Below are 115,343 nucleotides of genomic sequence, written 5' to 3' on the forward strand. Positions count from 1 at the left end.
TAAAGCGTATCGTCAAGGTCAAAAAGCACTCCCTTAATCACGTTTTCACCCGTAACACATAATTTATAAATTTGCTTTTTTAACCTTTTCTTCAACCATTTTAAATATTCCAACAAAATCCTGGTCCATTTCCACTGGAACTACTATTAACCCAAGGTCCTGGTGTCTTTTTACCCAATCTTCATCGTATGCCGGAACATCTATTTTTACTGGTTCATTTGTTGGATTTCCAACTACGACATTCCTGTGCGGGAATTCTTTTACACCATCTTCCTCGTAAATTTCAACAGTTTCCCTGATGTACCCACCAAGAGACATTGTTAATTTTGGGAGCAGTAACATCTTTGGCAATATATCACCTTTTGTTTTATAAGAATATTATAAGAACTCATTAATATATGCACACGTTCGAAATTTATCCAAGCCAGTTTTCATTTATCGGCTCATCTGTTTCCTGGTTTTTTGACCTTGTTTTGTTAGTCCATCTCCAACCGCCTTTTACCCATGTTTCGTCTTTTCCATGAGTTTTAGCGTGGCTTTTTAGAAAATCTTCCCATTTTGCCCAGAGTTCTGGATAACCCATTTTTACTAACTCGATTTCTCCAATTTCCATTGCAGGACACATAAAACAGCCTACCCTGTCAAAACACTGTTCGTATAATACATTGTACGGAGCTTTATGTTTTAAGATATATATCCAGACGTGCATTGCAGTCCAGTTCAATATCGGTGCTGATAACATTTGTTTTTTAATCGTTGGACTGTTCCAAATTCTTGGTTTTTTTGAACGGTTTATTGACTCGTATTTTCTAAGCCCTACGAAGGAAAGACATCCTTTTTCATATTTTTCATCGATAAGCTTTCCAAGAGGTGACACCTTACAAACTTCACTGCACCATCGATTATCTCTTCCAGGGGGCCCATATTCTTCTAATTTTTCCCAGAATTCTCCAGAATTAGTTTTTAAAATTTCAATATCGTATAGATCAGCAATTTTTTCGACATTTTCTAAAGTTTCATTAAATTCAATTCCGGTATCGTTAAATAAAACATCAAACTCCACGGGGTTTTCAGAATTCTTAAATGCTTCAAGTGCGAGAAGAAGTACTGCAAGGCTATCTTTTCCACCAGAATAAGCAACTGACGCAGGTCTTCCAATTTTTACAACGGTATTTCTCATAAATCCGATAGAATTACTTTCAACCTTTTGCATGGCATTTTTATTTGCTTCAATCATTTTTTCGATTGCTTCATCAAATTCGCCAACTTCATGCAAAACTTCAGAATTTTTTGGTGTTTCAGATTTCCTTACCTTTGCAACCATCCCCTTTTCAGAAGTTACAATTTCTTCAAAGTTCATTCTGGCTCGGCCAACACCCAAAACATCCAGTTCATTAAAATCCATGTTTGAGTCTGGTTTTTCGATTAAAATAATTACATCATCATCTATTTCAATATCTTTGGATGCATATGCAACTCCAGGTCTTAAAACAGACGCGCCTTTGTTTAATATAAATTTTGGAACGTCTTCTTTTACTACAAGTAACTTTTTCTTGCATCCTGCACAGATAAGTCTTCTTGCACCTTCAATTGTCGGGATTATTTTCCATTCGTGTTTTTTCTCGTTGAAATTTAAAATTCCAAAAATTATCCCATCAACTATAATTTCCTGAAAATATTCAATTCCGGGAGCTTTGTTTACAAGAACCATTTTATTTTTGAAGAGATTTTCTTCTATTCCAAACTGTGATTTAATTGTTTTATTTATTAAATCTAAATCGCCTTTAAATGCAGGTCTTGCATCCCCAGGAGGCGTTACCTTAACTTCAACCGTGTCAGAATCACAAATTGCACATTTTGTGTCAAGTACTGGTAGATTACAGTTTTTACACCACTTTAAATGAATTTTTCCTAAAATAGTCTTCAAAATATCACCGTTAATTAAATAATCTGATTTAATTTAAATTATCATGGTTATTCCAACAAACAGAAGTAAAATTCCAAAAAATTTCTTTAAAACTTCCGAATTAAGATTATTTGAGATTTTAGCACCATATTTCGAAAAAATAATGCTCATAACACCTATTGATACCGCCGAAGATAGCGAAACATATCCTATGAAGTTTAAATATTTATAGCTATCTGCAACATCTACAGGGCTAAAAACATACCCCAAAAAACCGCTCAAAGAGATAATTGCCATCATTCCAAGAGATGTTCCTATACTTTTTTTCATCGGGGTTTTTAAAAATATTGTTAAAAGAGGAATTGCAATTGTTCCACCGCCAATTCCAAACATGCTCGACAAAACGCCTATTAAAAATCCAACTACTATCACAGGAACGTAGTTTACTTTTTTTTCAGGTGTTGTTTTAACCGGATTATGCTTGTTAAATACCATATTTAAAGAAAGAACTATCAAAATAAGCCCAAATAATATCCTGTGAATATCCCCACTTATATAATTTGTAACAACCCTGACACCTGCAAAAGTCCCTAAAATTCCCGAAATTCCCAAAAGTAGCGAATACTTCCAGATGATATTTCCAAATTTTAAATGGGAGTACGTGCTGTTTAGTGAAGTTATAAAAATAACAGCAAGGCTCGTTCCAACCGCCATCCCGACAACGTGGTCTTTTGGAATTCCAAGACTTTGAAATACGTAAATTAGCGTTGGAACCATTATAAAACCGCCACCAAGACCGAGGGACCCCATTAAGAGCCCCACAATGCAACCCAGGCCTGCTAAGAGTAAGTAGACTAAAAAAATTTCCATGGTAAACACAAAAGTTATACTTTTAATTCTTTACAGCACCATCTTCTAACAATTTCTTTTAAAATATCATAAGAACTGTGAAATGGGCATTTTACATATTCTTCAACTTTTAATATCTCAGGATATAAAAAATGTTTCGCGAGCTGTGATTTTAATTCATTTATCTGGTAAGTTGTCTGGTCAGGACCTAAAACTATAACATCAGGTTTTATTTCTAAAATTGGTTCAAGTTTATTAGTTAAACTACCTAAAACTGCACGATCTACAGGTTTAAGTGCTTCTATCATTATCTTTCGCTGTTCTTCTGGAATTACAGGACTTCTTCCTTTAATTTTTTTTACTGTTTCATCCCGTGCAATAATTACAACGAGTTCATCTGCGTGTTTTTTTGCAAATTTAAGCGTATTGAAGTGTCCAGGGTGTAACAAATCGAAGGTACCTGCAGTTACTGCTATTTTCTTTTCCATTATATCACTTTGTAGTTACTATCTATTTTAGGTTTATAATACTATCTTTTCCATTTTTAACCCTGAATATTGCGTCAAATGTACCCATTATCAAAGGACCTAATGCAAAACCCGTAACTCCGAGTGCAAGCGGGCCCATCAAAAACGCGACAAGTGCAAGTGCCGGGTGAATATCGCTTTCGTGATTTACGAGTCTTGGACGTATTGCAAAATCAGGTGCAAGAGATAAGAAAATTACTCCAAAACCAAAAAGTAAAATTGCTTTTGAATACATTCCAACTGCGATGTAATAAAGTGATAAAGGCATGTATATCGTCCAACCGCCAACAATTGGAAGTAATGTTAAAATTCCGCTAAGTGCTCCAAGAGTAACTGGGTTTGGAAGCCCTATTGCCCAGAAACCTGCAATTGAAATTAATCCAACAGTAAATGATGTTAATGCATTTACAACAAAAAGATTTCTGTAAGATTCGTGGAGTTTTCGAATAAAAAGTTCGGTTTGAACATGATAAATTTCAGGAACATGGGGCATTACCGCATCTTTAAATTTATAGCCGTCTTTTAAAAAATAATACGTTAAAAATACGGTTACTAACCCTTTTATGAATAATAACGGGAGCCCGTAAATTTGACCTGCCATCCGATTTACAGTTGGTTTTAAAAAGTTCCATATTTCGCCAAGTATCGAAGTTAAGTCATCTTTTGCAATATTTTGCAATCCCATGTAATTTATAAACTGTACTGTATTATCTACAAACCCTGCATAATCTAAGCTGTTTAAAAATTCAAAAATATCAGTTAATATTAAAAATACAAGTACTATTGCAGGAACTGTTACCATTAATATACATAGTATCGCTCCAATTGTTCTTCCAGTATATTTTTTTATTGCGTTAAAAAAAGGCTCCGTCATGTATGCAAACGCGCATGCAAACGCGATAGTATCTAAAAAAGGTAAGGCAATAAATAAAACGGCCAAAAATGAAATTAAAACAAAAATTCGCATTAGAAATCGATACTCATTTTCTTTCATAAAATCCCCGCTATCAAAACAAATAAAAACAAATAGGTTCAAACCCCAACTATTATGGTATTTATTAATGTGTCATGGTGTTATATATGAACATTTTGATTGATGTAACAAGACAAAATTACGAAGAAATTATAGAATCCGAATTTCCTATTTCATTTGGAATTAATTTACACAGCAAACATGAAACATGGAAATATGACGCTTATGACGAAAAAAATCTTTTCTGTTTTGGAAAAGGAGTTTTACCTGTTATTGGGGGACATAGGTTAATTTTTTCATTTCGATCCCCCCTATGGGATGGATTTCACTTTTCTGCAATGGGTGGTGCAGGATATACCTTTAAAGATACAGGAGTTCAAAACGTTGCAATTACTGGAAGATGCAGTGTTCCAAGCATTATTGTAATTAACGGAGAAGAGGATAAATTAAAAATAGAATTTATTCCGTTTACAGAAGAAATAACTGACATCTATGAATTTAACGATAAAATCATCGAGTTATTCAAAGAAAAAAATTACAGGGCGTTTTTAGTAGGGCCTGCCTCAAAAACTACAAATATGGGTGGAATTTATTCACAAACGATAAGAAATGGAAAAATCGTTGAAGGCTCCGAAGACTGGGCTGCAAGGGGTGGTGGAGGTTCAGTACTCTGTCAGGCCCATAATATTTTAGGTGTTGTATTTTTCGGTAAAAAAACTCCTGAAAAAAATATTAAACCAATTGTTGAAGAACACTACAATAAGCCATACACAAAAGTTGTTCTTGAACATACTGAAAAATATAGGTACAGTGAAGAGAAAAAAACAGGCGGAACATTTGGAAATAACTACCACGTTACAATGGAATTAACACCAGTATTTAACTGGAGAATGCCTTTTATTGATAAAAATAGAAGAATGAAATTGCATAAAAAAATACTTGAATATTTCGTAAGTAGATTTGATAAAGAAGCTATTGAAACTAAAAACTGGACAAACTGTGGAGAACCATGTCCTGTTGTCTGCAAAAAATACAGACATGGTCTCCACGTAGATTACGAGCCATATGAAGCAAATGGCCCGTGTATTGGCGTATTTGATATTTATGCAGCAGACATGGTAGTTCATACAATAGATAAGCTTGGATTTGATGCGATTGAATTTGGAAATTTATGCTCGTGGGTATTTGAGCTTCTTGACAATGGAATGTTAAAACCAGAAGAAGTTGGAATTGAAAAACCAGTATTTGATATTTCAAATTTTGAAGATGATGAAGATATTTTAAAAAATTCACAGCATAATGCAGAGCAAGCTGTCAAACTTGCAGAAATTATTGCCTTTCAAACTAATGACTTTGGAAAACTCTGTAAACTTGGAAACAGGCGGGCCGGAAAAGTACTTGATGAAAAATATAAAGACAGGATTAAAGATAAAAAATTCGAAGATTTTGGAGTTTACGATTCTTTTGGAGAACAGGGCCAAATTTCACCGACAATGTACTGGGCAATTGGAAATTTCATGCCTTACTTAATTCAAGGTAAATATTTAACACACTACCAGTGCGGGGTGTTTTTAGAGCCTGAAGAACTTGCAGAATTAAGTGTTAAAAATTCAATCGATGAAATTACGCTTGAAAATCTTGGAATATGCAGATTCCACAGGAAATGGATACTACCAATACTTGAAAATCTCGTAAAAGAAGTAAGTGACATTGATATAACCAAAGAATCCATGGAATTATTCAAAAAAATTGCAAAGTACGATTCAAATCTTGGCTATCCAAAAATGGAAAGTGAAAGGGTAAAAGAATTAATAATTGCGGGCGCATCTGAATTTGAAAACGAAAAATGGGCAAAAGAATTTGAAAACGGAAATTTCGAAGAATATATAAAAAGAGTTCTTGAAAAATACAGCGAATTATTAGATATTGAATGGAAATTAAAAAAATAATTCTTTTATTTTTACTATTTTAAAAATTTAAAAAAATAAAATTTATCCATCAATTTTTTTCTTAAGTATTTCAACTACAGTTGCAGGTTCTGCTCTTCCACGTGTTAATTTCATTACCTGACCAACGACTGAGTTTAATGCCCTTTGATTTCCAGATTTATAGTCTTCAATTGCTTTTTCACTGTTTTTAATAGCTTCTTCACAGGCTTTTTCGAGTTCACTTGTGTCTTCAATAACCGTTAAACCCATTTCTGTAATCAATTCTTTTGGAGTTTTTTCCCCTTTGTGTTCAACCATCTGTTCGATAATCGTTTTACCGATTTTCTGGCTGATTGTTTTGTCTTTAATTGAATTGATTAATTCAACCATGTGTTCTGGTTTTAAATTTGTTTCAAAGAAGTCTAATTTGTTATAAACTAAAACTCTCTTCAATTCATTTCTAATCCATGTAACTGCAAGTGAAATTCCATCCGTATCATTTCCAAGTTCAGCTACAACTTTTTCGAAAACATCTGCAAGTTCTAAATCGGAAACTAAAACTTTTGCATCGTCTTCTTTTATACTGTACTGTTCAACAAACCTTTTTTCCTTGTTCATTGGAGTTTCTGGCATCAGGACTTCTACTTTTTTAACCCATTCATTACTCAAAACGATAGGCTGTAAATCAGGGTCTGGAATGTATCTATAATCATCTGCAGTTTCTTTGCTTCTCATTCCTTTTGTAATCATCTGGCTTTCCATGAAAGCTCTTGTTTCAAGTTTAATTTCTCCGCCCCTTCTGAGAACGTTTTTCTGCCTGATTAATTCGTATTTTAAAACTTTGTAAACCCCTTTAATAGAATTTACGTTTTTAACTTCAACCCTGTTTCCCTGAATTCCGTTGTATTTAATGGAAATGTTTGTATCAGCCCTCATTGTACCTTCGCCCCTTAAGTGGCCAATGTACCTGAATAATCTCATTAACTGTCTTAAAAATTCTCTCGCTTCTTCAGGGCTTTTCATATCTGGATCAGTTACGATTTCAATTAATGGAGTTCCACTCCTGTTGTAGTCAACAGTTCCAAGATCAGGTTTGTACTGTCCAGGGTCTTCTTCCAAGTGAACTTCTGTAATTCCAACGCCCAAAAACGTTCCGTGTTCCCCGATTGGAACTGATGTTTTTTGATACCCGCTTGGTAAATCAGGGTAGTTGTAGTGTTTTCTCTGGAAATAGATGTCTTTATCAATAACCATTTCACAGTCCAACATTTTTGCAACCATTATTGCAACATCTATTGCCTTTTTGTTTGGAGGCATCGGTTTTGCACCAGGGTGTCCAATACATACAGGGCAGATGTTCGTGTTTGGTTCAACATCTTTGTAATTTGTAGGGCACTGGCAGAATAATTTAGAATTTGTGTCTACCTGCACGTGAATTTCAAGACCGCATTTCATTGATAGATCTTCGCTCATTTTATTCACCCAAATAATAAAAATAAATTATTTTAACATGACGAGATTTTGAGAATAAACTCATTAAACTTAGATAAATATACTCTACTTTCTTTTTAAATTTAACTATAAAAAGATTTTTTAAGAGATATTGATTTAATCTAAAATATAATGGGTCAAAATCAAAAAAATATTTTTAAAGTATCCGTTCTATTGGAACAACCAAAATATCTCTTGCACCGAGTCTTTCAAGATTGCTGACCGTTTCAAATACCCTATTTTCATCGATTACTGCATTAATTGCAAGCATTTTATCATTTGAAAGAATTTCTGAAACAGTTGGACCGCCCATTCCAGGAATTATTGAGGTAATTTCTGAAACTTTGTCTTTTGGAGCATTCATCATAATTAATCTTTTGCTCTGTGCGTAAAGAACGCTTTTAATTCCTGAAAGAACCTGATTTATTTTTGCACATTTTTCCGGGTCTTCCATGCTTTTTTTGTTTGCAACAAGCCTTGTTGTCGATGAAACTACATTTTCAACTTCTTTTAACCTGTTTAATTGAAGCGTTGTTCCAGTTGAGGTTAAATCACAGATTAAATCTGAAACACCGATAAATGGAGCAATTTCCGTTGCACCGCTTAATTCAATAATCTCTAAATTCAATCCTTTTTTTTCCAAATATCTTTTTGTAAGCCCTGGAAACTCTGTTGCAATCTTCATTCCATCTTTTACGTCGTTAATTGAATTTACACTTGAATTTTCAGGGGCCGCAATTACAAGCCTTGCGTTTCCAAACTTAAAGTCTAAAAGCATTTCAAGTTCTTCTTCAGTATCTCTCTCAAGCATTAAATCGTACCCGGTAACTCCAACATCAGCAACACCGTCTCGCACAAATTCGGGGATATCTTTTGCCCTTGCAAACATTACTGTTATTTCGGGGTCAACAGTCTTTGCAAAAAGGCTTCTTCCATGTACACTTATTTTTAAACCGGATTTTTCCAAAATTTCGTTTACGGGTTTTGAAATTCTCCCCTTGTTTGGTAGTGCAAGTAAAATCAAAATATCACCTATGACTTATGGAAAGTAAAATGTTAAATCAAATAATCTTTTAATCTTAAAATTTAGTACGTTTTTCTGCATAAATAAGTATCTGTATAATGGAAATTATAATTACTCGTACAATGGAAATCAAGATATAAATTATAAAGTAAGAATTTATGAGTAAGATTTTTACATTTTAGATACATTATCATATTTAATATTGTAAATAGAAGAGTACATCTGAAACTTCTGAAAACTATATATAATATGATGGTTTAATTTAATCCACAACAAATTTAAAAGGGGGAACCAATGCACAAAGAACAACTAATGGAACTCCACCAATTTTTCGTGCACGTCTTCAAAGAAATGATACCTGACGGCAGCGATTGTGTCTATTTGAAAACATACGAAGAACTAGACGTAAAGCCCCACCATATCCACAAATTAAAAACAGAACAAAGAGCCGCTATTTTTTTACTTGCTGCATGCCTTGCAGAAGGATTATCTGAAAGAGACAGTTCAATTCCCGAAAATCTCTCAAAAAGATTAGCAGAAAACGCTTTTAAATACATAAATATGCAATCTGAGAAATACCAAAATTTAAAAAACGTTAAAAACTCGATTGATGTTCAATATAAAGGCGAAATCGAAAAAAACACGGTTTAATCTGTTTTTAGATGTATTAAATAGTTATTTTTAAATTTTATTTTCAGGTGGATATTTTGAAAAAATTAAATACTGACGATTATAAAGATATTTTAAACGAAGTTTTAAACGATATCTGTCCGACGGAATCTGAAAAAGAAGAATTAAAGGTATTTTCGGATAAAATAATCGCTAAAATTAAAGATATTTCAAATTATCCTGTTGTTGATATTATTCAGGTTGGTTCAACTGCAAGAGATGCAAATCTAAAAGATGACCACGACATTGACATATTTTTAAGATTTGAAAAAGAAACCGATAGAGATACATTAAAAGAATCAGGATTACGTTTAGGAAAAGAAGTAATTGATTATTTTAATGGAAAATCTTGGGTAGAGTACGCAGAACACCCTTATGTTTCTGGAGAAATCGAAAAATTTAATCTCGACATTGTCCCCTGCTACGGAATTGAAAATTGCGAAAAAATAATTTCTGCAGTTGACAGAACTCCACTTCATAACGAATTTTTAATAAATGCATATAAAAATAAAGATTTATCCAACGATATCCGTCTTTTAAAAAAATTTTTAAAAGGTCTTGGAATTTATGGCTCTGACTTAAAAACTGCGGGATTTTCAGGATACCTTTGCGAACTTTTAATATTAAAATATGGCGGATTTTTAAAACTTTTATCAGACACGCGAACATGGAGACCCAATAAATCAATCGTTTTAGATGAAATTTATGAAACTTACGATTTAAAAAAAGACCACGTCTTTTTAAGATTTAATGATCCATTAATTGTGTACGACCCGGTAGATTTAAATAGAAACGTTGCAGCTGCACTAAACGAAGAAAATCTCTGCAAATTTATCTTTTACTCAAAACAGTTTTTGAAACATCCATCAAAAGAATTTTTTTATGGATTTGATAAAAAAATTGTAGATTCCCTAAACAAACGGGAAATGGGTTATTTAATAACATTAGAAATTAAACGACCAAAAGATGTTGTTGAGGACATAATTTACCCCCAAATGGAAAAAATACAAAAAAGTATCAACAAATTAGTTAAAGAGCATGATTTTGAATATTTAAGGTATCAAAATTTTGCAGATGAAAGTACGTGTTATCTGTCTTGGGAATTTTTAGTTCATGAATTTCCAGATGTAAAATTAAGAATTGGGCCCCCGGTATTCAGCGAACCCGGCGTATTAAATTTTATAACGCATAACGAACATTATTTTGTTAAAGGGTGCAATGTTTGCGCGTACAAAACCAGAAAATATAAAAACATACAAATACTATTCGAGGATATTATTAATGGGAAATTAAAGAACATTATAACCTACCCTAAGTACGTATGCCCTGAAAACGCGGAAATACGATTAGGCACGTTTATTGAAAGGAAATAATTTCGGGATAATATGGACAGCAGTGTCTTGATTAAAGAATGCAATGATTTTTTAGACTGTTTATCAAATTTTGGCGATAATTTAAAAGATTTTGAAAAAAATAAAGATAGTGTAAACTCCATATCTGAAACTCTCGAAAACAACTTGAAAACTTTAGAAAACTTTAGAGAAAAAATGGAACTCCAGGGGTTTGATACACCGTATATTGGTGTCGGCCGTTTAAAAGGCGGGGAAGACGACGATATTTACGAAATAATCAATTATTCATCATATTTAAGAAGAATGGTCGATGAAAAAAAAGGGTCTCTTGAACGGGTAAAATACGCGATAGTATCCCATAAAATCGCCATTGGAAATATCGAAGAAGATGACGGAAATAAAAAAATACTTGCCCACCTTTCTTATGATGGGTCATACAAGGAAATGCTTTCTAAAATACCTCCTTTTTTTATAAAAGCATATAAACGGATATTAAACGCTTTTGAAACTGAAGGAAAAGGTATTTTAACTTCAATTACACTTTCCCTTGTTATTTTAGAAAATGGGAAAAGAAAATTTAAAAGAATAAAAATTGAAGAAGAAGATTACGAAGGGTACATCAAAAAAACTTTTGGCGATGCGATAATTACATCACTTAAAAAAAACTATTCCAAAAATAAGCTTTTAAATGACCAGTATGTCAAAAAAATACTTTCTTTAGCATATTTAAGTGCATATGCGAATGAAATAATTGAAAAAATCGATGAAAAATTAAAAGAAACCCTTTCCGATGAAGAAAGATGTATCGTTAAAAAATACCGCATGATATGCAGTGATATTAAAGGCGACACTTGCGAAAGCGGTATAATCGATGTACGTGCAATGGAAGAAAGTAAACTTAAAAAAATGAATTTAAAAATCGATTTAGAAGAAAAAGGATTATATAGAAATGGAAAACCATTAAAAGAACTTAAAGACTCGCTTGAAATGGAAGAAGAAATCTTTGAAAACATATCATTAGATGTTCCGTTAAAAAATCTCTCAAAAGACCTTTTAACGTATTATTTAAAAAAATCTGCTGACGAAAGAACCCGTTCAAACCAGTTCCCATCGATACTCGTTACTCCATCACCTGCGCATTTGAAATGGCTTACCGTAGAAAACATCGACTCGAAAAATATACTTGATTTGAAATTTTTACTTGAAAAAGAACTTCCAAAATATGATATACCAATAAAAAATCTCGGTGGGGTTTCAATTTACTTACTTTACGACTGGGATATTGTAGAATTGTTTGGATTTGAAAAAACGGAAATTGAAGAGATATTAAAGTTAATGGCTGCAATGAACGATGTTAAAGAACTGTTAAATGATAAAATAGATACTAAAAAGTTTGAAAAATACAGCAAAATCAAAAAAGATAAAACTAAAAACTTCTTAAATGCGCTTGGAAAACTTTAAGGGTTAAAAACAATGATAAATCCAATTTACTTAATTTTAGCAGATTTTTTTGATAGATACATTGGAGAACCACCAGAAAAAGTCCACCCTGTTGTATTTATTGGAAAATTAATCAGTTTTTTTGAAAATGTCTTTAAATCAACCAATTCAGTAAATAAGGTCAGGGATTTACTTTTTGGTTTTTTCAACGTTATTTTAGTTTTAGCAATTGTATTCTTCATGGCTTTTGAAATAGAACAGTTTATAAACTCGATTTCAAATTCTTACATCAAAATTTCTCTTTATTCAATAATTCTTTCGTTTTCTATCGGGCACAAATCATTAATTGAATTTTCAAAGGTACCGATAAGATGTATTGTAAATAACGACCTTGAAAGTGCAAAAAAGTCAGTCCAGTGTATTGTAAGTAGAAACACGAGTGAATTGGATGAAAAACATATTTTATCCGCCTCAATTGAAAGTGCTTCTGAAAATATTACTGACAGTATCATTGCACCGCTAATTTATGCTGCAATTTTTGGACTTCCGGGGGCTTTTTTATATCGGGCAATTAACACGTTTGATGCAATGATTGGCTATAAAACTGAAAAATATCGATATTATGGAAAAACTGCTGCATACCTTGATGATATTTTAAATTTTATCCCGTCAAGAATTGCAGGAATGCTTTTAATAATAACTGCACCATTTTATGGTGGAAATGTAAAATCTGCACTTTATGGGTACTTTAAAGAAGGAAATAACACCCCCTCCCCAAATTCCGGATACACCATGGCAACGCTTGCAAATTCGTTAAATATAGAACTTGAAAAAATTGGTTATTATAAACTTGGAAAAGGGGAAATAACAATTGAAAAAGCGCTAAATTCATTAAAAGCAATTGATTATACAGTTTTACTTTTTTTAATAATCTATACAGTATTGTTGATGTAAAAAAACCATAAATACTCTTTAATTTTAAAAATAACTATTTTCAAAAAACATGGATATTTAAAAAATATTTAATCAAGAGAATTATTTACCGATAACTCTTGTGATTTTGTATCTGTCCATTGCTTCGAAGTATTCTATTTCTACACCGCTTGCGATACCTTCAACATCATCAGGCATTGGGATTTCCAATGTTTCATAGGTTTCCAAGTCCATGATTTGAGCGTGGTCGCCCATAATAGCTAAAACCTGTCCTTTTCTTTTGTCGATAAGTGGAATATCAATTCTTGAACCTGCAGGTCCTACGTATTCTTTTTTAACTGGTTCAAAAATACCGACTGCAACTAATCTTACTTTTGCACCGCCGTGTTTTCCGGGTTTTGAGTGCGCGTAATCCATAACTTTACATGCAATACCGTCAATAACGATGTACTGACCTACTTTAATTCCACCTAAATCTCCTGGTTTCGTTCCTGCCATAATATCACCATTTTAAGCTTGTAGTGTTTAGAATTATATAGCAATTATCTCAAATGCTATATAAAGTATATAGTCCTGAAAAAAGGCTTTCGAATAATATCGTTTCCTAATATATATAATTTTTTGGCATTTTACTTCAAATTTACTCGTATTTTGACATATACCCTCTTGGAGTAATCATCATGCCGTCGATAATTTTTGTATTGCTGTTTCCAACAACAAGGGTTGTACTCATATCAATGTATTGCATAAATTCATCTAAATTATCAACAAGATTATTTATTGTCGTTATTTTATATTCAGAATCATTTCTTCCTGCATTTTTAACAATCCCAATTATGTAGTCAACATTTTTGTCTTTGGAATATTTCGAGATTATTTCAACAGTTTTTAAGAACGGTTCTTTTCTTTTTTTACCAAGAGGATTATAAATTGCAAGAACCATGTCGCTATCTATTGCGCAATTTATTCTTTTTAAAATAGTTTCTAAGGGCGTTAAAAGGTCGCTCAAACTAACAACTGCAAAATCGTGGTTTAATGGTGCACCAAGTATTGATGAACAGACGCTTGCAGATGTAAGTCCGCTTACGACGTTTACTTTAACGTTGTGTAAATTTTTCTCATTCAATTCATAAGCAAGTGATGCAAGACCATATATTGTAGCATCCCCGTTTGAAACAAGTGCCACGTCTTTATTTTCAGCTTCTTTTAGGGCGTATTCAACCCGTTCAACTTCTTTAGTCATGCCACTTACGTAAATTTCTGTATCAAACCTTTCAATATATTTTTTGTATCCTGTGTAGCATACAATTAAATCAACAGAATTTAGCGCATTTTCAGCTTCTTTTGTAAAATATTCCTCGTTTCCGGGACCGATACCAACAACATACAACATTTTATCACAGAATCAGTTAAAATACAGTTATAATTTTTAAAAACAGTTTAATCAAATTTAATTAATAAATGGTAGCTGTGTCAGATAGTGCTGATGTCGTCATCCCAAACTCATGAACATCACGAATTCGGTCAGCGGGGGTAACTGTCATCATACAACGTTATTGGCGTCATAAAAACCCAATAATTGCTACCATTGTTACCCATATACTATTAACATGGAATATACTCTAAACATTTATATATTTTTGTTAATACTTTAAAAAAATAATATATTTTTGATATTGTTGATATTTTTAAAACAACAACTCGAATTCGTAATGGTAAAATAAATTATATTATACGAAAAAATGTAGCCGCTTATTTATATGTATTTTTTATTTTACGATTGAATATTCCCCAATCAGAGCTAAGTATTTATACAATAATCAAATATTTGTAATACAAGTCAGAATATTACTCTGTTGTGATATACTGGCAATTTTAGTGTGAATACTATCCAATTTAGAAAACATTTAAAATTCATATTTATAATCCTTTTAAATTTTTTAAATAAATCCCCCAATTTATTTTTTAGCATAATTATTTTCAGACCTGTTTTTCAAATTTTATTTAAAAGCTGAATCTTTATATATTATAGTGTAATATTTGGATATTACGGATTTTTTATACGCATTGTTTATTCATTGTTTCATGTAATGAGGTGAAATATTGATTCTTTTAGACGAAAACACAAGAGCAATTGTTCAGGGGATTACTGGAAATCAGGGCAGATTCCACACAAAAAACATGCTTGAATGCAATACCAAAATTGTAGCAGGCGTAACTCCCGGAAAAGCAGGCCAAGAGGTCTACGGAGTTCCTGTTTATGATACTGTTTTAGAAACTGTTGAAAAATACGATGCAAACGCGTCTTTAATATTCATACCTGCACCATTTGTAAAAGATGCAGCATACGAAGCAATAGATGCAGGAGTTGACCTCGTTACAATTATTACTGAACACATCCCGATTCAGGATTCAATGGATATTGTGGCATACGGAAAAAAACACGGCGTAAATATAATTGGACCAAATACTCCAGGATTAGCATCTCCAAAGGTAGGAAAACTTGGAATTATCCCGATGAGTATCTTAAAAGAAGGAAACATTGGAATGGTATCAAGAAGTGGTACATTAACTTACGAAATTGCAAGCCAACTCACTTTGTCAAATTACGGCCAATCAACTTGCGTTGGAATTGGTGGGGACCCCGTAACTGGTTTAAGATACATTGAAGTTTTAGAAATGTTTGAAAAAGACAGCGAAACTGATGCAGTTGTAATGGTTGGAGAAATCGGTGGAAATGCTGAAGAAGATGCTGCTGAAAAAATGATTTCAAAAATGAAAAAACCAGTAATATCATACATTGCAGGACAATCCGCACCCGAAGGAAAAAGAATGGGCCACGCGGGAGCCATTATCGAAAAAGGAGTCGGAACTGCAAAAAGTAAAATGGAAGCACTTGAAAACGCGGGTGCCCACGTTGCAAAAAGAATTTCAGATATTCCATTACTATTAAAAGAAATTATTTAAACTGCTTTTTTCAATTATTTTATTATTAATTTAAAACGTGAAAAACATGACTGGACTAATTATCTGTGAGAAACCAAACGTTGCAAAAAAAATTGCAGAAGCACTTGGAAAACCAAAGAAAAAATCCCACAATGCCGTACCTTACTACGAGTTAGAAAGAAATGGGGAAAACATAATCGTAGCTTCTGCGGTAGGTCACTTATACACACTTCAAGAAAAAAATAAAACCAAATTTGGAGACTATCCCGTCTATGATATAGATTGGGTTCCAGCGTCAACCCTCGATGAAAAAAAATACATTCAAAAATACATCGATGCATTAAAAAAAGTTTCAAAAGAAGCTAACAAATTTTACGTTGCAACGGACTGGGATATTGAAGGAGAATTAATTGGTTACCACGCATTAAATTTCTCGTGCGGTCAAAAAAACGCTCACAGATTAAGATTTTCAAGTTTAACAAAGAAAGAAATTGTAAAAGCTTATGAAACGCCAAATGAAATTGATTTTGGACTTGTTGATGCAGGAGATAGTAGGCACAAAATCGACTGGTATTTTGGTATAAACGTTTCAAGAGCGCTTATGCAGGCCGTAAGTTCCGTTAAACGATGGAAAACCCTAAGTACGGGTAGAGTTCAGGGTCCAGCACTTGCTTTTTTAGTGGATAAAGAAATGGAAATTAAAAATTTCGTTCCAACACCATACTGGGTACTTGAAGCGCTTTTAGATAATGAATTAATCGCAATTCATGAGCTCGAAAAATTCTGGGATGAAGAACAAGCTAATAAAGCTTTTGAAAAAGTAAAAGATCAAAAGCATGCAACTGTAACAGACGTTAAAAAGACAATGAAAAGCATCCCTCCAAATGTGCCTTTCGATTTAGGTACGCTTCAAAGGGAAGCACACAATATGTTTAGATTTTCACCTAAAAAAACGCAGGAAATTGCTCAAAAGTTATATGAAAAAGGATACTGTTCATATCCAAGAACAAGTTCCCAAAAACTTCCTGATGATAAGGCGTACATGGATGAAATCTTGAAAAATCTTTCAAAGAATAAAAATTACAGGCCATATATTGAAAAAATTTTAAGTGAAAACAGAAAACCAATTTCTGGTAAAAATGACGACCCTGCACACCCTGCAGTACACGCAGTAGACGTTCCAAAAGAACATCTTCCTGATGATGAGTTAAAATTGTACGAACTCATTGCAAGAAGGACTATAGCACTTTACTGGGATAATGCTGAAAGGGAATATTCAAAAATCAATCTTGACATAAACGGCGAAACATTCAAATTAAGCGGTTCGAGAACCGTCAAAGAAGGATGGCACGAAATATACCACTACACGAAATTCGATGAAGTGGAACTTCCTGAATTAAAGGAAAAAGATGTAATAAATGTAAATAAAATTAACTTCGAAGCAAAAGAGACGAAGCCTCCAAAAAGATACACGATGGCTTCAATTATCAAGGAACTTGAAAAAAGAAAGCTTGGAACTAAAGCTACAAGGGCGGATATTCTCGAAAAACTAACTAAACGAGGTTACGTAATTGAGGATGGCTCTTTGACAGTCACTGACCTTGGAATTGGGGTTACTGAAACCCTGAAAAAATACTGTCCGGAAATTGTTGAAGAAACACTTACAAGAGACCTTGAAGATAAATTAGAACTCATTCAGGATAAAAAAATCAAAAAGGAAGATGTCATAAAAGAAACCCAGAACAAACTTACAAAAATTCTTGGGGAATTCCGATTAAAAGAAAAGGAAATCGGAAATGAACTTGTCGATAATCTCGATTCAACAAACAGGTCCTTACAGATAATTGGAAAATGCAAATGTGGCGGAGATATGATTATTATCCGCACAAAAGGTAAAAAAAGATTCGTCGGATGCAGTAACTATCCGGACTGTGAAGTTACATTCCCACTCCCACAAAAAGGAAGAATCAAAGTGCTAAACGAAGTCTGTGAAACCTGCCATAATCCAGTAATTGGACTTGATAGGGTAAAAATTTGTGTAAATCCCGATTGTACCACAAGAATTTCAGAAGAAGATAAAAAAGAAATCGAAAAAGCTGAAAAAGAAGAAAAAATATGTCCAAAATGTGGTAGCAAGCTTTTAATTAAAAAAGGTCCTTACGGGGTTTTCAGAGGCTGTGAAAATTATCCAAAATGTAAATATACTGAAAAATTAAACGGGGAATCCAATGAAAAAGAAATCGTTGGAAAATGCCCTAAATGTGGAAGCGACTTATTTAAAAGAAAGGGCAGATACGGGGAATTTATCGGGTGCAGCAATTATCCAAAATGTAGACACACCGAAAAAATAGAAAAGAAAAAAGACGATAATTCCAAAGAACCTAAGGCGGAAAAAAAGGAAGAAACAAAACCAAAAACCGCTAAAAAAGAAGCTCCAAAAAAGACAGCAACGAAAACCGCTAAAAAAGCAGCCAAAACTACCAAAACTGCGGCTAAAAAAACAACTACAAAGAAAACCGCAACAAAATAATTTAAACATTGAAAATTAAAAATAACCCAAGAATTATCAAAATAATTCCCGAAATATAAGTTACAAAATTCTTTTTTACTATTTTTTCAACTATATTTTTACTTTCTGCACCAAGCGTACTCAAAAATATTATCGGAATGCCATACCCTAATGAGTATACTAAAAGTGCAAAAAATCCATAATAAACGTCTGCTTTTGAGGCTACAAACGTTAAAATTCCTGCCAAAATTGGATCTGCACAGATATTTGCACCAAACCCGTAAACTATTCCAAGAGCTATCGAATTTAAAATTTTGATATGTATTGGTATATCGTTCATATTTGATAATTTTTTTGAAAATTTCTGAAAAACACCCTCTTTTCTAAATGTAAAATTTTTATTAAATAAAACCAAAACTCCAAGAATTATTGCAAACATTCCTGCAACGTATTTTAACAATGTTAAATTTAAAAAAATGCCAAATGCTGAAGATAAAACTCCAAGCGTGCTGAAAACGATTGAAAAACCAATCATAAAACTAAATGATACCAAAAATCCTTCAAATCTTGAATTAGATATTCCAAACGTATAAGCTAAAACAAATGGGAGAACCGTTACAATACATGGCCCAAGTGCTGTCGAAATTCCTGCCAAAAAGATTAAAAAAAGATCCATAAAATCACGAATTTAAATATTATTTCAAATACTCTTCTGCTTTTGATTTTATTACTTCAGGCTGATTTCCAATTACCCGATCAACTTCTTCTCCATCTTTTATAAAAACTACTGTTGGAACAAGGTTTATTCCATAATTCATAGCCATCTGACCGTTATTATTTACATCTATTCTATCGATAACATATCCTTCATCTTCGAGTTCATCTAAATATGGTGACAGTTCTTTGCATGCAGGGCAGTTTGTAGAATAAAATTCAATCATTGTCGTTTCACCATTTAAATCTGAAACTGTTTCTCCAGTAGAAATACAGCCAGTTACCCCGATTAAAAGTATTACAACTAAAAAATTTAAGAAATGTTTCATAAAAACACGTCTCCAGTTTTATTTTTGAATACTGCCTAAAGCACCGGTAAATGCCGTTACCCCTTCACCAATTGCTTTTGAAACCTGTAAAATTCCACCAGTAACATCTCCACAGGCATATATTCCATCCACACTTGTTTTGCAGTTTTTGTCAATTTCTATGAATTTTCTTTTATCGAGTTTTATATCGCTTTTTTCTAAAAATTCAGTATTTGGAACGTATCCAAAGCTTATGAATATTCCATCAGCAGAAATTATCTCTTCTTTTCCGTTTATCGAAACTTTAACTCCTTCTGCTTTTTCGTCCCCAACAATCTCAACTGGCTCTGCATTATACACCACTTCAAGATTGTTCATTAAATTCATTCTTTCTTCCATTATCTTTTCAACTGCCTTTAATTCAGACCTGTCTGTAACTATCGTTATTTTTTTGGCAATATCTTTCAAATTGTACGCCGCCATTATCGCAGACGTTCCCCTTCCTAGAACGATTACTTCTTTATTTAAAAAGAAAAAAGCATCACACATCACGCAGTAACAAACCCCTTTTCCAGTGTAATCATCTTCATTTAACCCCAATTTTTTGTATCGACTTCCAGATGCAATCACTATTGATTTTGCTTCGTATTCTTCATTTTTTGTAATAACTTTATATGGTTTTGATGACGTGTCTATCTTTTCAACTTCTTCGTGGATTACCGGAAGTTCAAAGTGTTTTGCGTGTTCTGAAAATTTCTGTGCAAGTTCAAAACCTTTTATCGATTCAAAACCGGGATAATTTTCAACAACTCCTGCTTCTGCAATTTTTCCGCCTTCATTTTCTTTTTCAAGACATAGAGTACTAAGTTTTGCCCTCATAGCATAAATTCCTGCGGTCAAACCTGCTGGTCCGCCCCCGATAATGATTAAATCGTATACCATCAAACCACCTGCTGTTCTAAATAATACTCTGTCTTTAAAAATATATAAAATAGTATAAATTATCAAATATCGTCTTTAAAGCAATTTATGGTTTGAATGATTCTAATATTTCTTTTAAATTTAAAATACAACCTTCAACGTTTTCATCGTTACAATTCATCTCGATTTTAGATATATCTTCGGTATCTAAAAACGCGTAGATATTGTATGCAGGACAGCCGTACTGCGTTTTTTTAGTTTTTGGAAGGTTTAATTTTTTCAATTCTTCTGAAATATCATTATTTAAATAGATAATTTCATTTTCAAGTCCTTCATTCATTACGGGCTTATTATTCAGAGTTTGAGGGCTTCTTGTAACAATTGCAGACGAATTTGAAAGAATTGATGCGTGAATCATTCCTTCAATACTTGAAGCAGGTTCAATTATTGTGGATTCATCTTTTTTTATAAATTCTGGAAGAAATGATGCCTTAATTCTAAGCCACGTACTTTCTTCAGGATTTTTTTCGATAATTTCTTTTGCTTTTTTTGATAAATTCGCATTATTTAAAAAATACGTTTTAAATTCCAAAGATAGTTCTCTCAAACATGCATCTTCAGACTTTTGATGGGTTAAATGGTAATTTACGTGTTTATTATTCAATTTTTTATCGTAGTAGCGCACAAGATTTTCAGCTGCCAATTTTGTAAGACTCAGCGCATCTTCAAAACTGATTTTCGTTTTATATTCTATTAATTTTGCGTATTCGTAAGTTTCAATTATAATATTTGTTTTAAACTCTTTATTGGTTTCAACAGCTATTGAAACGTAGTCTTCAAGTGTCGGGTGCCTCATGAGCATTTTTAAAACGTCTTCTTTTGAAGTATTATAATTTAAATTTTTAATTTCCTGATGCGTTAAAAGACATGGGCCAGTTGTGATGTTTTTTGATATAAAATCTCCTAAACTTCCGATAAACCTGTGGGGAGACAGTTGCGTAAATTCATTTGTATTCACCGGTTTTAAACCATATTTTTCGATTATACGGTTCCAGTACTGCGGGTAAGTGTGCTTAAAGTATAAATTTGTAAATTCTTTTTGACAGACTACCAAATTACCACCCGTGTAAATTCACTTAAGTTTGGGTTTTGATAAACGTTAAACCGTGATTGAATAACTACCAAATAACTATTGAGTATAGATATTGAATGTTGTTTATTGTAGTGTCTTAATATTACACTACCGCGATAGTATATATATTTTACTGGTATTTTTAATGTATACCCATACATCCAAAATAAGCCGGGATTTAAAAATTACGTAAAATTAAGAACTTTTTTATTTATTTTGAAAAAACATATAATAGTCTATTTTCATATTTTTATATTGGCTAATAATTAAGCACGGGGTCTCTGAATTATATTAAGACCTTTGTTTAACGCTTAAGCCATTTAGGTATCCAATCAATACGGGGGATATGATATGGAAGAAATATACTCAAAAATGGTTGATGAAGCAATGGCCGCACAATGGGCGGACGTAGACATAATTAAAGAAAAAAGGGGGCATGAATTTAAGATTAAACATGCTAAGGGGTACGTAGATGTTGCAAACAGAATGGAAGCAGTTGGAAATCAGGATCCTTCAGTAATTAGACTGCACAAGGATTCAATTAATGCACACTTTGATATTTTATCAGAGCTTACAAAAACCGTAAGGCCTGAAGACGATCCATTCGTTGAACACTATCAAACTCCGGCAATACTTGAAATACTGTACAAAGAAGACCCAGAATTTAGAAAAAGCGTTGAAAAATTTATTCAAACAATTGAAAAATCAGAAGCACTTATTGGAAAAGAAGTTCTTAGAAGATACGGTGGTTTTTACGGGCCCACCTGTGTTGTAGATTTCGCATTAATTCCTGGAAGTACGAGTAACATCGTAAACAGGATTCTTAAAAATTTAGACATCCCGATTGCACACAAACAGGCAATTTTAGCCTCAAAATCGTGGGGAATGAACACATCATATGGGTTTGGGGAAAAATTTGCAAACGCAGTTGAAGCTGGAAAATCATTAAATGAAGCGGTAAAAGAAGAAATTGAAATGATAAAATTCATTTACGATGAGCCTATTGCCGCTCAAGCAAAACTTATGGACGATTTTGGCCATGAAAGCTTTGATGTTAGAAAATATATGGCTGAATATAAAAAGAAAATGGAAAGTGCGGTAGTTGAAGCCATGGAATCCGAAGTACACTACGGAAATATTGTAACGGTTCCGGCATACTGTGTTGGAGATATTGCACACCACGTGGCCCAGTCAACATTTAACATGTGTAAAGACGACGTTATAATGGCAGTAATCGAAGCTGTTTCAAATGTAATGGACAGTACGTTACGTTCCAACATAAAAAATTTCAAAAATGAATATGAAGTACTGTCTCTTGCAACAGGGTCAACTGCAGCTGCAACTGAATGCATTCTTGAATTAGATGGATTTAATGCACCAACAGTTGTAGATTTACTTACTAAAAGGTTCCACAACTACGTACAGTTATACCCAACAAGGGGGGCCGCTGCAGAACTGCACAACCACGACTTCATGGATATGATTTACAGGGGCTGGAAACTAATAGATAAAGCTCGAAGAGTTAAAAATGGAAGTAATGACCCAATAACACCAAAAGTAGGAAGTTTCAAAGTAGACCTTGACCCTATTTTTAAAAATCAGGTCATCATGAACCCGCAAAGGTACGCATATCCAGCATGTGCAATAACAGTTAGATTTTCAGCACTCATGAGGCTTTCAGACTACCCATGCCTCTTAACAAGTGAACCTGTAACTGCAACAATGATGACAAACATTATTGCACTGCATAAAGAAACACCTGGAGCACCTGCAAGAGTTTGTAAAGACTGTGCAACAGCTTGTTTAGTAGATTTCAGACACCAGTACTGCCAGTATAGAGAGGCGGTCTAACTATCTTCTTTATTTTTAAAGGAGGGAAAAAATGAAGTGTTACCTCTGTAAATTAGAAGGAAAAGATACCGATGCAGTAGCATCCTGTATCGTCTGTGGAATGGGGGTCTGTATGGACCACGTTGTACGCGAAGAAATCGAACAGTGGGAAGGAGGATACCCTTTTCCAGCTACAAAATTAAAAAAGACCATTCCAAGAATGCTATGCTTGCCCTGTTATAATGCACTTTTGGAGGGTAAAAAATGAGCATGATTAAAAGATTAATTGCAGAATGCCTTGGAACCGGAATTTTAGTATTTTTTGGTCCGGGTGCTGCTGCAATGACCCTGATGATTGCAAATAACACGGGAACTGCAGGAATTGGACTACTTGGGGGACTTGGGGACTGGTTTGCAATTGGATTTTCATTTGCACTTGCAATTGCGGCAGTAATATACTCCATGGGAAGAATTTCTGGGGCACATATCAACCCAGCAGTAACTGTCGGACTCTGGGCAGTTAAAAAATTCCCAACAAAAGAGGTAATTCCATACATTATAGCCCAGTTGATCGGTGCCGGAATTGGTTCTTTACTATTCTTTGCATGCATTGGAATTGATTCTGTAGCGATTGGGGGACTTGGAGCTACCGCACCATTTGCAGGAATAAGCTATTTTCAGGCAATACTCGCGGAATTTATCGGAACATTTCTTTTAATGTTCGTTATAATGGGTGTTGCAGTTGATAAAAGAGCTCCGGATGGTTTTGCAGGACTTGTAATTGGTTTGACAGTTGGTGCAATAATTACTACAACTGGAAATATTGCAGGCGCCTCATTAAACCCTGCGAGAACATTTGGACCATATTTAATAGACAGCATTTACGGGCTAAATCTCTGGTATTACTTCCCGATATATATTATAGGTCCAATTCTTGGTGCAATATCTGCTGCATTCATCTATGAGTATTTAAATAGCGAATAACTGCAAATTTTTTATTTTTTGAAAATCTTTGTTATATAATAGTTATCCTTTTTTAACCCGACTAAAAACTATTAATATTTAGATAACAATATTTTATTAACACATAGGGGGGATAGGTATGGGAACTATTTCAGAATATTTTCAAATAAAAAGCGAAATTGATGACATTAAAGAAGAAATTAACAAAAAAATCAAGGACCCGAGAGAAACTTCACAATCACGCTCTGAATTTATCCAACACATGAACAAGAAGTTACTTTCAAAAAAGAAAATGTTAAAAATCGTTGAAAACAGAATTCTTGTAATTTATGTATTCCCGATGTTTATTGTTGTTTTAATCTTAATATATGTTTATTTAAGGTATTTTGTATTATAAGGTTTTTTTATCAATTTTTAAATTTTAATTTGATTAAAAAGAAAAATGATTAATGATTTTTAATTAATGAACTAATTTTTGGAAACATTCTTTACAGACAATTTTACCATCAATAGTTCTACCTTTAATTTCCATGAAGGTTTCCCCACAGTTTTCACAAACAATTGAAGGGTAAAGCCTTGCTTTTTTAGGTTCTTCAATTTCTACCCATTTTACATCGAATAGTTCTTCTTCAGAAGCTTCCAAAAGATGTTTTATAGCTTCTTTTCTTCTTTCAAACATCTGTTTTTGTTCTTCTTCAGTTAAAGTTCCTTCATTGAACTTTTTATTAAATGTTCCAACTTTTTCAGAAAGATTGTATTTTAAGTAAATTCTAAGCGCTTTGCTGTTGTCTCTTGAGTAGAATGTGTAAACGTGCTTTCCGTTATCCTTAAATTTCAAATTTCCTTTTCCAAACGTGCATCCAAGCATCTGCTGTATTCCATCAACACTACAGGAGTTATTCTCTACTATTGCAACGAGCTGCTCATCTTCAGACCTTTCGTAGTGGTCGAGTACATATTTTGAAACCCTGTATCCAATTGCAACTCCAGGACATTCGTGACCGTGAAAATCAATTGTTTTTTGGTAGTCTTCGTTCAAGTTCTCACCAGTTGTGCTAATATCATGCACTATACACGTATTACTTTTTATATGTTTTTATTACATTCTTAAAGTACATCGATAACGTTGCCTACAACAATAATTCCGGGAGGTGAAACTTTCTCCAATTTTGCCTTTTCAACAATATTCGACAACGTTCCTTTAACCATTCTTTGATTTTCTCTTGTCCCATCCATTAAAATTGCAACTGGCGTATTTTCATTTCTTTTTGGGTTTTTCAAGAGTTCCATTACGTGTTTTTCAAGGGTTGTAATTCCCATCAAAATTACAATTGTGTCTGCATTTAATTCGCTTAATTTCACTTGCATTTCATTTTCACTCTTGTCTCCTGCTTCGTGACCAGTTACAACCGTAAAAGATGTTGCAACTTTCCTATGCGTTACGGGAATTCCAAAAATTTCTGGAACTGAAATTGAAGAAGTAATTCCCGGAACCATTTCGTATTCGATTCCTTCTTCTTTTAAAGCAAGGACTTCTTCACCGCCTCTCCCAAATACAAAAGAGTCGCCACCTTTAAGCCTTACCACATTTTTATTTTCCTTTGCTTTATTGACTAAAATCTCATTTATTTCTTCTTGTTTGTAGGAGTGTTTTCCCTTTCGTTTCCCAACATAAATAAGTTCAGAATCGGTTTTCGCATATTTTAAAAGTTTTTCCCCGATTAAATCATCATAAACAATTACGTCTGCATTTTTTATTGCGTCTACTCCTTTTAATGTGATTAAACCTTCATCGCCAGGTCCTGCTCCAACTAATATAACTTTCATAATTTTCCCCTTTTAATTTTTATGAATACATACACAGGATATATTGAATTAACATGAATTAAGTTTAATTTTATATATAAAATTTGATATTTTGCCGAAATTTGCTAAAAACTTCTAGATAGTAATTTATTGAATAAATTTTTAAAATAAATACTTATAAAAGGAAATATCAAGGTATATTAAATACGTGTTATGATTTGTATGATTACAACAGTTAAAACTGGTTTTAAACGTTTAACGTAAACTAAGGCGGAAATATGATAATAAAAGGCATTAGAGATGCAGACGTTCCTGATGAACTCTTTAAAATGGGTCTTAACTTTCAGATACTGAATGCAGACCTGATAGCTACAAAAACACATGTTTTGCACAGCATATATCAGGCAAAAACAAAACAAAAGCTCTCAAAAAATATCTGGATGGAAATACTACTTCGTGCATCAGGGCAGAAACAGATTTCAAATGCGATAAAATCACTCGGCGCTAAAGGTGGAAACATCTGCGTTGTATGCGAAGATGAAAAAACGTTTGAGCAAATAAAAAACGCTGTAAATGGATACCTTGATGACAGTGTTCTCGAATTAACAGAAGAAAAAGAGAAAAAAATAAGGGAAGTTTTCAATATTAACCTTCACGGAAACCTAATTGAAAGAGTTTGTGAAAAAATTGCCCTTATCGAGGTTCTATAGTATTAGAATACATGGAGTTTGGTGTAAAACATGATAGTCAAAAAAATATCAGAATTAAACGAAACAGAACTTGATATAATATTAAACAGGAACAAAACAAACATTTCGGGAATTTTACCAACAGTAAGCGAAATTTTAGAACATGTTCAAAAAAACGGGGATACTGCCTTAAAAGAATACACTAAAAAATTTGACGGTGTAGACATTGATAATTTCAAGGTAACTTCCGAAGAAATTGATAAAGCGTATGAAAAAATCGATTCAAAGGTAGTTGAATCCATTGAAAAAGCTTATAGGAATATTAAAGAATTTCATGAAATTCAATTTAAAAATTTAAGTGAATGGGAAGTTGAAAAAGACGGAATTAAAGCAGGACAGATTATCAGACCTGTTGAAAAAGCTGGATGTTACGTTCCTGGAGGACGTGCATTTTATCCATCTACGGTTTTAATGACTGTAACCCCTGCAAAAGTTGCAGGTGTCAAAAAAGTTGTTGTAACATCTCCTCCAAACGGAACAGAAGGAAATCCTGCAACACTTGTTGCATCAGATATTGCAAAAGCTGACGAAATATATAAAATCGGCGGAGCACAGGCAATTGGGGCACTTGCATACGGTACCGAATCTGTTCCAAAAGTCGATATTATCGTTGGACCAGGAAATATCTTTGTAACTGCAGCTAAAAAATTAGTTTACGGTGAAGTTTCGATTGATTTTCCAGCAGGACCTTCAGAAGTTCTTATTATGTGTGACGAATCCTCAAATGAAGAATACGTTGCAATGGACTTTTTAGCCCAAGCTGAACACGACCCAAATGCATCATGTGTAATTACAGTTACTTCGGATGAAAAAGCAGCAAAAATTAAAGAAAGAATTTTAATGGAAATGAAAACTGCTAAAAGAATGGAAATTATTGAAAAATCTATTTTAAATTCCGCAATTGTTAGTGGTTCAATTGATGAATGCATTGAATTTTCAAACAGATATGCTCCTGAACACTTGGAAATAATGACGAAAAATCCAAGAGAAGTGTTAAATTCAATTGAAAATGCGGGAAGTATCTTCTTAGGAAACTATGCGCCAGTTCCTGTTGGAGACTATGCAAGTGGTACAAACCACGTTCTTCCAACTTCCGCGTGTGCAAAAATGTATTCAGGACTCAGCGTTGAAACATTTATCAAAAAGCCAACAGTTCAGGAATTAACAAAAGAAGGATTAATGGAAATTGGAAATATTGTAACCACCCTTGCAGAAGCTGAAGGTCTTTTTAACCACTCTGAAACTGTTAAAAGAAGGTTAAAATAAAATACAGCAGAAATTTAAGAAAATCTTGATAAATCTAAATATTATTTAAAATAATTTACTTTTTTATTTTTTAAGGTGTAATAATGCTTTTTAGTGATTTTTGTAAAATTCTTGATAAAATTGAAAAAACTACAAAAAGACTTGAAAAAACGGACTACTTCGTTGAATTAATCGATTTTATCAAAAATAATGGAAAGCCCGAAAATTTAAAACAAGTATCCCAAATCACGATTGGAAGGGTTTTTGCGGAATTTGAAAATAAAGAGATTGGGATTGGTCCAAATTTATTGCTCGAAGCAGTAAAAACAACTGGAATTTCTGAAAAAGATTTAAAAGCAAAAATTAAAGAAACTGGAGATATTGGAATTGCTGTTGAAACTTTAAGTTCGAATATAAAACAGGTTTCACTATTCAGCCAGCCACTAACGCTTGAAGAAGTATACTCAACGTTAAAAAAACTCTCTAATATTGAAGGAAATTCTTCTCAAAAGAAAAAAATAAGGATAATTTCAAATCTGCTGATTTTATCAAATCCTGTTGAATCAAGATACATTTCAAGACTTATTTTAGAAGACATGAGAATTGGGATGAATATTCCAACAATTTTAGCCGGATTTTCAAACTATTTTAATGTTAACAAGGAAAATATCGAAAAAACATATGCTGTAACAAACGATATTGGGTTACTTGGCGAAAAATTAATTTCTGGAACTGAAATTGAAAGCGATTCTGAATTGCAGTTAAAAGTATTCAGGCCAATAAAACCAATGCTTGCGCAGTTGACTCCGTCGATTGAAGATGCAATGATTGAAACGAAAATGCCCCAGTTTGAAACTAAATACGACGGTGCAAGAGTTCAGGTGCATAAATCAAATGGCAATGTAAAAGTATACAGCAGAAGGCTTGAAGATATTACAAATTCGGTTCCCGAACTCGTTGAAGAGATTAAAAAAATCGATATTGACGAGATTATTTTAGAAGGGGAATGCGTTGCAATGGACCTTTCAAATGGAAAGCCAAGACCATTTCAGGATATTTTAAGAAGGTTCAGGCGAAAATACGATATAGATAAAATGGCAGAAAAAATAGCTTTAAGGATATACTTTTTCGATGTGTTATATTATAAAAAGGGCTTAATTGATACGCCGTTAAAAAATAGGCGGGAAATTTTAGAAAATTTATTTGGAACTAATAACTGGGATACTGAAATAGAAAAAATCGAAAAAGAGATTTTTTCAAACAAAATGCTATTTTCGTCGTTTAAATTAAATAGTGATAATCCAAAACAGGTAAAAGAATTTTTTAACTGGAGTTTGAGTATTGGACATGAAGGAATCATGATTAAAAACCCTGATGCACTATATACTCCGGGAAGCCGTGTTAAAACAATGTATAAAGTTAAACCAACATTAGAAAATCTTGATGTTGTTGTAACTCGTGCAAAAATTGGAATGGGAAAAAGAAAAGATTGGTACGGCTCATATGAACTTTCAGTAAAAGATGATGAAGGCAATTTACACGTTATTGGAAACGTTGGAACTGGACTTACCGAAGATGATCTTGAAAGACTCACAAAAATTGTCAATGAAATAAAAATTGAAGATTTGGGCGAAGAAGTAATATTAGAACCTAAAATAGTGCTTGAAGTAACGTATGAAGAAATTCAAACCTCTGAAAAATACGAAATGGGTTATGCATTACGTTTTCCAAGAGTCGTTGAGATAAGGGAAGACAAATCTATAAATGACATTAATACATTAGATGATGTGAAGAAAATATACGAAATAGAACGAAACAGAAAATAATTTTTTTATAAAAGGTGATTATATGGCAATTCACCCTATCGATTTTAGATACGGAACTCCTGAAATGAAAAAAGTATGGGAAGAAGAAACAAAACTTCAAAAAATGCTTGAAGTTGAAGCAGCACTTGCTTTAGCAGAATCTGAACTTGGAATGATTCCAAAAGAAGCTGCAGAAGAAATAAACAGAAAAAAATCAACCGAATTCGTAAAACTTGAAAGAGTAAAAGAAATTGAAATGGCAACAAGGCACGACGTAGTTTCAGTTGTAAAAGCTTTTGCTGAACAGTGCGAAGGAAATGCTGGAGAATACATTCACTTTGGTTCCACTTCAAATGATATTATTGATACTGCACAGTCCCTTCAATTTAAGGATGCTTTTGAAGTTTTAGAGGAAAAATTAAAAACTTTGAGAGGAGAACTCTTAAAAAAAGCAGAAGAACACAAAAACACGGTTTGTATTGGAAGAACACACGGACAGCATGCAGTTCCAACTACTTACGGAATGAAATTTGCACTTTGGGCAGTAGAAATTCAAAGACATATTGAAAGACTCGAAAGCTCTAAAAAAAGACTCTGTGTTTCAATGATTACTGGTGCAGTTGGTACAATGGCGGCAATTGGTGAAAACGGAATTTTAGTTCATAATCGAGTTGGAGAAATTTTAGAACTCGATCCCGTTTTAATTTCAAACCAGGTCGTTCAAAGAGACAGACATGGCGAATTCATGGCTGTTTTAGCATTAATTGCACAAACTTTAAATAAAATTGGAATTACCGTAAGAAGCATGCAAAGAAGTGAAATTAAAGAATTAGAAGAAGAGTTTGATGCTTCAAAACAGACCGGATCATCCACAATGCCGCACAAAAGAAATCCAATTACTTTTGAACAGATTTGCGGGCTTTCAAGAATTGTAAAAGCAAATGCACTTGCAGAATTTGATAACATTCCGCTTTGGGAAGAAAGAGATTTAACAAACTCATCTTCAGAAAGATGTCTTTTCCCAGAGTCATGCGTACTTTTAGACCACATAATAAATCTTTCAATAAAAGGAATGAGAAAATTAAGTGTAAATCTTGAAAATGTTAACAGAAACCTTGAAATGACAAAAGGGCTCATCATGGCTGAAAGAGTAATGATGTTTTTGGCAAACAGCGGAATGGGCAGACAAACAGGCCACGAAACCGTTAGAAAATGTGCAATGAAAGCTCATGATGAAGGAAGACACTTAAAAGAAGTACTTTTGGAAGAACCTGAAGTCATGAAATACGTTTCAGTTGAAGAAATTGATAAAATGTTTGATTATAAAACATACATTGGTTTAGCCCCTGAAATTGTAGAAAATGTACTCAAAGAAGCTAAAAATTGGGAATAATTTAAAAAACTATTTTTATTTTTAATTATTTTTTGCTGCTATTTTTAAAATTTATTTTAACGAATTTAAAAAAGAAATTATTCAAATTTGTAGTATACTTTTGAGCCGTCTTCTGAAGAATACATTGAAACGAGTTCATCATTTAAATAATAATTTACCACGATTACCGAGTTATCCGAAAGTATTCCCGAATTTTTAATCGATTCAACAATACATTTACCATAGCAGTCTGTATTCCAGTTCGTATTTAATGTTACCGAGCCGATAAAGTCTTTATTTACGCTAACACTTATTTCCGACCACGTGTTTTCCGAATTATTTATTTCTAAAATCTTTCCACCGGAATTTGTTATAATGGAATTAAATGCGTTTAAAACCTCTTCTCTCTGGTCTTTATCATCAGAGCTGTAATTTGAATTAATACACGCACAAAAAGACATTAACACTAAAACAATAGCTAAAATCCCGGAAAATAATCTAATCTTTTGCATAATATTCACCCCCATAATTATTCAATAGTATGTCAAAGGAGTATATAGTTTTTTCGATTAATCGGGACTTAGAGGTCATAATATGATATCTATTACAATTCCAATTAGCCCGCTTAAGATTATTATTCCAAAAACATAAATTAACGCAATTTTTTTGCCGTAGACCTTTAACATTGCTAAAATCATTGGAAGGCCTATTGAAGGGGCTGAAATTAAAAATGATAAAATAAGACCTCTTGGAACCCCATTAACCGCCACTGAACTGATTAGGGGAATCATCGCGTTCGGGCATAAAAATATAAATATTCTTGCAACGGATGCGTAAAAATACATCATGAGGTTATTTGAAAGAGCATATAATATTATGTCTTTTGGAATAAAAGACATCATAAACCCGGAAATTAAAAAACCAATCATTATTGCGGGCATTAAGTTCGCCATCTGCTTGAAAAGTACTTTTAAATATGTATCATCCGGTTTTATGTTATTTTCTTCAAAATAAAACGGTATTTTATAGTTATAAAATAAGATTCCGATAAAACAGGCTAAAATCATTGATGCTAAAATCTGCATTAACGCTATTTCCCACCCTAAAAGAGAATATGTAAGCATTACCCCAAGCGGGGTTATTGATGAAGCAGAAACTATAAAAGACATTGTAATTCCAAGATTTGTTCCTTTAGAATTCATTACATTTGCAACAGGAACTCCGCTTGCAGAACACAGGGGTAGTACTGCCCCGATTAACGATGCAACTACTATCGACTTTTTTGAGTTATCCAAAATATGAACAAATTTCTGCCTTAAATTTCCTTTTAATTTTACTTTCATATAAGCAGATATTAAAAATCCAAAAAGTATGTATGGAAACGCATTTGCGAAAAAATTGAAAGAATGTTCAATTGATATAAAAATTGCATCAGTTTGTATCATGCTTTCCACATTTTGTACAGGTGTGTTCTTTTACTGTTCTTATTCCTTTTTTCGTGAGTTGAATCGTGGTCCCATATGGACAGACATACCTACACCAAAATCTCGGAATAATGACACCCAAAACGATTGCACCAAGAACGAGTAAAAGCCTTGCATAGTATGAGTTTCCGCCTGCGAGCAATGAAAGCCTGATTGAGTCCAAAAGTTCCCCTGCATGGATTGGTACATAAAATCGAGGATTTCCATTGATTATCGCAATAATTACAAACAAAAATACAGTCCATTTGAGTAAATCGAGTATTATTTTCATTTCTAATGATAACTTTACAGGTTTTTTAGAAATTTTCATTTTTATTTTATAAAGTATATCATTTAAAGTTCCAAGGGGGCATAACTTCCCACAAAAATCAACTCTTGTAATTGCAACATAACCAAGAAGTGCTCCAAAGATTAAACGCCTGTAATTTTTTGAAGGGCAGTCTATAACTGGACATAAATCACATACTAAAAAAGGAATTGTGTAAGGGCATCGGAATATAACAAGAAATACTGATGGAATTGCAACTAAAAAAAATCCATATTTTACAATATTAAAAAAAGTAGTTTTTTTGAGTTTAGATTTAAGTTCAAATTTCTTTTCTGTCAAATTACCACCTGTGTAAATTAAAAATAAATTAAAAATAAAAAAATAATAAAATTAGTTATTTAATGAAAGATATTCTGGATAGTAATTATTGTACAATTCCTGCCCTTGTTCTGAATTTACAGGAATAAATCCGTGATCTGCAAGAATAGCCTGTGCTTTATCAGTAAGTACAAATTCTTGATATTTGTATGCAAGTTCAGCGTGTTCTGTATAGTTCATAACACCGACAGTAAATATTCCGATTTGTGGAGTCATTGTTTCTCTTGGAAGGTCAATAACTTCAATATTTCCAGCAATACCTGTTAAAGTAGTACATCTTCTTTCAACAAGAGCAGCGTCTGCATTTCCTGAAGCAACATCGCTTAACATTTTTCTGTAGCAATCGTAATCTTTTGCGCTTTTTTCATAGATTGCGTTGATTGATTCTGCTTCTGGAGCCATTGCTTTTAAAGCAGGTATTGATGATTTTGAGTTTGTGTAAACTTTAACATCTTCATTTAATAAATCTTCAATTGTTGAAACGTTTTTAGGGTTCCCACTTGGAGTTATGATAACCCAGTCTGTAAACTGGTAAACTTTGTAATCTGGATTCATTAATCCTGCATTTGCTAAAACTTCGGAGTGAGTAACAGATCTTGGTAAAAATACGTCAGCATAAGCGCCGTCTTCTAAAGCTTTCCTCAATTTTCCAGCAGCTGCTCCTGTAAATCTAATTTCACAATTGTATTCTTTCTCAAATTCTGCGTTTACATCAGCTAAAGCTTCAGTAGGTCCACCACAACTGTATACTGTTAATACTTCTATATCTCCAGGCTCTGCAGCACTTGAACTGGATGTACAACCGCTAAACATTACGGTGAGTGCCACAAGTCCAACCAATAAAATAGCATATTTTGAATTCATGTAGTTACCTCATTAATATTTTTAATAGCTATTTGAATAATGCATCTCATGACTATTGTATCAATATACTATTTATCTCTTATTTTTTCGCACATATGCTCCAAATTAGTCATTAACTATCAAAATATGTCGCAATTAATTAATATTTTTAATAATCATATTCCGGAATAAGTATATAATTAGTAAAATATAATTGATTTAAAACAAAATTGTGAAAAAATGAGAGTTGTTGTAGTTTCTGACGGGCCTTTTGGGGAAAGAGCGTACGATACGATTAAAAAAGAATTTGAATGTGAATATCTTATCTTAAATATTCCAAAACCAGAGTCTATTGACGATTTTACAGAATTTCCAAACGAACAGCTTGCAAAAATAAAATCTGCTGACATTTTGATTACATACATACTAAATCCAGACATTACAATCGACCTTATCGAACAGGTTCGCAAATGTGTTAGATTCACAATAGTTGGGGCTTGGAAAGGAAAAGGATTAAAAAACCAGCTTGAATCTTTTAAAAACGTGATATGTCCTGACATCATGTGCGAGCTCGTTGAAAATGGAAACGAAATATTTGATGAATTCGTGTCGAAATTTGGAAAACCTGAAGTTGAAATTAAAGTTGAAAATAACATTGCAACAGAAATAAAAGTTATAAGGGGCTCTCCATGTGGCGGTACAAACTTTGTTGCTAAAGATTTGATTGGACAAAATATTTCAGATATTTCAACAAAAGCAGGGCTTAGAATACAGCACTATCCTTGTAGGGCGGGAAGAATTAGACTTTTTTCGGATGAAGAAAGTGGAAGATATAAAGCTGCTCAATTTCATCACGACGCATTTGAAAAAGCCTTAAAAAAGAAATCAGGTGAGTAAATGAAGATTGCAATTACTGGAAAAGGGGGAGTTGGAAAAACAACATTTTCTGGAACTTTAGCCTGTATCCTATCAGAAAAATACAAAGTTTATGCAATAGATGCAGACCCGGACATGAATTTAGCATCAAGTCTTGGAATAACTGAGAAAATAACCCCGATTTCAAAAATGAAAGATTTGATAAAAGAAAGAACCGGTGCTGAGCAGGGTTCATCTTTTGGAGAAGTTTTTAAAATAAATCCTAAAACAGGTGACATTCCAGAAAAAGTGTCAGTAAATTACGATGAAAAAGGGAATTTAAAAATAATGGTCATGGGAACTGTTGAAAAAGGAGGAACTGGCTGTGTCTGTCCTGCATCAGTTCTTTTAAAAGCACTTATCAGAAATTTAATTTTGAAAAAAGATGAAGTTGTAATTTTAGATATGGAAGCTGGAATCGAACATTTGGGCAGAAAAACCGCAGAAGCTGTCGATGTAATGATTATTGTTTCAGAAGCAAGCTCAAAATCTATGGAAACCGTTGAAAGAATTAAAAAACTTGCAGAAGAAATTGGAATTAAAAAAATCGTCTGTGTTTTAAATAAAATTTCAAATGAAACTGAAAAAAGTTTTGCAAGTGAAAATTTAAATAGAATCGGCCTTGAAATACTCGGATGCATTCCTTATGACCCAGAAGTTTCTGTTGCAGATATGAAAAGAGAACCTCTTGTTAGTTATAAAAATTCAAAAGCACAGAACGAAATTAGAAAAATTTCAGAAAAAATAATGAATCTTAAAAATTAAAAAATTATAATTCTGTAACAATTATTTTATGCCCTTCCAAATCCAAAGCATTGAATTTAGCCTTGATTTCTTTTTTATTGTTTAATATATCGTAAAGTTCTAAATTGTTACCATTTACGACTATTTTCATAACATCAGCCATTACTACAGTACCATCGTCCAAATAAACTGTTGATTCACACATAAATATCGCCTCTGTTATTTTTAATTAATCTTATCTGCTTATTGTTTAAAATACTTTTATAAATTATTAATTAATTTAAAATCCAATAAAATTAAAAAAAGGACGTTATTCATCTTTGTACATTTTTAAGGACTCGATAACAACGTCCATGTGTGATTTTTCTCTTTTGAGTTCTTCTAAATCCTCTACAGAGAATAACTTCAAAACATTGCTTTTACATGCTTCGACACATGCTGGAAGCATCAAATCTGTTTCCATGCAAAGCGTACATTTTTGAACCGATTTATTATCTTTATTTATTGTAAGTGCTCCAATAGGACATGCAATCATGCAAAGCCTGCATAAAATACAGGATTCTTCGTCAACTACAAGTGCACCATCCAATTCTTCGATAGCATTTACCGGACAGACCTGTTTACATGGCGCTTTGTCAGGATGGCACTGTAAACAAAACATGGGGATTGATTGAGTTTTAATAGCTCTTGCAACCCCGTGCTGTTTTTTGCATGCTTCGATACAGTCGTTACATTCTGTACATTTTCTTGCGTCAATTACCATTAATGATTTCATGAAATCACCATATCTTTGCTAAGAAAGCAGGGACTTCCGAGGAATCTCTTGTACCAACAATAACTTCCCATCCTGATTGGTCTTCTATATCTCCAGATACGGATGCTGCAAGTCCGGGGATGATTAATTTTTTGTGGTTAACTAATTTTTCAATTCCTGTTTCTTTCATGAGCTCAGCTGCTGCTTTTCCATTAAACTGTCCACCTGCAACGGACACATCAACTGCTCTTCCACCAGTATCAAGTACAAGTAAATAGCAGTTTACTTTTCCAGACTTCAAATCTCCTGCAACCGTATAGTATGTTAATGCAAAGTTTGTAGTCATGATTACAGGTGAATTTTCGTCAACTGTTCCAAATTCGTAGATTTTTGCTTCAACAGACTGCGGTTTTCTTGGGTCAGTGTACAAACTCTGTCTCAAGGTTAAAACTGGCATCATTTCCCAGATATCTACACCGTGTAATATCATAACATCAGCATATCTGTTCATGAGTGCTGCCGCAGTTGTTGCTTCTTTCATTTTTGTTAATATTTCGTCTTCTTCTGGATTTATCCAGCAAACTGCAGGAACTGCCAAAATTGGGAATCTGAAATCGTCGTCTTTTTCTTCAACTGCCAGTCTTCTTATCATGATGAAGTTGTCCATCGTGTCCCCGATTGCTTCACCAATGTAAGTTCCAGGGTCTAAAACTATATCTTTAACACCAGATTCTCTCAATTTTCTTGAAAGTTGCTTCATTTTTTCAAGATCGTTCTGAACGAATAATGAAATCGGACAGTTGTGTTTTAATGCTAATTCTGACATTTCATCGATATTGTTTTCGGTTGCTGCATAAATTAAAGGTCTTTTTGATCCAATTACATCAAGTGCAGCTTCCATTGATTTTGGGTCGAATGAACAGAGAATTACTGGAATTCCTGAATCTTTTAATTTTTCTGCAGCTTTTTTGAATTTTTCAGAATCCCCTGATTTATTTCTCAAAGCTACTGCATCCAATTTAAGAATTTCACCGGTTCTTTCAAATTCCAAGTTTTTGATTTTCACCAATTTCTGATCAAATTCTGCGTCATCCATATCGTCGCTTAAATCAACTGCAATTGCTGTTGGGTTGTAGTATGTAAGTTCGTATCGGTATAATACTTCGTCTCCACCAATTGTTACTGCTTTGTCACCAGTTCCAATCTTAATTTCTTTTACTGCTGGAGCGAGCATGTTTGCTAATTTTTCAAAGTCAGCACCTTTAAGTTGTGGACAGGCTGAAAGTTCTGCTTCCTTTTGGGAGAGTTTAGCTGCGAATGCCATACATGATGCTTCGCCACATTTTCCACAGTTTGTCTTAGGAAGTAATTTGTAAATATCCATTGCTGTAACTTTCACTTTTAAAACCCCCTTAGAATTTATTTATCCAGTCGGAAATATCCTGGGATTCTTTTGATTTGTATTCGTAAGTGAGTGTTGTTCCGATTTCTTTCAAGGTTTTAACTGAAAGTGGGTGCAACATCATGAATATGTCAACTCCACAGAGCATCATTGTAAGACCTGTGACAACTTCCCAAATAGGTCCTCTGTACTTTGTAGGTCCCCATTCGTCTTTTTTCATCCAAGCTTCTCTTGAACCCCATGCATTAGTGGTTCCAGAAGACATCGGCATCTGTAAAATTTCTTCTCCTTTCAAAGCAGAAAGTCTTGTTCTTGTCATTACGTCAATTGAAAACTCGATACCATAACCAAGAGCACATGTTGTTGGATCCATTACAATATCGTTATGGGTTAAACCCTCCTTCATGAGTGCTTTGTTCAATACTTTCTGCATGTTTATATCGGAAATTGCCCATGAAAGTACTGCATGGTCGTGTTTAACTGCAGCCTGTGCAATTTTTTGGTAATCCAAATCAAGGTTTGCTGAAGCCAAAAGACATCTTTCACCATCTGCAACTTCTGCAGCCATTTCAAGAACAAGCGGGTCTTTTTTAGGATTACCTGAACCACCAATTACTAAAGGAACTTTTACTGCCTGCAAAACTTCTTCTAAATCTTTTGCTGCATCTTTTAATGATTTATCTTTAACTTTTGGGTCAGTTCCGATCAAGTGAAGTGTAATCATATCTGCGCCAAATTCTTTAACGGCTTTTTGTGCCCATTCTCCAGGGCTGTGCATTACATCTTCAAAGTTTTCTTTGATTGGTCTTGGAAGCCCATTCATTGGAATATCAAATACATCGAAAGTAACAGTTGGTGCATTTGGTTGAGGTTCTTCAAATCTGTAAAGACTGGTCTGTCCACCAAGTTTAACGGTTTTTCTGTTTTTTCCGCCGAGTTTAACTTCGTTTACTTTTCCAGCGTAGTCTTTTACAGGGTATTTAAATTCAATCTGACTTTCGAATTCTTTTTTAGCTTCAATTTGTTTTTCAACAACTTTTTGAACGACATTTTGTAGTGTAGGCATTATGGTAAGTTCCAACTCATCTACATCCATTCTAAACTCGTTTATTTCGATCGAATCGGTTTTTTCGAGTAATTTTAGAATCTGTGACATCGTATCCATGATTTCACATCCAATTATCATAATATTTTTTCAACGATTTTTGAAACGGAAATTACAGTCTCTGAATCATCTGGAAGCTCAAATAATGGTTTTCCTTCCATATCATAACCTGCTGTAATTTCGTCGTCGTATATTATTCCAATAATGTCTAAACCAAAGTCCTTAACTTTTTCACGAACATTTTCTTCGTTTTCTGGTTTTATCCGGTTTAACACAAGGTATAAATTTTTAAAGCTGATATCTAATTCTTTTGCAAGCTCTTTTATTCTGTTAGCAGTTAAAATTCCTCTTTTTGATGAATCAGTAACTACAAGTAAGGTATCAACATTTTGAGTAGTTCTTCTGCTCAAATGTTCGAGTCCTGCTTCTGTATCGATTACTACAATATCATAATTTGAAGAAACCGTTTCAATGATTTTTCTGAGCATGTTATTTACAGCACAGTAACAGCCACTTCCTTCAGGCCGGCCCATTACAAGAAGGTCAAATTCTGGCGTTTCTATAATTGATTCCATGATTTTATAGTCTAAACTATTCCACATATCCATTTCTGGAGATGTATTTCCAGATTTAACTTCTTTTTTCAACTCCTCCCTTGCATCTCCAACGGTTTTTGTCACTTCCACTCCAAGAGCTTCAGGGAGATTGGAATCCGGATCCGCATCTATCGCCAAGATGTTTTTTCCACTTTTAGTAAGATTCCTAATTATTAAAGATGAAAGAAGAGTTTTTCCAACTCCGCCTTTTCCAGTAACTGCGATAATCATTTTTAACAGCCTATTTCTTTTTTATGATAATTTTTTCAGCGTAAATTTTCGCATTTTTAAGTATAATTTTAATTCCGCCAGATGTAGGAATTGCCATTTCAGGAATCTGTGCAAATTGAACGAGTTCTCCTGCAGGTTTTGACTCAACTTCTTCCACTTGTTCTTCAACAGGTGCTTCTAATTCAGCAATTCTTTTGAGAACAGGGTGATCTTTTTCTGTCAGGAATTTTTTTAGATTGTGAATGCTTGAAACATCTTCTTCAGTTGCAATTTTGTCCCTTAATTCTTCAGGAATTGATTCGAGAACTTTTTCCTTGATTTCTTTTGGAAGCCAGACGATTCTTTCGTATCCGCCATCAGCTTGTAAGAATTTTGGTGATCTCATGTACTCGACACAAAGACCTGCAAATCCTTCAACCTGTTTTCCACCGGAACACTGTCCTGCCATTGCAGAGAATGGAATTCCCATCGGTGTGTCTCCCTTGAAATCCCTGTGAACAATTCCAATTCCATCTACTTCTGGAATGTAAAATGCTACAGCTTCAAAGCAACCGCATGACGTGTGCGGGTGTCCAAAAATACTGTGTAAATATACTTTGTCAAACGTACTCTGCGATTTATCTGCAACAGTTGCATTTAATGCAGTATATTCTCCCGTAACTGGGTCTAACAGGTCTCCTTTTGGAACTTCAAATATTGGCCCTTCTGGATCAATTTTTGCAGCAGCTCTACAGTCAAACCAGTTAATTCCACCACATAACGCTGGTCTATCAGGCGTGATTATACAGACGTGAGTTGGAGCAAATGATTGACACATGATGCATCCATAAAATACATCAACGTCTTCTTCACTCAAATCCCGTGCTTTACTATCCCGTGCTTGGTATTCTGAAACTGCTTTTTCAACGAATTCTTTTACTTTTTCTTCTTCAGTAAATATCGTGATTGAAATTGCTTCAATAATTGGGAATTCGTCTTTAAAGAGTGTCGAAAGAGCCTGTCCAAGATGTTTCAATTCAAAGCCTTTTGAATGGGAATCTTTACTTATTCTACACCAGATTTTGTCCCTTTGGTTTAAGTGCATGAAACCTTGAACATAGTTGCAGATTTCGTGCATTCTTCTTTCAATTACTCCTTCAAGGTCTTTTTCAAGTTTTTCTCCAGAAACTTCCATTAATATACCAAATGGGTAGATTTTTCCTTCTTCCATGTCTTTAAGCTCTGGACCGATAACTTCAACTTTTCCATCTTCCACATTGTCAGAAACTAAAACTAGCTCTGCACCAACTGATTTGGGCCCCGCAAGTTCTACGAACATGTTTGCTGCCCTTATTCTTTCTCCTTCATACATCGGACTTATTTCAACAGGTATGTCTCCAAACATGAGTATCTCCCTTAAATTTTTGACATTTTTTCTAAATATTTTGTCCATTCGGAATCAGACATATTGGGAAATGATGCATCCGCATTTGAATGAAAGTATTTACAAAGTGTCACTGTTTTCAAATGTGGCGCAAAATGTTTAAGTGAGGAAAGGCCTTGTGATGCAAGGTAGTATGTAATCCCGATAAATAATACAAGGTCATATTGCCCCTCACCAGCTATTCCTTTCCATTCGGGGTCTTTTAACAGATTTACAATCTCTATTGTACCATATCTTTTAGATTTTATGCCTTTTTCAGTCAATATCTTGTAAATATTTCCAGTAGCCACCACAGGTAAATCCCAAACATCCACAATGTTTTTACATAGTGTTATTAATTCTTCGTCTTCCCGAATAAGCGATCCTATCACGAAGAGAGGATTTTTAGCCTTTTTTAGCATCATTTTTGCAATTGCAGGAGTTACAAGCATTCCATGTTTTGGACCCGCAATTACGGTTGGTTGCCAGGGGGTAGTTCTATCTCCATCCATATTTTCACCCTATTTCCTCTCAAGTAATGAGGGTTCTTTTGGAGCTTCCCTTGGAGTCCAGTTTTTGCTTTTTAAGTCATCCATTACCTCTTTTTTGTGGGTAATTGGAATATCTCTTTCGTTTCTTACAAATAATTCTAAGTCAGGTGGTAATTCGCCAAAGTATTTTTTGTATAAATCTATGTAATTTGAAAGCTTTAACTGTCTTCCTTTAGGCGTATCATTTGGCCTTATACACATTTTTACAGTGCTTACAAGTGCTTCTTCCATAGTTTCTGCCGCATAAAGCAGATGCTCTGGAGCAGGCTCGCCTTTAACTGTTTCGCCAGTTCTTAAATCGTTGATGTCCCACATATCTTCTTTATCGATTCTTCCAAGATAGAGCCTTCTGTATTTTGAACTGTGTGGCCCAAGTACTGCGGGAACTCCCCATCGGTTAAATCCTGAAGCAATTGCAGCTGCTTTTTGGGAAAATGCACCCCAAGCTACACCACAAGCACCAACCCTGTTTAAGATGTAATCTGCAACTTCTTCGAAGTTTCCAGAAAGTGGCTTTTTAGCAAAGATATTTGCAATTTTGATGCACGCTCCTGAAATATGGGCATTTGAAACACATGAACCAATATTTGCAAGTCCACTCGCATCAAAAATTCCTTCATATTTTTCATAGAGTGTCAGTCCATCTTCGTCAACATATTCTCCAATTGACATTGCAGAACATCCTGTTGCTACAACTATGTACCTTCTTTTTAGGAGTTCTTCTGCCATTTTAGCGATTTCTATTCCGCCGTTTGGGAAGTTGGAACATCCAACAAATGCAACTACGCCAGGAATATCCCCTAAAACGATAGGGCCACCTACTTTTCTAATTTCAACATCTTGAACTGGACCTCTTCCTGCCCTCATTTTGAATTTCTGGTTTTTTACAAAGTGGTCTCCAGCTTTTGTGATGAATGAAACTAGTGGCAAGTTTCTCTCACACTCTTCTTCACATCGTCCGCAGGTGTAGCACATATCGTATTCGTAGAGATTTGCAAGTTTTGTAAGGTCCCCCTTAGCTGCTGCAGTTACTGCATCCATTATTGGCCTGTTGTTTGGGCAGACTCGAACACACCAACCGCATTCTGTACATTCTTTTGCAATTTCAGGAATTTCAGAAATATCTGGAAGACATTTTAAAGATTCTCTTCTTTTTGCAATTTTTTTAGCAACTTCCACTGCAACTTTTCCTACCTTTTTAGGCTCAAGTATAAGTGCGCCATCGATTTTACCAGTAACAAGTTCGTTAATGATTAATTCAGGGTCTTCTTTTGTCATATCTGAAAGTCCAAGACACATTTTGTCAGTCGTTGCAATAACCACTGCACCATTTCGCTTAGCTTCTTCCAAAACATCTGTTCTGACACACTGTTCATCAACTACGATAACATCTGAAACACCACTCCTGATGAATTTCATCTGTTTTGACAGTGGACCGATAACTTTTGCAGCTTGGTTGTATCTGGTTATATCTATTGCAGTACAACAAATACCACAAACTTCAACGTCATCATAAAGATCGTTATCTTCGATATAATCGAGTATTTCTGCACCAGGTGCTACGTTGTGACCGATACAGAGTACTACTGGTTTATCTTTATCGACGGTTCCAAGACCCAGTTCTACAAGTGGTTCGTCACCATCTCCTCTTGGCATGTCATATGCAACAATTTGTGTAATATCTGCAACCTCTCTTGCAAGGTCGTCCATCATTCCTGCATGAAGTGCTTTTGATTCAAAATCAAGAGCGTTTCCTTCCTGACCTGTATGGCATGCTGAAAGAAGATGCGATAACTGTTCTTCGACGTAAGATAAAGATTCATCCAAGTCTGAAACTGTAATCGGTTTTTTACCAATAATAGTTCTGATTATTGGAGCTTCTATTTCAATATTTTTACCCATATTTATTGGGAAATCCTTTCCTTTTTGTTTAATTACGTGGTGGAGCATGTGTCTTCCGTGTCCTGCGTGAGCCGCAGTCCCGATGCACGATGCTAAAAGGACGGTTCTTGCTTGCTGAGCTTCTGCGTCAATTCCACAAGCGCCTTTTTTACCAAGTAAATCACACTTTCCGTAGGTACATAAACAGCACATATCACAGAACGGTGCATAAAAAGGAGGGTATCTTTTCAATAGCTTGAAATCCCAAGATCTCAAATCCGTAACACTTGGTTTTGGCGTAGGTCCCATAGGTTCGTCCAATTCTTGTTTTGGCTTGCCTTTGGAAATTTCACCAATGGTTAATGAAAGATTTTTAGTCTTCCAAAAATCGTCATCAAGTTTTTTATCCATTTTTTTATGAATCATGACCATCACCGAATTGTCATGATTTATAATGACATTTTAAAATATATATAGTTTAGCATTAAATGGCTTAAAATTCTAAGAATAATATATAAAGGTCAGATATTAGAGATAATGGTGAAAATTACTTAAAAATAGGAATGTTAATTTAATAAATATTTTTAATAATTATTTTTTGAAATCTACAACTTCGATAGCGTTAAACGGACACGCGTTTAGACACTTCATGCAGTAGCCGCAATAAATGTAATTTATATTTGCACGTGTTTTTTCAATTTCTACTGCATTTTCGCCCAGTTTAACAACAGGACATATTTTGTAGCATTTAAACCCGCATTCAAATCCCTTGCAATTATCATTCACTTTTAAAATCTTATTTGAAAATTTCAAAGATTTTTTAACAGCTTCTTTTATTTTATACCCTGCAAGGTGGAGTATCGTATCCCCAATTTCATTATCAATATCCATAGATGCAAGACATGGGTAATTATGGAGTTTATTTCCGGATTCAAATTCAACTTCATTTAAAAGATATCCAGTTAAATTTTCTGCAACATATTTTGTTGAACCGCACGGTGCATTTCGTTTTACCGTTACAGATTTAACGCTATTTTCACCGATAATTTCTATTTCTGGAGCTCCAAAATATTTTGAAAATTCATCGATGTAGGTATCCCCAACAGGTTTTAAAGAGCAGAACGGTTTTGGAAATACAATGTTTACCCCATTTAAACTATTCGAAATCTCAGATTTTATACCTTTTGTGAGCTGTTTTGGACTGTGTGATTCAATAATTATTGATTTTGCATTTATTTTTTTAGCGATATCACATACCACTAAATTAATATCTCCAAAAAGACCGACTGAAATAATCAAATCAGATTCTTTTAGATTTTCTGGAATGTATTCAGTTACATCATCGATATATTCCGGTAAATTTTCGGGAAATTCATGAATTGAAACAATATTTCGGGCAAATTTTTCTAAAATCGTGTTCAATACTCGTTCACCGTAGTTTCCGGAATAAAGTACTGTGATTTTCATGATATTACTCCAAATTTACTATTTCATCATACAACAAATTGCTCAAATACCCAATTTTTTCAGGCGGAGTTTTAAACACCCGTTCTGTAAAATCAAACTTATTTTCAATTTTTTCTAAAATTTCTTTTAAATTATCTCGCTCAATTTCAATTTCATGACTTGAATCAATCAATGCTCGTTTAATTGTTCTGTTCCTGTGCTGGAATATTGCTTTTAAAACTTTTTTGAAAAATTTTTCGTCATTAACCTGATATTTTGGTTCTCGTTTTGTTAATTTTACAATTGCAGAATTTACGTCAGGTTTTGGGGAAAATGCACTTGGCGGAACTTTGCAGATAAATTCAACATCTGCATTATACTGAACTGCAACACTTAACCTGCTGTATTCTTTGGTATCCGGTTTTCCAGCCATTCTTTTTGCAAATTCGTACTGGTACATTAAAACTGCCGTTTCGAAATCTTCTTCTAAAAATTTAAATGTTATTGGCGAAGAAATTTGGTAAGGCAGATTTGCAACGATTTTATTAAATCCAAGATTTTTTAAATCAACTTTTAAAGCGTCTGACCAGATAATTTCAACATTTTCAAATTCAGAGGTTATTTCATCTGCAAAAGGTTTTAACCGTTCATCAAGTTCGATTACATAAACTTTTTTTGCGACTTTAGCAAGTTCTTTTGTTAAAGCCCCTTCTCCAAGCCCGACTTCTAAAACTATATCGTTATTAGTTATTTCTGCACGATTAATTGCTTTTTTGACAAAATTTTTATCTTTTAAAAAACACTGGCCTAATTTTTTAGACTGTCTCATCATTTCACGTTTAAATAAGTACTACTTGTTTAGAAATTGTTTTTGCTTTATTTAAAAAAGGTTCTCTGTTCATGTGTGGAAATAAATCTACAAAACAGACGTCTCCTGTAACATCAAGATTTAAAAAGTCCAAATTGACAATTTCAATTCTTTCAAACACTTCTTCTGAAAAGTTTAGCTTCAAGTTATATATAACATCGTTTAATGCATGTGGGTTTATGTCTGAAAATATAACCTTTTTCGCACCTTTTTTTAGTGCTATAAGTCCTAACGTGCCTGAACCGCAGAAACCATCAATCACAACCTTTCCGTTAAGATTTAATCTATCAATTTTTGCAATCTTTGGATTAAATGGCCTTGGAAATTCGATATGAACTTTCGACTGGTTTTTACATATAACAACACAGTCCATAACGGATTTTAAAACAAAAATATCGCATCGAAAATCGTTTCCTGCAATGAGAGAATTTACATCTCCCGAATCATCTGCGCGATTAAGTCCCGTATTTTTCGAATTATTTGAGATAACTCCTTTAACTTCAGGTATTTTTAATATTTCCTTTGCGCAAGCTTTTGATAAATCGTTCATAACAATTAATTCATCGTTAGACACAACGGGCAGGTATTTTAAAGGATATCCAATTTCTATCAAAGGGGTTCCAGCATCCCGCAGTGTCGCACTTGACACGTTATTTGAAAGTTCATCAAACTCTACAATCAAATTTAACACATCAAGCATTACGTCATCTAACTGCGAATGTCCACAATCGCATTTTCTTTTTCTTCCATCGAGATTTAAATCTGATATTGGGATTGTTTTAGAAACTGGCCCATTACAATTTTCACATGGTTTGTAGGACCGCAATTTGTCGATAACTGCCCCTTTTGATAACATGACATCCCCCAAAATCGTTTTATTAACTTATGAAAAAACGAATATAATTAATTTTTTAAATGAAGTTTATAAATTCTTAAAATTTTTTAAAAAACATTCTTAAAATAAAAATAATTTAAAAAAAAGTAAAATTATCTGAGCAAATTAGCTACGTTTGCTTCGATTTCTTCTTTTGGCCTTCCAGTAATGCTTGCAAGCCCTTCTGCAAAGATTACCGCGTACTTCATAACATATTTTTTCTTCTGCTCTTCTTCTTTTTCTCGTCTAATTTTTGAGATGTGGTGTTCAAGGTCCCTTGCACAGATCATTAATGACTGCCTTATTTCGTTGAAAATTTCCTCGTTTTCTTCATTACTGGATGCAATTGCCTGTTTTCCTGCTGAAGTATATGGAATGTGCGTTGAAATAAGGTTTACAAATACTGTTACCGGTGCATCTTCATCATTTCTAAGACCGTATCTTCTCCAGTTAACACTTTTAACAGCGTTTGTTAAACCACAACCTGATGTATCAAATAATAATGGCACGTGGTTTGAAAATCTCATGATTTCCATTTTTTTAGATTCTTCACCACTTCTTCCAGCTTCTCCACCGTATGCAAGACCTACTTCTACTGCAAAAGGAATTCCCCCTTTGTAAGTTTTAGGTTTTCTTGTCAGTGTTTTCAAAAATTCTGGTTCAAGAGTGTCGAGCGATTTTTCAATGTTTTCTTCACCAATAGGCCTTAAACCAACTGTTGAAGGTGCCATGAAGTCCATATCCTGTAAAACATTTACAATAACTTCTGAATCTTTCCATGTCATTTCTTTTGGATTTTTTTTCAAAAGGTCCCTGATTGATTTTCTGTATTTTTCAAGTTCAGCGTCAGAGACCATTGCAAGGTCTACGAGTGATTTTACAAATTCTTCAGGAGATTTAGTAATGTTTTTCAATTTTCTCCTGAATTCATCGAGTAATGAAGCATTTAAGTATTTTTTCTCCATGTATTCCATGAAATTTTCAGGTTTTTTCTTGAAGTGGTTTTTAATTTCTTTTAATTCTTCATCGCCCAATTTTTGAACAAGATACTGCGTTACAAGGTACTTCATGCAGTACGTTTTTAACTCACTTAACCCCTCAGGAAGGCCATTTATGAGCATTTTTACATCTTCGATTTCTTTTTTATCAAAATAACTGCCATATATGTCAAAGTACTTCGTGAAATCAAAGTTTAAATAACAGCCCACAATTGTATCCCAAAATACACTTGCACGGTAGTTTTCAAGAAGCGTATCTCTTAAAACGTATTCTTCAAGTTCTTTAATTCTTTTCATAGTAACTCTCGAGAGTTCACTATTTAACATGCTTGAAACTCTTGAAGAATCGGTTATTCTTGAAATGTGGAGTAACTCATCAGTTGTTAAACCGTATGGGTGTGGTTTCATTACTTCAGGTCTTTCTGGAATATCGTTTACAGTTCTCTCAAAAACGGTTGTTTCTTCCGGGTCCTGCAATGTAATTTTAGCATGTGGAGCTGAAAGGCTGATTCTTCGTAAATATTCAAATGGCCCCTGCTCTCTCCTGTTGTATGTAACGTCCTTAAATTCACCTTCAACTCTCGTTCCTCTCCAGAATCCTTCTCTGGTTTTGTGTGAAACTACATCCCCTTCGTTTTTCTCGATACTCATTTTAATTTCCATCTCGTGGATAGTACCGTTTCCTGTTGAAGTTGTGATTTTTAATGGCTTTCCTGTCGTCATCTGCGCAAATAATAAAACACCCGCAGCACCGATACCCTGCTGGCCTCTTGATTGAACCAGCCTGTGTAATTTTGACCCTGCAAGCATTTTACCAAATACCTTTGGAACAAATTCTGGAGGAATACCTGGACCGTTATCCTCAATATTAACTCCAAATGTTTCAGAACCTATTTTTTTAATTTCAACCAATATTTCAGGGAGAATTTCAGATTCTTCACACGCGTCAAGGCTGTTTGTTACAAGTTCGTGTACAATCGTAGTCGTACTTCTTAATCTACCACTGTAACCGAGCATATGCTTGTTTTTTCTAAAAAACTCTGAAATTGAGTGTTCTTTAAATTCGTCAAATAAGCTTTCTTCGACAACCACGTTAGTATCTTCAGCCATTAAATCACCACAGTTCATGTAATTATTACAAATGTAGAATTAAAAATAAAAATCGCAATTTACAAATTCATAATTTAAATTTGTGAATTAAATAATATGTCGTTTTAACTATTGGATACGGAGTATATATAAAGTATGCATATCCGTTTTTTAAAATTCTAACATAATAATCATTTTAAATTAATTTTATATTTTCAATTGGCATCTTTTAGAGCATCTTTCTATATGAATATTTTTTGTACAAATAATTGATAAAATAAAGAAACTATAAATATTGAAGTTTGCAATTTTAAAATAAAAAAAATTGGCAGATTAAAGATGAATTTAGGCGATTAAAATGGAATGCTTATTAATTTCTTCAAAAACCGACCCTGCAAGCCAGAACCTTAAAAAACATGTTCAAAATTACGGTTACAGCGTATTTGAAATTGAAAAAAAATCAAGTCATGCAGAACATTTGGATTTTCCAGATTCTGAAATGTACATATTTTTATCAAAACATGCGAGCGAAAGTAAAAAACCGACCTTAACGGTACATACTCCTGGAAATTTAACAGAAGATAATTCCCACGGCGGAAACCCTGAAGAAATTTCCCCGTGTAACCCGATATTCAATACATTAATGCTTCAAAATATGAATAAATACAATGAAATGGAAGAATACAAAGAATTAGGGTTTGAAGTAAGTTTTGAAGTAGTACACCACGGACCAACAGATTTAAAAGCTCCATCAGCATTTGTTGAAATTGGAAGCAGTGAAGAACAGTGGCAGATTGATGATGCGGCAGAAATTATTACCAACTCACTAATCGACACTTTAATTTCCCTAAAAACTTCAGAATACGAAAAAAAAGAAAAAATAATTGGAATAGGAGGAGGACACTATTCTCCAAAATTTACAAAACTTGCATTAAGAGAAGAATATTATGTCGGATATTTAACTCCAAAACATGCAAAATTATCTGAAAATATGATAAACCAGCTAATCTCAAAACAGGATTTTGATTTTGTAGCCATTGACTGGAAAGGATTGTACGGGGAAGATAAAAGAAAATACATCGAATTTTTCGATGAAAATGATATTTCCTGGCAGAGAGTTTGATAATAATATTGTCCAAAAATTAGAGATTAAAAGGATATATATTACAACGTAACATAACTGAGATAGCATTTAGATTGCAGATGACATTATGAGAGAAATCCTCGAAAAATTTAAAACCGGAAGTTTAAGTTTGGAAGAAACCGAAAAAAAATTAAAATTAAACTATTTCGATGAAATAGAAGGTTTTTGTAAGCTTGATACCAATAGAAAGCTCAGAACAGGTATTCCAGAAGTTATTTACGCCGAAGGGAAGCGCTGTGAAGATGTTGCTAAAATACTAAAAGAATTAACTTTAAAAAATAATATTGCCCTTGCAACTCGCGTAAATGATACCAAAGAGCTTAAGACATATTTTAAAGACGAACCCGAACTTATTTTAGAAATAAACGAACTTGGAAAAACTGCAATTCTAAAAAAACCCGAATTTGAAATTAAAAAAACTGAAAAAATCGGGATACTTGCAGCGGGAACATCTGATATTCCCGTAGCGGAAGAAGCTGTCGAATCTGCAAAACTGATGGGCTGTGAAGTAATAAAAAATTATGACGTTGGGATTGCAGGGATTCACAGGCTATTTAATCCTGTTAAAAACATGATTGAAGAAGATGTATGCTGTATTATTGCTGTTGCTGGAATGGAAGGAGCACTTCCATCAGTAATCTCATCTCTCGTTGATATTCCCGTAATTGGAGTTCCTACTTCTGTTGGATATGGTTATAAAATGACTCCACTGCTTACAATGCTTCATTCGTGCAGTCCTGGACTCGTTGTTGTGAACATCGATAACGGCTTTGGAGCAGGCGTTTTTGCAGGCCTTATCGCTTCGAATATATCTAAAAGAATTAAAAAGGGGTAATATGGAAATTATAGAAGGAAAATTCGTGAAAATGGGATCAAATTATAAAGAACTTTTTGATGAACTCCCAAATAATTTTTTAGGACATATTCGACTCTCGTTAAAACTCAATGGGCGATTTAAAGAAAGCCATCTTTTTTTGAAAGATAAAAAAATTATTGGCGGGTATTCTGATTACGAAGGCGAATTTTTCGGAAACAGTGCCGTTTCAAACGCCATGAAAATGGCAGAACTTGGTGCAATTGTTGATGTATTCGAATATACTGATTCCATGTTATCAGTAATGGAAAATTCAAATGAAAAACTCTTTTTTACTAATGAAACTGTTAAAAAAAGTGTTGTTGAAAAAAAGAAAGCGATTATTTCAAACAACTCACGAATTTCTATCCCTGAAGGCAAACCACTAAAACTTGGAATTTCAGGCGATTTTGAAAAATATCTCGGAAAATATGCCCTTTTAGAAGTATTTAAAAAAGTCAATGGAAATTATTTAAGATGTTACGTTGCATATGAAGGACAGTTACCAGTTGCTGCGGCTTACCAAGCAGAAAATAAATTAACATTTGGAAACAGCGCTTTTGAAATGTTTAAAAACATGATTGATGAAGGGGACGGCATTGCAATAGACATCTACGAATACAACAAATCAAAACAGGATTACTTTATTGAAGAATACCCCAATTCAGTTCTTTCCAATAAATCTGCAAAACCTGCACAGATTGAAAAAAAAGAACCAGAAACTCCGAAATACGCTTCAAAAATAGAAAAAATATATGAAATTATTGAAGAAGATTATGAAGATGAAGATGAAGACGAATATTATAAAGAGGAAAATCCGGTCAAAGTTGAAGAAGATATTTCAAGAGAAGAACTGATGAAAAAATTGGGTATAAGAACCCCTACTGAAGATATGATTGAAAACCTCCTTGAAAATGTCTTTGAACCATCAAAAACTGAGATAAGTGCGATAGAAAACGAACTTTTAGAAAAAATAAACGATTACTTAAGCACTACTAACGTTTTAGAATATAACACAGAACTTTCAATGGATTGTAACGATGAAGGCGAATTTATTGCTAAATGTTTAATTAATACAACATCTGACGGAGGCTACGGCGTAAACTTTGCTGTAGATCCAAAAATAATTAAAAAAGACGTTGAAAATATCTTTGATTCCTACGTGATTGACATAATTTCAGATATTACTGTAAATAATAAAAAATTAGAGCAGAAAAATTCAAACAACAGGTATGAAATAGACCTTAAAGAAGAACTTAATAAAATAAAAGTCAAACATTCTGATGAGAAAAAAACAAACCTTGACAAAATAAAAGAAAATGTTAAAAATGGAATCAATGAATATTTAGAAAATGTAACGGATATTTCCGAATTTGAAGTTCATTTATCAATAGTTGAAGATGATGGCTACAGCTGCAAGTGTTCGATTGTTGTAGTTCCTAAAAAAATGCTTGGATTTATAAAAGGAAATTTGAATACCGATAAACTCAAGAAAGACATTTCTGACATGTTAACCTTAAACGACATTAAAATTGAATTTTTAAATATTAATGTTGAAAAATTCACAACATCATACAGCAAGTACAAATAAAAACGATTAAATAACCTTGATAGCATAGTAATACCCATAATTTAACAGAGGGCTTTTATGAATAACATCTACCTGTTCGCAATATCTGTTGGAATAGGTTTTATCGGTTCTTTCTCGATTTTGAGATATATATTGCAAAAAAAGAAGAAAGAAAAAGCTAAAGAACGTGAAGAACTAAAAGATGAAGTAATAAAAGGACTTCAAAAATTAAAATAAACGATAAACTATCCAAAAGGGGTCTAAAAATGGAAAATTTAAGTTTGTTTACTGTTTCACTTGGTGCAGGATTTTTTGGTTCATACTATACGTTAGTTAAAATGAAAAAAAACAAAAAGCATGTCCAGCAGGAAGAAAAAGAACTGCTTGAAATTGAAGTAATCGAGGGACTTCAAAAATTAAAAAGTCATGCGATTGCAAAAAATCCGGAAAAAGCATCTGACACATACGACCTTTTAGAAATTGCTCTTTCACACGATTTATTGGATGTTACAGTTGTTAACGAAGAAGGTTTAACAATTATTTCCACATTAAAAGACCCTGAGGAAGTTGCAGGCCAGTACAGTGGTATTTACCAGACATTAAACAAAATTATGGGAAATGTTGAAAAAACAATCATAAAATCTGGCGAGGAATACATATATATATCAACAATTGAAAAGAACGAAATGCCGTTTTACATTATTGCAAACTCATACATTGAAATGGAACCAATTGATGAAAAAGAACTTCAAAATGAAGTTAGTGGAATTTTAGGACAATACCTCTAAAAAATTAAGGCAAATGATGATGTTATCCCCGGCTGACCTTGTGATGAGCCAATTTTATGATCTGCTGATGCCTTTCTTTTTATTTTAACAGTTTTTCGATAAACTTTTTTTAATTATTTTTATTCGTCTTCTTCAAAAATAAACAGCTCATCTATCGATGCATTTAGCACTTTTGATATTGAATGGGCAAGTTTTAAGGAAGGATTATATTTTCCTTTTTCAAGAAAACTTATGGTTTCTCTTCTAACCCCTACAAGTTTTCCAAGTTCTTCTTGTGTCATGTCGTACTTTGCCCGATATTCCTTTATCCTTGTTTTCATTCAACATCGCCCTGTCTTTTAAAGTACTGCTGAAATAATAACGCGCTAATTATCATTACAAAATAAATTAGTCCAATTACCTGTTGAACTGTTATTTCAAGCCATTTGAAGTAATCTACCCAAAATATCAGATTCATTATTAAAAAGGTCAAAACCCATGAATAGGCAAGTCCTGCATTTGCAATTTTTCGTATTCTTTCGTCTTTTGATGGAACTTCGCGGTATTTTATGTGGTAATATAAATTATAAATTATTAAAATAACTCCTGCATTTATCAAAATTGCAGTTATTAAACTGTGAAACTCAAACAGGTATTCAATAAATATTCCAAAAAGCATTATTAAAAATCCGATTCTAAGCCCATTTTTGTACTTACTTTCCATGTTTGCCACCTAAATCTCAGATTTTTCAAGATAATAATTTGAAATCGTTTTTACAATCATTCCGCCAAATAAAGCTGCAACTAAAAACCAGTCGACGTAAAAACTTTGGTTCATGGCACTTATAATCGATTGATACATTATTCCTGCAACCAAAAGTAAAACCATTGCCCATGCAGCATTTCTTTCAGATATTGCTTCTATTTTATATTCTCGCTCATCTTTATCAAGATTAACCATGATGTGTCCTACATCGAGCAATAAAAATAAAACCCAAGCTACTGTAACGTAAGTTCTTGTTGTTTCGTCCCAATACGGCAGCGATTGAAATAGTATATACGGTAGAACCATTACTACGATATAAAGCCAGCCCTGCCATGTTCTTGGATGAAGTCCCCAGCCACCATATTTTCTTCTCTCAAACCATTCTGGTTTTCCAAACATTTGATATCACCAAAATTACTGTTAGTTATTTCAAACATTATGTTACTTATTTCTAACTTAGTGTTAGATATTGTTAACATTAACGTATATAAAACTTACTAAAAATTTACGTTGAGTTTGAAAATTAAAAAAATTTAAAAATAACAGGTATTACATTCCAAGTTTTTCTGGAAGCTCTTCTTTTGTAATTTCAACGTAGGAATCTTTAGTCATGCATGTTGGACAGGGATTTGGAGCTTTTTCACCCCAGTGAAAATCTTGACAGACTTTGCATTCACTAAATTTTTTTACAATTGAATATCCTTTAATTTCATTTTGAGAATCTTTCGATCCACAAGTTGGACAGGGATTTGGAGCTTTTTCACCCTGATGAATGTCCCCGCAAACTTTGCATTCGAAAAACTTTTTATCCATGATTTTACCCCCCAATATCTTAATAAATATACTCAGTAAGAGTGAAATGCTATTGAAATTAAAAATAAAGCCGGGTAGTAGCAGCGATATTGAAAATTATTCTATAAATTTTTAGATTAATTACAATTTTGATTTTACAGTATGTATTACCATCTTTTTAAACCCATATAACTGTTGTTCCGACTTTTACCGAAAAAGCGTTGCTTCATTTTGCCCTTCAAAGTAGCTGTGTCAACAGGTGTTTTTCATTAGGATATCCTGCAAAAATTAGGGATTTTACCACCACATAGTTGCACACTCAGCCCCATTCAAAACCCCTAAAAAATAATATTTTTAAAATACTATATCTAATTTTTGATAATATGACCTCCTTTTAAAATTTAAACAATTATTTACCATTAAAATTACTTAAAACCGTTGTTTTAGATTTTAATGTTAAATAAATTTTAAAATTAAAAAACTATCTTATTATGCATTTTCCCAACAATTTACCTTTAAAACCATTATTTTATATTTTTAAATCATTTTAACTTTTATTTTTTAAGTAATAACGATATAATTTAGTTATTATATTATTAAAGCGTTATAAACGTTTTTTGATTAATTTTAAATAGTAATAAAAGAATAAAACTAATTGTAAACACGGGGGTGAATTAAAAATGACTAAGGTCGGATATAAGCCACTGATAGCCTTGGCTCTAGCAGTATTTGTGAGTATGTCCTGTGCATATGCTGCAACAGGTGGAGAAAAGGGTACAAATACAATATACCTAAATGACTCTAGCTGTCGATACATATGTGAACCAGGACATTATGTTTTAACTGAAAATATGTCTGGAACCATTAAAATATTCTCAGATAATGTCACATTAGATGGAAATGGGTACACTCTTAAACCCAAATGTTGGGACGACTATGGTGTATTACTATATCGATGCTCTGGTGTAACTGTAAAAGATTTGCAGATAGAAGGTGACTCTTGCTGCTGCTGTTATGGATATAAAATTACAGAAGCTGGAATATCCCTTTATAAAGCTTCAGAATGTATGATCTTGCAAAATGACATATCAAAATGTGGAATGGGAATAAAATTATACAGGTCTGAAAACAATAAAATAGTTAACAATGTCTTGGACGTCAAATGGAAAGGAATATACCTTGAAAAATCGGACTGCAACAAAATAATTGCAAACGATATTAATGAAGAAATCAAAATTGACTGGAGATCCGATTACAACAAAGTACATGGAAACGAAGCAGAAGACATTGACGATTTCGGGGACTATAATGACATAAGTGGAAATGAAATTACAGAATAATAAATTAAATATTTTTCTCTTTTTCCAATTTTTAAACGAAAATAAGCTTTTTTGAAAATTTAAAATTGTAATTTTATCGTGTTAAATTGTATATATCATGACCAACAAAATACAATATGCCTCTGAAAATTACAGTCAGTGGTGGGTATGTGTGGGTAAATGAGTTTATCTTAGTCATTCCAACAGACACCCCTGTGGAATAAAAACTCATTTTACCATACCTTAAAAAGAAAGACTTTTTTAAACTATTTTTTGTTAAAATTTAGTCATTTGATAAATTTACATTTAAAACATTATACTCCGCAAATACGTTTTATAATAGTTATTTTTTAATAAATAATATTATAAATTAGTTATTACGGTATTAAAGCGTTATAAACGTTTTTTGATTAATTTTAAATAATAATAAAAGAATAAAACTAATTGTAAACACGGGGGTGAATTAAAAATGACTAAGATTGGTTATAAATCACTGATAGCCTTGGCTCTCGCAGTATTTGTGAGCATGTCAATTACATACGCTGCAACAGGGGGAGACCCTGGAACAAATACGGTATACATAAATTCATTACCGTACGCCATAACTGACTCTGGGAAATATCTATTAAATGTATCTGCATCTGGTTTGAATGGACCAGTAATAGAAATACTTGCAGATAACGTAACACTTGATGGGAATGGGCATTATATTGAAGGAGACTACATCCATAACGGTTTTACAGAAGATTGTGGGGTGCGAGCACTATACGTTTCTGGGCTCATGATTAAAGATATGAATATTAGTGGACTTGCATCAGGGATATGCTTTATGGGCGTGTCAGACAGTACCATATTTAAAAATAACATTCCAAACAGTGATGAAGATGGTATTGGAATATATGGTGGATGCGAAAATATCATGATAGAACAAAATAGCATTTGTGAATGCACATATCCTCTATATGTATCCCCTTCGTTTGCACCAACTACAATGCCGGTAACAAACGTCGAAGTAGTAAATAATGAAGTTATTAGTTCATATTTTGGAATTGCGTTTCCAGGAGGTTCCACAGATGTCAAAATAACTTCAAATAACGTAATAAATAATACTCAAGGCATATATCTATATAATGCCGTAAATCCAAAAGTAACTTCAAATAACATTATAAATGCTTATCAAGGCATGTTGATATCTTCAGCCACAAACGCTAAAATAACTGCAAATAACATTGTAGATGCTTTGTGGCTTGGAATGGGTGTTTACAACTCAGAAAACTGCGACATCCATGGAAATAAAATTTCAAGTTACGGCACAGATTTAGAAATTATCGATAATATAGACCTCAAAGAGTCTGGAAATAAGTACAATACCACAAACATAATCTAAATATCTTTTTTAATTTTTAAAAAGCAGTTTAATTTGATTATGATGCATGAAATACTATTTAAAAAAATAAATAATAGAATTATTATAGCGGGAGCATTAGTATAAACGGCGTTATAAATGGAATTAAAAGTGTTAATATAAATCCGTGGACAAATGAAAGAATCATTATGTCTTTTCCGCCAAATTTAACAATTATTGGAAGTGTTGAATCCATCGTAGTTCCACCACCAAGCGTGATTGCCATATCTTTTGGAAACTTTTTTATTACAAATGAATACCCGATAATTGTCAAAACTTCTCTTGCAAGATTTACCAAAAATCCCATTACTCCATAAATTGCAGAATATTTTGCTAAAATTGGCCCACAAAGACTGTACCAGCCCATACCTGATGCAATTGCGAGTGCATATTTTACAGGAATATTTAAAACAATTGATGCAATTATTCCGCCAATTAATGACCCGATAATCGTAAATAACGGAAGTAATATTCCAAATTTTCCAACTTTTTTAACGCCTCTAAGCCCACTGCTTTTTCCAAGGTCGATTCCGATTAACAAAATCTGGATGTAGAGCATTATCTCGTACATATTTCCAAAATCTATTCCAACCATTCTTCCAACGATAAATCCCAAAATTAGGGCGATTAAAACTAAAACTGTAAAATTCACTTGAATCTACCCCCCAAAAATACGGCAGTAATTAGGCTTACAACCATTACAATAACTGAAAATTCCATCGAGACCACAAATGTTGAAAATGCATCTAAATCGACTTTTCCAGCTTCAACACCCATGAAAAATATCAAAAGAAGGAGTGCTAAGTTCGTTGGTTTTGATAAATCGATTTTTTCAAATTTACTCTTGAATAAATAGCCAACTATCAAGCCTGCTATTAAGATATAAATTATATTCATCAGAATCGCCCTATTTTTTGAAGTTAAGACTATACATTTAGTCACATTAACTTATATATCTTTGTAAAACCAACCAAATACATCTAAATCTTTCAAAGTTTACGAAAAATCTAAAAAAAGTTTAAATTAAGTGAATGCATAAAGATTATTTATAAAAAAAGGCCAAATTATGGATAAATTTGAAAGTTGTAATTTAAAAATTTCAAAGGGATTTTATGGAACTTTTCCGGTCAAAAACATGCGCTCTTTGTAAGGGTAGAAAACTGCTTTGTGGAAGGCCCCGCTGCCCGATACTTGAAAAATTTAGGGTTGCAAAATCTGTTGAATCTAAAATAAATAAAAAGGAAATTTTTGGAGCGTCTCCCCCTTCCGTTTTTGTTGGAGAATTTGGATACCCGAATGTCAGAATCGGGCCAATGGTCCCACCCGTAGAAGGAGATACTTCTTTTATGGACGATCCAAGTCGGTGGGATAATATTTCGATTCCTGAAATCATGGAATACCGTTCAATGCTTGTTATGGGCGAAACCAATGCGAATGTACAAGTGAATAAAAATTCAAATTTCTTAAATAATATTCAAGAACTTGCAATGGCAAATAAACCCGTTGACAGCGAAATTGAACTTAAAAAAGCTCCAAAACTTGAATTGATAACTGGTGGATTTACACCCCCGGTCGGTCCAAGAGAAAGCATGTTAAAATTCAGACTTGCAGAAAACCCGAAAATCCCTCGAAAATCAGATTATATTGTAAATGATGAATTAAAAGCTAATGAAGGGATGATTTCACTTTACGATTCAGGTTTTGATGAATACTACATAATAAAACTTCTTTCAACTGGACTTCTTGGAATAAATAAAAAACTCGTTCCAACAAAATGGAGCATAACTGCTGCTCAGGATTTGCTTGGAAAGCACGTAAAGAAAAAAATATTAGAAAATAACCAAATCAACGATTATGAAGTTTATTATAAAAATTTCCTCGGGAATAGATATGCGGTGCTGTTAATTCCTGACATGTACGCATTTGAGATGCTTGAAGTTTGGCTTAAAGGATCACTCTTCAGTGGTGAAAATTACCAGATTTTGGGGGACTTTGAAGACATTACTGGAATGAAAGGATACGCTGATGAAATAACCGGTGCATTTTATGCAGGCCGACTCAGCATTTTAGAATATCTTAAAAAAAGAAAAAAACAGGCAAAAATTCTCGTATTTAGAGAAATTACGCCAGAATACTACGCGCCAGTTGGAGTCTGGCAGATTAGGACCGGCGTAAAACTTGCAATGGAAAATAGACTTGGTAAATTTAATAACTTAAAATCGGCACTTGAAGAAATAAAAAAATACCTTGATGTTCCAATGAAGGACTATGAAACAAAAAGTAAGATTTTAAAGAGCAATCAAAGGCAGGTTACCCTTGATAAGTTCTTTTAATTTTTCAATTAATTTTTTAGTTATTTTCTTTTTTCGTATCCTTTTTCTATTCCTTCACTTAATTCTTTTGCAAGTTCTTCTAATTTAACAAGTGCTTCTTCTGAATCACCGTAATTTTTAATAATATCTACAAACGCACTTCCAACAATTACTCCATCAGCGCCTTGCTCAATTAAACTTTCTGCATGACTTCCTTTTGAAATTCCAAATCCAACGCAGATTTTTCCTTTACAGGTTGTTCTTGCCCTCTTGATAAAATCAAATGTCATCTGTTCGAAGGTATCTCTTGCACCGGTTATTCCAAAGGTTGAAATAAGGTACAAAAATTCAGTGCTTGCTTCATCAGATATTTTTAAACGTTCTTCTGGAGTGTTTGGTGCTGCAAGAAATACCGTTCCCATTTCATGTTTTTTACAGATTTCTCGATATTCCGTTGCTTCTTGAAGTGGCAAATCAACAATAACAAGTCCATTTGCACCTGCTTCTTTTGCACTAATTACAAAGTTCTCGATTCCCCGGTTATATACAGGATTATAGTAAGTCATCAAAATTACAGGAGTATCTGACTCTTTTCTGAATTCTTTCAACACTTCAAAAGATTTTGCAATTTTAAATCCGTTTGAAAGTGCCCTTACATCTGCTGCCTGAATTGTTGGACCGTCTGCAACAGGGTCGCTGAATGGAATTCCAAGTTCGATTACTCCCGAATATTTATCGAGTGTTTTCATAAATTTCAATGTTGCATCGGGATTTGGGTCTCCCGAAACTAAAAAACTGACTAAAACTGGCTTACTCATTTACATCCCTCTTTTTTGCATGATGTCGATTACGGTGTTTAAATCCTTGTCGCCCCTTCCTGAAAGGTTTATGACCATTATTTCATCTTTATCCATGTTTCCTGCATTTTCAATCGCATAAGCTACCGCGTGTGATGATTCCAAAGCTGGAATTATACCTTCACTTCTTGTAAGTTCCATAAATGCGTTTAATGCCTGTTCATCGGTTGCTGATGCATATTCTGCCCGTTTCGATTCGTAAAGGTATGCGTGTTCTGGGCCGATTCCAGGGTAATCAAGTCCTGCTGAAATACTGTATGCTTCTTCAATCTGCCCATCTTCATCCTGTAAAAAGTATGAAAGCATTCCGTGAAGAACCCCTTTCTTTCCTTTTGAAATGGATGCTCCGTGAAGACTTGTGTTAAGTCCTTTTCCTGCAGCTTCGATTCCAACCATTCTAACGTCTTTATCTTGAATAAATGCATGGAATAAACCAAGCGCGTTGCTTCCACCACCAATACATGCAACTAAGTGGTCTGGAAGTCTTCCTTCCTGTTCCATGATTTGTTTTTTAACTTCTTTTCCAATTACTGACTGAAAATCCCTTACAATTGTTGGGAATGGGTGTGGCCCCATAACAGTTCCGATTAGATAGTGTGTATTTTCAAATGTTGCAGTCCAGTTTCTCATTGCTTCGTTTACCGCATCTTTTAAAACTTTTGAACCTGTATCGACAGGTGTAACTTTTGCTCCAAGAAGTTTCATTCTAAATACGTTTGGTTGCTGTCTTTCTGTATCGAGCCTTCCCATGAAAATTTCAGTTTCAAGTCCAAACAAAGCGCCTGCCATTGAAGTTCCAACACCGTGCTGTCCTGCACCTGTTTCTGCAATTATTCTTGTTTTACCCATTTTTTTAGCAAGTAATGCCTGACCAAGTGTATTGTTCGTTTTGTGAGCTCCACCGTGAAGTAAATCTTCTCTTTTTAAGTAGATTTTTGCACCGCCAAGCTTTTTGGTCAAATTTTCAGCATAGTAGAGCGGTGTTTCACGCCCTGCATAATTTTTTAAATAGTAAGAAAGTTCATTTTGAAAGTCTTCGTCGTCTTTCAATTCAAAATATGCTTCTTTGAGCTCGTCAATTGCAGGCATCAAAACTTCAGGGATAAACTGCCCACCAAATTCTCCAAAGTATCCTTCACACTTCATAATTTCACCGAGTTTACATTTTCACAAAATCTTTTTATCAATTCTTCATCCTTTGAATTATTATTCTCGACTCCGCTTGAAACGTCAACTCCAAACGGTTTTACAGTTTTTACAATTTTCAACACATTATCTGGATCAAGGCCACCTGCAAGAACGATATCAAACTTTTTTGCAATTATCTGACTTATCCTGTGGTCGTGAGTTTGTCCACATCCTTTTCCAGTATCCAATAAAATTCTATCAACTTCATAAGTTTCAATTTCTGAAATAATTTTTTCAGCATCACTTTCAGGTGATTTGCTTGTTTCAGGAACTTTAAACGATTTCATTATAAAACATCCGTACTCATTTTTTATGAAATCTATTGCTTTTTGGTCGATATCTGAATGCATCTGTAAATAATTTGTACCAGTCAATTCAATAATATTTTTCCATACTGAAACGTCAGACGTTGTTGAAACTGCAAATACTGGAATATTTGCTAAATTTACAAGATTTTTTGCTGTTTCAAGGCCAATTCTTCTTTTTGAAGAACATTCCAAAATTATCCCTGTAGCGTTGCCGTAATTTTCAACAATTTCGAGTTCTTCTGGAGTTTTTATTCCACAAATTTTTATGAACATGATTTTTCACTTAAATTTCCTTTTTTGAAGATTTATAATTTTTTGCAAAATTTACAAAATTTTCAATAATTTTTAGCCCTTCTTTTTCTTCAAATTCTGTTAATACACTTTCAGGATGGAATTGAACTCCTTCGATTGGCATATCATTGTGCCTTATTCCCATGACGGTTCCGTCTTCAGTTGTTGCAGTAACTGTGAAATTTTCTGGAACTTCTAAAACTGACAGAGAATGATATCTTCCGGCAGTGAATGGATTTTTCACATTTTTAAAGATTCCTTTTGAATCATGCGTTACAGAACTCGATTTTCCATGAACCGGAGGAATTCTTCCAACTTTTCCACCAAATATGTGTGCAATCGTCTGGTGGCCAAGACATACTCCAAGAACTGGTACATCCATAGTTTTTATAATTTCAGGACAGTTTTCGACGTCTCTTTTATTTTCTGGAGCCCCGGGACCAGGTGAAATAATTATTCCATCAGGATTTAATTTTTTCAACTCAGAAATTGAAATCGTGTTTGGAACAACTTTTACAGAATCATAAATCGATGCATAGTCTGCCAAATTCCATACAAACGAATCTTTATTATCTATTATCACTATCATTTCGAACACCTAATGCTTTCATCATTGCGGCCATTTTCCGCTCTGTTTCGTAGTATTCATTTTCAGGTATCGAGTCAGCAACAACTCCTCCGCCTGCCCTTACTCGACAAACGCTGTCAATTTCTGCCATTCTAATTCCGATTGCAAGGTCCGCATTGCCACTGTTTGAGAAATAACCGACAGCTCCGCCGTAAATTTTTCTTCTTGATTTTTCAACTTCGTCAATAATTTCCATTGCCCTAAATTTTGGAGCTCCGGTTAATGTTCCTGCCGGGAATGCAGCTTCTATTGCATCAAATATTGTTGAATTATCTTTTAATGTTCCAAGCACTTCACTTTCGATATGCTGAACATGGCTGTACCTTACAACATCAAAAAATCTTTCAAGTACAATGCTTCCAGATTTTGAAACTTTTCTAACATCGTTTCTTGCAAGGTCTACAAGCATCATGTGTTCTGCTCGCTCTTTTTCATCTTTTAAAAGTGCTTCTGCCAATTTTTGAGTTTCACTTTCAGTTTTTCCAATTGGGGCAGTTCCTGCAATCGGGTTTACTTTTAAGATATTGTTTTGAACTGAAGCCATTGTTTCTGGAGAAGCTCCAACAACGTCCTTGTCAAATTCAAGTAAAAACATGTAAGGGCTTGGATTTACGTTTCTAAGATTTCTGTAAAGTTGAAATGCAGAAAATTCATTTTTCAAGCGATATTCTCTTGAAGGAACAACCTGAAAAGCGTCTCCTGAATAAATGTATTCTTTAGTTTTTTCAACCATTTTTACATAATCATCGAGATCTGCGTCACACCCTAAAACTTCAATTCCACCATCTTCTTCTTCAATTTTAAAATTTTTTGCTTTTTCAACAGTTGTTTCAGCATTTCTTAATTCTTCAGGATTATTCGTTTCAGAATGATAGTAAAAATTATTTGTTTCGTGGTCGTAAACATACATGTGGTCGTAATATCCAAATACAGAAGGTTCCTCAATTTTTCCGCCGATGTAGTTATGAATACAGTCATATGCAACGTATCCGACATATCCTCCGGTAAATCTGTCGCCTTTTTGAGTAATTTTAAAGTTTTCTTTTAATGCTTTGAATGGATTACTTTCTTTTGAAATTGTTTCGTTATCCATTTTGGTTTTATTCCCGATTCTGAGCATGTATTCGGGATTTGAAGAAATGTATGTGTATCTTGCATTAATTTGCCCTTTAGCCCTTGATTCAAGCATTACTGGATATTTTCCTTCTTCCCGTAAAACCCCGTAGAGTTTTAACGGGTTTACGTAATCCAACTTATACATTTCTTATCTCCTCGAGCTTTTTAAGGACTTTTCCTGAATCAATTGCATTTTTTGCAATTTCTACGCCATCTAAAAAGTCAGAAGCGATTTCTGATGCATAAAGTGCAGCTGCCGCATTCATAAGTATAAAATTCCTGTCTTCATTGATTTTTCCAGAAAATACATCGATTAATCTTTTTGCACTTTCGTCCGGGCTTTCACAAGGAATTATTTTTGCAAAGTCCAATCCAAAGTCTTTTGGCGTTACTTCGTAAGTGTCAAATTTTCCATCATATTCAGTTATCTTTGAAGCTCCATTTGGATTTAACTCATCAAGTCCATTACCATATACCACAAGTGCTTTTTTAACGCCGCCAACTTTTGATAACGCAATTGCTACTTTTTCAGAAAGTTCTGGGGAATTTACTCCGAGTATCTGGTATTTCGGGTTTGCAGGGTTTGCTAACGGCCCTAAAATGTTAAATATTGTTTTTATTTTCAATTCGTTTCTTACAGGCATTATCCTTTTAAGCGCAGGGTGGTATTTTGGAGCGAATAAAAATGCAAAATTCGTCTTATCCATTGAAACTTTCGCATCATTTGGAGTTTCTGGAATTTTACATCCCAAAGCTTCATAAACGTTTGCTGAACCGCTCTTTGAAGTAATTGAAACGTTTCCGTGTTTTGCAACTTTTGTAAAACATGAAAGAATTATCGAAACTGCGGTGCTCACGTTTATTGTTTTTGAGCCATCTCCACCAGTTCCGCAAGTGTCGGTAACTTCTCCAAGGTCAATTTTTACTGCATTATCCCTCATTGCTTTTGCGAATCCTGCAATTTCATCAGCAGTAACTCCTTTTGTCTGCAATGCTACCAAATAAGCTGCTATTCTCATTTCACTTTCATTCAAAAGCATATTGAATAATTCATATGATTCTTCAAATGATAAGTTTTCACGTTCAATTATTTTGTTTAACATTATTTTCCCTCAACAAAACTTTTTACGAACTCTTTTTGGTTTTCGGCTGTCATGAATGATGTTCCAATTAGTGCAGCATCTGCATATTTTAATGCAATTTTCAAATCGGTTAAATTAGCAATTCCACTTTCACTGACAAGAATCCTGTCTTTTGGAATTAAATCTGCAAGTTTTTCAGTTAATGAGACAGTTCCATCATCGAGTTCCAATTTTGAAATATCCCTGTTGTTTATTCCAATCATTGTTGTATTCGTATTTTTAGCAATTTCAATTTCTTTTGTGTTATGAACTTCAACAAGCGTATCAAGCCCGCATTCAAGTGCAAAATCTACAAATTCTGCTGTTTTTTCTTTCAACAATCTTGCAATTATCAAAACTGTGCTTCCCCCAGCACTTGCTGTTTTTTCGATTTCGTCTTTTGTTGTTAGAAAATCTTTTCTTAAAACCGGAAGTTCTGTGTTTTCGCAGATTTTTCTAAACATATCAAAGTTTCCGTTAAAATGCTGTTTGTCCGTAATATATGAAATTCCAACTGCTCCAGCTTCTTCATATATTCTTAAAATATCCATTTCAGATCTTCCTTTCAACAAATCGCCATATTTTGGAGAATGAACTTTGATTTCTGCAATTATTGGATTTTTGTTGAAATTTTTTATGGCATTTGCCTGTTTTTTAAAATTTATGGTCATGATTGTCCCCTAAAATTTAAACTTTGATTAAATTGATGAACCGTGTAGTCGATACTTAGAATTTTTATATTAATCCGTATTGTTAGATATATTGATATTAACTATACTGATATCTTTAAATTCTTGATAACAACTGCAAAATACTAATTAAACAGACTATAGCGTCCACTAACAAATTACACAGTGATTACTGCCACCACTGGAATAAAACAACACTTTCAAATGAACTTAATTTACAGAATGATTCGACTTTTATTTCCGACTGTTCCAACCGATACGTCATTTTTTACCACCATTATAGATTATATATTATAATATCTTTTAGAAAGATTATAATATATATATCTTCCCATTAACCAATGTTGCAAAAGGCTTTCCTTTGACAGTTTTTCCTTCAAACGGAGTAAATTTAGCCTTTGATTTAAAATCTTTAGCAGATATGTTGTATTCTTTGTCCATATCGACAACAGTCATATTCGCACTATTTCCAACTTCAATTTTATTATTTATCTTGAAAATTTCTGAAGGATTTTTTGATAAAACTCTGTATGCATCAAAAATTGAAATTTTTCCTTCATTTACTAAATTCATTATCAATGGAACAAGTGTTTCGATTCCAGGAATTCCTGAAGGGCAGTTTTCGACCACATTTAATTTTTCATCAATTAAATGGGGTGCGTGGTCAGTTGCAACAACATCAACAGTTCCATCGATAATTCCATTTAATAGCGCCTGATTATCTTCTTTTTCTCTTAATGGGGGGTTAAATTTTCCACATCCTTTCAAATCTTCGGCCATTTTTGAATTTAAGAATAGGTGGTGGGGAGACACTTCAACAGTAACTTTTACATTTTTAAAAGTTTTTTTGGCATTTTTTATTAAATCAAGTGCTTCTTTAACGGAAATATGGCAAAAATGAACGTGAGGTTTATTTTTACTTTCTTTATCGATTTTTTCTAAAATTTCCAAAACTTTTATAACTGCTTCGATCTCGCTTTCTCGACATCTAATTTTACAGTGATTTTCGAAACTATTTAATTCGTATTTTTTGGAATTTTCTGAAATTATATTTTTGTGTTCTGCGTGAATTGCAAAAATCTTATTTTGGTCAAGAATTTCTCTTAATTTTGAGTAATCGCTTATAAAAAGGTCGCCAACTGACTTTACCATGAATATTTTATAAAATTTCGCTTCTTCAACATTTTCTAAATAGTTGTTTTCAGTAACCCCATAAGCGTAATACAGGTTTATCTTGCTTTTTTCATTTCCTTCTTTCATTTTTTTGTAAAATATTTCTTTTGTAGTCACAGGAGGCGTGTTATTTGGCATATCTATTGCATAAACGATTCCCCCGGCAATTGCAGCTTCACTTCCCGACACAAAATCTTCCTTTTCGGGATTTCCCCAACGAAAATGAACGTGTGCGTCAATCAACCCTGGAAAAACATAATTTCCTTTTAAATCAATTATTTCACCAGAATAATCAATATTTTTTTCGATTTTCTGAATAATCCCATCTTCAATTAAAATATCAGATTCGGTTATTTTATCGTCTGACACGATTTTTCCATTTTTTAAAAGTACCATTTTTCCCACAACACACGATTTTTAGTCTTTCAAGTTTTTTATGAGGTTTTCCATATCATCTGGCAGTTTTGATATAACTTCTATTTTTTCTTTTGTGATTGGATGAATAAATCTTAAAATATACGAATGAAGAGCTTGCCTGTCAATTAAATTAGAATTTCCCCCATAAAGGGTATCTCCAATTATATAATTTCCAGTGCTTGATAAATGAACTCGTATCTGGTGAGTTCTACCAGTAAGTAAGTTTATTTCAAGAACTGATGCATTTTTGAGTTCTTCGATTACTTTGTATTTAGTTTTAGAAATTTTTCCAAAATTAGATAACTCTCTTTTTATGCCATCATCATTTAAATCGATTGAATCTTCAATAATTCCTTCCTTTAAATCCAGATGGCCGTTTACTACCGCGATATATATTTTTTCTAAAATTCCTTCATCCATCTGTTTTGCAAGCTGTTGATGAGAATAAGAATTTTTTGCAACGATTAAAAGTCCGGTAGTATCCATATCAAGACGGTTTGCAAATCTTATTTTGTAGTTTTGATTATTTATTTTCTGGTGATTTGAAATTGCATTTGCAAGTGTTTTTGATAATACATTTTTAGTAGGGTGGACAACCATGTTTTTTGGTTTATTGACAATTAATAAATCGTCATCTTCGTAAATTACGTTTAAGGGCAAATTTTCAGGAGTAATATTGTTGATTCCACAATCAATTTCAACAGAAACGGTTTCGCTTTCTTTTAATTTTGATTTTAAGGAAATATTTTTAGAATTTACAAAAATTTTCTTTTCTTTATCATATTTATTTATCATTTTATTGGAAAGTTCAAAATCGTCCTTTAAAACATCGATTAACTTGTTTCCAGCAATTTTTGAATCAATTGTTAGTTTTAAAATCTTTTTTTGACTTTCCATTTGGAATCCCTTTTCTTTAAATTTTGTTTATCATCTTTAAACTAATTATAAATTTGTTATAAAAACTCGTAAATTTTAAAAATAAATAAAAATCTAAAAAAGTTGTAAATTTATTTATGAGTTAGGTAGCAGGTATACTTATTGTCTACTTTTTCGTCAATTCTTACAAATCCAAATCTTTCAAACTGGACAAAATCATCTTCTTTTACAACTGCAAAGTCTTTTTCTGCAAATCCTTCAATATTTTCTGCATTTTCGTCGATAACAGTTACAGGAATGCTGTCTTTTACAGGTATCCAGTGAATAATACTTGCTTTGTTGCTTTTTGCAACTGCAAGATCATCACTGTCGTATTTTGCATAAATAATATCATTTTCTACTCTTTCAACAACAATATTGAATAATTCCATTAACCGGTACATTTTTCCAGCTTCAAGATCATCTGAAACGTATATTTCGCCATCAAATAATAATTCCCTATTTCCAAGTTCACTTCTGTCAGGGTGCATTCTAAGATTAATTTTTCTATTCTCCGCACCAGAAATTACTACTTTTTTAGGACTTTCTACAAAGAAGAATCTTCTCGCATCTTTATCGATTATGTCTTTGTTTGCAGCATAGAGGTTTTCCCACGCAAATCTAACATCCGCCTGTTTTATTCCAATTTCAACCATTAATTTATAGAGTGCTTCTGGCCTTATTCCTCTTTTCTGAAGTGCCCTCAATGTTCCAAGTCTTGCATCATCCCAACCGGAGTATTCGCCGCTTAAAATTCCTGCATGCATTTTTGAAGTACTTAAAACTGGCCCTTCTATTTTTAAAATTCCGTAGTGAATATATTCTGGAATTTCCCATCCGAAATAGTTGTAAATATATTCCTGTTTTTCGGTGTTTACAATGTGGTCTTTTCCCCTTAAAACGTGAGTCATACCGAGTAAATGGTCATCAACAGTTACTGAAAGATTCATTAATGGATATACATGATATTTCGTTCCGTTTTTTGGGTGAGGGGTTCTTTCAATTCTAAATATTGGAAAATCTCTGATTGATGGGTTTTTGTGTGCAATATCTGTTTTTAATCGTACTGCAACATTTTCAATGTCTCCTGAAAGCATTTTTTCCCATAATGCAATATTTTCTTCTGGAGTTGTGTCCCTACACTTACAAGGGATTCCCTGTTCCCTTAAATTTCTAAATTCTTCAGCATCACAGTCACAGACATAAGCGTGTCCCATTTCAATTAATTTTCTACCGTATTCGTAGTAAATTTCAAGCCTTTCTGATTGTACGATTACTTCGTCAACTTTTACTCCAAGCCATTTTAAATCTTCCTGAATCATTTCGTAAGCTTCTGGAAGAACTCTTTTAGCATCAGTATCTTCAAGCCTTAAAACAAGTTTTCCGTTGTATTTTTTTGTGAAAAAGTCGTTTAATACAGATGCTCTTGCATGTCCAATATGGAGAGGTCCTGAAGGATTTGGTGCAAATCTCATTACCACATTTCCTTTAACGTTTTTCAATTCAATTTCCTTTCTTTTTCGTTCCGTTTTTTGACCAAGCCCTTCTGGAGCAAGTTCGTCTAATTTTGCCTGCTGTTCTTCAAGAGACATTGTTTCAATTTCTTTTAAAACTTCTGAAATAACTTCGTTTACTTCTTTAACTTTGCTTCTTAAATCGGGGTTTTCTCCAAGTATTTTACCCATTGCAGCTTTTGGATTTGGTTTTCCTTTGAATTTAATCGAATTTTCAAGTAAATATGCCATTACAGTATCTTTCATAATTATCACTGTTTCTAAATCCTTTCAAATTGTTCTCTTAAATGTAATGCCGTCTCGCTTAAAAAGCTTATCGATTATAAAAATTAAAAATAAATCTAAAATAAAATCTAAAAATAATATCGTTTAAAAAATAAAAAAAGATATTTCAAAATAAAAACTATTCAAAGATAATCCCAACAGGGCAGTGGTCTGAGCCCATTATTTCGGGCATTATAAATGCATCTTTTAAGTTACCCATTAAACTTTCAGAAATACAGAAGTAATCAATTCTCCAGCCTATATTTTTTGCTCTTGCATTGAACCTGTAGCTCCACCACGAATAATTATCGGGTTCTTTATTAAATTCCCTAAATGTATCTAAAAATCCAGAATTTACAATATTATCAAACCCGTTTCTCTCTTCAGTGGTAAAACCTGCATTTTTTACATTAGTTTTTGGATTTTTTAAATCGATTTCTTTGTGTGCAACATTTAAGTCTCCACAAAATATTACGGGTTTTTTATTTTCGAGTATTTTTAAGTAATTTAAAAAGTCCTGATCCCATTTTTGCCGGTAGTCTAATCTTGTAAGGCCCCTTTGGGAATTTGGAGTATAAACATTTATTAAATAATATTCATCAAATTCAAGAGTAATTACTCTACCTTCACCATCATGTTCACTATTTTTTATTCCATAAATAACTTCATTTGGCTTTATTTTTGTAAAAATTGCAGTTCCAGAATAACCTTTCCTTTCTGCATAGTTCCAGTACTGAAAATACCTTTCAAGCCCAAGCTGAACCTGTCCGCTTTGCACTTTTGTCTCCTGTATGCACATGACATCTGGACTTTCACGTTTTAAAAAATCCATGAAGCCATTTTTCAAACATGCACGAATACCATTTACATTCCACGATAACATTTTCATAACAAATATTTTATGCTAAAAAACTATAAAATAGCATAATATCTTCAAAATTACAATCAAACTAAATCGCAACTAAATGGATAATGTATTTACATAAATTCTATTTTTTAGAATATTACAAAACTTCATTTTTAATCGATTCAAAACATTTGAAATTGGTTTGAGCGGATAATTTAAATATTGGTCTTTTGATATACTTTGACAATTTGAATTTTATATTATCATAGAGTTTAAAAACGAGAATACCATATTATATGGAAAACGTATCCTAAGGTGGAATTTTGAAAAGAGAGGATATAAAAAAGGTAATGATTTTGGGTTCGGGCCCCATTGTTATCGGACAAGCAGCGGAGTTTGACTTTTCTGGCTCACAAGCTTGTAAATCTTTAAAGGAAGAGGGTATTTATACAATTTTAGTAAATTCAAACCCTGCAACCATTCAAACCGATACAAATATTGCGGACAAGGTCTATTTGGAACCATTGACCCCAAAAATATTGGAAAAAATTATTGAAAAAGAACAGCCTGATGCAATTCTCCCAACAATGGGTGGTCAGACCGGTTTAAATCTTGCAATGGAGCTTTCAAAACGCGGAATCTTGGAAAAACACGGCGTTGAACTTTTGGGTTCAACTGAAAGCGTAATTGAAACTTCAGAAGATAGAGATTTATTCAATAAAGCAATGGAAGAAATTAACCAGCCTATCGCAAAATCTGCAGCTGTTCATAGTGTTGAAGAAGCAATTAAAGCTACTGAAGAACTTGGATACCCTGCAATTGTGAGACCTGCATTCACCCTTGGAGGAACGGGCGGTGGAATTGCAACTAACGAAGAAGAATTAATTGAAATTACGAAAAAAGGATTAAAATACTCAATGATCAGACAGGTTTTAATCGACCAGAGCCTTTTAGGATGGAAAGAATACGAATACGAGGTAATGAGAGATAAAAAAGATACATGTATTGTAGTATGTAACATGGAAAATATCGATCCAATGGGTATACACACTGGAGAGAGTATCGTAACCGCACCTTCTCAGACATTAAGCGATGAATTCCACCAAAAATTAAGAGATGCTTCATTACAAATTATCAGACACTTGAAAATCGAAGGTGGCTGTAACGTTCAGTTTGCAGTAAACCCTGAAATGACTGATTACGTGGTAATTGAAGTAAACCCGAGAGTTTCAAGAAGCTCTGCACTTGCAAGTAAAGCAACAGGATACCCGATTGCAAAAATCGCTGCAAAAATTGCAATTGGAAGGAATCTTGATGAAATACAAAATGACGTTACAAAAGAAACCCCTGCAAGTTTTGAACCAACAATCGACTACGTTGTTGTAAAAATTCCAAGATGGCCGTTTGATAAATTCAAAACTGTTGACAAACGACTTGGAACTTCCATGAAATCTACCGGAGAAATCATGGCAATTGGAAGGAATCTCGAAGAAGCTCTCCAAAAAGCAGTTAGAAGTTTAGATATCGGAAGATTTGGGATAATTGCGGATGGAAAAGACAAAGAATACTCAAATTCTGAAATTGTTGAAATTTTAGAACATGCTACAGATGAAAGACTCTTTGTAATTGCTTATGCACTCGATAAGGGATGGAGTGTTGATGGAATTTGTGAAAGAACAGGAATAAATCCATTTTTCATTGAAAAAATCAAAAAAATTATCGACTGTAAAAAAGAACTCGAAGTAATCTCAAGACTTCCAGTAGATGACGAAAAATTAAAAGAAATCCTCTTAAAAGCAAAATCATTAGGATTTTCGGATGTTCAAGTCTCAAAAATATTTTCAAAAACTGAAAATGAAATAAGAGAACTTAGAAAAAGACTCGAAGTAATCCCTGTTTACAAGATGGTAGACACATGTGCAGCAGAATTTGAAGCTAAAACACCATATTACTACTCTGCATACGAAAGATACTTTGATAAAGAACAGAACGAAAGCGTATCCTCAGATAGGAAAAAAGTAATAATTTTAGGTTCAGGCCCTATCAGAATAGGCCAAGGTGTTGAATTTGATTATTCAACAGTTCACGCAATTTTCGCACTAAAAGAACTTGGAATCGAAGCAATAATTGTAAACAACAACCCTGAAACCGTAAGTACTGACTACGATACTTCGGACAAATTATACTTCGAACCTTTAGTTTACGAAGAAATAATGAATATAATTGAAAATGAAAATAAAAATGGGCAGTTACTTGGAGTTATAGTCCAATTTGGTGGACAGACTGCAATTAACCTTGCAATGAAACTCTACAATTCTGGAGTGAATATTTTAGGAACTTCCCCACAATCAATCGACCTTGCAGAAGATAGGGACCAGTTCATACACGTGCTTGAAAAATTAAAAATACCTCAGGCAGACGGCGCAACAGCATTTAGTGAAGAACAGGCTCTTAAAGTTGTTGAAAAAATCGGATATCCTGCACTTGTTAGACCTTCATACGTTTTAGGTGGACGTGCAATGCAGATAGTCTACAACACCGAAGATTTAAAAGACTATATGAGAGAAGCAGTTAAAGTTTCGTCAGATCACCCGATTTTAATCGATAGATTTTTAGAAGAAGCTGTTGAAATTGATGTTGATGCAGTATGCGATGGAGAAAGCGTATTCATTGGCGCAATCATGGAACACATTGAAGAAGCTGGAATCCACAGTGGAGATAGTGCTTGTGTAATTCCCCCTCAAACTCTCTCAAAAGAAGTAATTGAAAAAATTGCAGAACATACAACCAAACTTGCACTCGAACTTGGAGTAATTGGTTTATTAAACATCCAGTACGCTGTAAAAGACGGTATCGTGTATATTATTGAAGCAAACCCGAGAGCCTCAAGAACAATTCCGTATGTAAGTAAATCAGTTGGTGTGCCGCTTGCAAAAATTGCAACAAATGCGATAATGGGCAAAAAATTAAAAGAAATGGGATACTCAGGACTTGCGAAGGCAAAATACGTGAGTGTAAAAGAAGCAGTATTTCCATTCTTAAAACTTCCAGGAGTAGACCCTGTATTGAGCCCAGAAATGAAGTCAACGGGTGAAGCAATCGGAATTGACCAAGACTTTGGAAAGGCATTTTACAAGTCCCAGCTTTCTGCAAACATGGAACTTCCAACTTCCGGAACTGTATTTATCAGTGTAAGAAACAGAGATAAAGACAACATTACAAAAATCGCCAAAAAATACCACGATTTAGGCTTTGAAATCGTTGCTACAAGAGGAACTGCAAGAGAACTCCGATTATTTGACATTCCCGTAAGAGAAGTCAGTAAAATTTCAGAAAGCATGCAAAACAGCGTTCTTGATTTAATGCAGAAAGGAGAGATTGATTTATTAATAAACACTTCTTCAGGCGATAAAGCTAAAACTGACGGATACTACATCAGAAGGGCTGCAGTTGAATTGAACATTCCGTGCATGACCACATTGCAAGGAGCATACGCTGCAATTAAAGCTATTGAAGCAATTAAATCTGGAGAACTTGGAGTTTATTCATTGAATGAACTTGAAAATTAATTTAAAACCTAATTATTTTATTTTAAATTTTTTATTAGTTTATTTTCTTATTTTGAGGAGATATTATGTCAATGACTGATTATTTAAAAAATATCCGTGAAAAACATCTTAAAAAACGAAAAGAAAGAAATCCAGACTATCCAATTGCAGTGTGGATTCAAGACGATGTTTTTCGTGATAAAACATATGGAAAAAGTTTTACAATAATTTTAAGAACAAAAGGCTGTAAATGGGCATATGAAAGCGGCGGCTGTACGATGTGTAGCTACCTAATGGATGCATCTCCATCGGAAATTACTTCAGAAAACCTGAAAAACCAGTTCGATTATTCAGTTGAGAAGTATAAAGACCAACTCAATAAAAACAGGTCAATAAAACTTTTCACGTCAGGCAGTTTTTTGGATACCTTTGAAATCCCAATTGAAACGAGAGAATACATATTTAAAAGAATCGAAGAAATGGGTGCAAAAGAAGTTGCAATTGAATCGAGAGCTGAATTTGTAACCCCTGAAAACATGGAATCGATAAAAAACATTCTTTCCTGCAATATTGAAATTGGTGTGGGAATCGAAAGTTTAAATGAAAAAATAAGAAATGTCGCAATCCATAAAGGTGTTCCAACAAAAGCAATTGAAAATGCGTTTTCTGTTGCAAAAAAATACGATGTTGGTATAAAATCATATATTTTGATAAAACCGCCATTTATTTCTGAAAAAGAAGCAATTAGTGACGCGATAGATACTGCGAACAAATGTATTGAAATGGGCTGCAGCAGAATTTCTTTCTGTCCTGCATCAATTCATAAAGGAACGTTAATTGAAACTCTCTGGAAAAAAAATCAGTACAGGCCGCCATTTTTATGGAGTATTTTAGAAATTTTAAAAGAAGTAAAGTCTAAAAACCCTGATGCACTTGTAATGTGCGACACTGCTGGAGTTTCTTCGAAAAGAGGTGCCCACAATGCTATTGATTGCACCTGTAACGATAAAATAAAAGACATTTTCAACGAATTTACCATCACTCAAAAAATTGAAAAATTAGATCTCGACTGTGAGTGTAAAAAACAGTGGATTGAGTATATGGAATACGAACAGAAAAATATCGTGCCACTTGGCGATGAAAAATTAATTTAATTTATTTTTTTTAAATATACTTTTGTGTTATTTTCCCATTTTTGATTTACTGTTTATAATAGGTTTAAATAATTTAAATTCTATATAATTCTAAAGATAATATAAGAGGTCTTATTATGATACCAAAAGGAACCATTAAAAGAATTATGAAAGAAAATACCGACATGAACGTATCAGCTGAATCCGTTGCTGCATTGGTTGAAATTTTACAGGAAATGGTCGTAACAACCACAAAAATTGCTGAAGAAAATGCTGAAAAAGATAAAAGAAAAACATTAAAAGCAAGAGACATCGAACAGTGCGATGCTGAAAGATTGAGGAAAAAAGTAGTTGAAGTTTCAGAAAGAACTGAAAAAGTCAACATGCTTACAAACGAAATCTTAAACGTTATTGCAAATGAACTTGAAAGATATTAATAGTTCTTTTAACCCCTAAAAAAAATCGGAATTTATGTTTAACATACAAATTTAACTTAAATATTTAATTCCATGAATATCTAAATACTCTTCTTAACCCGTTAAAACGGAGAATTGTACTGCTTTTTTAAAATCATATCGGAAACCATATAAAATCTCAAAATCATAATAAATACCATGGACTCGAAAAGGGGTGAAGGTCTTGAAAGAGCAAGTAATTGACATAGCCACAAAAGACGTTGTCACGGTAAATCCAGATACACCAATATCAAAAGCTGTTGGTGTAATGGAAAATAAAAAGTTCCATAATTTAATCGTCGAGAAAGATAAAGAAATCTATCTCGTGACAATGCATGATTTGCTACTTGGAAACTCTGTACACCAGCAGGTTGAAGACTTGATGTTTAAGCCATTCTGCGTAAGAATGAATACACAAGTAATTGATGCCGCTTTTGAAATGATTAACAGTGGTCAAAGAGTAGCTCCAGTTATAAATGAAAATGACGAACTAATTGGGATAATTACTGATTACGACGTCATGAAGTGCGCATCAAAGTCAGAGCTTTTGAAAGACGTTAAAATCGATAAAATAATGACGAAAAGCCCCGTCACGATTGATATCGATGAAAGTATCGGTAAAGCAAGAAGTTTGATGATGAAATACAACATCGGAAGACTGATAGTACTCGATACGGCAGGAAAACCAATTGGAATGGTTACGGAAGACGACATAGTTAAAAAAGTCTTCAAACCAAAAACCAAAATGACAGTTGGAGAACTTACTGGCGACAAAGTACCAAGAATGGCACAGCCTGTATCGATGATAGTAAATAAACCACTTATCACAGCAAATATCGATGATTCAGTTGCTGATGTAGCAGAAATACTCGAACAACAAGATATTAGGGGAATTCCAATATTTAAAAACGATATATTAAGAGGTATCGTTACAAGACTTGACATTTTAAAATACATAAGAGATTTAAGAGCTGAATCAATGGTTGAAGTTGAAATTCAAGGTGATTTCGACGAAGATCAGAGAGAACTTGCAGAAAGGATATTATTTAACGAAATTAAAAAAATTGCCATTTACTCGAAAAAAATCCACTGGATTAAATTAGCTGTTAAAAAAGAAAGAGATAAAGGTGGAGTTCCAAATTACAGTGTAAAAACCTACGTAAAAACTCCAAGAAAACTTTACGTTGCAGAAGGAAAACCAAAACTTTCATCAACTAAAAGAATAGACTGGGATGGCGAAGAAATGGAATTAATCGCCGAAAAACAGAGATGGGACTTCATAGAAGTATTAAAAGACGCGCTTGATTCTGTAAAAAAACAGATGAGTATTGATAGAGAAAAAAGACAATCTAAAGCATTAAACAGTGGCAAAAAAGAAATAATTGCCGAAGAATTTTCTGAAACTCTTACTGAAAACGAGGAGTAAATTCTCTTTTTTTTATTTTTAATTAAAAAAAATTTAAGTTTTTTAAAAGTTTACTTCATCTTCAACAAATGTTTTGTGAAGCGTTTTTAAACATGATTCGAGCTTATCTTCGTTGATTACAAATGAGATGTTTGTCTCAGATGAACCTTGTGCAATCATTTTTATGTTTGCGCCGCTTTCTGCAACTGCATCAAACAATTTTCCTGCAATTCCTTTTGCACCTTTCATTCCTGAACCAACTACTGAAACTACACAGACGTCTTTGTCAAATGTTATATCTTTTATAAGGTGACATTCTCCAAACTCTGACCTTAATTCCCTGACACACTTTTTAGCTTCAAGTTCGCCGTCATAAATTACTATCGAGATATTTGTCTCAGATGAACCTTGTGTAATCAAAATCACGTTTGCATTTGATTTTCCAAGTACATTGAAGATTCTTGCAGCAGTTCCGCTCACTCCAACCATTCCGCCACCAAATATGTTAATTAAAATTACATCTTTGATAGTAGTAATTGCTTTTATAACACCGTTACTCGTTTCCGAAGAATCTGTAATTAATGTTCCATCATTTTCTGGTTCAAACGTGTTTTTAATTCTAAGCGGTATTTTTTTCTCCATTACTGGCTCCATTGTTCTTGGGTGGAGAACTTTCGCACCAAAGTATGCAAGTTCCATTGCTTCGATGTATGACATCTTTGGAATCTGTTTTACATTTTTAACCATTCTTGGGTCTGCTGACAAAACACCACTAACATCGGTCCAGATTTCAACCATATCTGCCATTAATCCAAGACCAACCAAAGCTGCTGAATAGTCGCTTCCACCCCTTCCAAGGGTTGTAATGTGGCCTTCTTCAGTTCCAGCAACAAAACCAGTGACTACAGGAATAAATCTATCTTTTAATAAAGGTTCGATTTTTTCAGCAACTTCAAGTCTTAACACTTTTGCACAGGTGAATGTATCATCAGTAATAATTCCTGCGTCTCTTCCTGCAAGGTAAAGGGAGTGTTTTCCCATATCTCTTATTGCACCGCTTAAAATCGGAGCTGAAAGCCTTTCACCAAATGAAAGAATAAAGTCTTTTGATTTTGGAGTAAGTTCTCCAAGGTATGAAACCCCAACAAGGACCTTTTCTAACTCATTTATTGAACTTTCTATCGTTTTTGAAACTTCCGACCGTATTTCACTATTCTCAATTGCCTGTTCTATTGCAATTTCGTGTTTTCGTCTTAAATCTTCGATAAAATTGTTTATTTTTGCAATGTCCCTTACATCAAGCGCCTGAGCAGAGATTTCTACAAGCGAATTTGTAACTTGTGTCATTGCAGAGGTTACAACTACGACATCTTTATCTTCATTTGTCTTGTTTACGACGATTTTCGCAACATTCCTTATCCTTTCGCCATTACCAACCGAGGTTCCACCAAATTTCATCACTGTAACCAAACAACACCACCTTTTAAATAATAAATTATAATATATTGACTTATAGTCCATACTTCAAATTATGGTTTATCAATTAATCAATGAAATATTATTTAAACTTATCATTTGAATTTGGCTAATGCTAAAACTAATGGTGCGGGAGGATAAAATGGTTAATATATTCGATACTACATTGAGAGACGGGGAACAAACTCCGGGAGTCTCGCTATCTCCGAGTGAAAAACTCGAATTAGCAATAAAACTCGATGAACTTGGTGTAAATATTATCGAGGCAGGAAGTGCAATAACTTCAAAAGGAGAAAGGGAAGCAATAAAACTTGTTGCAAGCCAGAATTTAAATGCGGAAATATCTTCTTTTGTTAGGGCCCTTCCAGTAGACATTGATGCTGCACTTTCATGTAATGTAGATAGTGTCCACCTTGTTGTTCCAACCTCAGACATCCACATGACATACAAACTTAGAAAAAGCCGTGAAGAAAACTTAAAAGATGCCCTGTATGCTGTAGAATACGCTAAAGACCACGGATTAATTGTAGAACTCTCAGCAGAAGATGCAACAAGAAGTGATGTTGAATTTTTAAAAGAACTCTTCAAAAAAGGGGAAGAATTAAAAGCTGACAGAATCTGTTTATGTGATACAGTTGGTATTTTAACGCCCGTAAAATCAATGGAACTTATAACTACGATGAAAAACGAGATAAAAATTCCAATTTCAATCCACTGCCACAACGATTTTGGAATGGCCACTGCAAACACGATTTCTGCAATAAGTGCGGGTGCAGACCAGTGCCACGTTACAATTAACGGTATCGGTGAAAGAGCAGGAAACGCGTCACTTGAAGAAGTAGTCATGGGTTTAAAATCTCTCTACAACATTGAAACAAACATTGACGCTGAAAAACTTTACAAAATTTCGAGAATTGTTTCAAAATACATGAAAATTTCAGTTCCTGCAAATAAAGCACTTGTTGGTGACAATGCATTCGCCCATGAAGCAGGAATCCACGTGGATGGCCTCATGAAAAGTACCGAAACTTATGAACCGATTCATCCAGAAGCAGTTGGAAACAGAAGAAAAATTATACTTGGAAAACATAGCGGAAAAGCTGCTTTAAAATATAAACTTGAATTAATGCATATAGGATTAAGCCACGAAGAATTTGAAGAAGTCTACTCAAAAATTAAAGCATTTGGCGACCTTGGAAAATACATCAGCGATGTAGATTTAAAAACCATTATAAATCAGGTTCGGGGAGTTGAACTTGAAAGAAAAGTAATTCTCGAAGAAATTACGGTAATGTCTGGAAACAAGGTGTCCCCTCTTGCATCCATAAACTTGAAATTTGCAAACGACTGCAATATCAAAGACAACATTCGAGAAGCTGCATACGGTCTTGGTCCAGTTGATGCTGCAATAAATGCAGTTAAAAAAGCACTCACAGGAGTTGCTGACATTGAACTTGAAGATTACAGTGTTCGTGCAATGACGGGAGGTACTGACGCCTTAATCGAAGTAGTAGTTCATTTAAGAAAAGGAAATGAAGTTGTAGAAGTCAAAAAAGCGCATGGAGACGTTGTCATGGCCTCAGTTGAAGCTATGATGGATGGAATCAATTTATTAATTTAAAATAAAACTTACTTTTTTAAATTTTTTTATAAAAATTAAATATATTTTAAAATTAAAGTTCATTTTTTAATTTAAAAAATTAAAAGTAAATAAGCAAATGCTAAAAAATAATTAATTTTCCCCATTTTCAACAATTCTTCTAACCTTATGGATTGCATAAACCGTTGCTACAATTATTGGCCCAATGGCAAGTCCAGGTATTCCAAATACTAACGGCCCAATTAAAAATGCAATTAAAACAAGCGCAGGATGCAAATCTCCATCTTTTGAAATTACACGCGGTCTTATTGCAAAATCTGGTGCTAATGAGAGGAATATGATTCCAAAAAGCCCCAAAAGTATTCCTTTAACAATTTCTCCGGTCAACAGGTAGTATATCGTAAGGGGAACATATATTGTCCAGCCACCGACAACCGGCAAAATATTTAGTATTCCTGAGAGTGCACCAAGCGTAATAGGGTTTGGAATTCCAATAAGCCAGTACCCGATTATCGAGATAAATCCAACGATTACTGATGTAACGGCATTTCCGATAAACAATGTTTTTAATGCTTTGTGTATTTCATTCACAAAGATATTTGCATTTGCTTTTTTCTCTTTTGGAACGTAAAGCATGAAACTATCTTTTAATTTATCCCCATCTTTTAAAAAGTAAAATGTCATGAAGGACAAAAACAGGAGTTTCATTAATACTGAAGGTATTGCGGAAATTTGCGTTGCTAAGCTATCAAGCAATGGCTTTGAAACACTCCAAATATCCGAAACCGGTTTTGAAACTTCTGGGCCATCCACCCTCAAGTAACCCATATCATTTAAAATTGGAGTAACTTTTGAAATAACAGATTCAATATCTACTGAAAGCAGAAATGTTATAACATCCTCTGCAACTAAGATAACCAAAAGTAACGATGGAATCACGATTCCAAGAAGACAGACTATTGCACCATAACTTCTACCTAATTTTGGTTTTAAAACGTCATAAAGGGGTTTTGTCATGTATGCAACTGCAACTGCAAGAGCAATAATCCCGATAAATGGCCATAACATGTAAGTTAGTGCAAAAAATGAAAATATCATAAATCCTCTGGCTAATATATCGTATTCTTTATTGTTCAAGATTACCAGTCCTCAAAAAAATTTCAAAATACTTGTTAATATTCAATTAGTCTACAATTAAATAAACCTAATTGATAAAACATTTAAAAATGAAAAAATAGGAAATTTAAAAAAATTTAAAAAAGATTATTCACTTACTTCTTTCCCTTTTTTTCTTTTAAGGTATATGTAGTATCCTAAACCACCGACAAGCAGCAATACCACTAAATAAACTACTGTTGGGTTGCTTCCACCTTCAACATTCACGCGAATAGTTTTTTGTGAAATATATACGTTATCGTCCCCTTCCTCAGAGTCTCCAACGTTTCTAACTTCTACGGTAATTAAATACTCTTTATCTGCTGCGTCAGAATCTACATCAATTATTAACTGCCCTTCACCAGTTTCGTTGATGTCAAGTGTTCCAATCGAATCTGTTTTTTGGGTGTAGTCAAATGGTTGAGCAGTGTTTTTAATTGCTGTTATTTTTACACTTTCAGCTTTTTCTGAACCGGTATTTTGAAGATTTAATGTAATCGTGTTTTCTTTTCCTGCTTTTAGCGTGTAGGTTTCAGGAAGTATTTCGAGTACAGGTTTTGGTTTAATGTATAAATCAATATACTCGATTTCAGTGTGTTCTTCATCAAATACGTCCATGTAGGTAATATTTAATGGAATTGAATAGTGTTTTGCTTCTGCATCTTTGTCTACATCGATATAGAATGTTGCAGTTTTTGTGTCACCCGAAGTTAAAATTCCAAGGTTTTTGAAGTTTGAATTACTCCATGAGTCTTTAAATGGGTATTCTGAGAGTAAATCAATTTCAACGTTTTTAGCTTCACCATGTCCATTGTTTGTTATATCAACGTCAATTTTTACGTAATTTTCTTGAGCTTTTATTTCAGTTGGGTCTGTTATTACATTTGAAATTCCCAAATTAATGTCCCCTTCAACAATGAAGCCGATATTTATTACTTCTGAGTTTTCGGTTCCGTCTTCATCAATCCATGATAATGTTGCAGGAATTAAGTAAGAACCTTCAGTTGTATCTTCACTTGCGTGTAAATTAATCGAAAGTAATTTTGCAACATCAGGGCCTAAACTTCCAATATATAATTTGGTTGTATCTACTGGGTTTATAAGACTGTTTGAGCCTATTGTTAAGGTTGCCTGCTTTGCAGTTCCAGTTCCTTTGTTAATTACTTTAATCTGAACATCTTCAGTTTTTGCAGGGGTTAATGTAACTCCATCTGAAGTAATTTCAAAGTTTGCAAGACCATATACTGGTACGTAGTAAACTTTTGTGTATGATTTTGAGATAACTTCTCTTTCGTCTCCATTGTATTCGACAATGTCATAAGAAACAGTTACATCGAGCCTGTAGTCTCTTGACGATGCATCGTCATTTATGTGTAATTTAAAGTATGCGTTGTCACTTTCCCCTTCATTCAAGTGCGAAATTTCATAAACCCCTTTTGTCGGGTTTATTTGTTTTACTTCAAAGGGATAATTTGACTCTACGCTGATCCTTAAATCTTCGATTATTTTATCTGAACCTTCATCATTCACTACTTTAATCCATACATCAACGTCATCTCCGGGGTGTATGACGTTTGGATTATACTGGGGCTCATCAATTTCAAGTGCGGAAACTGCAGTTGTAAGAATTGACAAAAGCCCGATTGCTAAAATTATTTTTGATAATTTACTCATTTTATTCACCTTTTAATTTTAAGGTAAGTTTATTGAGGAATGGTCTTGTGTATCTTTCTTCAATTATAATCAGTGGCGGTAATAAACAGATAACTGCAGCCATACAGAAGAATATACCTAACGTACAGACTTTACCCATGTTTGCCATCATAGATAATGGCGCAATTGTTAATGCAGCAAAACCTGCCATTGTAGTTGCCGTAGTTACTAAAACTGCACTTCCGGTACTTACTACTGCAATATTTATGGCTTCATCTAAGGTCTTTCCTTCTCCAAGCTCTTCTTCATACCGGTGGTACAGGTGAACACCATAATCTATACCAAGCCCCAAAAGAAGGGAACCCATAACAGATGTTGCAGTATCCATTGGAATATCAAATATTGCCATTGCACCTGCGGCCCATATAACTGCAACCATAACCGGTATTAATGGCAGTGCAGATTTTACGAAATTTCTAAAGTACAGCAATAATATCGCAAATATCGCTAAAAGCGAAGCAAGTCCGGTTACAAGCTGACTTTCATCCATTAATCTTTTTAATAATTCACTTAGTGCAGGCGTACCTGTCGTAATCACTTCAACTCCAGGAGGAATTGGTGCTTCATCAAGTCTTGAATTTATGTCCTTAACCAATTTCTTTTTATCTTCAGTTCCTGCATCAGTTGTTGCATAAACTACAACCATTGAATAATCGTCATTGAATAGATTTTCTGTATAGCTTTCAGGTAAATTTTGATAAATCGTCTTTACCGTTGAAATGTCTTTTGGGATAACGCCGTTATTATATGTTTTTAAAACATCTGCTTTTGAACTAACGGATGTTACCATATCCATACTTCCAATATCCTGTTCCAAAAAGTCCACAAGTTCTAAAACTCGGGGGTCCCGGATATCAGTTACTTTTTCAGAGCTATCGGAGGGTACTAACTTTACTCCTAACATTATAGTCTCAGTACCACCAAATTCATCCCTTATTTCGTTTAATGCAACAATTACGGGATCATCTTGCGGAACCATCTTTTCATAGTCGGTTTGAGACTTAACACCGGTAGCTAAAAAAGCCATGATGATTGTAAGAACCACCACAACTGCAACAACTCTCAAAGGGTGTCTTTCAGATGCTACAGCAATTTTTTCTAAGATTTTTTCGGCTTTCATCAAATCACCAGTATTTAAAAATACCTACCGGATGGTATTTATTCGACATAAAATATATTTTTTGTAATTATTATGGGGTTTATTTTTTTATTCGATTCCACAGGGCATCTATCGTTTTGTTTCCGTAACCATACGCATTATCGATTAGTCTCGACCGTCTCAATACAGTATAACCTTCAAAAATTGCCATGATTTCTAAGGAAAGTTCATCCGAATCAAGATTATCCCGTATAAAACCATTTTTTTTATCCTGTTCTATCTTACTTTTAATTATTTTATGCATTTCTTTCGTGTGAATACATAAATTCAGGTCTTTTGGACCGTGTTCAATGACATCTAATATAAATCGGGATTGAAATTCTGAAAACATTCGAATATCTTTAATGGTTAATTCAAGATAATCAGCCATTTCGTTTTCCATTGCCTCCAGATTTTCAAAATAATTCTTTATCAAATTTTCTAAAGATTCTTCGGATTCCATTCTATGTAAAACTGAAAACATTCTTGATTTAAAATATTCTGCCATTTCCACAAAAAGCTCATCTTTATCTTTAAAATGGTGGTAAATACCCCCCTTTGTAATGCCTGATTTTTTGGCTATTTCATTTAAAGACGTTTGATTGTATCCTTTTGTAAGAAAAAGCTTTGTTGCATTCTGCAATATTTTTTCTTTTGTACTCATCATACCATACCTACCAGAAGGTATGTACTTTACATCAACGTTTATCTATATAAATATATCGGAAATAATGAAAAAATAAAGATGAAAAAAGATTTAATTTATATCTAATTCATAAATAATTTAGAATTAATATTACGTTAACCTGTAATAACCATATTTTGGGCTGAATACATCTGCACTCTTTTTTAATTTTGAAAGCAAGTCTGATACTTCTTTTTCAGAAATCTGAAATTCTGAAGCTTTTTCTACAATATCATCCTCATCTGCAAGACCGCTACTGCTTAAAACTGAGAGTTCTCGAATAATATCTACTATTCTATCCATTTTATCTAATTTAGATTTTGGAATTTCGCCCATTCCTTTATCTATATCGAATTTTCCAGTTTCTGGGTCGTATGCAACCTGCCTTAAACACTCTTCAATTATGTCAATTGCAATTTTTGCATCTTTTTCTTCAACTTCCCTTGAAAGCCTTGCTTTTGCGTGCATTTCCGAAATCCTTATTGCAGCTTCAAGCTGTCTTGCAGTAACCGGAACTGGATTATCCCCTTCCCCGAGCTTTCTCATGTCAACATAATAGTCCCGGATTAATTTTTTAGCATCTTTTGAAAGCGGAGGACTTTTTATTTTCCTTTCATCAACTTCCCCGGAGGAATACAAATAGTGATTTTCATCAAAATACGCGCAAGTTCTCGCATAAATTATGTAATTTTTAATTAAATTCTCATCAACAGTTATTCCATCAACCGTAATTGAACCGAGAACTTTTGAATAATTTTTCGTTGCAGTTTCAACGTGGGTATCGAGTATGTGTTCTGCAATTTCTGCATCCCTTCGCCTATCTGGTGAATCTTTTAGCGGGAATATTAAATCAAAACGACTTAACAAAGGAGCTGGAATTCCAATCTGTTCAACTACGCCCATGTTTCTATCAAATCTGCCTCTTTTTGGGTTACATGCCGCAAGAACTGCACAACGTGCCGGAAGTTTTACGTTAATTCCACCTTTATTCACATGTATTGTCTGGGATTCCATTGCTTCTAAAATATATTTCATGACATTTTTATCAACTGTTAATTCATCAATGCATGCAGTTCCTTCATTTGCACGAACAAAGACCCCAGGCTTTACAACCCAGCCGTCCCCGATTTCAGTAGCTTCCCTTACAACGTTTGCAGTCAGTCCACCACCTGTTGCAGTCGTTACTGACGCATAAGAATTTTGTGGGAAAAGCCTTGAAATTTTCCTAAGCATTGTAGATTTTCCAATTCCTGGATCGGTAATTAACAAAATGTGGCTGTCTTTTCTAAGTTCGGAACCATCAGGTAAAAATTTAGTACATGCTTTTACCTGCTGTAAAAATATCGATTTTTTTACAAGTTCATAACCCTTAATTTGCGGAATTAAATAATTTGAAAGAATATCAATTATATTTTCCTTTTTTCCAAGTTCATTTAACGTGTTTATTAAATCATAGTCGTTTATAATATCTCTTACTTCAATTTTCTGGAAATTTTCGCCAAGTTTTACGTAGTTACTTTTTGCATAAATTTCAAAAACAGGCATGTTTGGACGTGTAAGCTTTTTCATGACTGTTCCAACAACGTCAACCCTTCCAGAATAAATCCCATCTGAATTTTCTAAAAAAACACGAATACTTCTTGGAGGATCGTCAGGATTTCTCATCAAATCAATTGGCTGCTGTATTTCAAGTTCCTGAATGTTTACATAAGCGGAACTATCGTAATCAATTGACATTTCGCTTCTACAGTTTTGATTTTTGCAGTAGCTTCTTGGCTGCTCAAAATAGTCATGAACTGTTTTATATGAAACTTCCCCACAAGCTCGGCAGACAAAACACGCTTTTTTTAATAATGCACACACTTTTGCCGCTTTTATAATGTTTCCTTCAAATTTAACGAGCCTGTTCATCTCAGAAGACGTTATTTCATCAATTTTTTTATCGCATCCAATCGGATTTTTAAATGCGATCTGTGTTTTTTCAAGTTCCTTTTTTACGTGCTCATCTTCACCAAAAAGCTCCATATAGGCGTCCTTAAATATATATAAAAGAGGATCTTCGACCAATTTTGGATTTTCAATAATTAGATCGTTTATATCACAAGAATCTGAATAATCTTTTAAAAAGTCGCCTATGTCAAATTCAAAAACGTTATTTTTAACCATTTTTTGTGAAATCTGGTCTTTCATGTATTTTTTTAATTTATCGCCGTAAAGGGTCAAAAAAACTTCTTCATCAAATTCCATTTTTATCACAAAATTAATTTTGTAAATTAAAATCGTATTTTTTAAGTTTTGAAATTATTTCTTCAAAATCCTGCCTGTTTTTAGCTTTTATATCTTTTTTCTGTGGGAATTTAAGAATTACTTCATCAAAAAGCGACTTATTTGATGGCGTTTTCATCGGGTAATAATATCTGTATATACAATTAATTCTTGCAGTTATAAATTCAGATAAATAGTCCATGCAAGCTTTTATCGCCATTGATTCATCTGACAAAAGAGAACCTGACTTTTTAGATTTTAAATAAGAAATTCCAACAATTATTTCTTCGAGATTGCATTTTAAAAGCTCTTTTGACTTTTGCTGTTCCCTTTTTAATTCGTAGAGGGATATTGCAAGGTCCTGCAAATTCGTCCACGGAAGGTCGAAATTTATTCGTTCTTCATCTGATTGGGATAACATCCAGAGTGGAACGTGTTTTTCGTTTACAACTACTTCGTATTCGGTGCATTTTAAAAATAAAATATCATAAACGTCCATTTTTTCACTGAAATTTTGTAATAATTATAAAATGAGAATTTAATATCTATTTTATTTAATATAAATATTAATACAACAATTTTGAATTTAAAAATAAAAATCGAAAAAAGGTAAGGTTAAATTTTACATCTTTCCAGGCATTTCGATACCTAAAAGGTCCATTGTATTTTCCAAAACTGTTTTTGTAGTTTTTACAATTTTAAGTCTTGAATTTTTAATTATTTGATTTTCTTCTTTTAAAACCGGACAGTTTGCGTAGAATTTATTGAATCCTTGTGCAACATCAAGCACATAGTTTGCGACAATCTGTGGTTTTCTAACTTCTGCTGCTTTTTCAACTATTTTTGGTAATTTTGAAAGCATTTTCACAATTGTTTTCTCATTTTCATTCATTTCGTATGCAAACAAATTATCATTGGAAATATTTTCAACATTTTCCAAAATTCTCGAACATCTTGCGTGAGCATATTGAATAACTGGACATCCAACTTTTTCAAAATCGAGTGCTTCATCCCATCTGAATACCATCGGTTTTTCTGGCGCAATTCTAACAATATTGTACCTTACAGCACCAACTGCAATTTTTTTCGCGATTTCTTCAATTTCTTCTTCGCTTTCTGCAACGCCTCTTTTTCTAACTTCTTCAGCAGCCCTTAATTTTGCTTCTTCAAAGAGTTCGTCCATACTAATGAATCTGCCTCTTCTTGTACTCATTGAGCCTTCTGGAAGAGAGATAAATTCGTAAAATACAACTTCTGCTTCATTGTACCCTAAAAGCGCTAAAGTCTTGTTAACCATTACCGCTGTTAATTTGTGATCTGCACCGAGCAAATTCACTGCAAAATCGCAGTTTTCCATTTTATTAATGTGGTATGCAATATCTCTCGTTGAATAAAGACTTGTTCCATTTAATCTTGCTAAAACAAGCTTTTTTTCAACCCCATACTCTGAAAGGTCGAGTCTGAAAACTTCATCTTCAACAACTTTTCCAGTATCCATTAATCTTTTTATTACTTCCCTTACCATTCCGCTTTTTACAAATTCGCTTTCCCAGACAAATTTATCGTGGTAGATATTCAATATTGAGAGTGTTTCTTTGAATCCACCTAAGGAATAATCAACTGCATTTTTAAATTTTTCAGTTAATTCGTTTTCAATTCCTGCTTCACAGGCTTCTTCATAATTTTTCATTAAATTTAAGATTTCCTGTTCGAGTTCTTCATTTTCAGCGAGCAATTTGTTTGTTTCAACGTAAACTTCACCAATTGCATGGTCTGCTTTTTTGGATTTATCGAGTTCAAATCTTTCATTTCCAAAAACAACGATTGCTTCTTGTCTACCCATGTCATTTACGTAGTATTGTGTTTCTACATCGTATCCAGATGCAATCAATATTCTTTTTAGGCTGTCTCCAATAACCATATTTCTTCCGTGGCCGATATGAAATGGACCGTTTGGATTTGCGGAAGTGTGCTCTAAAATTACTTTTTCGTCTCTTTTTTCGAGTTTTCCAAAGTTTTCTTTTTCAGCAGATATTTTTGAAACTGTTTCTTTTGAAAAATCTGAATAATTCATGAAAAAATTGATGTATCCATTTACAGCTTCGATTTTTTCAATTCCTGAAATATTTAATGAATTTGCAATATCTTCTGCAATCATTTTTGGAGCTTTTTTCAGGTCTTTTGCCAATCTAAATGAAATATTTGTCGAGTAATCTCCCATGTTTATTGCAGGCGGTTCGTCAAGTCTTATATCCATTTCATTTCCGGTTAATTCTTTTACCTTGTCTTTTAAGGTCGTTATTATCAAATTTTCAACGTCCATAATCTGCCTCGCCTTGTGTTTCTATTTTAAGTTCTTAAGTCTTATATCATGCAATAACATATATTCATGGCTTTTAAATATATATAATTAAACACGAAAAAATGTAATTGTTATTTACATTATAAAAGTTATCCAATTTTTAAACGCGAAAATGCATTTGAAACTTAAAAATACGTTAAAAAATTAAAAAAAGAAAATATTGTTTTCAAGTAGTTATTATACCAAAACTGGTCCATCTTCAGTCCATTTAACGGTGATTGGACTTTCAGGTAATTCATCTAAAGTTTTAAAGTATTCAAGAGCCGCAAGAGTTCCAACTCTGTCACTTCCTGCAATGTATACTATAGTGTAGCTTTTTACAACATTTCCGGAGTTGTCCTGAACATTTAATACTTGTATAATCCCCCGGTTTTCCCCAGGAACCTCATTTGAAATTGGAATTTCAAACTGGTCGTTGTATTTTTTAGCAAGCGGGTTTACGCTTGGACCGCCAACAATTATAATATCCCCAAAGTAAGCGTAAGTCATATTGTATTCATATACTCTTTCTCTTAATTTTTTAGAGTAATTTTTATCAATATCGCTTCCATAAACTACAGTTGCACCAGAAATAAAGTTTTTGATTATTTTTGATTTAATATCGTCAGCAACATCCGAATCGTAGCTGCTTCCACCGCCACCAGACGACCTTTTCGGAGAGGTTACTACAAGAGCATCTACAATATTATAATTTTCAAATCCGCTTTCTAAAGCAAAAATATCTGTAAGTATAGGATATGCCCAAGGCATTTCCGGGTCCGCATCAGGATAAAATTCTTTATTTACGTGATAATTTTCAGGAGTCTTAATCAATGGATAAGGGTCACATGCTATGACTTCAGATACTTCTCCACCAGTTAATATATCATATGCCCCATTATAAACTCCTTCATCTTCAGTTTCTACTCCGGTATATCCTTCGTAGTAATTTCCAAGCCTGTAAGTGTATTCATTTCCATTATAAGTGTAAACTAACTTTGGTGACGCTAAAGGCTTATCGCAATATGCAATCTGTCCATTGTGAATAGTATTTAAATAAAAATACTGCTCCCAAGAATATGATTCTAAAAACCGCTCGTTATTTTCAAATTCACAGTTTATAATTGTTATATTTCTCGCATTAGATACTTCTATTCCGTTATGCCAGTTTTTAATTTTAAAATTTTTTATGGTGATATTTTCTATAATGTAACCATATTTTGGACTAACATATATTCCAGTGAGGTATCCTCCAGAATTATTGCATGTTAACTGGTAATTATTACCATCTAAAACCACGTTGCTTTCATTTATCCATATCCCATTCGTAGAAAGCAGCATATCTTCTGAAAGAGTATAAGACTCGTTTATTGTCATGTTGTATTCGGGATATTCAGGGATATATATCCCCGATACTGAAACAAGCATACTCAATGCAATTATTGCTAAAATCAAAAATTTTTTCATGCTTTTACCACCACCTTAACTAATCATTGGAATTAATCCATAAGGTTTATCAAATATTCCTGCATAGGATGTTCCAAGTTCTTTACCGTAGTAATTTCCAAGCCTTCCAGTGTAGGTTTTTCCATTGTATTCGTAAGTTAAGACAGGTGAATGGAAGTAATTTCTAAATGCTGAATAAGGTCCCATGTTTTCGAGATTGTTTTCAAAATTATTTAAATAAATCCAGTTGTTTTTACCTATGATATCTAAACCTCTGAAAGTATTGTTAAATTCGTTGTACGTGATCGTGGAATTTTCAAACCCATAATCAGGATTAGAAATTCCAGTACCAATACCGTTAAAGTTACAGCCGGTTATTATTCCATTTTGTAAGTACTCCACATTAATTCCAATACACGTTTCACCCCCAAAGTAGTCAGATACGCCTGAAAAATTGCATCCGGAAACTGTAATATATTTTCCATTAACGAGCATTCCAATCCGCACTCCCGTACTACCTTCTATTTTTGTTTCTGTAAATATACAGTTTGAAACGGTATTATTTTGACCGTAAATTTCTGCCCCATATATGTTACATGAAAAATTGCATCCGGAAACTGCAGCATCCTGACCATTAATATATACTCCAACCGATCCAAATTCAAAATTACAACGCGTAACATTCACATCTTGAGTTAACTGCAGCATACAGCCCAGAGTATTTCTTGAAAAATTGCATCCGGAAACATTAATTTCAGAACATCCATTTTTCACACGTTTTTCCATAGCCGTACCTATACCTAAACACCAACCTGTTAATGCAGTATTTTTAATTGTAATATTTTCTAAAGATTCATTTTCAGCATCAATTTGAGAAATCACTATTCCTGTGGAAGGCGTAACTCCCGGAGGCGTTAGATAAAACATGTAATCTCCGATAAGACTAAATCCTCTACCATCAACGGTAACATTGCTTGAATTAATCCATATTCCGTAAGATATATTGGTTATATTTTCGTCTAAAACGTAGTAACCTGATTTAGTTATTGTGTATCCCGTTTCGTTGTTGAAATCAGCCTGTGTTAAATGGATTAATCCATCGTCTAAAGGTTCTTCGTCCCCTTCACCGCCAGTTTCATTTCCAGTACTTTGACAGATATTTATTATGTCTACCCCAACGATTCCTGCAAGAGGATAAGAATCGTTAATAGTTGCAGTTACCGCATATGGAACGTCCCAGATACCGTTTACGTTTGTTGCACCAAGTTCTGTTTCGTTGTAATCATACCAGTAGTTTCCAAGGTAGTTTTTATATTCTGTACCGAGATAATTATAATTCATTTCGTATGGTGAAGTAAATGATAATACTGGGTCGCCATCGTAAAGTCCCCCGCGTATATTATTTGCATAAAGGTAATTGGATACTAAACCTGAAGAATATTTTATTACAGGCATACTCCCTGCTGTTAAATCCGAACAATAGACGTTATTCCCCGTGCTGCTTCCAGAAAATTCTATAGCTTTCGAACTCGTTACCGTTAAAACAGAACTTTTAATCACGTTATTATTTGAATTTTCAAATACAAACGCGGTGCTGTTTACGGTTGAATTAATATTGTCAAAAGTGTTGTTATTTGAGTTGCCAAGATTGATACCTGGACTAACAAATACTGCCGCAGGTGACGTTTTTACAGTTGAGTTTGAGATATTGTTATAATTAGAATTCAGTATGGTCATACCATATCCGCCTGAAATGGAAACATCGTTGTTAATTATGGTATCGTAATTAGAGTTCCAAAAGGCAAATGTTGACATATAACCTGATAAACGGTTATTTAAGACTTCACAGTAGTTTGAATTTGAGAGGTATATTGCATAATTTGATACATGAATTTGGCAGTTTGAAATTTTTCCATGATTAGAGTTTTCGTACTTTATACCTGTTCCGTTATTTGTAAGAATATTCAAATTTTCAATTGTTACATTTGTAGAATCTTTAACATAAATCGAGAAAATGTTATTATCCGGAGTACATGACGGTATTTCATTCCCGTTTCCGTTGATAACCACATTTTCAGTAGCATTTACAAATATTGCTGTATGGTAGTCTCCATCGTAAATGGGACTACAGTTTAATATGTATTCCCCAGGACTGTTAATTATGACATACGCATAATCTACGCCAGATATGTCTACCAAAGTAGTATTTGAAAAATTGCCTTCATTTAAATAATATGTTTCAGCACTAACGCCTGAAACTGCAAAAAGCAGTAGTAATGCCAATAAACATTTTTTTAACATAATTCACCCCATATTGTTACTATTCTGATTGTGTATAACGTTAAAAGTATGATAACAACATTATATATATTTATCGGGGACTTAAGTATAAAATAAACTAAAAATCGTTAAATACGGCATATCAACTGAAGTTTTTTCGAAAAACAGCATATCTATCAAATTCATATTTTTGAGATTATTAATAAAAACATAAATTGGATTAAATCAATTAAAAACTCCCCTGCGTTTAAAAGATACAATAACAATTCACAGTTATCAAAAACTTTAAAATGGCCATGTTTAGGTTATAATTTCGTTAAACACCAAATCCACAGTTAATGGTTTTTGAAATGTTTTAAGTCATTCAATTTAAGTTTCTATTTAAGTTTTTTAACACATTCAATAGATTTAGTTCTTAATTATTTTTAAACTAAAGTTTAAACAATCAAAAATAGTAAACCGGAATTATTACACAATATTTAATAAGTATTTTATATATAAACCATATAAATCTCAAAATCACGCAGATATTGAAATAGCAGCCCATATATAAAAATTACATATTAATCTTTAAAAAAATCTTAAATTTAAACTCTAAAATTTAAAATTTTGAAAATTTGGAAGAGATATTTTATGAAAACAGAGATGACGAACGTTGATATTAGTATTGCAGTATCTGAACTTCAAAAAGTAATTAACGGAAAATTAGACAAAGCCTTTTTAGTAAACAATCAGGATGGAAAGGAATTAATTTTAAAAGTACATATGCCTGAAATTGGTTCAAGAGAAATTGCAATAGGTCTTGGAAAATACAAATACATAACCATTACAGAATACGAAAGAGAAAAACCAAGAACTCCCCATTCTTTTGTAATGCTTCTTAGAAAACACCTGAAAAACATTAAAATAACGAGTGTTAGCCAGCACAACTTTGATAGAATCGTAATTTTCAATTTTGAATGGAATGAATTGAAGTATAAATTAATTATCGAATTATTCGGGGATGGAAACGCGATTCTTCTTGATGATGAAGATAAAATTATCCTGCCGTTAAAAATTGAAAGGTGGAGTACAAGAAAAATCGTTCCAAAAGAAATTTACAAATTCCCACCTCAAAAAGACCTTGACCCGAAAAATTTGGAATACACCCTTGCAAAAGAGTTATTTTCAGAAGAATTTCAAAAAGAAGAAAACAAAGATACTGAAGTTGTAAGAATAATTTCAAGGATTTTCGGGCTTGCAGGAACATATTCAGAAGAAATCTGTCTGATTTCTGGAATTGATAAAAATTTGAAAAATCCAAAAACTGAAGAAATTGAAAAACTTTTTGAAGCCTCGAAAACATTTTTTAACAGAGTATTTAATGAAATAAAACCAAAATCCACAATTAAAAATGGAGAATTTGTAAACATCGACCCGATTGATTTAAAATCCCATGAAAATCTAAAAGAAAATGAAATCAAACATTATGAAAGTTTTTTAACTGCACTTGATGAATATTTCTCAAGATTTATCATGAAAAAAGAGATTAAGCAGGCCGAATCAAAATTACAAAAACTCGTGAAAAAACAGGAACGTATATTAAACAGCCAGCTTGAAACTAAAGAAAAATACGAAAAACAATCCAGTTCAAACCATAAGCGTGGAGATTTGATATATGCAAACTATGCTCTCGTAGATGAAATTGTAAGCACAATTAAAGATGCAAGAGAAAAAATGGACTGGAACAGCATTAAAAACGTAATTAAAGAAAATAAAACGCACCCTGTTTTAAGTAAAATAATAAACGTGAACGAAAAAAATGCGGAATTAACTTTAAAACTATCTGCGGACTATGGAAACGGGCTTATTGAGGATAATGTACCTGTAGATTTAAGAAAAAATGCTTTTGAAAATGCAGACATTGTTTACCAAAAATCAAAGAAATTTAAAAATAAAGTTCAGGGTGTAATTGAAGCTTTAAAAATTTCTGAGAAAAAGCTTGCAGAATTGAAAGAAAAAGAAAGGCTCGATTCAGAAATATTTAAAGAAAAAGAAGAAAATATTAAGAAAAAGGAAAGAAAAGTACTAAAATGGTATGAAAAATTAAAATGGACCGTTATTGGCGGATATTTAATTGTTGCAGGAAAAGATGCGACTACAAATGAAATGCTGATAAAACGATACGTTGAAAAAAACGATATAGTATTCCACACACTTATGGAAGGAGCACCATTTACAATAATTAGAACGGAAGGCTCTGAAGAAATACCTGATGAAAATATACTCTTTGAAGTTGCAAAATTTGCAGCATCTCACTCAAGAGCTTGGAAACTTGGAGTTGGAAGTGCAGATGTATACTGGATTAGACCCGACCAGATTTCAAAAACTGCTGAAAGTGGAGAATACCTAAAAAAAGGAGCTTTTGTAATTCGCGGAAAAAGAAACTTCATAAGAAGTGCTGCGCTTGAACTTGGAATTGGTGTGTTAAATTACGATGGAAAATTAAGATTAACCACTGCTACAGAATCAGTTGCAAAAGAAACCTTTGAAAAATGGATATTATTAAAACCCGGAAAATTGAAAAAGAGCGACCTTGTAAAAGAGCTTTTGAAAGAATTTAGTGACTTTGAAGTTGATGACGAAGATATTTTACGTGCCCTTCCTCCAGGAGAGAGCGAAATAAAACTAAAATAATTTTTAATTTTTTAAATTCAAATCATAAGGCATATTAATTCTTGAATTAAAGATAAAATTAAGTAAAAATATAATTGAAGTTGGTTTTCATGAAAAATACGATTCAAAGAAGTTTTGAAGTAAAAGACTACAGAATTCCAAAAACAGAATTTGGAGATTTTTGGATGACTTTTGAAACTAAAGAAAAGTTAAAAACAAAAATTACTTACATTCCTGAAAATGGCGGAAAATTCAGTGCAATGGACGTTGAATCAGTCGTTGAAGAAATTATCTCAAAAAGTAAATACTTCAAAGAAAATCTTCCAGAAAACATAAAAGTTGAAGTTTTGTTTAAAAATTTAAGTGATGATTGCTACAATCCAACTGAAAATAGTATTCCCGATTTTAAATTTAAAGAAATGGATGAAATTAGCGTTATATTTTATTTTATCGTTGACTACATTATCTAAATTCATATTTTTGAATTTTATATATGATTTTCATACTTTTTTAATTTATTTTAATTTAACATATTTTTAAATTTGAAAACAAATCTCTAAAAAAAATTAAAAATTTAAAAAAAGTTATTTTAAAAAAAAGAATTTTCTTCTTATTTTTTTATTTAATTATTTAATGCCCATTAACTTTCTAAGGACCATTGAGGTGCCCATTGAACACAAAATATACCATCCAAGCCATCCAAGAGCGGTGCTTGAAACTACCCCAAATCCACCGTGGTAGAATATTCCACCAATCCAGTGCCATATTCCAATAAAGAGTACTTTTGAAATAATTACTGGAAGCTGAACTATAATTCCATCCCATGCAGGCTGTATCGTGTGGTAAATTCCGCCAAAGTCATATACGTGTCTTAAGTAAGCAAATATGATGATGATTGGAACCCATGTATAAATCATAGGTTTAAAACTCATTTTCATCATTTCCATCTGCATTGTCATCATTTTTTGCTGTTCTTTTTGAAGTTCTGCCATCAATTCAGGGTCTTTTGACGCTTTTTTTGCTTTTACCTGAAATTCTTGAAGCTCGTTTTTCAATTCTGCCATCCTGTCTTGATTTACCAATACTTTGGTCGCTAAATTAATAATAAACGATACTAAAAGAGCAGTTACAAATATAAAAATTGCAGGATCCATTGTTTGTACCATAGGTAAAAAAATCGCATCCAGTGCATTGTAAAATGCAGAATAAATAGATTCAAACATGTTTTTTCCCCTTTATTATAATAAATGTTAAAACAATTAAAAGAGTTAAAATATAAATAGATTATCTTAAAACTGAAATTAATTCTTCAACTGCGTTGTCAACAAGACCATTTTTATTTTTAACGATTTTTACAGTTGCACCTGTTAAAACACCGTAACTCATTGCTGCAGCTCGGTTCATGAACTGGTGTTCTTCGATACTTGCAGTTGTTTCAAGGTCTCTTTTTCTTGATTCGTCACTTAATCTTCTCATCAAGATTTCATCGCCATCTGTTTCAACAACAATTATAATGTCAGGATTTAATTCGGTTAAAACCCAAGCTGGAAGTCCTGGTAAGTATCCCTTAGGGGTTTTTACAGTACTGTGTGTATCCACTGCAACAGGGAACTCTTTTGCCATTTCAGCAATTTTTCTTCCTGCCATTTTCTGGATTCTTTTTTGTGTTTCAGGGTCTAATTTTCTCATCTGGTCTCTGTCTGAAGCGATTCCTTCTTCATTTGCAACGTCAAACATTGCACTTCCAAAGTTAACCATTTTGTAGTTTAAGCCTTCTTCTGATAATTTATCCATTGCTTTTTGTGTTACCGTCGTACCGCCAACTCCAGGTACCCCAGTTACTACAACAACCTTGTTTTTCATTAAACCACCATTCTTTACTGTTAAAATGAATAAAAATACAAACACTTGAGTTATGCGCCCTATAGATTATCTAAATTAAAATATATATAGGTTATCCAAAATTCAAAAAATAAAAAAAAGTTAGAGTTGTTTTAAAATGCCCAATTCTTTTGACGGGTCCACAAAATTAACTCTTTTTACTGAAAATTCTAAGTCATCATTTCTAAAGGAAGGTGTTCCATAGACTAAAACATCTTTTCCAAGTACTTTTGAAAGTGCATCCAATTTCATTTCTTCTAACTTGTCTTTTGAAAGTCCAGTTACTTTTTCAACGTTGTTTCCATAAAATCTGCAGTTAATAACGCCAGTTCCGTCATCTACTGCAAGAGTTGAAACTAAAAGTTCGTTTGGCTCGACTTCCCCACAAACTTCACATATATACTTGTTGTTTACTAAATTCAGCCTTTTCCTACAGTTCGGACATAACTTAAGGATTACATCCTGCTTTCGGAAATCCACAATGGTTCCACTAATTTCAGTTGAAATGCCTTCTTCAAGGTCTGCAATGTATTTTCTTGGAGAGCTTATCGAAATTCCTTCAGGATTTACTTCGATTCTTCCAAACCTTCCAGTTGATATATCCATGTATTCGCCGCTTTCTTTAGCAAATCCATGTATTAATTTTACAACATCCCCTTCTGAAATCTCGATTTCTGCATCGCTATCCCAAAGAGCCATCCTTATGCTTCCAGTGCTGTCGTCTAATTGGATGTTTCTAACTTTTCCAGTTCCACCGTTACTTCTCGAAAACTCGTTTACAGGATATGCATTTGTAACCATTCCAATAACTGTTATATCGGAATTATCTGCACTCCCACTTAAAATATCGCCAATAGCAGTTACTTTTTCAACTACTTTTTCGCTCGCGCTTTCATCTTTTTTAAGTCCTGACATATAGTTGTAAGTTAAATCAGCCCTTTTTTCGCCAGAATTATCAACATAAGTTCTTAATTTACAGTTTGAAACGTTTAAATAATCCCCTTCTTTTAAATCATCGAGAATATTTCTGTTTGTGCCCCAAAATGCAATTTTTACCATTCCAGTTCCATCGTTTAAATACATATCCTGAACTTCTGCAGTTCTATCACTAAACTGAACTTCTCTTGAACCGGAGATATTAGCAACATTTCCAGAGATTGTTACATATTCTCCATCAAAGTTAATAAGTTCAGAAATACTCAATTTTTCAACAGGTTTTTCTTCTTTAATTGTTTCTTTAAGTATTCCGATGCTGTCAACTGAAATTTCAAGTCCTGAATATCCCTGTTTTACATACCCGCTTACTTCTGCAATATCTCCTTTTTTAACCTCAAAATCTGCAAGTTCGTTCCAGAGAGTTCCCCTTATACTTCCAGTGTCATCTTTTAAAAACAAAGATTTTAACTGGCCTTTTGTACCATCTTTTCTGCTGAATTCTTTTTTTGGGTATGCTGCAACAACTTCCGCGTTAATAGTCCCAGATAAATTTGGCATTAGTTCTGAAATCTTATAATTCTCTTTTAAAATAGGGTATCTTGATTCATCGTATTTTTTAAGTTTTTCAACTGAAAGCTCTGAGCCGCTATTTAATTCAACCTTGTCGTTCCATTTCCTGCTAAATGCATTCTCAATTTTTACAACATCCCCTTTTTTTAACCCTTCAATAAGGTCAGTTTTGTCGTTCCAAAGTGTAAGTCTTGTAATTCCAGTATTGTCCCCAATTGTAATCGATGCAAGTTTTCCAGTAGTGCCGTCTTTTCGGTTAAAATCCTTAGCAGGCGAAATTTCGATAATTTTTCCGGTGACTTCAACATTCTTCTGCCCATCGGCAATATCCTTAATTGTAAAGTCGTATTCTTCCTCATCATCCCCGTAAGTTATCTCTATCCCGAGTTCCTGTGCAACCAACATTACTGCACTTTCTTCACCAAGAAGTCCCGAATTTTCTTCAATTTTTTCATTTACTTTTTTTTCGAGCTCTTTTTCTGATATTTTTGATAATATTTTTTGTTTTAATTTGTCGATATTCATAAACTACACCGGTGAATTTTTTAGAAGTTTCCTAAAACCTAACTTACATAATAACCATTAATAATGTTGAACATCCATTTTTATATTTGTTTGTATATAATTATGAAAAATATACTTGGAATATATAGTTACCGATTTTAGAATTTTAGATAACTTGGGAAAATGGGAAAATCATGAACATTAATCGAATCGTATCAGACCTTAAAAATGAAAGCTGGTATACAAAATTAGATGCTGTAAATAAACTTGGAAATATCACTTATGAAACACAGGACGATGCAGAGTACGTACTTAAAAATCTACTTATCGAACTTGAATCTCCAAAAACGGTGATGCAAGCACGAATTCTTTGGGCCATAAGTAATCTTGTAAATCAGCACCCAAAATTAACTTACAAAACAATACCTCACCTTTTAATGCTTTCGACTCACGGAAACAATGCAGTCAAGGAAATTTCAAACGAACTTTTGAATACACCGTTACTTCAATATGCAACTACCGTATACAGCACATTGCTTTCAAAAAACATGCATTCAAACCACCATCATGAAAAATTAAGGGCTATTGTAAATATATGGAAAATGGCACCTATTGATCCGGAATTAATAGATTCACTGCTACCCGAATTAATCGAATCACTGGTTAACAAAAATAATCTTAAAATAGGCATATTTTCATGGATACTGTTGGAATCAGATGATGATGAAACAATCGAAGAAATTGTCGATACAATAAATAAAGTATACCTACACATCGAGCCTAATATCACTTATCCTCAAAGCCACATTATAAAATTGATAAACAGCCCTGACCGGGTCATGAAACTTGTTGGAATACAGTTAATCGAAGAAAATCCCGAAAATGTAAACAACGAAATTATGGAAGACTTATTAAAATTATTTACTTCCCCAAATACAGACAGGTTTGTAAAAGCTAAAATGTTTTATACAATAGGATTACTTTCAAAAACTAAGCCTTATTTAAGAAATATACTGATAAACGAGGCCAATAAAAGTATACATGGAAAACAGGACTGGTTATCAACTTTTTCTGCACTGGTTGGATTTTATATTATAGGGGAAAAATTAACAAATTTGGAATTTTTAAATCATCCAAACCCATTAATTCGTGCAGTTGCAATTCAACTAATGGATTCCCGAAGTTCTGAACAGATTTTATCCTGCTTTAATAGCCGATATGTAACCACGTATCTTTCAATTATTGATAGACTTATGATGTCCGATATTTCGGATGATGTAAACCTAAAATTCTTAAATGAACTAAGTAATCCTGAAAACTACCCTTATCTATCCGAAAATATCGATGAAAACTCAATTGCTCTATTACAGGATAACATTGATGAAATTGTACGCTCTTGGGACCCTAAACCGTGGCTTTATAAAATTACTCTGTTAAATGACGTTGGAAATTTAGTTAAAAACAATCCTGGCCAGTTAGACAGTTTTATTGAACTGATAATAAAATCCATGGACGATAAGTACTGGATAGTTCGTTCACAGGGGCTCTGGATTATCAGAACAATGCTATATCAGGGTAACGATCCATTTCAAATTTTAAAAGCATTTGATGAACATTTAAAACCACTCATAAATATAAACGACCCGAGCGCATTTGCAAGGTTAAATTACGTATTATTCCTTAGAAATCTCTTAAAATCGTTAAGGAACACTGAAGGTCACGATGAAGAATTCTCAAAAATTGCCGGATACTTAATATATATTGCACTAAACGACTCGACAAAAATTGTTTCCGATATTTCAAAACAGGTATTAAAATATGATTTTGATATAACTATTGACAGAAAAGACATTACAATAGATACTTTTGAAAAATATCTAAAATCAACACCTTATTCATCAACAGGAATCTTAAAATATCTTTTAAAACAAAACCTCAGTAATGAAAAAGTTGTTTTAAAACTTATTGACCTCTGCAGGGAGTACCAAACTTATGGGTGCGATATAGCATGCATTCTTTACAAACTCGATATTGATATGACTTCAAAAGAAATTTTTGAAAAATTAAATGAATATATGGCAGACACGACAGAAAAATGCCAAAATTCAGCAGAACTACTCGTAAAAATGCATTTGAAAGAAAATAACTGGAAAGTTAAATTATCAGGAATTTCGATGCTTGAAAAAATGGTTTTAATAAACCCTGCATTTATCGAGAATTTTTTAATCGAATTAATCAGCAGTGCACTGTTTGATAGAACATTCAACGTAAGGGAACGTGCCGGAAAGTTACTTGAAAAAATCAATTATAAAGGTCCAAACATTGATATGGAAACTTCGATAAACTATCTTTACAAAACAAATAACGAATTAATAGACATTATAAAAAATGAAGAATCTGAAATCAACGAAGCATTTTATGTCCTCAGTATTCGAGATAAAGGTATTGAAAATATCGAAAATTTGATGACAATTGTTTCTAAATTCAAAAATGACGAATTCTGGTATAGAAGAGCTTACGCTTATAAAATACTTGAAAACCTGTTAACACATCCAAAATCTGACTATTATCAATATGAAATTATAAGCTGGTGTCTTGAGGGTAATGAAGACTCAAACCCCGTAGTTTCAAAATTATCGAGGAATATTTTGGACAAACTCGGACGTACTGTTCAGCCATCAAGTAACATGCCTGTACAAGATAGAATCAGGCGCATTGAAAACCTGCTCGAAAGCGATGACTGGACTGTAAAAGTAGAAGCACTTCATTCAATTAAAGATTTCATTGATGAAGGGCATTATGGATATTTGGACGTTGTAACGGAAAAATTAGATGATCCGCACTGGAAAGTTAAAAATGCAGCATTGGGAATTTTAGCAGATATTGACCCTGAATTAATAAAACCCGCAATTCCAAAAATTATCAGCCTTTTAAATGACGGGGATGAATCAGTAATTTTAAAAACGCTCCTTACCTTAAAAAAATTCGGTCAAAAGGACCCGAAAATCATTGAAAATATCATGCCCAAACTTGAAAAATTGGACAATTACGGTACATGGAGTATTAAAGAAGAAATAATGAAATTAAAGTTAATATACTATAACAAATTAAGACAAAAACACTGATTAAAGATAAATGGTAATAAAATGCACAAATTTATCGTTTTTGAAGGAATTGACGGCTGTGGAAAAACCACGCAAGCCAAACTACTTGCCGAAAAATTAAACGCTGTATTTACATTCGAACCAACTGATGGAAAAATTGGAAAAGCAATCCGTGAAATTTTAGCTGGTTCAAAGTGCCAGAAAGAAACCCTCGCACTCCTTTTTGCAGCAGACAGGGTTGAACACGTGTCAGAAATTGAAGAATATTTGAAAAAATCTCACGTAGTATCTGACAGATACGTTTATTCTTCAATCATATACCAAATGTCCCAGGGAATTCCAAAAGAGTTTATTTATGGAATTAATGATTATGCAAAAACTCCCGACCTTGTAATTTTACTCGATGTAGATTTAAATGAGGCATTGCTTAGAATGGAGTCAAGAGAAAAGGAGATATTTGAAAAAATAGATATTCAAAGAAAAATAAAGGAAGGTTATTACAACCTTATGAATTCAGATAATGAAAAGTTCATGCCCGAACATGGATTCATTGTAATAGATACCACCTCAAAGACGATAAATCAAGTATTTGATGAAATTTTAAACGCTGTTATCGATAAAATTCCAGATATTATGCAATAACTATATATTGTTCTTGTCAAATAGATTATTTAGTACACTACTGATAAAATAATTTAATCTTAAAGGTGTATCATGGAATTGGGCTATATAACGATTATAATCGGTATGGGGTTAATTCTCCTTGAAGCATTCCTTCCAGGACTTAACTTCCCAGTAGCTGGTGTTGCAGTGCTTATTTATGGCATATTTTTACTTTATGCGCCACAGTGGGCACTTCCATCGGCCATAATCGCAGGTTTACTTACTGCGTACATAATGAAAAGATTTGTTTACAAAACCGGTTTAAACGTGAAAATCGGTGCTGAAAATTTAATTGGCGACCTCGGAGACCTTGTTGATGATATCGATGAAAATAACTACAGCCATGTCATAATACACGGGGAGAAATGGCAGGCCAAATCTGAAAAATCGATAAAAAAAGGTTCAAAAGTAATCGTAACCGGAATTGAAGGAGTATCATTGCTTGTTGAAGAGGTACCTGACGATTATATTCCGAAAAGTAATTAAAAAATTAGAGGGAGATTTATGGATTTTTGGTTTAGTTTACTACTTGGCATATTTGTACTTGTATTAATCATAAAATCAGTTATAATCGTAAACCAGTACGAACTTGGACTTATATTTAGGCTTGGAAAAGTTAGAGGCAAGTTAAATCCTGGAGTTAACTTTATAATTCCTTTCATCGATGTACCGATAAAAGTCGATGTAAGAACCAAGGTAATCGATGTTCCGCCACAAGAAATGATTACAAGGGATAATGCAGGAGTTAGAATCGATGCAGTTATCTACTACAGGGTAATGGATGTAAACAGGGCAATATTAGAGGTTCAAAACTTCCAGTACGCAATTATAAACCTTGCGCAGACTTCACTCAGGGCAATAATTGGTAGCCTTGAACTCGATGATGCATTAAATAAAAGAGAATACATCAACTCACAGCTTTTAGAAACACTCGATAGGGATACGGATGCATGGGGTGTAAAAGTTGAAAAGGTTGAATTAAGGGAAATTGAACCACCAACTGACATTAAAAATGCAATGACCCAGCAGATGAAAGCTGAAAGGTTAAAAAGAGCTGCTATCTTAGAAGCAGAAGGTGAAAAACAGAGTAAAATCCTGAAAGCTCAGGGTAGTGCAGAAAGTATGAAAATTGAAGCAGAAGGTCAGGCGAAAGCGATCCAGATCGTTGCAGAATCCGCTCAGACATACTTTAAAAATGAAGCTCAGCTTTACAAAGCTCTTGATGTAACTTCAAGCACATTAAAAGACAACACCAAATTTGTAATTTCTGAAAATATTATGGATGTTGCAAAAAAATTCATCAAACAATAAATTCCTATTTTTTAAATATTTCAAATTCATATTCTTTTTTTAATTTTGATAAAAATTTAAAACTTTAAGTGGAAATTATGAATATAACGATTATTTCTGTTGGAAAAATAAAAGAAAAATACCTAAGTGACGCAATTATCGAATATTCGAAAAGAATTTCAAGGTACTCAAAACTCGATATAATCGAAGTTGCCGATGAAAAAACTCCGGAAAATCCAAGCGATGTTGAAAAATCAAAAATACTCGAAAAGGAATCTGAGAGAATCTTAAAATATTTAAAAAAAGACGCATTTTTAATAACCCTTGAAATTTTAGGAAATGAACTAACTTCTGAAAATTTTGCAAAAAAAATAAACGAACTTTCAATTTCTGGAAAAAGTGATATAACGTTTATTATTGGCGGTTCTCTCGGATTATCCAAAAATATTTCAGAACTTTCGGATTTTAAACTGTCTTTTTCAAAAATGACGTTTCCGCACCAATTAATGAGGGTAATTCTTTTAGAACAGGTTTACCGGTGTTTTAGAATTATTAATGGGGAACCATATCATAAATAATATTTTGGTGAGTTGTATGAAATTTGTCTGCCCTTTACTTTCAGTCAAAAACCTTGAAATCTCAAAAAAATTTTATGAAGAAGTTCTCGGTCAAAAAATCATTCTCGATCTTGGTTGGAATGTATCTTTCAGCGGAGGGTTTGCAATTCAGCTCAACTTCCCAGAAATTATTGGAATAGATAAAAATACAGTTGTAAACAAATCGCACAATTTTGAACTTTATTTCGAAGAAGATGATTTTGATAGTTTTATTAAGCATTTAGAGAGTTTTGAGGGTATTAATTACGTACACCCGCCAAAAAAACATGACTGGCAGCAGCGAGTAGTCAGGATTTACGATCCTGATAATCATATTATTGAAATTGGCGAATCAATGGCAGTTATTGCTAAAAAATATTTAAAAGAAGGTTATTCGGTTGAAGAAACCGCAAAAATTATCCAACACCCTATCGAATTTGTAAAATTATTTTTATAACTTTTATACCTATAAAATAGTCTTATAACCCCATTTTTATCATTAATTTTAAAATCATTTCGAAAAGTATATCAATTATCTTAGATATTCAAATAATAAGATTTTTATATTAAAATCTTCGAAAAACCAAAATGGCATAAATAACCTTAGTATATTTATCATGACTGCTTTAAAATATTGCAAGTAGTGATTTTAAACAGTAAAATAAATCGCTAATTAAAAATCTCGGAAGTAATAAAATATATATATGTATTCTACGGGATATACTAATTATTCTTCAAAGGAGGTTATTCTGTGAGTGCTATAGATACCATTAGGGAAATAAAGCATGCAGAAAATAATGCTGTGAATGCGATAGAAGAAGCTAAGAAAAAAGCAGAAGAAATAAAGCTTGCCGCAATAGAAGAAGGTAAGAATATAATTTCTGACGCTGAAGCTACCGCAGAAGCATCTGCGAAAGAATTAGTTTCTAAATACGAAAAAGAAGCTAAAGAAAAAGCTGAAGAAATAATGGCTAAAGAAGACAAAGCAATTGCTGAAATGGCAAACCTTGCTAAAGTCAAAATATTAAACATCAGATTAGATGATGTAATAGAATTCTAATTTCCCGTTGTGAAAACTTGAAAGGTGGTTTTATTGAGACCCGCAAGAATGAACAAAATTAGAGCGGTCATCTTGGATGAAAAAGTGGATCCTGTCATTAGACAACTCCATGAAAGCGGGCTAGTGGAGTTATACGACTTATCTACGAAACTCGAAGACCCTGAATGGAACGCGCTTATGATGCCAGCTCCATCAGCCGAGTATGGTAGAAATGTTGCTTCATTGACAATTAAAGTAAGTAGAATATTAGACTTATTTTCAAGTGTCAGTGTAGGAGAAAAAGCAGGACTTTCAGGCGTACTTAATCCAAAAGTACCGGCAAAGAAGAAACTTTCATTTTCATCCTCTGAAGAAATTATCTCCAATGTAGAAAGCGTTCTTGAGAGCGTTGAAGGAGAAATCTCAGAACCCGCTAAAAAGCTGGCCGAACTTGAAAATAGAAAAACTATTCTTGAAATGTTAAAAGACAATGTTAAATATTTATCTGGTTTTGATATTGATTTGAAATTCCTCGGGGAAGGACCTTACACAAATATCGTTTCTGGACTCATTTCACAAGAAAACATATCAGAATTAGAATCTTCACTTGAAGAAGCTACTGAAGGATACGTTGAAATTGTAAAAGGAACTCCTGTAAATAAAAGCGAAAAGGAACAAAAAATTCCAGTAATTGTCGCTACATTGAAACAATATGCAGACGTTATAAGTGCAGAACTTAGAAAGTCTGGTTTTGAAAGACTCGACATCGCAAATGTTGAAGGAACCCCATCAGAGATTTTCAATGATACTGAAAAAGAACTTTTAGGTATCGAAAACGAAACAAAAGCTATTTTAGAAAAATTGAACGCACTTTCCAAAAAATGGACTGAAGAAGTCTTAGTTTTGCATGAAGTTCTTGAAATTGAAAAAGAAAGGGCTGAAGCATACTCAATGACAGGTAAAACCGAAAGGACTCACCTCATTGAAGCTTGGACTCCTAAGAAACATGTTAAAAAGGTTCAGGAAATCATCGAAAGCGCTTCAGAAGGATACGCAGTTGTTGAAGTTTCAGAGCCTGACGAACCAGTTGAAAAAATACCAGTTATGCTCGACAATGCAAAAGCTGTAAAACCATTCGAAATGCTTACAGAAATGTACGCACCGCCAAAATACAACGAAATCGACCCTACAATGATGATAATGCCTGGATTTTTAATATTCTACGGTATTATGCTTACTGATGCGGTTTACGGTTTATTGTTAACCTTGGCTGGTCTTGTACTCTGGAAAAGAATGGGTAAAGTGAGCAGTGGTGCATACAACTTGGGATATATCTTAACACTCTCAGGTCTTTCAACAGTATTCTTTGGAATATTAACAGGTGGCTACCTTGGTGACTTCATGTACCAGTTCCTCGGAATGGACATATACACTACAGGATTTGCGCTTGTAAACCCGCTTGGTGAAAGCACATACATCAGTGCAGCAAAACCATTACTCAGTCTTGGTGGAATTGATGTAAACAATGGACCTATGGCAATCTTGTTATTCTCAATTGTAGCAGGTATTATTCACCTATTCATTGGATTAACAGTTGGTCTTAAGGAATCATTGTCAAAAGGATCAGTTTTAGATGCATTCTTGAATCAAGGTATGTGGATATTATTGATACTTGCAATAGTTGCTACAGTAGTAACCGGAAACATGATGATTGCAGGCGGTGCAGTAATCGCAGTAATCGCATTATGTATGATTAAAGGATTCATGAATGGCGGCATTCTCGATGCTTTACTCGGTGCAATGGATATTACAGGATTTTTAGGTAACGTTCTCTCTTACGCAAGGCTTTTAGCTTTATGTTTGGCTACAGGTGGTCTTGCAATGGCTGTAAACATTATGGCTAAATTATTAGGAGATGCAGTTCCAGTAATCGGTATTTTAATTGCGATAGTAATGCTCGTATTTGGTCACGCATTCAACTTTGTTATGAATGGTCTTGGTTCATTCATCCACTCATTGAGGCTACATTACGTAGAGTTCTTTGGCCAATACTATGAAGGTGGAGGAAAGAGATTCTCCCCATTCAAAGCTAAAAGAGAATACACTTCAAACTAATTAAAAAAAGGAAAAATAATCTAACATGAATGATTCGAAACGAGGTGCTTATGATGGTATTTGAAAACCCATTATTACTCGGAGCTATAGGTGCTGGTTTAGCAGTAGGTATCGCTGGTCTCGGTTCAGGTATCGGTGCTGGTATCACAGGTGCTAGCGGTGCTGGTGTCGTTGCAGAAGACCCAAACAAATTCGGTACTGCAATTGTGTTCCAGGCATTACCACAAACCCAAGGTCTCTATGGTTTCCTTGTCGCAATCTTAATCTTATTCGTATTCAAAAGCGCTCCTGAATGGGCAATGCTTGCTGCAGGTATCGGTACTGGTTTAGCTGGTTTATCAGCAATCGGTCAAGGTATCGCTTCAGCTGCTGGTTTAGGTGCTGTTGCTGAAGATGATGGAATTTTCGGTAAAGCAATGGTTTTCTCCGTTCTTCCAGAAACTCAGGCAATTTACGGTTTATTAGTTGCAATCCTTCTTTTAGTTGGGGTATTTGCAAGCCCAGGAGTTACAACAATTGCTGCACTCGGTGCTGGTTTAGCTGTTGGTTTCGCTGGTCTTTCAGGTATCGGTCAAGGTATCACAGCTGCAGGTGCAATTGGAGCTACAGCTAGAGATCCAGATGCAATGGGTAAAGGTTTAGTTTTAGCAGTTATGCCGGAAACTTTCGCTATCTTCGGTTTATTGATAGCAATCTTGATCATGCTCGGTATCATGTTTTAATTAAAATATAACGAAACTCAGGGTTTCTAAATACTTTAAATCCAATTCCGAAGGTGTTACGATGGGAGCGGAAAAGATAACATCCAAAATCGTAGAAGATGCAAATAAAAATGCCGAAAAAATTTTGGCTGAAGCTCTTAATGAAAAAGAAGCAATATTAACAGAAGCTAAGGAAGAAGCTTCGAAAAAAGAGCAAACAATAGCTAAAAAAGGAGAAAAAGATGCTGAAATGACTAAAAATAGAATTTTAGCTGAAGCAAGACTCTCCGCAAAGAAAAAATTGCTCGAAGAAAGAGAAAAAACAATCCAGTTGACTCTCGAAAAATTAGAGGAAGATTTAGCAAAATTACCTCAAAAAGAAGAATACAAAGGCATTTTGTTGAAATTGATAAGTTCCGGCGTTTACTCAGTAGGCGGTGGGGAATTAGAATTATTACTCAACAAAAAAGACTTTGAAATAGTAGATGACTCAGCACTTTGGGCTATCGAAAAAGAAATGGAAGATAAACTCAAAAAAGTCACAGTATTGAAAAAAGGCGAAGCTAAATCGATCATTGGCGGTTGCATTATAAAAACTGCAGATCACACAAAAGTATCTGACAACAGCCTCGAAGCAACATTTGAAAGGAATTTAGATTCAGTCAGAGCTAAAATTGCTGAAATGTTGTTCTAAGGTGATTTAGATGGTAGATGCTTTAACACAGTTAATGGAATTAGCAGGAATGCCTACTGACGTATTCATGACTTTATTTGTACTTGCAGGAATCGCTATATTCTTGGTTATCATGATCTTCCTGATAAGATACTTGTCAGAAACTGCTCCATTTGCTTACGTTAATGCAAGAGTAAGAAGTATGGAGTCAAGATTATTAAAAGACCACAAAATAAACGAATTAATCGAATCTGCAGGAACTACTGAGTTAATCGGATTCTTGGAAGATACCGACTACGGGCCATACTTATCCGAAGTTTTAGGACAAAATGAAGACCCTGTCGTTGTTGAAAAGGCATTAGATATTCATTTAGCACACGTTTACCAAACACTTGCAAATATCTCTCCAGATGGAGCAAGGAAAATATTAAAATTGCTTGAAAAGAAATTTGATGTTAAAAACATTAAAACACTCCTTAGAGCAAAATATGTTGGTTTGGATGCTGAAGAAACTTTCAAATTATTGATTCCACTTGGAACAATTCCTGAAAGCAAATTAAGAGAATTAAGTGAAACTAAAGCAATTGAAGAAATTGTAAGTGCTTTAGAAGGAACTGGTTATTCAAGTGTACTTTCAGAAGGATTAACACAATACGATCAAAATGGCAAATTAACTACCCTTGAGATGTCACTTGATAAATTAATCCTTGAAAACCTCTGGAAAAACGTGAGTGTTGATGGTACCGAAAAAGACTTGTTCAAAGAATTTATCGGAACAATGATTGACATTGAAAACTTGAAAATCATCCTTAAAGGAAAAGCTGATGGATTATCATCCGAAGTTATTTCAAATTACACAACAAGCAAAGGATACGAACTTGCTTCTTGGAAGTTAAAAGAGCTCGCTGATGTAGAATCAATCGAAGGAGTTATCAGCTCACTTGAAGGCACAAAATATGCCACAATAATGACTGAAAACCTCGAAGAATTTGAAAAAGCTAAATCAGTTTACGTATTTGAAAAAGCTCTTGACAGTTACTTGGTTAAAATGGGTAAAAAATTATCACTCAGACAGCCATTTGGAATAGGCCCGATAATTGGACTCATTACCTCGAAAGAACTTGAGATAAGAAATTTGAAAATTATCATTAAAGGTAAAATCGAAGGCCTGTCTGCAAGTGAAATCAGGGAGATACTGGTATCCTAAAAACGATTGTAAAGTGATATTATGAGAATCGGTGTAGTTGGAGATCCTGATGTAGTAGTTGGGTTCAGACTTGCTGGACTTACAGATGTCTACGAAGTTAAATCCCCTGAACAAGCTGCAAAGGCAATAGAAGAATTAAACAACAATTCTGAAATAGGATTGATTATTACTACCGAGAGAATCGGTGAACAAATCAGAGATTCTATTTCAAATGTAAAAAAAATTGTTGTAGAAATACCTGATAAAAACGGTCCTATTGTCAGAGAAAATGATCCTGTGAAAGTATTAGTAAGAAACGCTGTTGGTGTTGACATTAAGTAATTCTGAGGTGAAAATATGGTCGTCGGTAAAATTATCAAAATATCCGGTCCGGTTGTTGTTGCCGAAGGCATGAAAGGTTCCCAGATGTTCGAAGTGGTTAAAGTAGGAAACGAAGGTTTAACCGGGGAAATCATTCAGTTAACTGAGGACGAAGCAATCATTCAGGTTTATGAAGAAACCGCTGGTATCAAACCAGGAGAAGGAGTTACAGGAACTGGTGCTCCATTATCAGTAGAACTCGGCCCTGGTATGTTAAAAGCAATGTACGATGGTATTCAAAGACCTTTAAACGAAATCGAAAATGCTACAGATTCAATTTACATCCCAAGAGGAGTAAGCGTTCCATCAATCTCAAGAGAAATTAAATGGAACTTTGAACCAACTGCAGCAGTTGGAGATGAAGTTATAACTGGGGACGTTATCGGTACAGTTCAAGAAACTGCGTCAATCGTTCACAAAATCATGATTCCTTTTGGAGTTAGCGGTAAAATCAAAGAAATCAAAGCAGGCAGCTTCACTGTTGAAGAAACAGTTGCAGTTGTTGAAACCGCTGAAGGCGAAAAAGAAATCATGATGATGCAAAAATGGCCTGTAAGAAAGCCAAGACCATCAAAAGGAAAACAAGCTCCAGTAATTCCATTAATTACCGGTCAAAGAGTTGAAGATACATTCTTCGGACTTGCAAAAGGTGGTGCTTCAGCAATTCCAGGTCCATTCGGAAGTGGAAAAACTGTTACACAACACCAGCTTGCTAAATGGTCTGACGTGGATGTTGTGGTATACATCGGTTGTGGAGAAAGAGGTAACGAGATGACAGAAGTTATCGAAGAGTTCCCACACTTAGATGATATCAAAACAGGAAACAAATTAATGGACAGGACCGTATTAATTGCAAACACATCAAACATGCCGGTAGCTGCAAGAGAAGCTTCAGTATACACTGGAATTACAATTGCAGAATACTTCAGAGACCAAGGACTCGGTGTTCTCTTAACTGCTGACTCAACATCAAGATGGGCAGAAGCAATGAGGGAGATCTCAGGTAGACTTGAAGAAATGCCTGGGGAAGAAGGATACCCTGCATACCTTTCATCAAAACTTGCTCAGTTCTACGAAAGAGCAGGACGAGTTGAATGTTTAGGTTCAGAAAGCAAACAAGGATTCGTATGTATTGTAGGTGCAGTTTCACCACCCGGTGGTGACTTCTCAGAACCAGTTACATCAAACACATTAAGAATCGTTAAGGTGTTCTGGGCATTAGATGCAAACCTTGCAAGAAGAAGACACTTCCCTGCAATCAACTGGTTAACAAGTTACTCACTCTATATTGACGACATCGCTGGCTGGTGGCAACAAAACACCGCAGCAGACTGGAGATCATTAAGAGATGAAGCAATGAGCTTACTCCAGAAAGAAGCAGAACTCCAAGAAATCGTTCAGCTCGTTGGTCCAGATGCACTTCCGGACAGAGAAAGAGTTATCTTGGAAATTGCAAGAATGTTAAGAGAAGACTTCTTACAGCAAGATGCATACCACGAAGTAGACAGCTACTGTTCACCAAAAAAACAGTACAACATGTTAAAAGTTATCATGACTTTCTACAAGAAAGGTTTAGATGCAGTTGCTAAAGGTGCTGACCCAGCAGGTATTTCCGCAGTTACTGTAAAAGGAGACATTGCAAGAATGAAATACATGACTGATGAAGAATTCATAAACACGAAAGTACCTGAAATCATTAACAAAATGGAATCCGAATTAGGTGCTTTAATCAAATAACCTAATTTAATTTTAAAATGTAAGGAGGGTTATCATGGACGCTATGCAAAAAACCATAGAATACACATCCGTCTCCAGAATTGCTGGTCCTTTAATGGTTATTGATGGAATCGAAGGAATTGCTTACGGTGAAATTGTAGATATTACAACTCCAAACGGAGACAAAAGAACCGGGCAAGTTTTAGAAGCTAGAGAAGACATCGCTGTTGTTCAGGTATTCGAAGGAACTTCAGAATTAAACACCAGTGAAACAAAAGTAAGATTCACAGGAGATACTGCAAAAATCGGTGTATCATATGATATGCTCGGTAGAATCTTCAACGGTGCAGGAAAACCACTCGATGGCGGACCAGAAATCATCGCTGAGAAAAAATTAGATATCAACGGTTACCCATTGAACCCAGTTTCAAGAAACCCGCCAAACGCGTTCGTTCAAACTGGTATCTCAACAATCGATGGTACAAACACACTCGTTAGAGGACAAAAAATCCCGATCTTCTCAGGATCCGGTTTACCACACAACAAGCTTGCTACACAAATTGCAAGACAAGCTAAGGTAAGAGGAGAAGGTGAACAGTTTGCGGTAGTATTTGCTGCAATGGGTATCACTGGTGAAGAATCAAACTACTTCATGGATGAATTTAAGAAAACTGGTGCTTTGGAAAAAGCTGTTGTTTTCATTAACTTAGCAGACGACCCTGCAATTGAAAGAATTCTTACACCAAGAATTGCACTCACAACTGCAGAGTACCTTGCATACGAAAAAGGAATGCACGTTCTCGTTATCTTAACTGACCTTACAAATTACTGTGAAGCATTAAGAGAAATTGCAGCTGCAAGAAATGAGGTACCTGGAAGAAGAGGTTACCCAGGTTACATGTACACTGACTTAGCTTGCCTCTACGAAAGAGCAGGAAGAGTTAAAGGTAGAGAAGGAACAGTAACACAGATTCCAATTCTTACAATGCCTGATGACGATATTACACACCCAATTCCTGACCTTACAGGTTACATTACCGAAGGACAGATTGTGCTTTCAAGAGAATTAAACAGAAAAGGTATCTACCCTCCTGTTGACATCTTGCCATCACTTTCAAGGCTTGCAGGTAACGGACAAGGTGCTGGAAAAACAAGAGACGACCACTCAAAAGTTATCAGCCAAGCATACGCTGCATACGCTGAAGGTAGAGGTTTA

Annotated in this window: 108 protein-coding genes (2 of these 108 only partly in view); 46 read left to right on the forward strand and 62 right to left on the reverse strand. The window is 33.7% G+C overall.

What is annotated here, in order from left to right:
• From ACS5L2_RS04370 to ACS5L2_RS04395, 6 genes are all read right to left on the reverse strand, one after another.
• Positions 1 to 41: the beginning of a TIGR02253 family HAD-type hydrolase gene (locus tag ACS5L2_RS04370; RefSeq protein ID WP_459202548.1), read on the reverse strand. The gene continues 637 nt to the left of window position 1, outside the view; only the first 41 of its 678 coding nucleotides appear in the window; it begins with the start codon at positions 39 to 41; its stop codon lies off the left edge, out of view.
• 22 nt (positions 42 to 63) lie between these two features.
• Positions 64 to 351 carry an energy-converting hydrogenase B subunit EhbP gene (gene ehbP / locus ACS5L2_RS04375; protein ID WP_459202549.1) on the reverse strand — a complete coding sequence of 96 codons (288 nt, stop codon included), beginning with the start codon at positions 349 to 351 and terminating at the stop codon, positions 64 to 66.
• Positions 352 to 415: 64 nt separating this feature from the next.
• Positions 416 to 1,927: a phosphoadenosine phosphosulfate reductase domain-containing protein gene (locus tag ACS5L2_RS04380; protein WP_459202550.1), complete on the reverse strand. Its 1,512-nt coding sequence runs from the start codon at positions 1,925 to 1,927 to the stop codon at positions 416 to 418.
• Between the two features lie 33 nt (positions 1,928 to 1,960).
• On the reverse strand, positions 1,961 to 2,776 hold the full coding sequence (locus ACS5L2_RS04385) for a sulfite exporter TauE/SafE family protein (RefSeq protein ID WP_459202551.1): 816 nt from the start codon (positions 2,774 to 2,776) through the stop codon (positions 1,961 to 1,963).
• Positions 2,777 to 2,790: 14 nt separating this feature from the next.
• The gene (locus ACS5L2_RS04390) at positions 2,791 to 3,243 is read right to left on the reverse strand and encodes an adenylyltransferase/cytidyltransferase family protein (RefSeq protein WP_459202552.1); all 453 of its coding nucleotides are present in this window, start codon (positions 3,241 to 3,243) and stop codon (positions 2,791 to 2,793) included.
• Positions 3,244 to 3,265: 22 nt separating this feature from the next.
• Positions 3,266 to 4,276: an AI-2E family transporter gene (locus ACS5L2_RS04395; RefSeq protein WP_459202553.1), complete on the reverse strand. Its 1,011-nt coding sequence runs from the start codon at positions 4,274 to 4,276 to the stop codon at positions 3,266 to 3,268.
• Positions 4,277 to 4,362: 86 nt separating this feature from the next.
• Here ACS5L2_RS04395 and ACS5L2_RS04400 point away from each other — a divergent pair, with 86 nt between their 5' ends.
• Positions 4,363 to 6,204, forward strand: coding sequence for an aldehyde ferredoxin oxidoreductase N-terminal domain-containing protein (locus ACS5L2_RS04400; protein ID WP_459202554.1), 1,842 nt, complete (start codon positions 4,363 to 4,365; stop codon positions 6,202 to 6,204).
• 42 nt (positions 6,205 to 6,246) lie between these two features.
• Here the strand turns inward: ACS5L2_RS04400 and gatB are convergent, their stop codons facing one another.
• Complete coding sequence (gene gatB / locus ACS5L2_RS04405) at positions 6,247 to 7,656, reverse strand: Asp-tRNA(Asn)/Glu-tRNA(Gln) amidotransferase subunit GatB (RefSeq protein ID WP_459202555.1); 1,410 nt, start codon at positions 7,654 to 7,656, stop codon at positions 6,247 to 6,249.
• Between the two features lie 175 nt (positions 7,657 to 7,831).
• A complete protein-coding gene (gene hisG, locus ACS5L2_RS04410; RefSeq protein WP_459202556.1) occupies positions 7,832 to 8,698 on the reverse strand; it encodes an ATP phosphoribosyltransferase in 867 nt (288 codons plus the stop codon).
• Positions 8,699 to 8,992: 294 nt separating this feature from the next.
• Here hisG and ACS5L2_RS04415 point away from each other — a divergent pair, with 294 nt between their 5' ends.
• From ACS5L2_RS04415 to cbiB, 4 genes are read left to right on the forward strand one after another with little or no spacing between them, the layout of a single operon-like run.
• Positions 8,993 to 9,349, forward strand: a complete 357-nt coding sequence (locus tag ACS5L2_RS04415) for a UPF0058 family protein (RefSeq protein ID WP_459202557.1) — start codon at positions 8,993 to 8,995, stop codon at positions 9,347 to 9,349.
• A 56-nt stretch (positions 9,350 to 9,405) separates the two neighbouring features.
• The gene (gene cca / locus ACS5L2_RS04420) at positions 9,406 to 10,740 is read left to right on the forward strand and encodes a CCA tRNA nucleotidyltransferase (RefSeq protein ID WP_459202558.1); all 1,335 of its coding nucleotides are present in this window, start codon (positions 9,406 to 9,408) and stop codon (positions 10,738 to 10,740) included.
• A gap of 12 nt (positions 10,741 to 10,752) precedes the next feature.
• Entirely contained in the window at positions 10,753 to 12,180 is a 1,428-nt protein-coding gene (locus tag ACS5L2_RS04425) for a DUF530 family protein (RefSeq protein WP_459202559.1), read from the forward strand.
• A 12-nt stretch (positions 12,181 to 12,192) separates the two neighbouring features.
• Positions 12,193 to 13,113 (forward strand): adenosylcobinamide-phosphate synthase CbiB, encoded by a 921-nt coding sequence (cbiB, locus tag ACS5L2_RS04430; protein ID WP_459202560.1) that lies wholly within the window; start codon positions 12,193 to 12,195, stop codon positions 13,111 to 13,113.
• Between the two features lie 81 nt (positions 13,114 to 13,194).
• Here cbiB and ACS5L2_RS04435 read toward each other — a convergent pair whose 3' ends face one another.
• Positions 13,195 to 13,590 carry a translation initiation factor IF-5A gene (locus ACS5L2_RS04435; protein WP_459202561.1) on the reverse strand — a complete coding sequence of 132 codons (396 nt, stop codon included), beginning with the start codon at positions 13,588 to 13,590 and terminating at the stop codon, positions 13,195 to 13,197.
• 142 nt (positions 13,591 to 13,732) lie between these two features.
• Complete coding sequence (cobJ, locus tag ACS5L2_RS04440) at positions 13,733 to 14,485, reverse strand: precorrin-3B C(17)-methyltransferase (protein ID WP_459202562.1); 753 nt, start codon at positions 14,483 to 14,485, stop codon at positions 13,733 to 13,735.
• Between the two features lie 710 nt (positions 14,486 to 15,195).
• Here cobJ and sucD point away from each other — a divergent pair.
• Positions 15,196 to 16,059, forward strand: a complete 864-nt coding sequence (gene sucD, locus ACS5L2_RS04445; RefSeq protein WP_459202563.1) for a succinate--CoA ligase subunit alpha — start codon at positions 15,196 to 15,198, stop codon at positions 16,057 to 16,059.
• 46 nt (positions 16,060 to 16,105) lie between these two features.
• Entirely contained in the window at positions 16,106 to 18,568 is a 2,463-nt protein-coding gene (gene topA, locus ACS5L2_RS04450; RefSeq protein ID WP_459202564.1) for a DNA topoisomerase I, read from the forward strand.
• 1 nt (position 18,569) lies between these two features.
• Here the strand turns inward: topA and ACS5L2_RS04455 are convergent, their stop codons facing one another.
• From ACS5L2_RS04455 to ACS5L2_RS04470, 4 genes are all read right to left on the reverse strand, one after another.
• Entirely contained in the window at positions 18,570 to 19,223 is a 654-nt protein-coding gene (locus ACS5L2_RS04455) for a cytochrome c biogenesis CcdA family protein (RefSeq protein WP_459202565.1), read from the reverse strand.
• A 19-nt stretch (positions 19,224 to 19,242) separates the two neighbouring features.
• The gene (locus ACS5L2_RS04460) at positions 19,243 to 19,590 is read right to left on the reverse strand and encodes a thioredoxin family protein (protein WP_459202566.1); all 348 of its coding nucleotides are present in this window, start codon (positions 19,588 to 19,590) and stop codon (positions 19,243 to 19,245) included.
• 18 nt (positions 19,591 to 19,608) lie between these two features.
• Positions 19,609 to 20,511: a F420-dependent thioredoxin reductase gene (gene trxR, locus ACS5L2_RS04465; RefSeq protein ID WP_459202567.1), complete on the reverse strand. Its 903-nt coding sequence runs from the start codon at positions 20,509 to 20,511 to the stop codon at positions 19,609 to 19,611.
• Positions 20,512 to 20,596: 85 nt separating this feature from the next.
• A complete protein-coding gene (locus tag ACS5L2_RS04470) occupies positions 20,597 to 21,604 on the reverse strand; it encodes a hypothetical protein (RefSeq protein ID WP_459202568.1) in 1,008 nt (335 codons plus the stop codon).
• Positions 21,605 to 21,973: 369 nt separating this feature from the next.
• Here ACS5L2_RS04470 and ACS5L2_RS04475 point away from each other — a divergent pair, with 369 nt between their 5' ends.
• The 4 genes from ACS5L2_RS04475 (at position 21,974) to ACS5L2_RS04490 (ending at position 24,812) form a co-directional block, all read left to right on the forward strand.
• On the forward strand, positions 21,974 to 23,473 hold the full coding sequence (locus tag ACS5L2_RS04475) for a DUF2193 family protein (protein WP_459202569.1): 1,500 nt from the start codon (positions 21,974 to 21,976) through the stop codon (positions 23,471 to 23,473).
• 31 nt (positions 23,474 to 23,504) lie between these two features.
• Positions 23,505 to 23,720, forward strand: coding sequence for a DUF2180 family protein (locus ACS5L2_RS04480; protein WP_459202570.1), 216 nt, complete (start codon positions 23,505 to 23,507; stop codon positions 23,718 to 23,720).
• Positions 23,717 to 24,436, forward strand: coding sequence for an MIP/aquaporin family protein (locus ACS5L2_RS04485; protein ID WP_459202571.1), 720 nt, complete (start codon positions 23,717 to 23,719; stop codon positions 24,434 to 24,436). The genes ACS5L2_RS04480 and ACS5L2_RS04485 overlap by 4 nt, the downstream gene beginning before the upstream one ends.
• A 118-nt stretch (positions 24,437 to 24,554) precedes the next feature.
• Positions 24,555 to 24,812, forward strand: a complete 258-nt coding sequence (locus ACS5L2_RS04490) for a hypothetical protein (RefSeq protein ID WP_459202572.1) — start codon at positions 24,555 to 24,557, stop codon at positions 24,810 to 24,812.
• Between the two features lie 63 nt (positions 24,813 to 24,875).
• On the opposite strand, the gene ACS5L2_RS04495 is transcribed toward ACS5L2_RS04490, so the two are convergent.
• Positions 24,876 to 25,454, reverse strand: coding sequence for an FmdE family protein (locus tag ACS5L2_RS04495; protein WP_459202573.1), 579 nt, complete (start codon positions 25,452 to 25,454; stop codon positions 24,876 to 24,878).
• Positions 25,455 to 25,522: 68 nt separating this feature from the next.
• Positions 25,523 to 26,242, reverse strand: a complete 720-nt coding sequence (cobA, locus tag ACS5L2_RS04500; RefSeq protein ID WP_459202574.1) for a uroporphyrinogen-III C-methyltransferase — start codon at positions 26,240 to 26,242, stop codon at positions 25,523 to 25,525.
• 257 nt (positions 26,243 to 26,499) lie between these two features.
• On the opposite strand from cobA, the gene cgi121 reads away from it, so the two are divergent.
• The 4 genes from cgi121 (at position 26,500) to purB (ending at position 31,413) form a co-directional block, all read left to right on the forward strand.
• Positions 26,500 to 26,931, forward strand: coding sequence for a KEOPS complex subunit Cgi121 (gene cgi121, locus ACS5L2_RS04505; protein ID WP_459202575.1), 432 nt, complete (start codon positions 26,500 to 26,502; stop codon positions 26,929 to 26,931).
• A 30-nt stretch (positions 26,932 to 26,961) separates the two neighbouring features.
• Positions 26,962 to 28,236, forward strand: a complete 1,275-nt coding sequence (gene hisD, locus ACS5L2_RS04510) for a histidinol dehydrogenase (protein ID WP_459202576.1) — start codon at positions 26,962 to 26,964, stop codon at positions 28,234 to 28,236.
• Between the two features lie 83 nt (positions 28,237 to 28,319).
• Positions 28,320 to 30,041 carry an ATP-dependent DNA ligase gene (locus ACS5L2_RS04515; protein WP_459202577.1) on the forward strand — a complete coding sequence of 574 codons (1,722 nt, stop codon included), beginning with the start codon at positions 28,320 to 28,322 and terminating at the stop codon, positions 30,039 to 30,041.
• Between the two features lie 22 nt (positions 30,042 to 30,063).
• Complete coding sequence (gene purB, locus ACS5L2_RS04520; protein ID WP_459202578.1) at positions 30,064 to 31,413, forward strand: adenylosuccinate lyase; 1,350 nt, start codon at positions 30,064 to 30,066, stop codon at positions 31,411 to 31,413.
• A gap of 77 nt (positions 31,414 to 31,490) precedes the next feature.
• Here the strand turns inward: purB and ACS5L2_RS04525 are convergent, their stop codons facing one another.
• The 4 genes from ACS5L2_RS04525 to ACS5L2_RS04540 all read right to left on the reverse strand — a co-directional run bounded on the left by ACS5L2_RS04525 (position 31,491) and on the right by ACS5L2_RS04540 (position 34,386).
• Entirely contained in the window at positions 31,491 to 31,904 is a 414-nt protein-coding gene (locus ACS5L2_RS04525) for a hypothetical protein (protein ID WP_459202579.1), read from the reverse strand.
• Between the two features lie 75 nt (positions 31,905 to 31,979).
• On the reverse strand, positions 31,980 to 32,837 hold the full coding sequence (locus ACS5L2_RS04530) for a permease (protein ID WP_459202580.1): 858 nt from the start codon (positions 32,835 to 32,837) through the stop codon (positions 31,980 to 31,982).
• Positions 32,824 to 33,483 (reverse strand): 4Fe-4S binding protein, encoded by a 660-nt coding sequence (locus ACS5L2_RS04535; protein WP_459202581.1) that lies wholly within the window; start codon positions 33,481 to 33,483, stop codon positions 32,824 to 32,826. The genes ACS5L2_RS04530 and ACS5L2_RS04535 overlap by 14 nt, the downstream gene beginning before the upstream one ends.
• 51 nt (positions 33,484 to 33,534) lie before the next feature.
• On the reverse strand, positions 33,535 to 34,386 hold the full coding sequence (locus ACS5L2_RS04540) for a substrate-binding domain-containing protein (RefSeq protein WP_459202582.1): 852 nt from the start codon (positions 34,384 to 34,386) through the stop codon (positions 33,535 to 33,537).
• Between the two features lie 219 nt (positions 34,387 to 34,605).
• Here ACS5L2_RS04540 and ACS5L2_RS04545 point away from each other — a divergent pair, with 219 nt between their 5' ends.
• A complete protein-coding gene (locus ACS5L2_RS04545) occupies positions 34,606 to 35,262 on the forward strand; it encodes a DUF166 domain-containing protein (RefSeq protein ID WP_459202583.1) in 657 nt (218 codons plus the stop codon).
• On the forward strand, positions 35,263 to 36,045 hold the full coding sequence (locus ACS5L2_RS04550; RefSeq protein WP_459202584.1) for an ATP-binding protein: 783 nt from the start codon (positions 35,263 to 35,265) through the stop codon (positions 36,043 to 36,045).
• 4 nt (positions 36,046 to 36,049) lie between these two features.
• On the opposite strand, the gene ACS5L2_RS04555 is transcribed toward ACS5L2_RS04550, so the two are convergent.
• The 12 genes from ACS5L2_RS04555 to ACS5L2_RS04610 all read right to left on the reverse strand — a co-directional run bounded on the left by ACS5L2_RS04555 (position 36,050) and on the right by ACS5L2_RS04610 (position 49,242).
• Positions 36,050 to 36,229 carry a CooT family nickel-binding protein gene (locus ACS5L2_RS04555; protein WP_459202585.1) on the reverse strand — a complete coding sequence of 60 codons (180 nt, stop codon included), beginning with the start codon at positions 36,227 to 36,229 and terminating at the stop codon, positions 36,050 to 36,052.
• 105 nt (positions 36,230 to 36,334) lie between these two features.
• Entirely contained in the window at positions 36,335 to 36,799 is a 465-nt protein-coding gene (locus ACS5L2_RS04560) for a 4Fe-4S dicluster domain-containing protein (protein WP_459202586.1), read from the reverse strand.
• Between the two features lie 4 nt (positions 36,800 to 36,803).
• Positions 36,804 to 38,177, reverse strand: a complete 1,374-nt coding sequence (gene acsC, locus ACS5L2_RS04565; RefSeq protein ID WP_459202587.1) for an acetyl-CoA decarbonylase/synthase complex subunit gamma — start codon at positions 38,175 to 38,177, stop codon at positions 36,804 to 36,806.
• Positions 38,178 to 38,190: 13 nt separating this feature from the next.
• Positions 38,191 to 39,345 (reverse strand): CO dehydrogenase/acetyl-CoA synthase subunit delta, encoded by a 1,155-nt coding sequence (gene cdhD, locus ACS5L2_RS04570; RefSeq protein ID WP_459202588.1) that lies wholly within the window; start codon positions 39,343 to 39,345, stop codon positions 38,191 to 38,193.
• A 17-nt stretch (positions 39,346 to 39,362) separates the two neighbouring features.
• On the reverse strand, positions 39,363 to 40,112 hold the full coding sequence (locus tag ACS5L2_RS04575) for an ATP-binding protein (protein ID WP_459202589.1): 750 nt from the start codon (positions 40,110 to 40,112) through the stop codon (positions 39,363 to 39,365).
• A gap of 10 nt (positions 40,113 to 40,122) precedes the next feature.
• Positions 40,123 to 41,496, reverse strand: a complete 1,374-nt coding sequence (gene cdhC, locus ACS5L2_RS04580) for a CO dehydrogenase/CO-methylating acetyl-CoA synthase complex subunit beta (protein ID WP_459202590.1) — start codon at positions 41,494 to 41,496, stop codon at positions 40,123 to 40,125.
• Positions 41,497 to 41,507: 11 nt separating this feature from the next.
• Positions 41,508 to 42,026 carry a CO dehydrogenase/acetyl-CoA synthase complex subunit epsilon gene (gene cdhB, locus ACS5L2_RS04585; RefSeq protein ID WP_459202591.1) on the reverse strand — a complete coding sequence of 173 codons (519 nt, stop codon included), beginning with the start codon at positions 42,024 to 42,026 and terminating at the stop codon, positions 41,508 to 41,510.
• A 9-nt stretch (positions 42,027 to 42,035) separates the two neighbouring features.
• Positions 42,036 to 44,372, reverse strand: coding sequence for a CO dehydrogenase/acetyl-CoA synthase complex subunit alpha (gene cdhA / locus ACS5L2_RS04590; RefSeq protein ID WP_459202592.1), 2,337 nt, complete (start codon positions 44,370 to 44,372; stop codon positions 42,036 to 42,038).
• A gap of 165 nt (positions 44,373 to 44,537) precedes the next feature.
• The gene (locus tag ACS5L2_RS04595) at positions 44,538 to 45,413 is read right to left on the reverse strand and encodes a DUF166 domain-containing protein (protein WP_459202593.1); all 876 of its coding nucleotides are present in this window, start codon (positions 45,411 to 45,413) and stop codon (positions 44,538 to 44,540) included.
• 4 nt (positions 45,414 to 45,417) lie between these two features.
• Entirely contained in the window at positions 45,418 to 46,221 is an 804-nt protein-coding gene (gene rsmA / locus ACS5L2_RS04600; RefSeq protein ID WP_459202594.1) for a 16S rRNA (adenine(1518)-N(6)/adenine(1519)-N(6))-dimethyltransferase RsmA, read from the reverse strand.
• Positions 46,222 to 46,231: 10 nt separating this feature from the next.
• A complete protein-coding gene (locus ACS5L2_RS04605; protein WP_459202595.1) occupies positions 46,232 to 47,116 on the reverse strand; it encodes an RsmD family RNA methyltransferase in 885 nt (294 codons plus the stop codon).
• Positions 47,117 to 47,247: 131 nt separating this feature from the next.
• Positions 47,248 to 49,242: a DNA topoisomerase VI subunit B gene (locus ACS5L2_RS04610; RefSeq protein ID WP_459202596.1), complete on the reverse strand. Its 1,995-nt coding sequence runs from the start codon at positions 49,240 to 49,242 to the stop codon at positions 47,248 to 47,250.
• Between the two features lie 337 nt (positions 49,243 to 49,579).
• Here ACS5L2_RS04610 and ACS5L2_RS04615 point away from each other — a divergent pair, with 337 nt between their 5' ends.
• The 5 genes from ACS5L2_RS04615 to ACS5L2_RS04635 all read left to right on the forward strand — a co-directional run bounded on the left by ACS5L2_RS04615 (position 49,580) and on the right by ACS5L2_RS04635 (position 53,576).
• Complete coding sequence (locus ACS5L2_RS04615) at positions 49,580 to 50,344, forward strand: D-aminoacyl-tRNA deacylase (protein WP_459202597.1); 765 nt, start codon at positions 49,580 to 49,582, stop codon at positions 50,342 to 50,344.
• An 88-nt stretch (positions 50,345 to 50,432) separates the two neighbouring features.
• Positions 50,433 to 51,200: a nickel pincer cofactor biosynthesis protein LarB gene (gene larB, locus ACS5L2_RS04620; protein WP_459202598.1), complete on the forward strand. Its 768-nt coding sequence runs from the start codon at positions 50,433 to 50,435 to the stop codon at positions 51,198 to 51,200.
• A gap of 1 nt (position 51,201) precedes the next feature.
• Positions 51,202 to 52,809: a DUF2226 domain-containing protein gene (locus tag ACS5L2_RS04625; RefSeq protein ID WP_459202599.1), complete on the forward strand. Its 1,608-nt coding sequence runs from the start codon at positions 51,202 to 51,204 to the stop codon at positions 52,807 to 52,809.
• A 57-nt stretch (positions 52,810 to 52,866) separates the two neighbouring features.
• Positions 52,867 to 53,025, forward strand: a complete 159-nt coding sequence (locus ACS5L2_RS04630; protein ID WP_459202600.1) for a hypothetical protein — start codon at positions 52,867 to 52,869, stop codon at positions 53,023 to 53,025.
• 29 nt (positions 53,026 to 53,054) lie between these two features.
• Positions 53,055 to 53,576, forward strand: a complete 522-nt coding sequence (locus ACS5L2_RS04635; RefSeq protein ID WP_459202601.1) for a hypothetical protein — start codon at positions 53,055 to 53,057, stop codon at positions 53,574 to 53,576.
• A gap of 119 nt (positions 53,577 to 53,695) precedes the next feature.
• Here the strand turns inward: ACS5L2_RS04635 and ACS5L2_RS04640 are convergent, their stop codons facing one another.
• The 4 genes from ACS5L2_RS04640 to ACS5L2_RS04655 all read right to left on the reverse strand — a co-directional run bounded on the left by ACS5L2_RS04640 (position 53,696) and on the right by ACS5L2_RS04655 (position 55,134).
• A complete protein-coding gene (locus ACS5L2_RS04640; RefSeq protein ID WP_459202602.1) occupies positions 53,696 to 53,896 on the reverse strand; it encodes a helix-turn-helix transcriptional regulator in 201 nt (66 codons plus the stop codon).
• Positions 53,893 to 54,279: a hypothetical protein gene (locus ACS5L2_RS04645; protein WP_459202603.1), complete on the reverse strand. Its 387-nt coding sequence runs from the start codon at positions 54,277 to 54,279 to the stop codon at positions 53,893 to 53,895. The genes ACS5L2_RS04640 and ACS5L2_RS04645 overlap by 4 nt, the downstream gene beginning before the upstream one ends.
• 9 nt (positions 54,280 to 54,288) lie before the next feature.
• Positions 54,289 to 54,720 (reverse strand): hypothetical protein, encoded by a 432-nt coding sequence (locus tag ACS5L2_RS04650; protein ID WP_459202604.1) that lies wholly within the window; start codon positions 54,718 to 54,720, stop codon positions 54,289 to 54,291.
• Between the two features lie 150 nt (positions 54,721 to 54,870).
• Complete coding sequence (locus ACS5L2_RS04655; protein ID WP_459202605.1) at positions 54,871 to 55,134, reverse strand: rubredoxin-like domain-containing protein; 264 nt, start codon at positions 55,132 to 55,134, stop codon at positions 54,871 to 54,873.
• A gap of 659 nt (positions 55,135 to 55,793) precedes the next feature.
• Between ACS5L2_RS04655 and ACS5L2_RS04660 the strand changes: the two genes are divergently transcribed.
• Together ACS5L2_RS04660 and ACS5L2_RS04665 are read left to right on the forward strand one after the other, a co-directional pair.
• Complete coding sequence (locus ACS5L2_RS04660) at positions 55,794 to 56,453, forward strand: NosD domain-containing protein (protein WP_459202606.1); 660 nt, start codon at positions 55,794 to 55,796, stop codon at positions 56,451 to 56,453.
• 448 nt (positions 56,454 to 56,901) lie between these two features.
• The gene (locus ACS5L2_RS04665) at positions 56,902 to 57,819 is read left to right on the forward strand and encodes a right-handed parallel beta-helix repeat-containing protein (protein ID WP_459202607.1); all 918 of its coding nucleotides are present in this window, start codon (positions 56,902 to 56,904) and stop codon (positions 57,817 to 57,819) included.
• Between the two features lie 82 nt (positions 57,820 to 57,901).
• Here ACS5L2_RS04665 and ACS5L2_RS04670 read toward each other — a convergent pair whose 3' ends face one another.
• Positions 57,902 to 58,489: a LysO family transporter gene (locus ACS5L2_RS04670; protein ID WP_459202608.1), complete on the reverse strand. Its 588-nt coding sequence runs from the start codon at positions 58,487 to 58,489 to the stop codon at positions 57,902 to 57,904.
• A complete protein-coding gene (locus ACS5L2_RS04675) occupies positions 58,486 to 58,734 on the reverse strand; it encodes a hypothetical protein (RefSeq protein ID WP_459202609.1) in 249 nt (82 codons plus the stop codon). The genes ACS5L2_RS04670 and ACS5L2_RS04675 overlap by 4 nt, the downstream gene beginning before the upstream one ends.
• Positions 58,735 to 58,949: 215 nt before the next feature.
• Here ACS5L2_RS04675 and ACS5L2_RS04680 point away from each other — a divergent pair, with 215 nt between their 5' ends.
• Positions 58,950 to 60,170 carry an Nre family DNA repair protein gene (locus ACS5L2_RS04680; RefSeq protein ID WP_459200876.1) on the forward strand — a complete coding sequence of 407 codons (1,221 nt, stop codon included), beginning with the start codon at positions 58,950 to 58,952 and terminating at the stop codon, positions 60,168 to 60,170.
• Positions 60,171 to 60,190: 20 nt separating this feature from the next.
• Here ACS5L2_RS04680 and trpA read toward each other — a convergent pair whose 3' ends face one another.
• The 11 genes from trpA to ACS5L2_RS04735 form a co-directional block, all read right to left on the reverse strand.
• Positions 60,191 to 60,967 (reverse strand): tryptophan synthase subunit alpha, encoded by a 777-nt coding sequence (gene trpA / locus ACS5L2_RS04685; protein ID WP_459200877.1) that lies wholly within the window; start codon positions 60,965 to 60,967, stop codon positions 60,191 to 60,193.
• Entirely contained in the window at positions 60,968 to 62,152 is a 1,185-nt protein-coding gene (gene trpB, locus ACS5L2_RS04690) for a tryptophan synthase subunit beta (RefSeq protein ID WP_459200878.1), read from the reverse strand. It lies immediately after the preceding gene.
• Entirely contained in the window at positions 62,149 to 62,775 is a 627-nt protein-coding gene (locus tag ACS5L2_RS04695) for a phosphoribosylanthranilate isomerase (RefSeq protein ID WP_459200879.1), read from the reverse strand. The genes trpB and ACS5L2_RS04695 overlap by 4 nt, the downstream gene beginning before the upstream one ends.
• A 10-nt stretch (positions 62,776 to 62,785) precedes the next feature.
• Positions 62,786 to 63,382: an aminodeoxychorismate/anthranilate synthase component II gene (locus ACS5L2_RS04700; RefSeq protein WP_459200880.1), complete on the reverse strand. Its 597-nt coding sequence runs from the start codon at positions 63,380 to 63,382 to the stop codon at positions 62,786 to 62,788.
• A complete protein-coding gene (locus ACS5L2_RS04705) occupies positions 63,363 to 64,682 on the reverse strand; it encodes an anthranilate synthase component I (protein ID WP_459200881.1) in 1,320 nt (439 codons plus the stop codon). Before ACS5L2_RS04705 ends, ACS5L2_RS04700 begins: the two co-directional genes overlap by 20 nt.
• Positions 64,675 to 65,640, reverse strand: coding sequence for an anthranilate phosphoribosyltransferase (gene trpD, locus ACS5L2_RS04710; RefSeq protein ID WP_459200882.1), 966 nt, complete (start codon positions 65,638 to 65,640; stop codon positions 64,675 to 64,677). The genes ACS5L2_RS04705 and trpD overlap by 8 nt, the downstream gene beginning before the upstream one ends.
• Positions 65,640 to 66,329: an indole-3-glycerol phosphate synthase TrpC gene (gene trpC, locus ACS5L2_RS04715; RefSeq protein ID WP_459200883.1), complete on the reverse strand. Its 690-nt coding sequence runs from the start codon at positions 66,327 to 66,329 to the stop codon at positions 65,640 to 65,642. Before trpC ends, trpD begins: the two co-directional genes overlap by 1 nt.
• A gap of 330 nt (positions 66,330 to 66,659) precedes the next feature.
• Positions 66,660 to 67,916 (reverse strand): dihydroorotase, encoded by a 1,257-nt coding sequence (gene pyrC / locus ACS5L2_RS04720; protein WP_459200884.1) that lies wholly within the window; start codon positions 67,914 to 67,916, stop codon positions 66,660 to 66,662.
• Between the two features lie 21 nt (positions 67,917 to 67,937).
• Positions 67,938 to 68,834, reverse strand: a complete 897-nt coding sequence (locus tag ACS5L2_RS04725; RefSeq protein WP_459200885.1) for an RluA family pseudouridine synthase — start codon at positions 68,832 to 68,834, stop codon at positions 67,938 to 67,940.
• A gap of 110 nt (positions 68,835 to 68,944) precedes the next feature.
• A complete protein-coding gene (locus ACS5L2_RS04730; RefSeq protein ID WP_459200886.1) occupies positions 68,945 to 70,612 on the reverse strand; it encodes a glutamate--tRNA ligase in 1,668 nt (555 codons plus the stop codon).
• A gap of 157 nt (positions 70,613 to 70,769) precedes the next feature.
• Entirely contained in the window at positions 70,770 to 71,519 is a 750-nt protein-coding gene (locus tag ACS5L2_RS04735; RefSeq protein ID WP_459200887.1) for an exodeoxyribonuclease III, read from the reverse strand.
• Positions 71,520 to 71,800: 281 nt separating this feature from the next.
• Between ACS5L2_RS04735 and carB the strand changes: the two genes are divergently transcribed.
• The 4 genes from carB (at position 71,801) to ACS5L2_RS04755 (ending at position 78,039) form a co-directional block, all read left to right on the forward strand.
• Complete coding sequence (gene carB, locus ACS5L2_RS04740) at positions 71,801 to 75,046, forward strand: carbamoyl-phosphate synthase large subunit (protein ID WP_459200888.1); 3,246 nt, start codon at positions 71,801 to 71,803, stop codon at positions 75,044 to 75,046.
• 65 nt (positions 75,047 to 75,111) lie between these two features.
• Positions 75,112 to 76,179, forward strand: a complete 1,068-nt coding sequence (locus tag ACS5L2_RS04745; protein ID WP_459200889.1) for an archaeosine biosynthesis radical SAM protein RaSEA — start codon at positions 75,112 to 75,114, stop codon at positions 76,177 to 76,179.
• A 116-nt stretch (positions 76,180 to 76,295) separates the two neighbouring features.
• On the forward strand, positions 76,296 to 76,595 hold the full coding sequence (locus ACS5L2_RS04750; protein WP_011976664.1) for a histone family protein: 300 nt from the start codon (positions 76,296 to 76,298) through the stop codon (positions 76,593 to 76,595).
• 202 nt (positions 76,596 to 76,797) lie between these two features.
• Complete coding sequence (locus ACS5L2_RS04755) at positions 76,798 to 78,039, forward strand: CBS domain-containing protein (RefSeq protein WP_459200890.1); 1,242 nt, start codon at positions 76,798 to 76,800, stop codon at positions 78,037 to 78,039.
• A gap of 42 nt (positions 78,040 to 78,081) precedes the next feature.
• Here the strand turns inward: ACS5L2_RS04755 and ACS5L2_RS04760 are convergent, their stop codons facing one another.
• Positions 78,082 to 79,488 (reverse strand): aspartate kinase, encoded by a 1,407-nt coding sequence (locus ACS5L2_RS04760; protein WP_459200891.1) that lies wholly within the window; start codon positions 79,486 to 79,488, stop codon positions 78,082 to 78,084.
• 148 nt (positions 79,489 to 79,636) lie between these two features.
• On the opposite strand from ACS5L2_RS04760, the gene ACS5L2_RS04765 reads away from it, so the two are divergent.
• Positions 79,637 to 81,115: a (R)-citramalate synthase gene (locus tag ACS5L2_RS04765; protein ID WP_459200892.1), complete on the forward strand. Its 1,479-nt coding sequence runs from the start codon at positions 79,637 to 79,639 to the stop codon at positions 81,113 to 81,115.
• Positions 81,116 to 81,226: 111 nt separating this feature from the next.
• Here ACS5L2_RS04765 and ACS5L2_RS04770 read toward each other — a convergent pair whose 3' ends face one another.
• The 9 genes from ACS5L2_RS04770 to ACS5L2_RS04810 all read right to left on the reverse strand — a co-directional run bounded on the left by ACS5L2_RS04770 (position 81,227) and on the right by ACS5L2_RS04810 (position 94,138).
• Entirely contained in the window at positions 81,227 to 82,192 is a 966-nt protein-coding gene (locus ACS5L2_RS04770) for an AI-2E family transporter (protein ID WP_459200893.1), read from the reverse strand.
• A 165-nt stretch (positions 82,193 to 82,357) separates the two neighbouring features.
• Positions 82,358 to 83,923, reverse strand: coding sequence for a COG1361 S-layer family protein (locus ACS5L2_RS04775; RefSeq protein WP_459200894.1), 1,566 nt, complete (start codon positions 83,921 to 83,923; stop codon positions 82,358 to 82,360).
• Between the two features lies 1 nt (position 83,924).
• Positions 83,925 to 85,082 (reverse strand): efflux RND transporter permease subunit, encoded by a 1,158-nt coding sequence (locus ACS5L2_RS04780; protein WP_459200895.1) that lies wholly within the window; start codon positions 85,080 to 85,082, stop codon positions 83,925 to 83,927.
• A gap of 79 nt (positions 85,083 to 85,161) precedes the next feature.
• Positions 85,162 to 85,767, reverse strand: coding sequence for a TetR/AcrR family transcriptional regulator (locus tag ACS5L2_RS04785; protein ID WP_459200896.1), 606 nt, complete (start codon positions 85,765 to 85,767; stop codon positions 85,162 to 85,164).
• 129 nt (positions 85,768 to 85,896) lie between these two features.
• Positions 85,897 to 88,032: an ATP-binding protein gene (locus tag ACS5L2_RS04790; protein ID WP_459200897.1), complete on the reverse strand. Its 2,136-nt coding sequence runs from the start codon at positions 88,030 to 88,032 to the stop codon at positions 85,897 to 85,899.
• Positions 88,033 to 88,045: 13 nt separating this feature from the next.
• Positions 88,046 to 88,549, reverse strand: coding sequence for a hypothetical protein (locus ACS5L2_RS04795; protein WP_459200898.1), 504 nt, complete (start codon positions 88,547 to 88,549; stop codon positions 88,046 to 88,048).
• 123 nt (positions 88,550 to 88,672) lie between these two features.
• Positions 88,673 to 90,373 (reverse strand): arginine--tRNA ligase, encoded by a 1,701-nt coding sequence (gene argS, locus ACS5L2_RS04800; RefSeq protein WP_459200899.1) that lies wholly within the window; start codon positions 90,371 to 90,373, stop codon positions 88,673 to 88,675.
• 216 nt (positions 90,374 to 90,589) lie between these two features.
• Entirely contained in the window at positions 90,590 to 91,858 is a 1,269-nt protein-coding gene (locus tag ACS5L2_RS04805) for a right-handed parallel beta-helix repeat-containing protein (RefSeq protein WP_459200900.1), read from the reverse strand.
• Between the two features lie 15 nt (positions 91,859 to 91,873).
• Positions 91,874 to 94,138, reverse strand: a complete 2,265-nt coding sequence (locus tag ACS5L2_RS04810) for a right-handed parallel beta-helix repeat-containing protein (protein ID WP_459200901.1) — start codon at positions 94,136 to 94,138, stop codon at positions 91,874 to 91,876.
• 612 nt (positions 94,139 to 94,750) lie between these two features.
• On the opposite strand from ACS5L2_RS04810, the gene rqcH reads away from it, so the two are divergent.
• Positions 94,751 to 96,793 carry a ribosome rescue protein RqcH gene (gene rqcH, locus ACS5L2_RS04815; RefSeq protein ID WP_459200902.1) on the forward strand — a complete coding sequence of 681 codons (2,043 nt, stop codon included), beginning with the start codon at positions 94,751 to 94,753 and terminating at the stop codon, positions 96,791 to 96,793.
• An 89-nt stretch (positions 96,794 to 96,882) separates the two neighbouring features.
• Positions 96,883 to 97,242: a hypothetical protein gene (locus tag ACS5L2_RS04820; RefSeq protein WP_459200903.1), complete on the forward strand. Its 360-nt coding sequence runs from the start codon at positions 96,883 to 96,885 to the stop codon at positions 97,240 to 97,242.
• A 156-nt stretch (positions 97,243 to 97,398) separates the two neighbouring features.
• Here the strand turns inward: ACS5L2_RS04820 and ACS5L2_RS04825 are convergent, their stop codons facing one another.
• The 3 genes from ACS5L2_RS04825 to ACS5L2_RS04835 all read right to left on the reverse strand — a co-directional run bounded on the left by ACS5L2_RS04825 (position 97,399) and on the right by ACS5L2_RS04835 (position 100,684).
• Positions 97,399 to 97,995, reverse strand: coding sequence for an EMC3/TMCO1 family protein (locus tag ACS5L2_RS04825; RefSeq protein ID WP_459200904.1), 597 nt, complete (start codon positions 97,993 to 97,995; stop codon positions 97,399 to 97,401).
• A 61-nt stretch (positions 97,996 to 98,056) separates the two neighbouring features.
• Positions 98,057 to 98,635 (reverse strand): adenylate kinase, encoded by a 579-nt coding sequence (locus tag ACS5L2_RS04830; RefSeq protein WP_459200905.1) that lies wholly within the window; start codon positions 98,633 to 98,635, stop codon positions 98,057 to 98,059.
• A gap of 120 nt (positions 98,636 to 98,755) precedes the next feature.
• Complete coding sequence (locus ACS5L2_RS04835) at positions 98,756 to 100,684, reverse strand: OB-fold nucleic acid binding domain-containing protein (RefSeq protein ID WP_459200906.1); 1,929 nt, start codon at positions 100,682 to 100,684, stop codon at positions 98,756 to 98,758.
• A 173-nt stretch (positions 100,685 to 100,857) separates the two neighbouring features.
• On the opposite strand from ACS5L2_RS04835, the gene ACS5L2_RS04840 reads away from it, so the two are divergent.
• The 14 genes from ACS5L2_RS04840 to ACS5L2_RS04905 form a co-directional block, all read left to right on the forward strand.
• Positions 100,858 to 103,788: a HEAT repeat domain-containing protein gene (locus ACS5L2_RS04840; protein WP_459200907.1), complete on the forward strand. Its 2,931-nt coding sequence runs from the start codon at positions 100,858 to 100,860 to the stop codon at positions 103,786 to 103,788.
• A 21-nt stretch (positions 103,789 to 103,809) separates the two neighbouring features.
• Complete coding sequence (gene tmk, locus ACS5L2_RS04845) at positions 103,810 to 104,409, forward strand: dTMP kinase (protein ID WP_459200908.1); 600 nt, start codon at positions 103,810 to 103,812, stop codon at positions 104,407 to 104,409.
• 72 nt (positions 104,410 to 104,481) lie between these two features.
• The gene (locus ACS5L2_RS04850) at positions 104,482 to 104,916 is read left to right on the forward strand and encodes an NfeD family protein (protein ID WP_459200909.1); all 435 of its coding nucleotides are present in this window, start codon (positions 104,482 to 104,484) and stop codon (positions 104,914 to 104,916) included.
• Positions 104,917 to 104,934: 18 nt separating this feature from the next.
• Positions 104,935 to 105,741: an SPFH domain-containing protein gene (locus ACS5L2_RS04855; protein WP_459200910.1), complete on the forward strand. Its 807-nt coding sequence runs from the start codon at positions 104,935 to 104,937 to the stop codon at positions 105,739 to 105,741.
• Between the two features lie 77 nt (positions 105,742 to 105,818).
• Positions 105,819 to 106,298 carry a 23S rRNA (pseudouridine(1915)-N(3))-methyltransferase RlmH gene (rlmH, locus tag ACS5L2_RS04860; RefSeq protein ID WP_459200911.1) on the forward strand — a complete coding sequence of 160 codons (480 nt, stop codon included), beginning with the start codon at positions 105,819 to 105,821 and terminating at the stop codon, positions 106,296 to 106,298.
• 16 nt (positions 106,299 to 106,314) lie between these two features.
• On the forward strand, positions 106,315 to 106,773 hold the full coding sequence (locus ACS5L2_RS04865) for a VOC family protein (protein WP_459200912.1): 459 nt from the start codon (positions 106,315 to 106,317) through the stop codon (positions 106,771 to 106,773).
• A 294-nt stretch (positions 106,774 to 107,067) separates the two neighbouring features.
• Positions 107,068 to 107,376, forward strand: coding sequence for an ATP synthase subunit B family protein (locus tag ACS5L2_RS04870; protein WP_459200913.1), 309 nt, complete (start codon positions 107,068 to 107,070; stop codon positions 107,374 to 107,376).
• A 33-nt stretch (positions 107,377 to 107,409) separates the two neighbouring features.
• A complete protein-coding gene (locus tag ACS5L2_RS04875; protein ID WP_459200914.1) occupies positions 107,410 to 109,470 on the forward strand; it encodes a V-type ATP synthase subunit I in 2,061 nt (686 codons plus the stop codon).
• 53 nt (positions 109,471 to 109,523) lie between these two features.
• Positions 109,524 to 110,192, forward strand: a complete 669-nt coding sequence (locus ACS5L2_RS04880; RefSeq protein WP_011170984.1) for an ATP synthase subunit K — start codon at positions 109,524 to 109,526, stop codon at positions 110,190 to 110,192.
• A 61-nt stretch (positions 110,193 to 110,253) separates the two neighbouring features.
• Complete coding sequence (locus tag ACS5L2_RS04885; RefSeq protein ID WP_459200915.1) at positions 110,254 to 110,865, forward strand: V-type ATP synthase subunit E; 612 nt, start codon at positions 110,254 to 110,256, stop codon at positions 110,863 to 110,865.
• A 10-nt stretch (positions 110,866 to 110,875) separates the two neighbouring features.
• Entirely contained in the window at positions 110,876 to 112,051 is a 1,176-nt protein-coding gene (locus ACS5L2_RS04890; protein ID WP_459200916.1) for a V-type ATP synthase subunit C, read from the forward strand.
• Positions 112,052 to 112,072: 21 nt separating this feature from the next.
• Entirely contained in the window at positions 112,073 to 112,372 is a 300-nt protein-coding gene (locus ACS5L2_RS04895) for a V-type ATP synthase subunit F (RefSeq protein WP_459200917.1), read from the forward strand.
• Between the two features lie 15 nt (positions 112,373 to 112,387).
• Positions 112,388 to 114,148 carry an ATP synthase subunit A gene (locus tag ACS5L2_RS04900; RefSeq protein ID WP_459200918.1) on the forward strand — a complete coding sequence of 587 codons (1,761 nt, stop codon included), beginning with the start codon at positions 112,388 to 112,390 and terminating at the stop codon, positions 114,146 to 114,148.
• Positions 114,149 to 114,182: 34 nt separating this feature from the next.
• Positions 114,183 to 115,343: the 5' portion of a V-type ATP synthase subunit B gene (locus ACS5L2_RS04905; protein ID WP_459200919.1), read on the forward strand. It continues 228 nt past the right edge of the window; the window shows 1,161 of its 1,389 coding nt (coding positions 1–1,161); the start codon lies at positions 114,183 to 114,185; its stop codon lies beyond the right edge, outside the window.

The organism is Methanococcus mangrovi (genome assembly GCF_054506835.1).

What these genes read in the sequence shown, in the direction of transcription:
- ACS5L2_RS04460 (WP_459202566.1), bottom strand. Translation starts at nt 19,590, where the DNA reads ATGAAACATTTCTTAAATTTTTTAGTTGTAATACTTTTAATCGGGGTA.
- ACS5L2_RS04635 (WP_459202601.1), top strand. Translation starts at nt 53,055, where the DNA reads ATGGAAAATTTAAGTTTGTTTACTGTTTCACTTGGTGCAGGATTTTTT.
- ACS5L2_RS04865 (WP_459200912.1), top strand. Translation starts at nt 106,315, where the DNA reads ATGAAATTTGTCTGCCCTTTACTTTCAGTCAAAAACCTTGAAATCTCA.
- gatB (WP_459202555.1), bottom strand. Translation starts at nt 7,656, where the DNA reads ATGAGCGAAGATCTATCAATGAAATGCGGTCTTGAAATTCACGTGCAG.
- ACS5L2_RS04780 (WP_459200895.1), bottom strand. Translation starts at nt 85,082, where the DNA reads ATGAAAGCCGAAAAAATCTTAGAAAAAATTGCTGTAGCATCTGAAAGA.
- ACS5L2_RS04455 (WP_459202565.1), bottom strand. Translation starts at nt 19,223, where the DNA reads ATGGATCTTTTTTTAATCTTTTTGGCAGGAATTTCGACAGCACTTGGG.
- ACS5L2_RS04850 (WP_459200909.1), top strand. Translation starts at nt 104,482, where the DNA reads ATGGAATTGGGCTATATAACGATTATAATCGGTATGGGGTTAATTCTC.
- pyrC (WP_459200884.1), bottom strand. Translation starts at nt 67,916, where the DNA reads ATGGTACTTTTAAAAAATGGAAAAATCGTGTCAGACGATAAAATAACC.
- trpA (WP_459200877.1), bottom strand. Translation starts at nt 60,967, where the DNA reads ATGAGTAAGCCAGTTTTAGTCAGTTTTTTAGTTTCGGGAGACCCAAAT.
- trpD (WP_459200882.1), bottom strand. Translation starts at nt 65,640, where the DNA reads ATGTTAAACAAAATAATTGAACGTGAAAACTTATCATTTGAAGAATCA.
- ACS5L2_RS04540 (WP_459202582.1), bottom strand. Translation starts at nt 34,386, where the DNA reads ATGAATTCAAAATATGCTATTTTATTGGTTGGACTTGTGGCACTCACC.
- ACS5L2_RS04785 (WP_459200896.1), bottom strand. Translation starts at nt 85,767, where the DNA reads ATGATGAGTACAAAAGAAAAAATATTGCAGAATGCAACAAAGCTTTTT.
- trpB (WP_459200878.1), bottom strand. Translation starts at nt 62,152, where the DNA reads ATGAAGTGTGAAGGATACTTTGGAGAATTTGGTGGGCAGTTTATCCCT.
- ACS5L2_RS04795 (WP_459200898.1), bottom strand. Translation starts at nt 88,549, where the DNA reads ATGGACGTTTATGATATTTTATTTTTAAAATGCACCGAATACGAAGTA.
- ACS5L2_RS04880 (WP_011170984.1), top strand. Translation starts at nt 109,524, where the DNA reads ATGGTATTTGAAAACCCATTATTACTCGGAGCTATAGGTGCTGGTTTA.
- ACS5L2_RS04810 (WP_459200901.1), bottom strand. Translation starts at nt 94,138, where the DNA reads ATGTTAAAAAAATGTTTATTGGCATTACTACTGCTTTTTGCAGTTTCA.
- ACS5L2_RS04745 (WP_459200889.1), top strand. Translation starts at nt 75,112, where the DNA reads ATGTCAATGACTGATTATTTAAAAAATATCCGTGAAAAACATCTTAAA.
- ACS5L2_RS04700 (WP_459200880.1), bottom strand. Translation starts at nt 63,382, where the DNA reads ATGATAGTGATAATAGATAATAAAGATTCGTTTGTATGGAATTTGGCA.
- ACS5L2_RS04695 (WP_459200879.1), bottom strand. Translation starts at nt 62,775, where the DNA reads ATGTTCATAAAAATTTGTGGAATAAAAACTCCAGAAGAACTCGAAATT.
- rqcH (WP_459200902.1), top strand. Translation starts at nt 94,751, where the DNA reads ATGAAAACAGAGATGACGAACGTTGATATTAGTATTGCAGTATCTGAA.
- ACS5L2_RS04665 (WP_459202607.1), top strand. Translation starts at nt 56,902, where the DNA reads ATGACTAAGATTGGTTATAAATCACTGATAGCCTTGGCTCTCGCAGTA.
- ACS5L2_RS04560 (WP_459202586.1), bottom strand. Translation starts at nt 36,799, where the DNA reads ATGAAATCATTAATGGTAATTGACGCAAGAAAATGTACAGAATGTAAC.
- ACS5L2_RS04775 (WP_459200894.1), bottom strand. Translation starts at nt 83,923, where the DNA reads ATGAGTAAATTATCAAAAATAATTTTAGCAATCGGGCTTTTGTCAATT.
- ACS5L2_RS04610 (WP_459202596.1), bottom strand. Translation starts at nt 49,242, where the DNA reads ATGGCTGAAGATACTAACGTGGTTGTCGAAGAAAGCTTATTTGACGAA.
- tmk (WP_459200908.1), top strand. Translation starts at nt 103,810, where the DNA reads ATGCACAAATTTATCGTTTTTGAAGGAATTGACGGCTGTGGAAAAACC.
- ACS5L2_RS04825 (WP_459200904.1), bottom strand. Translation starts at nt 97,995, where the DNA reads ATGTTTGAATCTATTTATTCTGCATTTTACAATGCACTGGATGCGATT.
- ACS5L2_RS04660 (WP_459202606.1), top strand. Translation starts at nt 55,794, where the DNA reads ATGACTAAGGTCGGATATAAGCCACTGATAGCCTTGGCTCTAGCAGTA.
- ACS5L2_RS04605 (WP_459202595.1), bottom strand. Translation starts at nt 47,116, where the DNA reads ATGTTATCAAAAGGGGCAGTTATCGACAAATTGCGGTCCTACAAACCA.
- larB (WP_459202598.1), top strand. Translation starts at nt 50,433, where the DNA reads ATGAGAGAAATCCTCGAAAAATTTAAAACCGGAAGTTTAAGTTTGGAA.
- ACS5L2_RS04550 (WP_459202584.1), top strand. Translation starts at nt 35,263, where the DNA reads ATGAAGATTGCAATTACTGGAAAAGGGGGAGTTGGAAAAACAACATTT.
- ACS5L2_RS04475 (WP_459202569.1), top strand. Translation starts at nt 21,974, where the DNA reads ATGGAAGAAATATACTCAAAAATGGTTGATGAAGCAATGGCCGCACAA.
- ACS5L2_RS04490 (WP_459202572.1), top strand. Translation starts at nt 24,555, where the DNA reads ATGGGAACTATTTCAGAATATTTTCAAATAAAAAGCGAAATTGATGAC.
- ACS5L2_RS04575 (WP_459202589.1), bottom strand. Translation starts at nt 40,112, where the DNA reads ATGATTATCGCAGTTACTGGAAAAGGCGGAGTTGGAAAAACTCTTCTT.
- trpC (WP_459200883.1), bottom strand. Translation starts at nt 66,329, where the DNA reads ATGACCATAAATTTTAAAAAACAGGCAAATGCCATAAAAAATTTCAAC.
- cgi121 (WP_459202575.1), top strand. Translation starts at nt 26,500, where the DNA reads ATGATAATAAAAGGCATTAGAGATGCAGACGTTCCTGATGAACTCTTT.
- ACS5L2_RS04555 (WP_459202585.1), bottom strand. Translation starts at nt 36,229, where the DNA reads ATGTGTGAATCAACAGTTTATTTGGACGATGGTACTGTAGTAATGGCT.
- ACS5L2_RS04545 (WP_459202583.1), top strand. Translation starts at nt 34,606, where the DNA reads ATGAGAGTTGTTGTAGTTTCTGACGGGCCTTTTGGGGAAAGAGCGTAC.
- ACS5L2_RS04835 (WP_459200906.1), bottom strand. Translation starts at nt 100,684, where the DNA reads ATGAATATCGACAAATTAAAACAAAAAATATTATCAAAAATATCAGAA.
- ACS5L2_RS04680 (WP_459200876.1), top strand. Translation starts at nt 58,950, where the DNA reads ATGGAACTTTTCCGGTCAAAAACATGCGCTCTTTGTAAGGGTAGAAAA.
- ACS5L2_RS04385 (WP_459202551.1), bottom strand. Translation starts at nt 2,776, where the DNA reads ATGGAAATTTTTTTAGTCTACTTACTCTTAGCAGGCCTGGGTTGCATT.
- cdhB (WP_459202591.1), bottom strand. Translation starts at nt 42,026, where the DNA reads ATGGATGGAGATAGAACTACCCCCTGGCAACCAACCGTAATTGCGGGT.
- topA (WP_459202564.1), top strand. Translation starts at nt 16,106, where the DNA reads ATGACTGGACTAATTATCTGTGAGAAACCAAACGTTGCAAAAAAAATT.
- ACS5L2_RS04615 (WP_459202597.1), top strand. Translation starts at nt 49,580, where the DNA reads ATGGAATGCTTATTAATTTCTTCAAAAACCGACCCTGCAAGCCAGAAC.
- ACS5L2_RS04485 (WP_459202571.1), top strand. Translation starts at nt 23,717, where the DNA reads ATGAGCATGATTAAAAGATTAATTGCAGAATGCCTTGGAACCGGAATT.
- ACS5L2_RS04790 (WP_459200897.1), bottom strand. Translation starts at nt 88,032, where the DNA reads ATGGAATTTGATGAAGAAGTTTTTTTGACCCTTTACGGCGATAAATTA.
- cdhA (WP_459202592.1), bottom strand. Translation starts at nt 44,372, where the DNA reads ATGATTCATAAAAAAATGGATAAAAAACTTGATGACGATTTTTGGAAG.
- ACS5L2_RS04650 (WP_459202604.1), bottom strand. Translation starts at nt 54,720, where the DNA reads ATGTTTGGAAAACCAGAATGGTTTGAGAGAAGAAAATATGGTGGCTGG.
- ACS5L2_RS04480 (WP_459202570.1), top strand. Translation starts at nt 23,505, where the DNA reads ATGAAGTGTTACCTCTGTAAATTAGAAGGAAAAGATACCGATGCAGTA.
- argS (WP_459200899.1), bottom strand. Translation starts at nt 90,373, where the DNA reads ATGGACGTTGAAAATTTGATAATAACGACCTTAAAAGACAAGGTAAAA.
- ACS5L2_RS04390 (WP_459202552.1), bottom strand. Translation starts at nt 3,243, where the DNA reads ATGGAAAAGAAAATAGCAGTAACTGCAGGTACCTTCGATTTGTTACAC.
- ACS5L2_RS04730 (WP_459200886.1), bottom strand. Translation starts at nt 70,612, where the DNA reads ATGAAAGATACTGTAATGGCATATTTACTTGAAAATTCGATTAAATTC.
- ACS5L2_RS04435 (WP_459202561.1), bottom strand. Translation starts at nt 13,590, where the DNA reads ATGGCAGGAACGAAACCAGGAGATTTAGGTGGAATTAAAGTAGGTCAG.
- ACS5L2_RS04630 (WP_459202600.1), top strand. Translation starts at nt 52,867, where the DNA reads ATGAATAACATCTACCTGTTCGCAATATCTGTTGGAATAGGTTTTATC.
- rsmA (WP_459202594.1), bottom strand. Translation starts at nt 46,221, where the DNA reads ATGAGACAGTCTAAAAAATTAGGCCAGTGTTTTTTAAAAGATAAAAAT.
- ACS5L2_RS04750 (WP_011976664.1), top strand. Translation starts at nt 76,296, where the DNA reads ATGATACCAAAAGGAACCATTAAAAGAATTATGAAAGAAAATACCGAC.
- cbiB (WP_459202560.1), top strand. Translation starts at nt 12,193, where the DNA reads ATGATAAATCCAATTTACTTAATTTTAGCAGATTTTTTTGATAGATAC.
- ACS5L2_RS04625 (WP_459202599.1), top strand. Translation starts at nt 51,202, where the DNA reads ATGGAAATTATAGAAGGAAAATTCGTGAAAATGGGATCAAATTATAAA.
- ACS5L2_RS04900 (WP_459200918.1), top strand. Translation starts at nt 112,388, where the DNA reads ATGGTCGTCGGTAAAATTATCAAAATATCCGGTCCGGTTGTTGTTGCC.
- ACS5L2_RS04415 (WP_459202557.1), top strand. Translation starts at nt 8,993, where the DNA reads ATGCACAAAGAACAACTAATGGAACTCCACCAATTTTTCGTGCACGTC.
- ACS5L2_RS04725 (WP_459200885.1), bottom strand. Translation starts at nt 68,834, where the DNA reads ATGGAAAGTCAAAAAAAGATTTTAAAACTAACAATTGATTCAAAAATT.
- cobA (WP_459202574.1), bottom strand. Translation starts at nt 26,242, where the DNA reads ATGAAAGTTATATTAGTTGGAGCAGGACCTGGCGATGAAGGTTTAATC.
- ACS5L2_RS04830 (WP_459200905.1), bottom strand. Translation starts at nt 98,635, where the DNA reads ATGAAAAACAAGGTTGTTGTAGTAACTGGGGTACCTGGAGTTGGCGGT.
- cobJ (WP_459202562.1), bottom strand. Translation starts at nt 14,485, where the DNA reads ATGTTGTATGTTGTTGGTATCGGTCCCGGAAACGAGGAATATTTTACA.
- purB (WP_459202578.1), top strand. Translation starts at nt 30,064, where the DNA reads ATGGCAATTCACCCTATCGATTTTAGATACGGAACTCCTGAAATGAAA.
- ACS5L2_RS04595 (WP_459202593.1), bottom strand. Translation starts at nt 45,413, where the DNA reads ATGAAAATCACAGTACTTTATTCCGGAAACTACGGTGAACGAGTATTG.
- ACS5L2_RS04885 (WP_459200915.1), top strand. Translation starts at nt 110,254, where the DNA reads ATGGGAGCGGAAAAGATAACATCCAAAATCGTAGAAGATGCAAATAAA.
- ACS5L2_RS04655 (WP_459202605.1), bottom strand. Translation starts at nt 55,134, where the DNA reads ATGGATAAAAAGTTTTTCGAATGCAAAGTTTGCGGGGACATTCATCAG.
- cdhC (WP_459202590.1), bottom strand. Translation starts at nt 41,496, where the DNA reads ATGTTTGGAGACATACCTGTTGAAATAAGTCCGATGTATGAAGGAGAA.
- cdhD (WP_459202588.1), bottom strand. Translation starts at nt 39,345, where the DNA reads ATGGATACGATGTCACAGATTCTAAAATTACTCGAAAAAACCGATTCG.
- ACS5L2_RS04525 (WP_459202579.1), bottom strand. Translation starts at nt 31,904, where the DNA reads ATGCAAAAGATTAGATTATTTTCCGGGATTTTAGCTATTGTTTTAGTG.
- ACS5L2_RS04735 (WP_459200887.1), bottom strand. Translation starts at nt 71,519, where the DNA reads ATGAAAATGTTATCGTGGAATGTAAATGGTATTCGTGCATGTTTGAAA.
- ACS5L2_RS04515 (WP_459202577.1), top strand. Translation starts at nt 28,320, where the DNA reads ATGCTTTTTAGTGATTTTTGTAAAATTCTTGATAAAATTGAAAAAACT.
- ACS5L2_RS04765 (WP_459200892.1), top strand. Translation starts at nt 79,637, where the DNA reads ATGGTTAATATATTCGATACTACATTGAGAGACGGGGAACAAACTCCG.
- ACS5L2_RS04855 (WP_459200910.1), top strand. Translation starts at nt 104,935, where the DNA reads ATGGATTTTTGGTTTAGTTTACTACTTGGCATATTTGTACTTGTATTA.
- hisD (WP_459202576.1), top strand. Translation starts at nt 26,962, where the DNA reads ATGATAGTCAAAAAAATATCAGAATTAAACGAAACAGAACTTGATATA.
- ACS5L2_RS04425 (WP_459202559.1), top strand. Translation starts at nt 10,753, where the DNA reads ATGGACAGCAGTGTCTTGATTAAAGAATGCAATGATTTTTTAGACTGT.
- ACS5L2_RS04895 (WP_459200917.1), top strand. Translation starts at nt 112,073, where the DNA reads ATGAGAATCGGTGTAGTTGGAGATCCTGATGTAGTAGTTGGGTTCAGA.
- ACS5L2_RS04770 (WP_459200893.1), bottom strand. Translation starts at nt 82,192, where the DNA reads ATGATATTTTCATTTTTTGCACTAACTTACATGTTATGGCCATTTATC.
- rlmH (WP_459200911.1), top strand. Translation starts at nt 105,819, where the DNA reads ATGAATATAACGATTATTTCTGTTGGAAAAATAAAAGAAAAATACCTA.
- ACS5L2_RS04530 (WP_459202580.1), bottom strand. Translation starts at nt 32,837, where the DNA reads ATGATACAAACTGATGCAATTTTTATATCAATTGAACATTCTTTCAAT.
- ACS5L2_RS04705 (WP_459200881.1), bottom strand. Translation starts at nt 64,682, where the DNA reads ATGTATAAGTTGGATTACGTAAACCCGTTAAAACTCTACGGGGTTTTA.
- ACS5L2_RS04395 (WP_459202553.1), bottom strand. Translation starts at nt 4,276, where the DNA reads ATGAAAGAAAATGAGTATCGATTTCTAATGCGAATTTTTGTTTTAATT.
- ACS5L2_RS04890 (WP_459200916.1), top strand. Translation starts at nt 110,876, where the DNA reads ATGGTAGATGCTTTAACACAGTTAATGGAATTAGCAGGAATGCCTACT.
- ACS5L2_RS04820 (WP_459200903.1), top strand. Translation starts at nt 96,883, where the DNA reads ATGAAAAATACGATTCAAAGAAGTTTTGAAGTAAAAGACTACAGAATT.
- trxR (WP_459202567.1), bottom strand. Translation starts at nt 20,511, where the DNA reads ATGGTATACGATTTAATCATTATCGGGGGCGGACCAGCAGGTTTGACC.
- ACS5L2_RS04645 (WP_459202603.1), bottom strand. Translation starts at nt 54,279, where the DNA reads ATGGAAAGTAAGTACAAAAATGGGCTTAGAATCGGATTTTTAATAATG.
- ACS5L2_RS04840 (WP_459200907.1), top strand. Translation starts at nt 100,858, where the DNA reads ATGAACATTAATCGAATCGTATCAGACCTTAAAAATGAAAGCTGGTAT.
- ACS5L2_RS04640 (WP_459202602.1), bottom strand. Translation starts at nt 53,896, where the DNA reads ATGAAAACAAGGATAAAGGAATATCGGGCAAAGTACGACATGACACAA.
- ACS5L2_RS04805 (WP_459200900.1), bottom strand. Translation starts at nt 91,858, where the DNA reads ATGAAAAAATTTTTGATTTTAGCAATAATTGCATTGAGTATGCTTGTT.
- ACS5L2_RS04400 (WP_459202554.1), top strand. Translation starts at nt 4,363, where the DNA reads ATGAACATTTTGATTGATGTAACAAGACAAAATTACGAAGAAATTATA.
- ACS5L2_RS04675 (WP_459202609.1), bottom strand. Translation starts at nt 58,734, where the DNA reads ATGAATATAATTTATATCTTAATAGCAGGCTTGATAGTTGGCTATTTA.